The following is an 81,093-nucleotide window of genomic DNA, read 5'->3' as shown; positions in this document are numbered from 1 at the left end:
CAAGCCCGCTCACTACAATAGTTAATCGAACTTCTGCTCGCCCGCCCGCCTCCTACCTGATAAGCCCATCGCCCCCGGCACGCCCATGGACCTTGTCATCGCCCGCCCCGAAGGCCTCTACTGCCCCGCCGGAGATTTCTACATCGACCCCTGGCGCCCGGTCGAACGCTCGGTCATCACCCATGCCCATGGCGACCACGCCCGCACCGGCAACCAGCACTATTTGGCCGCCGCCCCTGGCGAAGGCATTCTGCGTTCACGCCTGGGCCAGGACATCAACCTGCAAACCCTGGCCTACGGCGAGCAACTGGTGCACCACGGCGTCACCTTAAGTTTTCATCCGGCCGGGCATGTATTGGGGTCGGCCCAGGTGCGCCTGGAATATCGGGGCGAAGTCTGGGTCGCGTCCGGCGACTACAAAGTCGAACCCGACGGCACCTGCGCGCCCTTCGAGCCGGTGCGCTGCCACACCTTTATCACCGAATCCACCTTCGGCCTGCCGATCTACCGCTGGCAGCCCCAGGCGCAGATCTTCGCCGGGATCAACGACTGGTGGCAGGCGAATATCGCCGCCGGCAAGGCCAGCGTGTTGTTCTGTTATTCCTTCGGCAAGGCCCAGCGCATCCTGCATGGCATCGACGCCAGCATCGGCCCGATCCTCAGCCATGGCGCGGTCGAACCGTTGAACCGGGTGTACCGCGAGGCCGGCATCTACATCCCCGAAACCCTTTACGCCGGTGACTTCAAGAAGACCGACCCGCTGCTGCGCCAGTCCTTGATCATCGCCCCACCTTCGGCCGGCGGCAGCAGTTGGATCAAGCGCTTCGGCGACTACAGCGACGCGTTCGCCAGCGGCTGGATGCGTCTACGCGGCACCCGACGGCGGCGCGGCGTGGACCGGGGGTTTGTGCTGTCGGACCACGCCGATTGGCCCGGCCTGTTGTGGGCCATCGAGCAAACCGGCGCCGAGCGGGTGATGGTCACCCATGGGTCTGTCGGCGTATTGGTGCGCCATCTGCGGGAAAAAGGCCTGGATGCCCAGGGCTTCACCACTGAATACGGTGACGACGAAGAAGAGGCCAGCGCATGAAGGCCTTTGCCGAGTTGTACGCCAACCTCGACGCCACCACGTCCAGCAACGCCAAGCTGGCGGCGTTGCAAGCCTACTTCCGCGACGCGGCGCCGGAAGATGCGGCCTGGGCCGTGTATTTCCTGTCCGGCGGACGCCCTCGGCAACTGGTGCCGACGCGCCTGCTGCGTGACATGGCCACCGAAGCGTCGGGCATCGAGCCGTGGTTGTTTGAAGAAAGCTACCAATCGGTGGGCGACCTGGCGGAAACCATTTCCCTGCTGCTGCCGGAATCCACCTACACCTCGCAGGACGGCCTGGCGGTGTGGCTGGAGGAAAAACTCCTGCCGTTGCGTGGCCTGCCGCCGTTGGAATTGGCCGAGCGCCTACCGGCGTTATGGGCGCAACTGGATCAGCCCAGCCTGATGGTCTGCATCAAATTGATCACCGGCAGCTTTCGCGTGGGCGTGTCCAAGCTGCTGGTCACCCGCGCCCTCGCCGCGATGGCCGACCTGGACAGCAAGCGCGTGGCGCAGCGTTTGGTGGGCTACACCGATCTGTCCAACCGTCCTACGGCCCAAGGCTATTTAAAGCTGATCGCCGCCGAATCCCCCGACGAACATGCACAACGTGGCGGGCAACCGTATCCGTTTTTCCTGGCCCATGGCTTGGCGCAACCGGTGGAACAATTCAACGATTTGCTGGGATCCCCCGCCGACTGGCAAGTGGAATGGAAGTGGGATGGCATCCGCGCGCAGCTGGTGAAACGCGACGGCCGCCTGTGGATCTGGTCCCGTGGGGAAGAATTGGTGACCGAGCGTTTCCCCGAACTGCACAGTCTGGTAAGCGGGTTACCCGATGGCACGGTGATCGACGGCGAAATCGTGGTGTGGAAAGACGCGGTGCAACCCTTCGCGCTGCTGCAACAGCGGATTGGGCGCAAGACCCTGAGCAAAAAAGTGCTGGAGGACGCCCCGGTTGCGGTGCTGGCCTACGACCTGCTGGAACATCAGGGCGACGATTGGCGTAACCACACCCAGGCGGAGCGTCGCGCGCAGCTTGAACAGGTGATCGCCCAGTGCAACCAGCCGGTATTACGGGCGTCGCCGCTGTTGACCGGCGCGACCTGGGAAGAACTGGCCGAACAACGCGAAGCCTCGCGCAGCCTCGGCGTGGAAGGCATGATGCTTAAAGCACGCGATGGCCTGTACGGCGTCGGCCGCACCAAGGACATGGGCGTGTGGTGGAAGTGGAAGGTCGACCCGTTCAGCGTCGACGCGGTGTTGATCTACGCCCAGCGTGGCCATGGCCGACGCGCCAGCCTGTATAGCGACTACACCTTCGCCGTGTGGGACGGCCCGGCCGGCAGCGAACGCACGCTTGTGCCGTTTGCCAAGGCCTACTCCGGCCTGACCGACGAAGAAATGCGCAAGGTCGACGCGATTGTGCGCAAGACCACCGTGGAAAAATTCGGCCCGGTCAGCAGTGTGACGCCAAGTATGGTGTTTGAACTGGGGTTCGAGGGCATTGCCTTGTCCAAGCGGCACAAGAGTGGGATTGCGGTGCGGTTTCCACGGATGTTGCGCTGGCGGCAGGACAAAAAAGTCGAGGAGGCCGACAACGTCGCCACCCTGCAAGACCTTCTGACCTGAAACAGTGCGCTCATTTTTCGATGCCCATTTTCGGGCATCTCCTACACTCAGCTCTCCCTTGTCCCACCTTTTAAAACGACCATTCGGAACTACATTCGGAACTATGGTGCAGAAATTGCTACTTGTGATCCGTCTGACACCGTTCAGTAACAGTCCTAAACGCGCCACAAGCGCTTATCTTGGTTTCCAGGGATTACATAATGAAAAAAGCATTGCTGACCCTTTCTGCACTGGCCCTGTGCATGGCCGCAGGTGTAGCCACGGCCAAGGAATACAAGGAATTGCGTTTTGGTGTCGATCCGTCCTACGCGCCGTTCGAATCCAAGGCCGCCGACGGCAGCCTGGTCGGCTTCGATATCGACCTGGGCAATGCGATCTGCGCCGAGCTGAAAGTGAAGTGCAAGTGGGTTGAAAGTGACTTCGACGGCATGATTCCAGGCCTCAAGGCCAACAAGTTCGACGGCGTGATTTCATCCATGACCGTGACTCCGGTGCGTGAAAAGGCCATCGACTTCTCCAGCGAACTGTTCTCCGGCCCGACTTCGCTGGTGTTCAAGAAAGGCGCGGGCTACTCGACGCCAGAATCCCTCAAGGGCAAGTCCGTGGGCTACGAGCAAGGCACCATCCAGGAAGCCTACGCCAAGGCTGTATTGGATAAAGCCGGTGTGACCACCAAGGCCTACGCCAACCAGGACCAGGTGTACGCCGACCTGACCTCCGGCCGTCTCGACGCGTCCGTGCAGGACATGCTGCAAGCCGAACTGGGCTTCCTGAAGTCGCCGGCCGGTGCCGGTTATGAAGTCAGCGCGGCCATCGACGACCCGTTGCTGCCGTCGAAAACCGCCGTCGGTATCAAAAAAGGTAACACTGAACTGAAGGCGCTTTTGGATAAAGGTATCAAAGCGTTACACGATGATGGCACCTACGCCACCATCCAGAAGAAGCACTTTGGCGATCTGAACCTGTACAGCGGCAAATAATGCCTGGAGCGCCCTTCCCTGGAGGGGCGCTTTTTTATCGCCATAGGTCCTGATTTATGTTCGAAGAATTATTGCAAACCCTCGGGTTGAGCGCGCTCAGCTTGAAGGGTTTCGGCCCGCTGTTGCTGCAAGGCACCTGGATGACCATCAAGTTGTCGGTGCTGTCCCTGGCCGTCAGCGTGTTGCTGGGCCTGCTCGGCGCCAGCGCCAAACTCTCCAGCCTGCCCTTCCTGCGCATTCCCGCCCAGCTCTACACCACGTTGATTCGCGGCGTGCCCGACCTGGTGCTGATGCTGCTGATTTTCTACAGCCTGCAAACCTGGCTGACCGGTTTGACCGATTTCATGGAGTGGGAATACATCGAGATCGACCCCTTCAGCGCCGGAGTGATCACCCTCGGTTTTATCTACGGTGCGTACTTCACCGAGACGTTTCGCGGCGCGATCCTCGCGGTGCCCCGTGGTCAACTGGAAGCCGCCACGGCCTACGGCCTCAAGCGTGGCCAGCGGTTTCGCTACGTGACCTTCCCGCAGATGATGCGCTTTGCCCTGCCTGGGATCGGCAATAACTGGATGGTGATGCTCAAGGCCACGGCCCTGGTGTCGATCATCGGCCTGGCCGACCTGGTCAAAGCCGCCCAGGATGCTGGCAAGAGCACCTACCAGCTGTTTTACTTTTTGGTACTCGCCGCGTTGATTTACCTGTTGATCACCAGCGCGTCCAACTTCTTCCTGCGCCGCCTTGAACGTCGCTACTCCGCTGGTGCCCGGGAGGCCGTGCGATGATCGAACTCTTGCAGGAATACTGGCGCCCCTTCCTTTATAGCGACGGCCAGCACATCACCGGCCTGGCCATGACGATGTGGTTGCTCACGGCCGCGTTGATCATTGGCTTTCTGGTGTCGATCCCGTTGTCCATCGCCCGCGTGTCACGCAAGCGCCTGGTGCGTTGGCCGGTGCAGTTCTACACCTACCTGTTCCGGGGCACGCCGCTCTATATCCAACTGTTGATCTGCTACACCGGCATCTACAGCCTCGCCGCCGTGCGCGAACAACCGTTGCTGGATGCGTTCTTTCGCGATGCGATGAACTGCACCATCCTGGCCTTTGCCCTCAACACCTGCGCCTACACCACGGAGATTTTCGCCGGGGCGATCCGCAGCATGGCCCATGGCGAAGTCGAAGCGGCCAAGGCCTACGGCTTGAGTGGCTGGAAGTTATACGCCTACGTGATCATGCCGTCGGCGTTGCGTCGTTCGTTGCCGTACTACAGCAATGAAGTGATCCTGATGTTGCATTCGACCACGGTGGCCTTTACCGCGACGATCCCCGACATCCTCAAAGTGGCGCGGGATGCCAACTCGGCCACCTTCATGACCTTTCAATCATTCGGAATCGCTGCGCTGATCTACCTGACCGTGACCTTTGCCCTGGTGGGTCTGTTCCGGTTGGCGGAGCGTCGTTGGCTGGCCTTCCTCGGGCCGAGCCATTAAGGAGTTTTCATGCGTCATCAGGTCCATGAGCTGATCGCGCCTGTGCCAGGCACGGCACGGCAGATTCACAGTTTTCACTTCGGCCCGGAGCAGGCCGAAGGCAAGATCTACATCCAGTCGTCGCTGCATGCCGATGAGCTGCCGGGCATGCTGGTGGCTTGGCACCTGAAGGTGCGGCTGGCTGAACTGGCGGCGGCCGGTCGCCTGCGCAGTGAGATTGTGCTGGTGCCCATCGCCAACCCGGTGGGCCTGGAACAGGTGCTGATGGATATCCCCCTGGGCCGATACGAACTGGAAAGCGGGCAGAACTTCAATCGCCTGTTTGTCGACCTCAGTGAAACCGTGGGTAATCAAGTGGAGGACCTGCTTGGGGACGATCCCCAGCACAACGTCGAATTGATCCGCGCCGCGCTGTCGACCGCCCTCGCTGCGCAAAGCGCTGAGACCCAACTGCAATCCCAGCGCTTGGTGCTGCAACGCCTGGCGTGTGACGCCGACATGGTGCTGGACCTGCATTGCGACTTCGAAGCCGTGGCGCACCTGTACACCACGCCCGAGGCCTGGCCGCAGGTTGAGCCGTTGGCGCGTTATATCGGCTCGGAGGCCAACCTGCTGGCGACCGACTCCGGCGGGCAATCCTTCGACGAGTGTTTCACCCTGGTGTGGTGGCAGTTGCAGCAACGCTTCGGCGAGCGCTTCCCGATCCCCATGGGCAGCTTTTCGGTGACCGTCGAACTGCGCGGCCAGGGCGACGTCAACCACGGCCTGGCCGCCCTCGACTGCCAGGCGATCATTGATTACCTGATTCACTTCGGCGCCATTGCCGGGGAAGCCGCACCACTGCCTGACCTGCCCTACCCGGCCACACCGCTGGCAGGCGTTGAGCCGGTGGCGACGCCCATGGGCGGCCTGCTGGTATTCCGCGCCTTGCCCGGTGAATACCTGGACGCGGGACAACTGATCGCTGAAATCATCGACCCCATTTCCGACCGCGTGACGCCCGTGCATTGTCGCAATGCCGGCCTGCTTTACGCCCGTTCGCTGCGCCGCATGGCCACTGCCGGGATGGTCATCGCCCATGTCGCAGGCCTTGATGCCTACCGCAGCGGCTATCTACTTTCGCCTTGAGGATGCACGCCCCATGTACAAATTGACCGTTGAAGGCCTGCATAAAAGCTATGGCGACAATGAGGTGCTCAAAGGTGTTTCGCTCAAGGCCAAGACCGGTGACGTGATCAGCCTGATCGGCGCCAGCGGCTCGGGCAAGAGCACCTTTTTGCGCTGCATCAACTTCCTGGAAACCCCCAACGACGGCGCCATGACCCTCGACGGCCAGCCGATCCGCATGGTCAGCGACCGCCATGGCATGCGCGTGGCCGACGACGCCGAATTGCAGCGCCTGCGTACGCGCCTGGCGATGGTGTTCCAGCACTTCAACCTGTGGAGCCACATGAGCGTGCTGGAGAACATCACCATGGCCCCGCGCCGGGTGCTGGGTTGCAGCAAGCAGGAGGCCGAGGACCGTGCCCGTCGTTACTTGGACAAGGTGGGCTTACCGGCACGCGTGGCGGATCAGTACCCGGCGTTCCTTTCCGGCGGCCAGCAGCAACGCGTCGCCATCGCGCGCGCCTTGGCCATGGAGCCAGAGGTGATGCTGTTCGACGAACCCACCTCGGCCCTCGACCCGGAACTGGTGGGCGAAGTGTTGAAGGTGATCCAGGGGTTGGCCGAGGAAGGCCGCACCATGATCATGGTGACCCACGAAATGAGCTTTGCGCGCAAGGTGTCGAGCCAGGTGTTGTTCCTGCACCAAGGCCTGGTGGAGGAACAAGGCTCGCCGGACGATGTGCTGGGCAATCCGAAGAGCGAACGGTTGCAGCAGTTCCTCAGCGGCAATCTCAAGTAAACCTGACGTGAGCCCGGAAGGTATGCAGCGTGCGCCGGGTTTCCAGCTGCCAGCCGGCATGGATGCAGGCGCGCGAGACGATTTCCAGGCCAAAGCCGAAGCCCGGCGACGCTAGCTGCTCCACACGGTTATTCAGGATGACCAGATGCTGCTCCGTGAGGACCACGCGGATTTTCCCGGCGCCGTGCTGAACAGCGTTACCCAGCAGGTTCTGCACCATGCTGCGGGCGATCGCCTCGTTGGCCTGGATGATCGTCGGCGCACCGGCAAACACCCGCGCACTCGCGGCATGGGGGTAAAGCTGCTGGAATTTCTCGATCTGTTCGGCGACGACCACGGCCAGGTCAATCGGCTCATGGGGCAATTGGCGCGGTTCACGGGCCAGGGACAAAAACAGCTCGATCGTCATTTTCATCCCGGCCAGGGCACCTTCCATGCGCAACAGGCTACGCGCAGATTTTTCCGCGTTGCAGCCTGGCAGGCGTAGGATCGCCAGGCAGTTGTTCAAGATACTCAAAGGCGTGCGCAACTCATGGCTGACGTGCCGGGTAAACGCCTTCTCGCGCAGCAACGTGCGATGTTGCTGAGCCACCAGTGAGGACAGCGTGCGGCTCAAGGTGCCGATCTCATCCGGTCGATCAAAACCGCTGAACCGGGAGGGCCCAGGCCCTGCATCCGCGACTTCCCCCGCCAACAGGCTCACTGGCTGGGCGATGGCCCGGGCAATGGCGATGGCCAGGATTGCGCCAAGGATCAGGATCAAGCCCGCGACCGCACACAACAGTCCGAAAATCTGCGTGCGGTAGCCTTCAGTCTGGCTGAGCTTGGATTCATCCAGTAACAAGACCAGCAAGGTGGACTCGCCGCTAACGGCACTCACCAATACGTGCACATCCCCTTTCGCAAGTTCGTGGTGCCCCGGTGGCAGGTTCAGGGCAACCAAAGGCAATGTAGGGTCCGTCGACCAATAGCCTTTCAGGTAGATCGCATTGGGCATTGGCGCGGCACGTCCCAACTGGGCGTGTTTGCCCTGAAACGCCTCGGCCTCCAGGTTCAGGTAGCTCTCGACGATGTAATCCTCGGTGACGGCGACTGCGAGCCAGATCAGCAGGCTATAGAACCCGGTGATCAATGCCATGAACGGCAGCAGGGTGTAGAGGATTCGCGTGAAGAATGAGTCAGTGGGGAATAGCAAGGCGGTACCCTTTCCCGTGGACGGTCCGGATCAGATCATTGCCGTAAGGTTTGCCCAGGGTTTGCCTCAGCCGGTAAATGTAGGTGCGTAGCGCATCACTGTCCGGCGGATCGCCGGCGGGCCACAGTGCGGCTTCAAGCTTGCCTCGGCTGACCGGCTCCGGCGCCACATCGGCCAATAGGTTCAACAGGCTGAACTGAAGGGCGGGCAACACCTTGACGGTACCGTTGTGGCGCAGCGATTGAGAGGCCGGGTCGATGACCAGGTCGCCCAATTGCCGGGGGCTTCGCGGTTTGCGCGGCGCCACACGGCGCATCAGCGCACGGATGCGCCAGATCAACTCTTGAGGCTCGAACGGCTTGATCAAGTAATCGTCACCGCCGGCTTCATAACCCTCCTCCTTATCAGGGAGCGCATCGCGGGCGGTCAGGAACAGGACAGGCGTTTCATTCTGCTCCCGGCGCAATTGGCGGCAAGTGTCAAAACCGCTCATACGGGGCATGGCGACGTCCATCACAATCAGGTCGTATTCATGCTGGCGGACACGCTCCAGGCAACTTCGCCCATCACGCGCGAAGTCCACTTCGTAACCAAACTCGCCGAGATAATCCCCCAACGAACCTGCCAATGCGTGATCATCTTCCACCAGTAATATTTCCATAAAGACAAACTCCCAATTCGCACAAACATTTAAGACATTTCCTTCAGCAAACAATTAAAAACCCACAACAAATACCATTTCACAACGTGACATTTGATTCACGCTTCATCTTATACAGTCTGGCAATGCAAAGAATACTGAGTTTGTTCATCCGTTACTTGAGCGCAGGCGCCATCGCGACGTTGGTTCATTACGCGGTGTTTGTCTGTTTATTAACGTGGCTTGCGCCGACGCCATCGACGTTTGTTGCTGCGTCTACGGGGGCTTTGGTCGCCTTTTGCCTGTCCAGGCTTTGGGTATTTGCACAACGTTCCTGTAACAAATTGCGTTTTTTTATGACGGCCACCGGCCAGGTTTTAACCAACACCTTAATGGTCAACTTACTGGTCTTCTGGGGTATTCCCCCCCTGCTTGCACAAGTGCTGGCAACCGCCGCCGTTACCCTTCAGGGCTTTACGATCAACCACTTCTGGGTATTCAAACATGACCTCCATCGCAAGCCTTTCCAGTGATCCCATACCGGATACACAACTTACAATACTGGTCCCTTGCTTTAACGAACAATGCGTAATAGCCGAACTTCACTCACGACTGATGGCAATCGTCGACCGACTGAAAGTCCCCACTGAAGTGCTTTATATCAATGACGGCAGCCAAGACCGGACTGCCGCGATGATCGATCAATTTTCCCAGGACCCACGGGTCAAGAGCCTGCACTTGAGCCGTAACTTCGGCAAGGAAGCCGCCATGCGCGCGGGCATCAATGCCGTGGAAGGTGGCGCCGTGATCATCATGGACGGTGACTTGCAGGACCCGCCCGAACTGATCCCACTGATGGTGCAGGAATGGCTCAAAGGCTACGAGATCGTAAACATGCAACGCCGCTCACGGCGCTGTGATTCCTGGGCAAAACGTATGGCTGCGCGGCTTTACTACGCGACCATGGATCAACTGATCGACGACTTCGAGGTGCCACAGCAAGTTAGCGATTTCAGGCTGATCGGGCCCAACGCGCGGGCAGCGATCCGCGCCATGGACGACAACGCCGGCGTGTTGAAATTGCTGGTCAGCTGGCTCGGCTACCCGAGTACCGAAGTGAACTACGACCGCACAGCGCGCCAGGCCGGCAGGACCAAATGGACCACGTTGTCATTGCTGGACCTGTGCGCAGATTCGATTCTGGCCTTCTCTACGCGCCCATTGCGGATGTACAGCTACCTGAGTGCCACAAGCTTTGTGTTCGGCTCGCTGTGGGTCGCCGCAGCGGCGAGCTTCGGCGAACTGACTCATGAGCATTTGCTGGTGCAATCGATCCTGCTGCTATGCCTGGGCACTGCCGTGATCGGCGAGTACGTCGGCCGGGTACTGAAGGTGGTGAGCCCCAGGCCCAACGCGCTGCATAAACGCAATCACCCTGGAACCCCTTTATAAAGGCTATCGGCATGAACCGTTCCGCATCCATCCGTTTGCTCTGGGGCATTTTGTTGACCGTCCTGCTGGTGCGCCTGGGTACATTGGGACTGTATCCGCTCATGGACACGTCGGAAGCCCGCTATGCGGAAATTGCCCGCAAGATGCTGGCCTCCAATGACTGGATCACACCGATGTTCGATCATGGCGTGCCATTCTGGGGCAAACCGCCGCTGTCATTCTGGCTACAGGCGTTGAGCATGCAGGTGTTCGGCATCAACGAGTTCGCCAGCCGTTTCTCCAGCTGGTTGATGCATGTCGCCAGCTGCCTGCTCATCGTGCATTTCGCCAGCCGGGAACGCAGCCTTCAGGTCGGGCTGACAGCGGCGATTATCTATTCGACATGCTCCCTAGGGTTCCTTGCCAGCGGCGCGGTCTTGACTGACAGCGCACTGGCCTTCGCCCTTTTGCTCGCCCACGTGGGGTTGTGGCGCGGGCTGGTACACGCGGACCGGGGCTGGGCGCTGGTCGGTTTTTTTGGGCTGGGCCTCGGCCTGCTCGCGAAGGGCCCATTGGCGCTGGTCCTGATTACGCTGCCAGCAGCCCTGTGGCTGGCCCTCACTGGCCACTGGCGCCGGCTGCTCAGCCTGCCATGGTTACCAGGCATCGCGTTGATGCTTGCCGTGGCGCTGCCTTGGTATTGGCTGGCGGAACAAAAGACACCGGGGTTCCTGAAATACTTCATCGTCGGCGAACACTTCAGCCGCTACGTCATCAGCAACTGGCAGGGCGACCTCTACGGCAGCGCTCATGCCCAGCCCTTGGCGATGATATGGCTGCATCTGCTGGGCGGGCTTTTACCTTGGGCATTGTTCCTGCCGTTGCTGGTGAAGGAGCGTTCCACCCTGCAAGGCCAGCGCGAATACTTCATCTTCATACTGGCGTGGGCGCTTTCAACACCGCTGTTCTTCACCCTGTCCACCAACATTCTCTGGACCTACGTACTGCCTGCGCTGCCGGCCTGGGCGCTACTGCTGGCCGATGTCATCTGCCAGAAAATACGCGCAATCGTCATCGCCGCCGTGGCACTGGCACTGCCGATCACCGGCTGCCTGATCATCATCAGCGGCCAGCTGTCCGATCGCCCACAAAACCAGAAAGACATGGTTGCCTTGTGGAAGGCGCAACAACCCGCCGCCCCCGGCGACCTGATCTATCTGGGGACGCGCTCCTATTCGGCGGAGTTCTACAGTGCTGGCTGGGCCCGCCACACCAAACAACTGCAACAGCCGCCACTGTCCCAGGACTTTTATCTGGTTCGACGCCAGGCCAGCATGCCGCTGGACATACCGGCGTCCGTCACTTGCGCAAGGGTGGGCCAGGCCAACGCTTCGGGGTTGTATTATTGCGGCGTCAAGTCGCAATAACCGGTTAAACCTTTGCCATGCCGGGAGGGTCTCTGAAATAGGCCCTCCAGAGTATCAGCCGTTGTATGGCAACTTCCCGCAACTTCGCCAAGACATGGTTTGCCGCCAAGGGCTGGAAGCCGTTCACCTTTCAAAAAGACGTATGGGCGGCGGTTAAAGCAGGCCACTCGGGATTGCTGCATGCCAGCACCGGTGCAGGGAAGACCTACGCACTGTGGTTTGCTGCTCTCAATCGTTTCGCCATTACCCGTGCTCCCACTACCAGCAAACGCAAACCGCCCGCCGAACCACTGACGGTACTGTGGATCACCCCCATGCGCGCCCTCGCCGCCGACACCGCGCGCGCCCTCGAAGCGCCACTTGAAGCGCTACAGATTCCGTGGAGCGTCGGCCTGCGTACCGGCGACACCAGCAACAGCGAACGCGCGCGGCAGACCCGTCGCCAACCCACCGCGCTGGTCACCACCCCGGAAAGCCTGACGCTGATGCTCGCCCGCGCCGACAGCGAGGCCAGCCTGGGGCACCTGCGCATGGTGATCGTGGATGAGTGGCACGAACTGATCGGCAATAAACGCGGCGTGCAACTGCAATTGGCGCTGGCACGGTTGCGACGCTGGCACCCTGATTTAATGGTGTGGGGCATTTCGGCGACCTTGGGTAATCAGGCTCACGCGCTGGAAGTCTTGGTCCCACAGGGCGACGGGATCAATGTGCAGGGGCAAACGGCTAAACAGTTGGTCATCGACACCTTATTGCCGCCCGTGACCGAGCGCTTTCCGTGGGCCGGTCATATCGGTTTGAAAATGTTGCCCCAGGTGGTGGCCGAGGTAGACGCCAGTAATAGTTGCCTGGTGTTTACCAATACGCGGGCGCAATCGGAGATTTGGTTCCAGGCATTGCTGGACGCCCGCCCCGATTGGGCCGGGGTGATTGCGCTGCACCATGGTTCCCTGTCACGAGAGACCCGCGACTGGGTGGAACGGGCCTTGAAAGACGGCCAGCTCAAGGCGGTGGTGTGCACCTCAAGCCTGGACCTGGGAGTGGATTTCCTGCCAGTGGAGCGCGTATTGCAGATCGGTTCTGCCAAAGGTGTGGCGCGCTTGATGCAGCGCGCCGGGCGCTCGGGGCATGCGCCGGGGCGGCCCTCGCGAGTGACGTTGGTGCCGACCCACAGCCTGGAGTTGGTGGAAGCCGCCGCGGCCCAAGATGCGATTGCGCAACGGCGTATCGAGGCACGGGAATCGCCTTACAAGCCTTTGGATGTGCTCGTACAACATTTGGTGAGCATGGCGCTGGGCGGCGGCTTTACGCCGGATGCGTTGCTGGCGGAAGTGCGCAGTGCCTGGGCCTACCATGACCTGACGGCTGAAGACTGGGCATGGGCCCTGGGTTTTGTGCGACACGGTGGGCTGTCGCTGACGGCCTACCCGGATTACCGCCGCGTGGAGCCGGACGAGCACGGCATCTGGCGCGTCCCGGATGCACGACTGGCGCGGCGCCATCGGATGAGCGTGGGCACTATTGTCAGTGATGCAAGCATCAACCTGAAATTCTGGAGCAAGGGCGGTGGCGGCAAGAACCTGGGGAGTGTCGAGGAAGGGTTTATCGCACGGCTCAAGCCGGGAGATGGGTTTCTGTTTGCCGGTCGCTTGCTGGAATTGGTCCGCGTGGAAAACATGACCGCGTACGTGCGTCGCAGCACCGCAAAGAAGGCCGCCGTACCGCGCTGGAATGGCGGGCGCATGCCGCTTTCCAATGAGCTGGCGCAAGCGGTGGTGAAGCGCTTTGATGCTGCGGCCCATGGGCATTTTGACGGGCCGGAGATGCAGGCGGTGCAACCCTTGTTGCAGACACAATTGCGCTGGTCCGGCTTGCCGACGCGCGAGCATTTGTTGGCCGAGACGCTTAAGTCACGGGAAGGCTGGCACCTGTTTCTCTATCCCTTCGCCGGGCGCCAGGTTCATTTAGGACTGGCGAGTCTGCTGGCATGGCGGGTGAGCCATCAGCAGGCAGTGACGTTTTCGATTGCAGTCAATGATTACGGGCTGGAGTTATTGAGTGCCACCGCAGTGGATTGGCCGGCAGTGCTCAATAATGCACTACTGAGCCCTGAACATTTACTGGAAGACGTGGCGGCCAGCCTGAATGCGGGGGAACTGGCCCTGCGCCGTTTCCGTGAAATCGCGCGCATTGCCGGGCTGGTATTTGCCGGCTACCCCGGCGCGCCGAAAAGTACCCGGCAGGTGCAGGCTTCCAGCGGGTTGTTCTTTGAGGTGTTCAAGCAGTACGACCCACAGAACCTGTTACTGACCCAGGCAGGCGAGGAAGTCCTACGCGATGAGCTGGATATTCGTCGCTTGGAAGAGACATTGCGTCACCTTTGCGCGCTGAAACTGGACTTGCAACGGATCGAACGCCCTACGCCCCTGGCATTCCCGCTACTGGTTGAACGGATGCGCGAAAGCATGAGTTCGGAAAAACTTTCGGAGCGCATTGCACGAATGGTCAAGGACCTTGAAAAAGTCGCGGATAAAGGGAAGCACTGATGGTGTGCAAGGTGATGCTTGAGGGTGAGGAATTGTGGTTGCTGGCTGACAAGGCCGTCTACTGGCCTGCGCGCCAGTGCCTGATGATCGCCGATGCGCATTTCGGCAAGGCCTCGGCGTATCGCAGCCTCGGGCAGCCGGTGCCACAGGGCACCACCACCGAGAACCTGCAGCGCCTGGACCGGTTGCTCTCAGCGCTAGCCTGCACCCAGGTGATCTTTCTCGGCGACTTCCTGCACGGTCCGGGATCGCACGCCAGTGGCACACTGGGCGCATTGAGAAGCTGGCGGGCCCTTAATCCTGACCTGCCCATGACCTTGATTCGCGGCAATCACGATAAACGCGCAGGCGACCCACCCGAGGATTTGAGGATAGACGTGGTTGCGGAGCCCCTGCTGATGGGCCCTTTTGCCTTGCAGCATGAACCTGATGCCCATCCCAGCCACCACGTGCTGGCGGGGCATGTACATCCGGTGTATCGGTTGCGCGGCAAGGGTCGGCAGAGCCTGCGGCTGCCGTGCTTTATGATCGGGGCCCGAGTCAGCCTGCTACCGGCGTTCGGTGCATTTACCGGGGGGCATGCGATGCAGCAGGACAATGACCGCCGAATCTATGTGATTGGCGATCATGAAGTCTGGCCAGTAAGCTAAAAATCAGGCAACCGGCGCGGGTGGTGGCTCGTCCGGTAAGGTCGGCTCGCCAGGCTCGGTGGGCTGTGGATAGTCCGGCTCAGGCTGGCCGGGGATGCCGCCCGCATAAGCAGGATCGGCCATCAGGGACCAGGCCAGAACGCCAATCTGGTTGGGTTCAAGCCGGGCAAGTTCTGCGCTTATTCGCGGGTCGAGCTTCATAAAGTACTCCTCAAGCGTGGCCCGGCGCGTTTTACACGCGCCGGGGCAGTACACCTAGATAGAGTCACTTTCTGCTGACTAATTCCCTTTACGCGTAGGAGCTTTCGATCAAGCGCGTGGGAGGGTGACACCACGCTGGCCCTGATACTTGCCTGCGCGGTCTTTGTAGGACACTTCACAGGCCTCGTCGGACTGCAGGAACAGCATCTGTGCCACGCCTTCGTTGGCGTAGATTTTCGCCGGCAGCGTGGTGGTGTTGGAGAACTCCAGCGTCACATGGCCTTCCCACTCGGGCTCGAGCGGCGTCACGTTGACGATAATGCCGCAACGCGCGTAAGTGCTTTTACCCAGGCAGATGGTCAGCACGTCACGGGGAATGCGGAAGAATTCCACGGTGCGCGCCAGGGCGAAGGAGTTCGGCGGAATGATGCACACGTCGCTCTTGACGTCGACGAAGCTTTTTTCGTCGAAGTTCTTAGGATCGACGATCGCCGAATTGATGTTGGTGAACACCTTGAACTCATCGGCGCAGCGCACATCGTAGCCGTAGCTGGAGACACCATAGGAAATCACCGGGGCATCGCCTTGGCCGCGGATCTGGCGCTCGACGAACGGTTCGATCATGCCGTGTTCCTGCGCCATGCGGCGAATCCACTTGTCCGATTTGATGCTCATGGCGGGTGTCCTGAATAGCGAGGTGGAAAAATTCTGTGGGGCATCTTACCGGGGCTGGCGTTGGGGTTCAAAGGCCACAAGGCTTTTCTTGACGAATGTGCCTGCTCCTATAAGCCGCAGCCAGCGGGGCCGGGACCTGTATTGGCGTGCCCGGTGAGCGGAAATACCACCGCCAGTCACGAATTTGGAGAAACCTTCGGAAATATCATTGGCACGTCCCGGAAAAAGGGTTAAGGTGGCGCCACTGTGCTGCTTGTGTCACTGAGAATCTCTACACGATATGTTGAATTTCGATCCAACCATCTCCAAGAATTTTTCCTGCTCTTTGCACTCAGTCTCGGCCAGGGCTTTTCCTGAGTCGCAGTTAACTTTGTCCAAGGAGATACACCATGTCTAATCGCCAAACTGGTACCGTTAAGTGGTTCAACGATGAAAAAGGCTTCGGCTTCATCACTCCACAATCCGGTGACGACCTGTTCGTTCACTTCAAAGCTATCCAATCCGACGGCTTCAAAAGCCTGAAAGAAGGCCAACAGGTTTCTTTCATCGCTACCCGCGGTCAGAAAGGCATGCAAGCTGAAGAAGTTCAAGTTATCTAACTTGTACTGACTTAGTCGAAAAGACCCCGCCCTTAAAAGCGGGGTTTTTTTATGCCCGGGATTTGGCTCTAACACCCATGTAATGCCGGGCAAAAAAAATGTGGGAGCGGGCTTGCTCGCGAAAGCGGTGAATCAGTCGGTACATTCGTTGACTGACACTCCCCTTTCGCGAGCAAGCCCGCTCCCACATTTCGTCCTGCGTATTACTGGAACAACGACTCACTCGACAAGCCATTCTTCTCCAGGATCTCACGCAAGCGCTTGAGCCCTTCCACCTGGATCTGCCGCACCCGCTCACGGGTCAGACCGATCTCCAGGCCTACGTCCTCCAGGGTGCTGCTCTCATGGCCACGCAGGCCGAAGCGGCGAATCACCACCTCACGCTGCTTGTCCGTGAGCTCTGACAGCCACTGGTCAATGCTTTGGGAAAGATCATCGTCCTGCAACAGCTCGCAAGGATCGGTAGGACGATCATCCGTCAGGGTGTCCAGCAGGGTTTTATCCGAATCCGGACCCAGCGAGACATCGACCGAAGACACGCGCTCATTGAGACCCAGCATGCGCTTGACCTCTCCTACCGGTTTTTCCAGCAGGTTGGCGATTTCTTCGGGCGAAGGTTCATGATCGAGTTTTTGGGTAAGCTCACGCGCTGCCCGCAGGTAGACGTTGAGCTCCTTGACCACATGGATCGGCAACCGGATCGTGCGGGTCTGATTCATGATCGCCCGTTCGATGGTCTGGCGAATCCACCAGGTGGCATAGGTCGAAAAGCGGAAGCCCCGCTCAGGATCGAACTTCTCCACAGCCCGGATCAAGCCCAGGTTGCCTTCCTCGATCAGGTCCAACAGGGACAGCCCACGATTGACGTAGCGTCGGGCGATTTTCACCACCAGGCGCAGGTTGCTTTCAATCATGCGCTTGCGCCCAGCCGGATCGCCCTTTTGCGACAAGCGCGCAAAATGGACTTCTTCTTCGGGGGTCAGCAGAGGGGAAAAGCCGATTTCATTGAGGTACAGCTGGGTCGCATCGAGCGCCCGCGTGTAGTCAATGTACTTGTGTTGCTTTAACGCGGTGGAGTTCTTGGACTTGGTGCGAACTGAAGGTACAGCAGGTCCCTCATTCGACATCGATTCCGTATCGATACCGGTCTCCATAAGGAGAACCTCATCGTCGATGTCAAACTCCGGCGCTTCTTTACTGAGAGCCATTGTTATAGTCCTTTGGTGAGTTCGACCTCAAGCTCAAGCGGCGCCTTTATCCTTGGCAACGCTGGAGCCTGTTCCTTCTACGTGAGGGAACAGGCTGTGCAACACATCAACGACGGGGTAGGAATTGCAGTGGGTCTACAGGCTTCCCTTGGCGGCGAATCTCAAAGTGCAGTTTCACCCGGTCTGTACCAGTTGACCCCATTTCGGCAATTGTCTGTCCGACCTTGACCTGCTGCCCCTCCCGAACCAACAGCCTACGGTTGTGGCCGTAAGCACTGACGTAGGTATCGCTGTGTTTGATGATGACAAGCTCGCCGTAGCCCCGTAAACCACTCCCGGCGTACACCACCGTCCCATCAGACGCAGCTAAAACAGGCTGTCCCAAATCCCCGGCGATATCAATGCCTTTATTCAAACTACCGTTTGAAGAGAATTTTCCAATCAGCACTCCGTTTGAGGGCCATCCCCAACCGGTCGGCGCAGGCCCGGCAGGTGGCAACGGCGCGGGTGCCGGCTTGGTCGCAGGGGTCGGCGTGGCGGTGCCTGCAGGCCGGGTGATGATGGTGGTTTTGCTTGAAGACGATGGCGAAGATCCAGTGTTTGTCACAACTGCCGTAGGCGTTGAACCGGTGCGTCCATCGAAGCGAATCGTCTGACCCGGATGTATCGTGTAGGGCACAGGAATATTGTTACGAGCTGCGAGTGCCTTGTAATCCCAACCATAACGGAAGGCGATCGAGAACATCGTATCGCCTTTGCGTACTACGTACTGCCCGGTGGTCACCGTCGGTTTTTGCGGGGCCGCATTATTACGGTCAACTACCCGTGCGCCGCTGCTTGGCGAGCTGGAACACCCGACCAACACGGAACTGAAGACGAGGCCAAGCACCAGTCGATGAAAGCTTGTTTTACTCATACGCTGCGCAAGACCTGTGAGACTCACCCGCCGCTCCCTTTGTGGTGGCTGAACATGATTGCCTGTATCAGGCTTGAAATATGACGCAAGTATAACTGGGCATTGGCTTTTTACCGGCACACGACTGAAACGAAAAATTCATCGTGTTTAATCCCGACGCCCGATCATGTTGACTCGATGGACCCCGCCGTAAGACACATCCCCGCCAACAGAATTCACTGCCGGCGAACAAATGATCAGGCCAGCGGGCCATTGAGCAATGGCACGAAGCGCACGGCGCCGAGTACATGCCGGGAAAAGCCTTCTTCCTCACGAATAATGAGCATCAATTGTTGCACTTCGCCGGAGCCTACCGGGATGACCAGGCGTCCGCCTGGAGCGAGTTGATCGAGCAACGCCTGGGGCACATCGGTGGCCACGGCGGTGACGATGATGCCGTTGTACGGCGCCAGCGCCGGCCAACCTTCCCAGCCATCGCCCCAGCGAAACACCACGTTGCGCAGGTTCAACTCCACCAGGCGCTCCTTGGCACGGTCTTGCAGCACCTTGATGCGCTCGACCGAGAACACCCGCTCAACCAGCTGCGCCAGCACGGCGGTCTGGTAGCCGGAGCCGGTGCCGATTTCCAACACCTTGTCCAAAGGCCCCGCCGCCAGCAGCAGCTCGCTCATGCGCGCCACCATGTAAGGCTGGGAGATGGTCTGGTTGTGGCCGATGGGCAGCGCGGTGTCTTCATAGGCACGGTGGGCCAGGGCTTCATCGACAAACAGGTGCCGAGGCGTACGCCGGATCACTTCCAGCACCTGGGCGTTGGACAAACCCTCTTCGTACAAGCGCTGGATCAAGCGTTCGCGGGTGCGCTGGGACGTCATGCCGATGCCCCGGCGCAGCAAGTCGTCTTGTTCACGGCCCATCAGCGCAGCCCCTCCAGCCAGCCATCGAGACCACTGAAGGCATCACTGAAGGTGCGATCGAATTGCAACGGGGTAATCGATACGTAACCTTGCATCACGGCATGGAAGTCGGTGCCCTCACCGCCATCTTCCGCATCACCCGCCGCGGCAATCCAATAGCCCTCCTTGCCACGCGGGTCGACCACCTTCAACGGCGCCGCCGCGCGGGCACGATGGCCCAGGCGCGTCAGCTGGATGCCGCGAATATGGTCGAGGGGCAAGTTGGGGATATTGACGTTGAGCACCGTGCGCGGTGGCAGGTTCAGGGAGCCATGGGCCTCCACCAGCTTGCGCGCGAAATACGCAGCGGTCGGCAGGTTGTCCAGTTGGCGCGAAGCAAACGAAAAGGCAAACGCCGTACGCCCCAGGAAGCGACCTTCAAGCGCCGCCGCCACGGTGCCGGAATACAGCACGTCGTCGCCTAGGTTGGCACCGAGGTTGATACCCGATACCACCAGGTCCGGCTCCTGATCCAGCAGGCTGTTGATCGCCAAATGGACGCAGTCGGTGGGGGTGCCGTTCACGCTGATAAAGCCATTGGCCAGGACTTGCGGGTGCAGCGGACGGTCGAGCGTCAGCGAACTGCTGGCGCCGCTCTTGTCCTGGTCGGGGGCGACCACCACGCACTCGGCGTAATCTTCCAGCGCAGCATAAAGCGCGGCAAGACCGGGTGCGGTGGCACCGTCATCGTTTGATATCAGAATACGCATGGGTTGTCCGTCTGCCCCACCGGCACCAGATCAACAAGCTCGCGCACCAAGACAGTGGCGAAGCATCCGGCCGGCAGGACGAATTCCAATTGCAGAATGTCCAGCGAGGGATAATGCCACGTCAAACCGCCAATGGGCAGTCGCAGAATGCGACGTTCCTGGCTCATGCCGGCATTCACCAGCCAATCACGCAGGTCGGGTTCACCGGCGGCGACTGCCTGCTCCAGTTCAAAGGTTGCACCCGTGGCAGGTGAATCGCCTTCGCCCCACTGTGGGCCGGTCGGGTGCAGGTCCAGGATCGCCAGGCGCGGGTCGCTGCATTCAGCCTCCCCCGCCGGAAAAAAACTGCGGCTGTCGGTAAAGGCCAGCAAGTCGCCGACCTGGGCGCGCTGCCACGAACCATCGGCCACACGCGCCGCCAACACTTTGTTGAACAAGAAGCTGCGCGCCGTGGACAGCAACCGCGATCGCACGTTGCGCTGTTCCGGCAAGGCCTTGCGCGCGGCCCACTCACGGGCATCCACCACATTGCCGCCGTTGTGGCCAAAACGCTGCGCGCCGAAATAATTGGGAATGCCGTGTTGTGCAATCAGTTGCAACCGCGCGTCGATAGCCGCGGTATCACCGGCCAACTGAGTCAGGCGCAAGGTGAAACCATTGGCCGAGTGCGCACCGCGCTGCAGCTTGCGCTTGTGGCGAGCGGTCTTGAGGATCTTGAGGGTGTCGTTTTGCGCAGCGCTCATGTCCGGGTCGGCCTTGCCTGGCAGCTGCACGCTGAACCATTGGCGGGTCAACGCCTGGCGATCCTTGAGCCCGGCATAGCTGACGGTGCGCAACGGCACGCCTGCCGCCTTGGCGATACGCCGCGCGGCTTCCTCGGTGTTGAGACCACGCTTCTCCACCCACAACCAGAGGTGCTCGCCCTCGCCGGTCAACGGGATATCCAGCACTTCGTCAACCTGGAAGTCTTCGGCGGTCGCCTTCAGGACCGCGCTGCCCAGGGCCTCGCCATAGGCCCGTGGCCCCAACAGTTGCAGATCATTCATGCGCGCAGCAACAAGGCAACGGAGTGCACGGCGATGCCCTCTTCACGACCGGTGAACCCGAGCTTTTCGGTGGTGGTGGCTTTCACGTTCACTTGTTCCAGTTCAATTTGCAGATCCGCCGCGATCAACGCGCGCATCGACTCGATATGGGGAGCCATCTTCGGCGCCTGGGCCACGATGGTGTTGTCGACGTTGCCGACCTTCCAGCCCTGGGCATGGATCAGGCCGACCACATGGCGCAGCAATACACGGCTGTCCGCGCCCTTGAAGGTCGGGTCGGTGTCCGGAAAGTGCTTGCCGATATCGCCCAACGCCGCCGCGCCGAGCAAGGCATCGCTCAAGGCATGCAACACAACGTCGCCGTCGGAATGAGCCAGCAACCCATGGTGGTGTGCAATGCGCACGCCGCCCAGGGTGATGAAATCGCCTTCGGCGAAACGGTGCACATCGTAGCCGTGGCCAATACGCATAAAAAAACGCCCCGATTTAATTCAGGGCGTGATTCTACCTACTTTTGCCTCACATTAACCGAGCAAAGCACGGCCATGGTGTCGCAAATGGTCTTCGATGAAGCTGGCGATAAAGAAGTAGCTGTGGTCGTAGCCGGGTTGCAGGCGCAGTTCCAGCGGATGGTTGGCCGCCTTGGCCGCTTGCTGCAGGGCTTCAGGCTTGAGTTGCACAGCGAGGAAGTCGTCGCGATCGCCCTGGTCCACCAGCAGCGGCAGCTTTTCCGAGGCTTCGCTGATCAGCACGCAGGCGTCCCACTCGCGCCATTTAGAGCGCTCTTCGCCCAAATAACGCGAGAAGGCTTTCTGGCCCCACGGGCAATCCATCGGGTTGTTGATCGGCGAAAACGCCGACACCGACAGGTAACGCCCAGGGTTGCGCAACGCACACACCAGCGCCCCGTGGCCGCCCATGGAGTGGCCACTGATGCCGCGCTTGCCCGAGGCCGGGAAATGCGCTTCAACCAAGGCCGGCAATTCCTGCACCACGTAGTCATGCATCCGATAGTGCTTGGCCCAGGGTTCCTGGGTGGCATTCAGGTAGAAGCCGGCGCCGAGGCCGAAATCCCAGGCGTTATCCGGATCGCCCGGAACACCCGGCCCACGTGGGCTGGTGTCCGGCGCAACGATGATCAACCCCAGCTCGGCAGCCACGCGCTGGGCGCCGGCCTTCTGCATGAAGTTCTCGTCGGTGCAGGTCAGGCCGGAGAGCCAGTACAGCACCGGCAACTTGCCGCCCTCCTCCGCTTGCGGCGGCAGGTAGACGGCGAAGGTCATGTCGCAACCGAGCACATCGGAATGATGCTTGTAGCGTTTATGCCAGCCGCCGAAGCTTTTCTGGCACGACAGATTTTCCAGACTCATGGCCGACCTCAGAAGTGAATGACGGTACGAATGCTCTTGCCTTCATGCATCAGGTCAAACGCTTTGTTGATGTCTTCCAGGCCCATGGTGTGGGTGATGAAGGTGTCCAGCGGGATCTCGCCGGTCTGAGCCATTTCCACGTAGCTTGGCAATTCGCTGCGGCCGCGCACGCCGCCGAAGGCCGAACCGCGCCAGACGCGACCGGTCACCAGTTGGAATGGACGGGTAGCGATTTCCTGGCCGGCACCGGCGACGCCGATGATCACCGACTCACCCCAACCTTTGTGGCAGCACTCAAGCGCGGCGCGCATCAGCTGTACGTTGCCGATGCATTCGAAGGAGAAGTCCACGCCGCCGTCGGTGAGGTCGACGATGACGTCCTGGATCGGGCGATCGTAGTCTTTCGGGTTGATGCAGTCGGTGGCGCCCAGTTGCTTGGCGATTTCGAATTTGGCCGGGTTGATATCGATGGCGATGATACGGCCGGCCTTGGCTTTAACTGCGCCAATCACCGCCGACAGGCCGATACCGCCAAGACCGAAGATAGCCACGGTGTCGCCCGCTTTGACCTTGGCCGTGTTGATCACTGCACCGATACCGGTGGTGACGCCACAGCCCAGCAGGCAGACTTTTTCCAACGGGGCTTCTTTAGGAATCTTGGCCACGGAAATTTCCGGCAGCACGGTGTACTCGGAGAAAGTCGAGGTGCCCATGTAGTGGAAAATCGGCTGGCCTTTGTAGGAGAAACGCGTGGTGCCGTCCGGCATCAGGCCTTTGCCCTGGGTGGAGCGAATGGCCTGGCACAGGTTGGTCTTACCCGACAGGCAGAATTTGCACTTGCCGCACTCCGGGGTGTACAGCGGGATCACGTGATCACCCACTGCAACGGACGTCACGCCTTCGCCGATCGCTTCGACCACCGCACCGCCCTCGTGACCGAGAATCGACGGGAAGATGCCTTCCGGATCAGCACCCGACAGCGTGTAGGCGTCGGTATGGCACACGCCCGAAGCGACTACGCGCAGCAACACTTCGCCAGCCTTGGGCATGGCGACATCCACTTCAACAATCTCAAGGGGCTTCTTGGCTTCGAAGGCTACGGCAGCGCGGGACTTGATCATCCGGGTTTCTCCAGGCGGTTAAAAACTGAGACGGAGAGTGTAAAACATGGCTGGCTGATGAATAATCCGGACAAAAGCAAAACTTTATTGCTGTACAGGGATAATCGTGATGTTGGAAAACCGCTGGGAAGGCATCGATGAGTTCGTCGCGGTCGCCGAATGCAGCCAGTTCACCGCGGCGGCGGAACGCCTGGGCGTGTCGTCGTCCCACATCAGCCGTCAAGTGGCGCGCCTGGAAGAACGCCTGCAAACGCGGCTGCTGTACCGCAGTACGCGCAAGGTGACCCTCACCGAAGCGGGCCAGACGTTCCTGCAACATTGCCAACGCCTGCAGGACGGCCGCGAAGAAGCCTTGCGCGCAGTCGGCGACCTTACCAGTGAACCCAAGGGCATGTTGCGCATGACCTGCGCGGTGGCGTACGGCGAGCGTTTTATCGTGCCGCTGGTCACACGGTTCATGGCGCTCTATCCACAACTGCGGGTGGATATCGAGTTGAGCAACCGCCAGCTGGACCTGGTGCATGAAGGCCTCGACCTGGCGATCCGCCTGGGGCGTTTGCAGGATTCGCGCATGGTCGCCAGCCGCCTGGCGCCCAGGCGCATGTACTTGTGCGCGTCGCCGTCCTACCTGGCGCGGTATGGTCGGCCACATAGTTTGTCGGAATTGAGTCGGCATAACTGCTTGATCGGCAGCTCGGATATCTGGCAACTGGCCCAGGACGGGCGGGAATTTTCCCAGCGGGTACAGGGAAACTGGCGTTGCAACAGTGGGCAAGCCGTGCTGGACGCGGCGTTGCAGGGCGTGGGGTTGTGCCAGTTGCCGGACTATTACGTGCTGGAGCACCTGCACAGTGGCGCGCTGGTGTCGTTGCTGGAGGCGCACCAGCCGCCAAATACGGCGGTGTGGGCGCTGTATCCACAGCAAAGGCATTTGTCGCCTAAGGTCAGGAAGTTGGTGGATTTCTTGAAGGAGGGGCTGGCTGGGAGACCGGAGTACAGCAGGTGATTATGGGGTGTTTGTACTGGCCTCTTCGCGAGCAAGCCCGCTCCCACATTTTGACCGCGTTTCTTCAGGACGCACGCGATCAAGTGTGTGGGCTTGCTCGCGAAGGGGTCGACACGGTCTAGCTGACTACCTACGGTTCGCCCACCGCAACCGCAACCACTCCAGGTCTTCCGGCCGGGTCACCTTGATATTGTCCGAGCGCCCTTCGATCAGGCGCGGCGCCTGGCCAGACCACTCCATGGCCGACGCTTCGTCCGTGATGACGGCATCCGCCACCAGACTGTCGGCCAATGCGCGATGCAAGGCACCGAGGCGGAACATCTGCGGCGTGTAGGCTTGCCAGATCAGGCTGCGGTCGACGGTCTCAACCACACGTCCGTGCTTGTCGACGCGCTTGAGCGTGTCGCGGGCCGGCACGGCAAGCAGGCCGCCGACCGGGTCGTGCGCCAGCTCAGCCAACAGTTTGTCGAGGTCATCGCGACTCAGGTTCGGTCGTGCCGCATCGTGTACCAGCACCCAATCGTCATCACTGGCACCCAAGGCATTCAGGTGCAACAGCGCATTGAGTACCGAGCCCGAACGCTCCGAGCCGCCGTCCGCACGTTGGATACGCGGGTCAGCCGCACACGTCAGCGTGGGCCAATAAGGATCATCAGAGGCAAGACTGACCACCAAGCCCTTGAGGGATGGATGGTCGAGAAAACAGTCAAGGCTGTGTTCGAGAATAGTGCGCCCGCCCAGTTGCAAGTATTGCTTGGGACGGTCCGCGGCCATACGGGCACCAACGCCCGCGGCAGGAATCACGGCCCAGAAGGCCGGCAAACTAAGGTTCATTGGGCCAACTGGTAGAGGGTTTCGCCCTCCTTGACCATGCCTAATTCATGACGAGCCCGCTCTTCAACGGTCTCCGTACCTTTTTTCAGCTCAAGCACTTCGGCATCGAGGACGCGGTTACGCTCCAGCAAGATCTCGTTTTCGGCGTGCTGTGCAGCAATTTGCTCGGTCAGGTCTTTTACCTGCGCAAAGCTGCCATTACCCACCCATAGGCGGTACTGCAGGCCAGCCAGCAACAAGAGCAAGACGAGGAACAACCAATTGGGACTGCGCATCGAATATCGGGTATCCAGTGAAAAAAGACAGCCATGCAAAACTTTTGAAGCAACTGATAGCACGAAGCCTGGAAGAACCAGGCTTGTGCTTGATAGCCATCAGATTAGCGTCGAAATACACACTGTCGTGAGTTTTCCGACGCAATCCGCCGACTTTTTAACATTTACTGATCAGCCGCGAAACTCGCCGCGACCGTTGTACTTGGCCTTGCCTGCCAGTTGCTCTTCGATACGCAGCAATTGGTTGTACTTGGAAACGCGGTCGGAACGGCACAGGGAACCGGTCTTGATCTGGCCCGCCGAGGTGCCCACGGCCAGGTCGGCAATGGTCGAATCTTCGGTTTCGCCGGAGCGGTGGGAGATCACGGCAGTGTAGCCCGCAGCCTTGGCCATCTGGATGGCTTCCAGGGTTTCGGTCAGGGTGCCGATCTGGTTGAACTTGATCAGGATCGAGTTGGCGATCTTTTTATCGATGCCTTCTTTCAGGATCTTGGTGTTGGTCACGAACAGGTCGTCGCCCACCAGTTGGATTTTCTCGCCGATCTTGTCGGTGAGGATTTTCCAGCCGTCCCAGTCGGACTCGTCCAGGCCGTCTTCGATCGAGATGATCGGGTAGCGCTCGGTCAAGCCCTTCAGGTAGTCAGCGAAACCTTCGGAGTTGAACACCTGACCTTCGCCGGAGAGGTTGTACTTGCCGTCCTCAAAGAACTCGCTGGCCGCGCAGTCCAGGGCCAGGGTTACGTCAGTGCCCAATTTGTAGCCAGCGTTGGCCACGGCTTCGGAGATCACTTTCAGTGCATCTTCGTTGGACGCCAGGTTCGGTGCGAAACCACCTTCGTCACCTACCGCAGTGCTCAGGCCACGGGCCTTCAGCACAGCTTTGAGGTGATGGAAAATCTCGGTGCCCATGCGCAGGCCCTCGGAGAAGGTCTTGGCGCCAACCGGCTGCACCATGAATTCCTGGATGTCGACGTTGTTATCGGCGTGCTCGCCACCGTTGATGATGTTCATCATCGGCACCGGCATCGAGTAAACACCCGGCGTGCCGTTCAGGTTGGCGATGTGTGCGTACAGCGGCAGGTCCTGGTCCTGGGCAGCAGCCTTGGCGGCGGCCAGGGACACGGCGAGGATGGCGTTGGCGCCCAGGCTGCCTTTGTTTTCGGTGCCGTCGAGCTTGATCATCGCGTGGTCCAGGGCTTTCTGGTCCAGCGGGTCCTTGCCCAGCAACAGGTCACGGATCGGACCGTTGATGTTGGCTACAGCCTTGAGTACACCCTTGCCCAGGTAACGGCTCTTGTCGCCATCACGCAGTTCCAGCGCTTCGCGCGAACCGGTAGAAGCACCGGACGGCGCGCAGGCGCTGCCGATGATGCCGTTATCGAGAAGCACGTCGGCTTCGACGGTGGGGTTGCCACGGGAGTCGAGAACTTCACGACCTTTGATGTCGACGATTTTTGCCATTGTTGTAAACACTCCAAAGTTGACGAAAACGACGCAGCTGAAGGAAATCTTTTGACCGACCGCAAGGGTGGAACAACGGGGCAGGCTTGCAGACGACAAGGCTCAGGCCCGCAGGCCTGAGCGTAAAGCGTGGGAAATTCTACCGGAGAAACGCGGCTTACGCGGTCTCTACCGTCGGAAAACTCTTGACCAGTTCGTCCAACTGCTTGAGCTGGGCCAGGAATGGCTCCAGCTTGTCCAGGCGCAGGGCGCATGGGCCGTCGCATTTGGCGTTGTCCGGGTCCGGGTGGGCTTCCAGGAACAGGCCCGCCAGGGACTGGCTGATGCCGGCCTTGGCCAGGTCCAGCACCTGGGCACGACGCCCACCAGCGGAATCGGCGCGACCACCGGGCATTTGCAGCGCGTGGGTCACGTCGAAGAACACCGGGTATTCGAACTGTTTCATGATGCCGAAACCGAGCATGTCCACCACGAGGTTGTTGTAGCCGAAGCTAGAACCGCGCTCGCAGAGGATCAACTGCTCATTACCCGCTTCCACGCACTTGTTCAGGATGTGTTTCATCTCCTGGGGCGCGAGGAACTGGGCTTTCTTGATATTGATCACCGCACCGGTCTTGGCCATCGCGACGACCAGGTCGGTCTGGCGCGACAGGAAGGCCGGCAACTGGATGATGTCACACACCTCGGCGACCACGGCAGCCTGCTCAGGCTCGTGGACGTCGGTGATGATCGGCACGCCGAAGGCTTGCTTGATGTCCTGGAAGATCCGCATGCCTTCTTCAAGGCCTGGGCCGCGATAGGAGGTCACGGACGAACGGTTGGCCTTGTCGAAGCTGGCCTTGAACACGTAAGGGATACCGAGTTTCTCGGTAACCTTCACGTACTCTTCGCAGACCTGCATCGCCATGTCGCGGCTTTCCAGCACGTTCATGCCGCCGAACAGCACCATGGGCTTGTCGTTGGCAATCTCGATGTCGCCTACGCGAATGATCTTCTGGGCCATCAGGGTTACGCCTTCTTCTGATGTTGCGTCAGTGCAGCTTTGACGAAACCGCTGAACAACGGGTGACCGTCGCGCGGCGTGGAGGTGAACTCAGGGTGGAACTGGCACGCGACGAACCATGGATGATCCGGTGCTTCGACCACTTCAACCAGCGCGCCATCACCGGAGCGACCGGAAATTTTCAGGCCGGCCTCTTTGATTTGCGGCAGCAGGTTGTTGTTCACTTCGTAGCGGTGACGGTGACGCTCGACGATCACGTCCTTGCCGTAGCAATCGTGAACCAGCGAGCCCGGCTCCAGCAGGCAGTCCTGCGCGCCGAGGCGCATGGTGCCGCCCAGGTCGGAGGCTTCGGTACGGGTCTCGACCGCGCCGGTGGCATCTTCCCACTCGGTGATCAGGCCCACGACCGGGTGACCGCTCTTGCTGTCGAACTCGGTGGAGTTGGCGTCTTTCCAGCCCAGCACGTTACGGGCGAACTCGATGACGGCCACTTGCATGCCCAGGCAGATACCCAGATACGGCACCTTGTTCTCGCGAGCATATTGAACAGCCGTGATCTTGCCTTCCACGCCACGCAGGCCGAAACCGCCTGGCACGAGGATCGCGTCCACACCTTCGAGCAAGGCAGTGCCTTGGTTCTCGATGTCTTCGGAGTCGATGTAGCGCAGGTTGACCTTGGTACGGTTGCTGATACCGGCGTGGCTCATCGCTTCGATCAGCGATTTGTACGCGTCCAGCAGTTCCATGTACTTGCCGACCATCGCGATGGTGACTTCGTGCTCAGGGTTGAGCTTGGCGTCGACCACGGCTTCCCACTCGGACAGGTCCGCGCCGTTGCATTGCAGGCCGAAACGCTCGACCACAAAATCGTCCAGGCCTTGCGAATGCAGGATGCCCGGGATCTTGTAGATGGTGTCGGCGTCTTCCAGCGCGATCACCGCACGTTCTTCAACGTTGGTGAACTGCGCGATCTTGCGACGCGAGGAAATGTCGATCGGGTGATCAGAGCGGCACACCAGCACGTCCGGCTGCAGGCCGATGGAACGCAGTTCCTTGACCGAATGCTGGGTAGGCTTGGTTTTGGTTTCGCCGGCAGTGGCGATGTACGGCACCAGGGTCAGGTGCATCAGCATCGCGCGCTTGGCGCCGACTTCGAAACGCAGCTGGCGGATGGCTTCGAGGAACGGTTGCGACTCGATGTCACCGACGGTGCCACCGATCTCGACCATGGCCACGTCGGCATCGCCTGCACCCTTGATGATGCGGCGCTTGATTTCGTCGGTGATGTGCGGGATCACCTGGATGGTTGCACCCAGGTAGTCACCACGGCGCTCCTTGCGCAGCACGTGCTCGTAGACACGGCCGGTGGTGAAATTGTTGTTCTGGGTCATGGTCGTGCGGATGAACCGCTCGTAGTGGCCCAGGTCCAGGTCCGTCTCGGCGCCGTCGTGGGTGACGAACACTTCACCGTGCTGGAACGGGCTCATGGTGCCCGGGTCAACGTTGATGTACGGGTCCAGCTTGAGCATGGTGACCTTAAGTCCCCGCGCCTCCAGGATGGCCGCCAATGAAGCCGATGCGATGCCTTTCCCCAATGAAGAAACAACACCGCCCGTGACGAATATGTAGCGCGTCATGAAAAACCCTAGAAGTCTGCGTTAAAGCGGTCCGAGCCGCCGGGGAAAGCGAAGGAAGGCCGAAGCCCCCGATCACCTGCATTAATCACAGTGCACCTTTCAAAAAAACCGCCGCGTGGTGACAGACCAGCAATGAAACACCGGTACGTTGATCGCTACACATTTTTTGGAATCGCCCAGCAAAGACTGCTTGGTAATCGGCAACTGCTGCGATTCAGTTGAATCCACAGAAGTTGTATCAAGAAGGGAGCGTAGTCTACCGGAAAGGCTCTATCAGCTCAAACCTTGATCGCAGGTCTGTGGCATCCAATGTAATTGCCAGTCATCACTCGGTGCCGGCCAGAGTCCCGCAAGGCTGGGCGCACCCAGCAATTGCTCGCCCTGGTACAGCAGCGGCAATCTGCCACGGACGCAGCCCGGCAGGCCACTTTCGTTAAGCAGGCGCTTCAAGTCACGCCGACCGCGGCCTGGCACTGTGAGGATTTCGCCGCCCTGGCGGTAGCGGATCGTCAATGCACCTCCAGGCACCCTGCCTGTCAGTTTCACCTGACCATTGCCGGGTAACTCTAGTGGGTTTTGCGGATCGGGCCAGCTCACCGTCGCGTCGGAAAATTCCGACCAAGTGGAGGGCAGCCACCAGATACGCTCACCGCTGCGCTGCATATCACCGTCCGCCAGCCGCCACAGGGGCTGTGCGTCGCCCTTGGCATCACGCAGGGAATGCCAGCTGGCCCAGTGGTCGCTGTCGGGTAAACGGGTCAGAGGGGTTAGCCAGTGGCGTAGGGCGTTGCGCTGGCGGGCGTCGGTAAGCTCGCGCAAAGGTGCAAGGGCCAAGGACGGTAAATGAAGCCATGAAAACGACGAAAATTGATTGGCGGCTCGCAAGTCCATCTGCGCCAGCTCATCCAGCAAGTCTTGGGCTTCACTCAGGTGCTCGGCGGTGCGCGCCAGGTTTGCGGTAGCCTGCGGCCAACGTTCCGTCAGGACAGGAAGCACGCGATGGCGCAGGTAATTGCGGGAGAATCGCGAGTCCGCATTGGAAGGATCTTCGATCCATTTGAGCTGATGCGCCTCGGCATAGGCTTCCAGCTCTGCACGCGAGACATCCAACAAGGGCCGCACAAGAGTGCCAGTCGCCAGCGGGCGCTGTACTGGCATCGCCGCCAGCCCGCGCACACCAGCCCCGCGCAAGAGTCGGAATAACAAGGTTTCAGCCTGATCATCGCGATGCTGGCCTGTCAGCAGCACCTCCCTTGCCCCGGTCACCTCGGTAAACACCTGGTAACGCGCGTCACGCGCGGCACGCTCAAGACTGGCGCCGGGTTGCACCTGCACATGCATCACGCGCAACGGCACGCCCAGGCTGTCGCATGTCGACTGGCAGTGAGCAGGCCACGCATCAGCGGCAGCTTGCAAGCCATGATGAACATGAACAGCACGGAGGGACGGGAGCGATTCGGTATTTGCCAGATTGGCGAGGAGATGCAGCAGGACGGTGGAATCAAGTCCACCCGAGAATGCGATGTGCCAGGCTGGGGCGTTGCGCCAGGGTGACAGAACTTGCAAGAGTTTGGCGGCTAAGGAAGGCTTCATGAAAAATACCGCCATCTATCTGGAATGCAATGACTCAGCATACACAAAGCAAATGTGGGAGCGGGCTTGCTCGCGAATGCAGAGTGTCAGTCACTGAAAGGTCGACTGATCCACCGCATTCGCGAGCAAGCCCGCTCCCACACTGGGTCCTGCGTAGTCTTACAGACCGTAGCTCATCAAACGCTCATAACGACGGGCCAGCAGCGCTTCGTTATCCAGCTTCTTGAGCATCGCCAGCTGCGAACCCAGTTCAGCGCGGATCGTCGCGGCGGCAGCAGCCGGGTCGCGGTGGGCGCCGCCCAGCGGCTCGGCGATGACTTTGTCCACGATACCCAGGCCTTTGAGGCGATCGGCGGTAATGCCCATGGCTTCGGCAGCGTCCGGCGCTTTCTCGGCCGTTTTCCACAGGATCGAGGCGCAACCTTCCGGCGAAATCACCGCGTAGGTCGAATACTGCAGCATGTTCAACTGGTCACAGACGCCAATAGCCAGTGCGCCGCCGGAACCCCCTTCACCAATCACAGTGGCGATGATCGGGGTTTTCAGGCGAGCCATGACGCGCAGGTTCCAGGCGATCGCTTCGCTCTGGTTGCGCTCTTCAGCGTCGATACCTGGGTAAGCACCCGGCGTATCGATGAAGGTCAGGATCGGCATCTTGAAGCGTTCGGCCATTTCCATCAGGCGGCACGCCTTGCGGTAGCCTTCAGGACGCGGCATGCCGAAGTTGCGACGCACTTTTTCGCGCACTTCACGGCCTTTCTGGTGACCGATCACCATCACCGGCTGGTCGTCCAGGCGAGCGATACCGCCTACGATGGCCGCGTCGTCGGAGAAGTGGCGGTCGCCGTGCAGTTCGTCGAACTCGGTGAAGATGTGCTGAATGTAGTCCAGGGTGTAAGGACGGCGCGGGTGGCGGGCCAGGCGCGCGATCTGCCAGCTGGTCAGCTTGCCGAAGATGTCTTCGGTAAGCGTGCTGCTCTTGTCTTGCAGGCGAGCGATTTCATCGCCGATATTCAGCGAATTGTCATTGCCGACCAGGCGCAGTTCTTCGATCTTGGCTTGCAGGTCAGCGATCGGCTGTTCGAAATCAAGAAAATTCGGGTTCATAAGCGTCCGTCTTGGGTCGACGGCCAGGGCGTGCCTGGCCAGCCGGTTGTCTATTCGCGCCCTACCTTAAGGGAGAGGCGCGTATAGGTCGAGATTAAATGTTCAGTCGAGATCAGGCTATGCAGGATTGCCTGACCGTCAACGGTATTGGAGGAAGACGTTGTCACGGCCGAACTGGTCACGCAATGCTTGAATCAAGCCATCAGCCGGATCAATTCGCCAGGTCTCGCCAAACTGCAACATGGCCTTGGCGTCACTGCCGGTGTACTCCATGGTCACCGGGCACGCGCCACGGTGGCGCTTGAGCAAATCACCCAACCAGCGTAGCTGATCGCCCTTGAGCGCTTCGGTTTTCACCTTCAAGCGCAGGCTTTCGGCCAGATTGGTGCGCGCGTCTTCCATGCTCATCACTCGCTTGATCCGCAGGCGCAGGCCACCGGAGAAGTCATCATTGCTGACCTCCCCCTCCACCACCACCATGGCATCGGTCTGCAACAGCGACTGTGCGGAGTGGAATGCATCGGCAAACAGAGAGGCTTCGATGCGCCCCGAACGGTCATCGAGGGTGATGAAGCCCATCTTGTCGCCCTTTTTATTCTTCATCACCCGCAAGGCGATGATCATGCCAGCGACGGTCTGGGTATCCCGCGCAGGTTTCAGGTCGATGATGCGCTGACGGGCGAAACGACGAATTTCGCCCTCGTATTCGTCAATCGGGTGACCCGTGAGGTACAGGCCCAAGGTGTCTTTCTCACCCTTGAGGCGCTCCTTGAGGGTCAGCTCCTTGGCCTTGCGGTGGTTACCGTACACATCCGCGTCTTCTTCGACGAACAACCCGCCGAACAGGTCGGCATGGCCGCTGTCGTGGGTGCGGGCGGTCTGTTCGGCAGCCTTGATCGCTTCTTCCATGGCGGTGAGCAACACCGCACGGTTGCGGTCGATATTCGCCTGGTAAGCCTTGGGCTCATCATGGAAATATGGGCCGAGACGGTCGAGTGCACCGCTGCGGATCAGGCCATCGAGGGTCCGTTTGTTGATGCGCTTGAGGTCAACCCGCGCGCAGAAGTCGAACAGGTCGGCGAACGGCCCGCTTTGGCGCGCTTCAACGATAGCTTCCACCGGGCTTTCGCCAACGCCCTTGATCGCGCCCAGGCCATAGATGATGCGGCCTTCGTCGTTCACCGTGAACTTGAACTCCGAGGCGTTCACGTCCGGCGCGTCGAGGCGCAGCTTCATGGTGCGCACTTCTTCGATCAAGGTCACGACCTTGTCGGTGTTGTGCATATCCGCCGAGAGTACCGCGGCCATGAACGGCGCCGGGTAGTGGGCCTTCAGCCAGGCAGTCTGGTACGACACCAGGCCGTAGGCGGCGGAGTGGGATTTGTTGAAACCATAACCGGCGAATTTTTCCACCAGGTCGAAGATGTTACCGGCCAGGTCCGCGTCGATGTTGTTGGTTGCACAACCTTCAATGAAACCGCCACGCTGCTTGGCCATCTCCTCGGGCTTTTTCTTACCCATGGCTCGACGCAACATATCCGCGCCGCCGAGGGTATAGCCCGCCATCACCTGGGCGATCTGCATCACCTGTTCCTGATACAGGATGATGCCGTAGGTCGGCGCCAATACCGGCTTGAGGCCTTCGTACTGGTAGTCGGAGTGCGGGTACGCCAACTCGGCACGGCCGTGCTTACGGTTGATGAAGTCGTCCACCATGCCCGATTGCAACGGCCCCGGACGGAACAGGGCCACCAGTGCGATCAAGTCTTCCAGGCAGTCGGGCTTGAGCTTTTTGATCAGCTCTTTCATGCCGCGCGACTCAAGCTGGAACACCGCCGTGGTCTCGGCTTTTTGCAGCAAGGTGTAGGTCGGTTTGTCGTCCAACGGGATAAACGCGATATCCAGTGGCTCTTCGTTGACCTTGGCGCGCTCTCGGTTGATGGTCTTGAGCGCCCAGTCGATGATCGTCAGGGTCCGCAGGCCAAGGAAGTCGAACTTCACAAGGCCAGCCGCCTCCACGTCGTCCTTGTCGAACTGGGTCACCAGGCCGTCGCCTTCTTCGTCGCAATAGATCGGCGAAAAGTCGGTGAGTTTTGTAGGCGCAATCACCACACCACCGGCGTGTTTACCGACGTTACGCACCACACCTTCAAGCTTGCGCGCCATGTCCCAGATTTCGGCGGCCTCTTCATCGATCTTGATGAAGTCGCGCAGGATTTCTTCCTGCTCGTAGGCTTTTTCCAGGGTCATGCCGACTTCGAACGGGATCATCTTCGACAAGCGATCCGCCAAGCCGTAGGACTTGCCCTGCACCCGCGCCACGTCACGGATTACAGCCTTCGCCGCCATGGAACCGAAGGTGATGATCTGGCTCACCGCATTGCGACCGTATTTCTCGGCCACGTATTCGATCACGCGGTCACGGCCGTCCATGCAGAAGTCGACGTCGAAGTCGGGCATGGAAACCCGTTCCGGGTTCAGGAACCGTTCGAACAGCAGGTCATATTCCAGCGGGTCGAGGTCGGTAATCTTCTGTACGTAGGCCACCAGCGAACCGGCACCCGACCCCCGGCCAGGACCTACCGGCACGCCGTTGCTTTTGGCCCACTGGATAAAGTCCATTACGATCAGGAAGTAACCGGGGAACCCCATCTGGATGATGATATCCAGCTCGAAATTCAGCCGGTCGACGTAGACCTGGCGCTTGGCGTCGTAATCCTCGGTGGTGTCCTTGGGCAGCAGGACGCTGAGCCGCTCTTCGAGGCCGTCGAACGAGACTTTGCGGAAGTACTCGTCGATGGTCATGCCATCGGGAATCGGGAAGTTGGGCAGGAAGTGCTTGCCCAGCTTGACTTCGATATTGCAACGCTTGGCAATTTCGACAGAGTTTTCCAGGGCCTCGGGCAGGTCGCTGAACAGCTCGGCCATCTCGTCGGCGCTTTTGAGGTACTGCTCTTCGCTGTAGTTCTTCGAGCGACGCGGGTCATCCAGGGCCCGGCCTTCGCCGATGCACACGCGTGTTTCGTGGGCTTCGAAGTCTTCCTTCTTGATGAAGCGCACATCGTTGGTGGCAACCAGCGGCGCGCCCAGCTTGTCGGCCAGGGCCACGGCGGCGTGCAGGTGCTCTTCGTCGTTGGGGCGATTGGTACGCTGGACTTCCAGGTAGAAACGGTCAGGAAAGACCTGCATCCACTCCTTGGCCAGGACTTCGGCTTCCTGCGGATTGCCACCCAGCAGCGCGATACCGATCTCGCCCTCTTTGGCGGCCGACAGCATGATCAGCCCTTCGCTGGCCTCGGCGACCCATTCGCGCTCGATGATGATCGAGCCATTGCGCTGGCCGTCGATGAAACCACGGGAAATCAGTTCGGTGAGGTTGCGGTAACCCACGCCGTTCATCGCCAACAGGCTGATACGGCTAAGTGCGTTATCCGGATCTTTGTTGGACAGCCACAGGTCAGCGCCGCAGATCGGCTTGATGCCAGCGCCCATGGCGTTCTTGTAGAACTTGACCAGGGAACACATGTTGTTCTGATCGGTCACCGCGACCGCAGGCATGTTCATGCCCACCAGGGTTTTGACCAGCGGTTTGATCCGTACCAGGCCGTCGACCAGGGAGTATTCAGTGTGCAGGCGTAGGTGAACGAATGAAGCCGGCATAGTGATCTCTTATACGTGGAAAACAACAAGGCCCGGATTGTACCGGGCCTTGAGCAAAACATCAGCCTTGCGACTAGACCTCGTTGAGGCTCTCGCGCAGCTCATAGGCCTGGCGAACCGGGGCGAACGAGCGGCGGTGGATCGGCGTAGGCCCCAGCCGAGCCAAGGCTTCCAGATGAACGGGCGTCGGATAGCCCTTATGCCCGCCAATGCCGTAGCCGGGGTAGATCAATTCAAACGCGGCCATTTCACGATCACGGCTGACTTTGGCCAGGATCGAGGCGGCTGCGATGGCAGGCACCTTGCTATCACCCTTCACCACCGCCTCAGAAGGCATGGCCAGCTTGGGGCAACGGTTACCGTCGATCATCGCCATTTTGGGCGTGATATGCAGGCCTTCAACCGCACGCTGCATCGCGAGCATGGTGGCGTGAAGAATATTCAGCTCGTCGATTTCTTCGACTTCGGCCCGGGCGATGTGCCAGCTCAGGGCTTTTTCGATGATCTCGTCGTAGAGCTTTTCACGGCGCGCCTCGGTGAGTTTCTTCGAGTCGTTGAGGCCGAGGATCGGGCGGTTCGGATCGAGGATTACCGCCGCCGTGACCACGGCACCGCACAAAGGCCCACGCCCGACTTCGTCGACACCGGCGACCAGTTCGTGGGCTTCGGCAACCAGGCTGAAATCCAGACCCATTTGCGTCGTCATAAGGCTTCCTGTTTCTGGCCGATCAAGGTCAGCACGGCGTCGGCCGCCTGGTTCGAGGCATCACGGCGCAATATGCGATGGATGTCGTCAAAACCTCGGGTCTGTTCTTCGCCGCCGTCGATCAACGGTAGCAGCGTTTGCGCAAGGGCCTCAGGCGTCGCATCGTCCTGCAACAACTCCGGCACCAACAGGCGCTGGGCCAGCAGATTGGGCAGGGAGATGTAAGGGCTTTTGACCATGCGCTTGAGAATCCAGAAGGTCAGCGGCGCCAAGCGGTAGGCCACCACCATCGGACGCTTGTAGAGCAAGGCCTCCAAGGTGGCTGTGCCCGAAGCAATCAGCACCGCATCACAGGCCGCCAGGGCCAGGTGCGACTGGCCGTCGAGCAGAGTCAACGGCAGGTTGCGGCCTTCCAGCAGCGTTTCGATCTGCGCACGACGCTGTGGGCTCGCGCAGGGCAGCACGAAACGTACGCCCGGCTTCAAGGCTTGCAGACGCTCGGCAGCATCAAAGAATACCGAGGCCAGGCGGCCGACTTCGCCACCACGACTGCCCGGCATCAGCGCGACCAACGGGCCGTCGGGCAAGCCCAGCTCGGCACGCGCGGCGGCGCGGTCAGCCTGCAACGGAATCGTATCGGCCAGGGTATGCCCCACAAACCGTACCGGTACGCCCTTCTCTTCGTAGAACCGCGCCTCGAACGGCAGCAGTGTCAGCATCAGGTCGCAGCCTTCACGGATCTTCAGCACGCGCTTCTGCCGCCACGCCCACACGGACGGGCTGACGTAGTGCACGGTCTTGATGCCGGCCTGACGCAACTTGAGTTCGATATTGAGCGTGAAATCCGGCGCATCGATGCCGATGAACACATCGGGTTTTTCTTCGATCAGGGTCTGGATCAGTAGCTTGCGACGGGCCAACAGCTCACGCAGGCGACCCAGCACTTCGACCAGTCCCATGACCGACAAACGCTCCATAGGGAAGTAGGACGTGAGCCCTTCGGCCTGCATCAGTGGACCGCCGACGCCAATGAATTCAACCGCCGGATGCTGGGCCTTGAGGGCCCGCATAAGACCTGCGCCTAGAATGTCGCCGGAAGCTTCCCCGGCCACCAGCGCGATACGCAGATTGGCCATGATCAGCGGGTGATGCCGCGGGTCGACGCCTGGATCGAGTCACGGAACACCGCGACTTCCGGGAACAACGCTGCCGGCTCGACCAGTTGGGTCAACGCCTGGTCAACCGTGAGACCCTGGCGGTAAACCACCTTGTAGGCACGGCGCAGGGCGTGGATGGCGTCTTCGCTGAAACCACGACGGCGCATGCCTTCGAAGTTCATGCTGCGCGCTTCGGCCGGGTTGCCGAATACCGTGACAAATGCCGGAACGTCCTTGCCAATGGCGGTGCCCATGCCGGAAAAGCTGTGGGCGCCAATATGGCAGTACTGATGGACCAGGGTGAACCCGGACAGAATCGCCCAATCGTCAACGTGCACATGCCCGGCCAACGCGGTGTTGTTGACCAGGATGCAGTGGTTGCCGATGACGCTGTCGTGACCGATATGCGCATAGGCCATCACCAGGTTGTGATCACCCAGGGTGGTCTCGGCCCGATCCTGAACGGTACCACGGTGAATGGTCACGCCTTCACGGATGATGTTGTGATCACCGATTACCAGGCGTGTCTCTTCACCCTTGTACTTCATGTCCGGGGTGTCTTCACCTACCGAGGAAAACTGATAGATGCGATTGTGTTTGCCAATGCGGGTCGGACCTTTGAGGATCACGTGCGGCCCGATGACAGTCCCCTCGCCGATTTCCACACCTGCGCCGATGATCGACCAGGGGCCGACCTCAACGTCGGCGGCCAGAACGGCCGACGGATCGATGATTGCGCGAGGGTCAATCAAACTCATAGTTTGCGTTCCGCACAGATGATCTCGGCGGAGCACACCGGCTTGCCGTCCACCGAGGCCTGGCATTCGAACTTCCAGATCTGGCGCTTGCAGCTGATGAACTTGGCTTCAAGGATCAACTGGTCACCCGGGGTCACCGGGTTGCGGAAACGCAACTTGTCGGAGCCCACGAAATAGTAAAGCGTGCCGTCGGCAGGCTTGAGGTCGAGCATTTTGAAACCAAGGATACCGGCAGCCTGGGCCATCGCTTCGATGATCAACACGCCCGGCATGATGGGATGCGCAGGAAAGTGACCGTTGAAGAACGGTTCGTTGATGCTGACATTCTTGTAGGCACGAATGCGCTTTTCCTCGATGTTGAGGTCCACTACGCGGTCCACCAGCAGGAACGGGTAACGGTGAGGCAGGTATTCGCGAATCTCGTTGATGTCCATCATTTCGGGGGGAAGCCTGTAATAAAGATTGGGGGCGGGCGAACTAAACGCACGCCCCGCTAGCAAATCAAGGAGGCAGTCTAGCGGCTGTGCACACTTGATATGGAAATGGTATCAGCCTTCTGATGAAGCATTACCGCCAGGGGTCACGTCCGCAACACGCTTTTCCAGCTGTTTGAGACGTCGAGCCATGTCGTCGAGCTGCCTCAACCGCGCTGCACTCTTGCGCCATTCAGCCGCAGGCTGCATGGCGGTACCGGAAGAATAGGCCCCTGGCTCGGTGATCGAGTGGGTGACCATGGTCATGCCAGTGATGAAGACGTTGTCGCAAATATCGATATGCCCTACCAGCCCGACGCCACCGGCAAGCATGCAATGCTTGCCGATCTTGGTGCTGCCGGAGATACCCACGCAGGCCGCCATGGCGGTGTGATCGCCAATCTGCACGTTATGGGCGATCTGGATCTGGTTGTCGAGCTTCACGCCGTTGCCAATCACGGTATCGGCCAGGGCCCCGCGATCGACAGCCGTGTTCACGCCGATTTCCACGTCGTCGCCGATCAATACACCGCCGACCTGGGCGATCTTGTTCCAGATGCCCTTGGCGTTGGCAAAGCCGAAGCCTTCACCGCCAATCACGGCACCCGACTGGATGACTACACGCTCACCGATACGCACGTCGTGGTACAGGGTCACGCGCGGCGCCAGCCAACCGCCAGCGCCGATCTCGCAGCGCGCGCCGATAAAGCAGTGGGCACCGACTGTGACATCGGATGCGATGCGTGCCCCACTCTCGATCACCGCAAAGGCACCGATGCTGGCCGCAGGATCAACCTGGGCATCATCAGCAATGACCGCAGACGGATGAATCCCGGCGGCAGCCTTGGGCTTCGGATCGAACAGATGCGACACCCGCGCATAAGCCAGGTACGGGTCAGGCACCACCAGCGCATCCCCGGTAAACCCTTCGGCGTCAGCGGCTTTCAGCAACACGGCTGCAGCTTGGCTGTCGACCAGGTATTTACGGTATTGGGGGTTTGCGAGGAAGCTCAACTGAGCTGGGCCAGCCTCCTGCAAGGTGGCTAGCCCAGTGATTTCTTTCTCCGGGGAACCACGCAAGGTGGCCCCCAGGAACTCGGCCAACTCGCCGAGCTTGATAGTCGCGGTCATGGCTTACTTCAGCTGGTTCATGCGCTCGATCACCTGACGGGTGATGTCGTATTGAGGCTTGACGTCGATCACAGCGCCACGCTCGAACACCAGGTCAAAGGCACCTTTCTTGATGACTTCTTCCACAGCGCTGTCGAGTTTCGGCTTCAGTTGTTTCAGCATTTCACGGTCAGCAACGGCCTTGGCTTCGTTCAGTTCTTTGGACTGGAACTGGTAGTCACGGGCCTTTTGCTTGAATTCAAGCTCCAGACGCTCGCGCTCGCCTTGCTGCATTTTGTCGCCACCGGCAACCAGACGATCCTGAATACCTTTGGCGCTGCTTTCAAGGGTCTTGAGCTTGGTCAGTTGTGGGCCGAATTTTTTCTCGGCATCCACGGCATAACGCTTGGCCGCATCGGATTCCAGCAGGGCCATCTGATAGTTCAGGACGGCGATTTTCATTTCGGCGAAGGCCGGGGTCGCTACCAGCACGGTTGCCAGTAGAACCAATTGAGTCAACTTACGCACGATGCACTCCTACAGAATCCGTTGTCGTTATCTTGGGTCAGACGCTTAGAACGTCTGGCCGAGGGAGAATTGGAAAATCTGGGTCTCAGCGTTATCCGGTTTCTTGATCGGCATGGCCAGAGCAAAGCTCAATGGGCCCAGCGCGGTCACCCAGGTCACACCTACACCCACGGAGCTTGCCAGGTTGCTCAGGCTCACATCGTTGCACTGGGTGTTGGACTTCACGCCGCTCGGGTTACGGATCTGCTCGCACTTGGAGTCGAACACGTTACCCACGTCCCAGAAGACCGAAGTCCGCAGGGAACGCTGATCTTTGACGAACGGCAGCGGGAACAGGATCTCTGCACCACCCTGGATCAACACGTTACCACCGAACGGCAGCGGATCGTCGTCGGAGTCCACTACAGTGCCCTGGTTACCGGTTACGCCAACACCACGGCTTGGCGTACCACGTGGGCCCAAGGTGCTGTCTTTGAAACCACGTACGGAGTTGAAACCACCCGCGTAGTAGTTCTCGTAGAACGGTAGACCATTGGTGGAGCCATAACCATCGCCGTAGCCCAGCTCAGTGTGCAGGCGCATGGTGTAGTTGTCGCTCAACGGCGTGAACAACTGGCCACGGTAGTCGAGCTTGAAGAACGACAGGTCGCTGCCAGGCGTGGTGGTTTCCAGGGTCAGGCTCTGGGAGTGACCACGGGTTGCCAGTACACCTTTGTTCAGCGTCGACTCGGACCAGCCGGCAGACGCCTTGAAGTTCAGGAACTTGTCACCTTCACGACGGGTGAAGTCGAAGATCTCGTCCACGGTGTACACACCGGTCTTGATCTCATCCTGTTGCGCGGTCAAACCGAACGTCAGACGCGAAGTCTCGCTGATCGGGTAACCGATGTTCACACCGGCGCCGAGGCTGTCGATCGCATAGCTTGCAACGTCAACGTCGAGGTCTTTGTAGTCGGTGGTGCGGTAGAAGGCATTGTAGCCCAGGCTCACACCGTCAGCAGTCCAGTAGGGGTCGGTATAACCGAAGTTGTATCGGCTCTGGTATTCGCTTCGGGTCAGGCCGATGGACACACGGTTACCGGTACCCAGGAAGTTGTTCTGGGTGATCGAACCACCGAGGATCAGGCCGGCACTCTGTGCGAAGCCGACGCTGGCGGTGATCGAGCCGGAAGCTTGTTCTTCCACGGCGTAGTTCACATCAACCTGGTCATCCACGCCCGGTACGGCCGGGGTTTCGACGTTGACTTCCTTGAAGAAGCCCAGGCGCTCAAGACGGGTCTTGGACTGGTCGATCAGGTAAGTCGACGCCCAGCCACCTTCCATCTGACGCATTTCACGACGCAGCACTTCGTCCGCAGACTTGGTGTTGCCACGGAAGTTGATACGGTTCACGTAGGCACGCTTGCCTGGATCGACCACAAAGGTGATGTCCACGGTGTGGTCATCATCATGGGGCGTCGGCACGCCGTTGACGTTGGCGAAGGTGTAGCCTTCGTTACCCAGGCGACGGGTGATCAGCTCGGAAGTGGTGGTCATCAGCTTGCGCGAGAACACTTGGTCCTTCTGCACCAGCAACAGCGCCTTGACCTGGTCTTCAGGCACTTTCAGGTCGCCGCTCAGCTTCACGTCACGAACCTTGTACTTCTCGCCTTCGTTGACGTTGACGGTGATGTAGACGTGCTTCTTGTCCGGGGTGATGGACACCTGGGTCGAAGCGATATCCATGTTGATATAGCCACGGTCCAGGTAGTAGGAACGCAGGCGTTCCAGGTCACCGGACAGCTTTTCGCGGGCGTACTTGTCATCGTTCTTGAAGAACGACAACCAGTTGGTGGTCTTGAGTTCGAACAGGTCGATCAGGTCATCATCAGCGAACTTGGTGTTACCCACCACGTTGATGTGCTGGATCGCCGCCACGGTGCCTTCGTTGATATTGACCTTGAGGCCAACACGGTTACGAGGCTGTGGCACCACTTCCGTTTCCACGGTTGCGGAGTAGCGACCCTGGGCAACGTACTGGCGTTGCAGCTCGTTACGCACACCTTCGAGGGTGGCGCGCTGGAAGATCTCGCCTTCGGCCAGGCCGGATTGCTTGAGACCTTTCATCAAGTCCTCAGTAGAGATCGCCTTGTTGCCTTCGATCTCGATACTGGCGACGGATGGTCGCTCGACCACGGTGATGACCAGGACGTTGCCTTCGCGACCCAGTTGGATGTCTTGAAAGAAACCGGTTTTGAACAGCGCACGAGTGGATTCCACCAGGCGACGGTCATCAGCCTGTTCACCGACGTTCAACGGTAATGCACCAAAGACGCTACCCGCGGAAACCCGCTGGAGGCCGTTGACGCGAATATCGGAGATGGTGAAGGACTCGGCGTGAACTTCGGCGATCATCAATACGGTGAGAACCGCAGTTAGCAGCAGACGTTTCATGAAGTCCTTTCTTATTCCAACTGGCAATAAACAAACTGCCGCAAAATGCGGCAGATTCGCAATTCAGCGAAGCGTTACAGTCGACCCAGATCGTTGACCAAGGCTAATAACATCACCCCGACCACCAAACTGATACCGATCTGTATCCCCCAACCCTGCACCCGATCCGACAAGGGGCGACCACGCACCCACTCGACCAGATAAAACAACAGATGCCCCCCATCCAATACAGGAATGGGCAGCAAATTCAGAACACCCAGGCTAATACTCAGATAAGCCAGGAAATTCAGGAAATCCGCGACACCCGACTGGGCAGAAGCGCCCGCCACTTTAGCAATGGTTATCGGTCCACTCAAGTTTTTTACCGAGAGCTCGCCGAACAACATTTTCTTGAGGGATTCGAGGGTCAGCACACTCATGGTCCAAGTGCGTTTTGCACCTTCGCCAATCGCTGCCAACGGCCCGTAACTCACCTCGCGCACCATCGATGGCGGCCAGTCGACAGCCTTGACCCCAGCACCCAGGTAACCCCCGGCAGCCTTGGCTTCCCCACGGACCGACAAGGTCACCGGGACGTCGATTTGAGCACCGTCGCGCTCAACTTTCAGCACAATTTTAGTATCAGGACGTACACGAACCAGATCGACCACCTGCTGCCAGTCGCCGAGCGCCTGGCCGTCGAGGGCCAACAGGCGATCACCGGTTTTCAGGCCGGCAGCCTGGGCCGGACCTTTCGGGTCCAGCTCTGCAAGGACCGGCGGCAAGGCCGGACGCCATGGGCGAATGCCCAGGGACTTGATCGGATCAGGCTCATCGGCGCCCTTTAGCCAATGGTCGAGGGTCAGCTCACGCGGGGTTTCGCTGGTGGAATCCTGCTCGCGCACCACCACATTGACGATGCCGCTTTCACCGAGGCGACGCACCAACTGCAAATTCACCGCGCCCCAGCCCGTGGTGGGCTCGCCATCAATAGATACAATTTCCTGCCCGGCAACCAACCCTGCCTTGGCGGCAATACTGTCCGACTCGACCGCGCCAATGACCGGACGCACTTGCTGGCTGCCCAGCATGGCCAACACCCAGAAGAACACCATCGCCAACAGGAAGTTGGCGATCGGGCCGGCGGCGACGATGGCGATACGCTGACGAACGGTCTTGCGATTGAAAGACTGATCCAACTGATCTGCCGGCACTTCGCCTTCGCGCTCATCGAGCATCTTGACGTAGCCACCCAGCGGAATGGCTGCAATCACGAACTCGGTGCCACGACGGTCGTGCCAGCGCACCAGCGGCATGCCGAAACCGACGGAAAAGCGCAGTACCTTGACGCCGCAACGACGCGCCACCCAGAAGTGGCCGAATTCGTGGAAGGTAACCAGCACACCCAGAGCAACCAGGGTGCCGACAATCATGTAAAGCGCACTCATCTAATTTCTCCGCATTCCAATCCAGTGCCTGAAGACTCAAACCTGCCTGCAGACTAACGCGCGTTGCGGCTCAACCATTGTTCTGCCAGGGCCCGAGCCTTGGTATCGGCCTCGAAGACGGCCCCAAGCTCATTCACCGCGACGACAGGCTCAAGCGCCAGGACGTCCTCGATGATACTCGCGATCTGCGGAAAGCGGATGCGCCGTTCGAGAAACGCTGCCACAGCCACTTCGTTGGCCGCGTTCAGCATCGCCGGTGCGCTGTTACCCGCTTCAGCCGCCTGCCGCGCCAGACGCAGGCAAGGGAAGCGTTGTTCGTCCGGCGCCTCGAAATCCAGGCGGGCCACGGCAAACAGGTCCAAGGGCGCTACGCCCGAATCAATCCGCTCCGGCCAGGCCAGGGCGTTGGCAATCGGCGTGCGCATATCAGGGTTGCCCAACTGCGCCAGGACCGAACCGTCCACGTAGTCGACCAGGGAATGAATCACACTTTGTGGGTGAATCACCACCTCGACCTGATCCGGACGCGCATCGAACAACCAGCACGCCTCGATCAGCTCCAGGCCTTTGTTCATCATGCTCGCTGAATCCACGGAGATCTTGCGCCCCATGGACCAGTTCGGATGAGCGCACGCCTGGTCGGGCGATACGTGCTCCAGTTCAGCCAGCGGGGTTTGTCGAAACGGACCACCGGAAGCCGTCAGCAGGATCCGACGCACACCCACCTGGCTCAGGCCACGGGCATAATCGCCGGGCATGCACTGGAAGATTGCATTGTGTTCGCTGTCCAGCGGCAACAACACGGCACCGCTCTTGCGCACCGCCTGCATAAAGAGCGCACCGGACATGACCAGCGCTTCTTTATTGGCCAGCAGGATCTTCTTGCCAGCATCCACGGCAGCCAAGGTTGGGCGCAGGCCCGCTGCGCCGACAATGGCGGCGACGACAGTATCGACTTCAGCATCGGACGAGACCTGACACAGCCCCTCCTCACCCACCAACACTTGAGTGGACAGCCCGGCAGCCCGCAGATCGTCCTGCAGCCCACGAGCCGCCGCCGCCTCAGGCACCACGGCGAAACGCGGCGCATGACGCACACACAAGGCCAGCAATTCGCTCAAACGGGTAAAACCGGTCAGGGCAAAGACCTGGTAGCGATCAGGATGACGAGCAATAACATCGAGGGTGCTCAGCCCCACCGAACCGGTTGCACCCAGCACGGTGACTTGCTGCAGGCGGCTCACGAAGCGGTCATCCACAAGAGTACGGCGAAGATCGGGATGGCAGCGGTCAGGCTGTCGATGCGGTCCAACACGCCGCCGTGACCCGGCAGCAGGTTGCTGCTGTCCTTGATCCCGGCCTGACGCTTGAACATGCTTTCGGTGAGATCGCCCACGACCGAGATGAACACGACGATGGCAGTGGCCAGCAGCGCCAGGAAAATCTCTTTCACCGACCAGCCACGCACAACACCGACGACCAGCGCGATCACCAGCGTCAACGCCAGGCCGCCATACACGCCCTCCCAGCTCTTGCCTGGACTGACCGCCGGCGCCAGCTTGCGCTTGCCGAAGGCCCGGCCTGAGAAGTACGCACCGATATCAGCGCCCCAGACCAGCACCATCACCGCCAGGATCAGCCAGTTACCCATTGGATAACGCTTGATCTCCACCAACCCTTGCCAGGCCGGCAACAGAATCAACAAGCCAATCACCAACTTGCAGGCCACACTTGACCACTTGCCGCTGGTGCGTGGAAAGGTCAGCACCAGGAATGTCGCCAGCGCCCACCACAGCACGGCCGCCCCCAACACCCAAGGCGCAAGGTCCGGCAGGATGTACAAGAGGAACGCCAAGGCAGCCACGACAGCGGCATACACGACACGCGGCAATTGCGCGCTGAAACCCGCCAGGCGCGCCCATTCCCAGGCACCGAGGGTGACGACCAGGCCGATAAACAGCGCAAAGGCGGAACCCTCGAGCAGGAAAAACCCACACAAGGCAATCGGCAACAGGATCAGTGCTGTGATGATTCGTTGTTTAAGCATTTAAACCCGGGCTCCAGCTTCGATCTGCTCGCTCGTTTTACCGAAGCGACGCTGACGGGAAGCGAAATCGGCCAGCGCATTGCGCATGGCATCGTGTTTGAAGTCCGGCCAGAACAGGTCGGAGAAGTACAGCTCGGTGTACGCCAGCTGCCACAGCAGGAAATTGCTGATGCGGTGCTCGCCACCGGTACGAATGCACAAGTCAGGCAACGGCAGATCGCCGGTCACCAGGCAGGTTTGCAACAGTTCGGGGGTGATGTCGTCGGGCCGCAGATGACCGGCCTGCACTTCGCGCGCCAGTCGTTGTGCAGCCTGGGCGATATCCCACTGGCCACCGTAGTTGGCTGCGATCTGCAGCACAAATCGATTGGCCCCGGCCGTGATGGCCTCGGCTTCGCGCATGGCGGCTTGCAGTTCAGGGTGAAAGCGCGAGCGATCGCCGATGATGCGCAGGCTGATGTTGTTGTCGTTAAGCCGTTTGGCTTCACGACGCAAAGCCTTGAAGAACAGGTCCATCAAGGCGCTGACTTCTTCGGCGGGCCGTTGCCAGTTTTCACTGGAGAAGGCGAACAAGGTCAGCACCTCGACCTTGGCCTCGGCGCATACCTCAATCACAGCCCTTACCGCATCGACACCCGCTTTATGCCCGGCAACACCCGGCATAAAGCGTTTCTTCGCCCAGCGATTATTCCCATCCATGATGATCGCGACATGGCGCGGCACCACAGAGGGTACAGTCTGCTTGGTCTTTTCCATGAAGGCGTCCTGACCCCTTATACGGCCATCAGGTCCTTTTCTTTCTCTTCCGTGGCCTTGGTGATCTGGGCCTCGGCATCTTTGGTCAGCTTGTCGATATCAGCGGTGGCACGACGCTCTTCGTCTTCGCTGATTTCCTTGTCCTTGACCAGTTTCTTCAGGTCACCCAGGGCATCGCGACGAATGTTGCGCACGGCAACACGGGCGTCTTCGGCAGCACTGCGCGCCTGCTTGGTGAAGCCCTTGCGGGTTTCTTCGGTCAGGGCCGGCATGGAGATCAGCAGCAGCTCACCCAGGTTGGTCGGGTTGAGGTTCAAACCGGCGCTCTGGATGGCCTTGTCGACAGCACCCAGCATGTTGCGCTCGAACGCGACGACCTGCAGGGTGCGCGAGTCTTTAACGGTAATGTTGGCAACGCTGCTGATCGGGGTATCGGAACCGTAGTAAGGCACCATCACGCTGCCCAGGATGCTTGGGTGCGCCTTGCCGGTACGGATCTGGCCGAATGCATGGCTCAGGGATTCCAGGGATTTTTGCATACGCGCCTGGGCGTCTTTCTTGATTTCGTTGATCATTGTTGGCCTTCCTCGATCAGAGTCCCTTCTGCGCCGCCGTGTACGATATTCAGCAGGGCGCCGGGCTTGTTCATGTTAAATACGCGCAGCGGCATCTTGTGGTCGCGGCACAGGCAAATAGCCGTCAGGTCCATCACGCCCAGCTTGCGATCCAGCACTTCATCGTAGGTCAGATGATCGAACTTCTCGGCATGCGGGTCTTTGAATGGATCGGCAGTGTACACGCCATCCACCTTGGTCGCCTTCAACACCACGTCAGCGTCGATTTCGATGGCGCGCAGGCAGGCTGCGGAGTCGGTGGTGAAGAACGGGTTGCCCGTACCAGCAGCGAAGATCACCACTTCCTTGGAGTTCAGGTGGCGCATGGCTTTGCGGCGGTCATAGTGATCGGTCACACCAACCATGGAAATAGCCGACATCACGATAGCCGAGATGTTGGCACGCTCCAGGGCGTCACGCATGGCCAGGGCGTTCATTACAGTGGCCAGCATGCCCATGTGGTCGCCAGTGACCCGATCCATGCCGGCGGCGCTCAGTGCCGCACCGCGGAACAGGTTGCCGCCGCCAATCACCAGGCCGACCTGCACGCCGATACCGACCAGTTGGCCGACTTCCAGCGCCATGCGGTCGAGCACCTTGGGATCGATCCCGAACTCTTCCGAGCCCATCAGGGCCTCGCCGCTAAGCTTGAGTAGAATGCGTTTATAGCGAGCCTGATAACCACTGCCCTGCTGAGCCATTGCGAATCTCTCCTGCGGCGTATTTTTAAAAATTCTTGGCGAGCCGTTTACGGCTTGCGTTCACTCTAGCTGGACGCTGCTACAGCGCCATCGGAACACGGCTTTGTAAGCCAGTTCCGAAGGGAAGCCAATTAAAATCGGCCTTCCCATTTGAAAAGAGGCTGCGCGCGTGAGCGGGCAGCCTCTTTCGGGCGACAGTTGAAAACTGTCTTATTGCTTGGCGGCAGCCAGCTGGGCAGCAACTTCTTCAGCGAAGTTGTCGACCGGCTTCTCGATGCCTTCGCCTACTTTGTAGTAAGTGAAGGAAACGATTTCAGCACCGGCTTTCTTGGCCAGTTCGCCAACCTTGATTTCAGGGTTCTTGACGAACGCCTGCTCAACCAGGCTCGCTTCAGCCAGGAACTTGCTGATACGGCCTTTGATCATGTTTTCAACGATGTTTTCTGGCTTGCCGGCGATCTTGTCGGCGTTCAGGCTCAGGAACACAGCTTTTTCACGCTCGATCGCTTCGTCAGAAACTTCCGAAGGCAGCAGGAATTCTGGGTTGCTTGCAGCAACGTGCATAGCGATGTCTTTGGCCAGCTCAACGTCGCCGCCTTTCAGAACAACGGCTACACCGATCTTGTTGCCGTGCAGGTAACCACCCACCACATCACCTTCAACGCGAGTCAGGCGACGGATGTTGACGTTTTCGCCAACCTTGCCGACCAGTACCAGGCGATCAGCTTCTTGAGCTTCGATCAGAGGCTCAACGGTAGTCAGCTTGTCGTCGAATGCTTTCTTGACGCTGGCAGCAACGAATGCCTTGAAGTCGTCTTGCAGGGCCAGGAAGTCGGTCTGCGAGTTCACTTCCAGCAGAACGGCGGCTTTACCGTCTTCAACCAGAGCGATAGCGCCTTCAGCAGCGACGTTGCCGGCTTTCTTGGCAGCCTTGATGGCGCCCGAGGCACGCATGTCGTCGATGGCTTTTTCGATGTCGCCGCCGGCCTTGGTCAAGGCCTTTTTGCAATCCATCATGCCTTCGCCGGTACGCTCACGCAGTTCTTTAACCAACGCTGCAGTAATCTCTGCCATTTCAAAATCCTCTTGGATAGGTTTTCAACCATTCCACCCGATCAAACGGGCGATCAATTCTTCCCGAATCTCCGTTGTAGGCCACTGCACGTTACAAATGATGTAGCTGCGTTACCGACAAACGGTTTTCGAGGTGGCAAAAAGGGGGCCAAGCCCCCTTTTTGCTTACTGAGTCAACGCCAGGGCGCTAATTACTCAGCGGCAGCTACCGGAGCTTCTTCAACGAACTGCTCGGTACCACCAGCAACGTGGTTGCGACCACGGATTACAGCGTCAGCCATCGAACCCATGTACAGCTGGATAGCGCGGATTGCGTCATCGTTGCCTGGGATGATGTAGTCAACGCCTTCCGGGCTGCTGTTGGTATCGACTACGCCGATAACAGGGATGCCCAGCTTGTTGGCTTCGGTGATCGCGATGCGCTCGTGATCAACGTCGATAACGAACAGTGCGTCAGGCAGACCGCCCATGTCCTTGATACCACCCAGGGAACGATCGAGCTTTTCCAGGTCACGGGAGCGCATCAGCGCTTCTTTCTTGGTCAGCTTGGCGAAAGTACCGTCTTCGGCTTGCACTTCAAGGTCACGCAGACGCTTGATGGAAGCACGGATGGTTTTGAAGTTGGTCAGCATGCCGCCCAACCAGCGGTGATCGACGTACGGCGAACCGCAACGTGCTGCTTCTTCAGCAACGATCTTGCCAGCGGAACGCTTGGTGCCGACGAACAGAATCTTGTTTTTGCCCTGGGCCAGGCGCTCTACGAAAGTCAGAGCTTCGTTGAACATTGGCAGGGTTTTTTCAAGGTTGATGATGTGGATCTTGTTACGCGCGCCGAAAATGTATTTACCCATTTTCGGGTTCCAGTAACGGGTCTGGTGACCGAAGTGCACACCGGCCTTCAGCATATCGCGCATGTTGACTTGGGACATGATAGTTCCTTAATAAGTCGGGTTTGGCCTCCACGTACCCCAATGACCAACCAGCGGCATCAAGGCCTCCGGCACCCAGGTCATCGTGTCGACACGTGTGTGGATTTAAGCTTTGCGAGGTATCCCCGGAAAGCGGCGCATTTTATACCACAGCATCGGCAAAAACGGAATACGCAATCACATTTGCCGCTGCGCGCTTTCGTGTAACCCCTTGAATAGAGCCAACATAGCCCAACCTTATAGAGAGAAGCGATCATCAGAGGCTCATGATTTGAGGCCATCGTCTGTTAGAATCGCGTTTTCTGTGGCTTGTGCGAACTCTGCAACCTTTTGTCGCACGCCCGTAAACCGTATTGATTTCAGCGCGTCGCGCTAGAGAGAGCCTGTATGACCGTTAGCTTGAAAACCGCCGAAGACATCGCTGGCATGCGCATCGCCGGCAAACTGGCTGCCGACGTGCTGGAAATGATCGCCGAACACGTCAAGCCCGGCGTCACCACCGAAACCCTGAACCAGATCTGCCACGACTATATAGTCAACGTGCAGGGCGCCATCCCTGCGCCGCTGAACTACAAAGGCTTCCCCAAGTCGATCTGCACCTCGGTCAACCACGTGGTCTGCCACGGGATTCCAGGCGACAAGCCATTGAAGGACGGCGACACCCTGAACATTGACGTCACCGTGATCAAGGACCGCTACTTCGGCGACACCAGCCGCATGTTCCACGTCGGCAATGTGCCGGTCTGGGCCGAGCGCCTGTCCCAGGTCACCCAGGAATGCATGTACAAGGCCATCGAAATCGTCAAGCCTGGCTGCCGCCTGGGCGACATCGGTGAAGTGATCCAGAAGCACGCGGAAAAGAACGGCTTCTCGGTGGTGCGCGAATTCTGCGGCCACGGTATCGGCACCGTGTTCCACGAAGAGCCGCAGATCCTGCACTACGGCCGCGCTGGCACCGGCATGGAGCTCAAGGCGGGCATGACCTTCACCATCGAGCCGATGATCAACCAGGGCAAGGCCGACACCAAGGTGCTGGGCGACGGCTGGACCGCTATCACCAAGGACCGCAAGCTCTCGGCCCAGTGGGAACATACCCTGCTGGTCACCGAGACCGGCTACGAGATCTTCACCCTGCGCGCTGACGACACCATTCCACGCGTTTCGGCGTGATGATTGCTTCGGTTTTCCCGCAACCCTGTAACTGACTTATAGATAGAAAGGAAAGCCGATCGATGCCCCAGGTGGACCCCGAACTCTTCGACCGTGGCCAGTTCCAGGCCGAACTGGCCCTGAAGGCGAGCCCTATCGCCGCGTTCAAGAAGGCTATCCGCCAGGCCCGCGAGGTGCTCGACGAGCGCTTTCGCAGCGGCCGGGACATCCGCCGTCTGATCGAGGACCGCGCCTGGTTCGTCGATAACATCCTGCAAAAGGCCTGGGAGCAGTTCAGTTGGAGCGAAGACGCCGACATCGCCCTGGTGGCGGTCGGCGGCTATGGGCGCGGCGAGCTGCACCCCTACTCGGACATCGACCTGCTGATCCTGCTGGACAGCGCCGATCATGAGATCTTTCGCGATTCCATCGAGCGTTTTCTGACGCTGTTGTGGGACATCGGCCTGGAAGTCGGCCAAAGCGTGCGCTCGGTCGACGAATGCGCCGAAGAGGCCCGTGCCGACCTTACCGTGATCACCAACCTCATGGAAAGCCGCACCATCGCCGGCCCCGAGCGCCTGCGCCAGCGCATGCTCGAAGTCACCAGCACCGCGCACATGTGGCCGAGCAAAGACTTCTTCCTGGCCAAGCGTGCCGAGCAGAAGGCCCGGCACCACAAGTACAACGACACCGAATACAACCTGGAACCCAACGTCAAAGGCTCGCCCGGCGGCCTGCGGGATATCCAGACGATTTTGTGGGTTGCCCGTCGCCAGTACGGCACCCTGAACCTGCGCGCCCTGGCTGGCGAAGGCTTCCTGGTAGAGAGCGAAAACGCCCTGCTGGCCTCGTCCCAGGAGTTCCTGTGGAAAGTGCGCTACGCCCTGCACATGCTCGCCGGGCGCTCCGAGGACCGTCTGCTGTTCGACCACCAGCGCTCCATCGCCACCCTGCTGGACTTTGAGGGCGAGGACGCGAAGACCAGCATCGAAAGCTTCATGCAGCAGTATTACCGGGTGGTCATGAGCATTGCCCAGCTCAGCGACCTGATCATCCAGCACTTCGAAGAGGTGATCCTGGCCCCCGAAGACGAAGCGCCGCCGCAGCCGATCAACGCGCGCTTCCAACTGCACGACGGCTATATCGAGGCACGCAACGACAACGTGTTCCGCCGTACGCCGTTCGCCATGCTGGAAATCTTCGTGCTGATGGCCCAGCAGCCGGAAATCAAAGGCGTGCGCGCCGACACCATCCGCCTGCTGCGGGAGAACCGTCACCTGATCGACGACGATTTCCGCAACGATATCCGCAACACCAGCCTTTTCATCGAGCTGTTCAAGTGCAAGATCGGTATCCACCGCAACCTGCGACGCATGAACCGTTACGGCATCCTGGGGCGCTACCTGCCGGAGTTCGGCTTTATCGTCGGGCAGATGCAGCACGACCTGTTCCACATCTATACGGTGGACGCCCACACCCTGAATCTGATCAAGCACCTGCGTAAGCTTCAGTACACGCAAGTGTCAGAGAAATTCCCGCTGGCCAGCAAACTCATGGCCAAGCTGCCCAAGCCCGAGCTGATCTACCTGGCTGGCCTGTACCACGACATCGGCAAGGGTCGGCATGGCGACCACTCCGAGGTGGGCGCGGTTGACGCCGAGGCCTTTTGCCAGCGCCACCAACTGCCCGTGTGGGACAGCCGCCTGATCGTCTGGCTGGTGCAGAACCATCTGGTGATGTCGACCACCGCCCAGCGCAAGGACTTGTCCGACCCGCAGGTGATCCACGACTTTGCGCAGATCGTCAGCGATGAAACCCGCCTCGACTATCTGTACGTGCTGACCGTCTCCGACATCAACGCTACCAACCCGACACTGTGGAACTCCTGGCGTGCCAGCCTGTTGCGCCAGCTCTACACCGAGACCAAGCGAGCCTTGCGCCGTGGCCTGGAAAACCCGGTGGACCGCGAAGAGCAGATCCGCCGCACCCAAAGCGCGGCCTTGGACATTCTGGTGCGCGGCGGCAACGATCCGGACGACGTGGAACAGTTGTGGTCGCAGCTGGGTGACGATTACTTCCTGCGCCACACCGCCGGCGACGTAGCCTGGCACACCGATGCGATCCTGCAACAGCCTGCCGATGGCGGCCCGTTGGTGCTGATCAAGGAAACCACCCAGCGCGAATTCGAAGGCGGCACGCAGATCTTCATCTACGCGCCGGACCAGCACGACTTCTTCGCCGTGACCGTAGCGGCCATGGACCAACTCAACCTGAACATCCATGACGCACGGGTCATCACCTCCAGCAGCCAGTTCACCCTCGACACCTATATCGTGCTCGACACCGATGGCGACTCTATTGGCGACAACCCGGCACGCGTGAAAAAGATCCGCGAAGGCCTGACCGAGGCCCTGCGCAACCCTGACGACTACCCGACCATCATCCAGCGCCGGGTACCGCGCCAACTCAAGCACTTTGCGTTTGCGCCACAGGTGACCATTTCCAATGACGCCCAGCGCCCGGTGACGGTACTGGAACTCAGCGCCCCGGATCGCCCAGGCCTGCTGGCCCGCATCGGCGGGATTTTCCTGGAGTTCGACCTGTCGTTGCAAAACGCCAAGATCGCGACCCTCGGCGAGCGCGTGGAAGACGTGTTCTTCATCACCGATGCCGACAACCAGCCGCTGTCCGACCCGGAACTGTGCCTGCGCCTGCAGGAAGCCATCGTCCAGCAGCTGAGCGTCACCCAGGAACCCGGCGTCGAGCTGACACGCCTGACTATTTGAAAAGCGTCGCCCCAGTTTTTAACGCCTTGCACGAGATCCACCGATGAACAACGCTCTGAACCAGCTCCAGCCCTACCCGTTCGAGAAACTGCGCGCCCTGCTGGGCAGCGTCACGCCGAACCCGGACAAGCGCCCGATTGCGCTCTCCATCGGCGAACCGAAACATAAATCGCCCACTTTCGTGGCCGAAGCATTGAGCAACAACCTCGACCAGATGGCCGTGTACCCGACCACGCTGGGCATCCCGGCCCTGCGCGAAGCCATCGGTGCCTGGTGCGAACGCCGCTTCAACGTGCCCAAGGGCTGGCTCGACCCGGCGCGCAACATCCTGCCGGTCAACGGCACCCGTGAAGCGCTGTTCGCCTTTACCCAAACCGTGGTCAACCGTGGCGAAGACGTGCTGGTCGTGAGCCCGAACCCGTTCTATCAGATCTATGAAGGCGCCGCGTTCCTCGCCGGGGCCAAGCCGCACTACCTGCCGTGCCTGGACGCCAATGGCTTCAACCCGGACTTCGACGCCGTGACGCCAGACATCTGGAAACGCTGCCAGATCCTGTTCCTGTGCTCGCCCGGCAACCCGACCGGCGCGCTGATCCCGGTCGATACCCTGAAAAAACTCATCGCCCTGGCCGACGAATACGACTTCGTCATCGCTGCCGACGAGTGCTACAGCGAGTTGTACTTCGACGAACAAACCCCGCCACCCGGCCTGCTGAGCGCCTGCGTTGAACTGGGCCGCCAGGACTTCAAGCGCTGCGTGGTGTTCCACAGCCTGTCCAAGCGCTCCAACCTGCCGGGCCTGCGCTCCGGTTTTGTGGCCGGCGACGCCGACATCCTCAAGGCGTTCCTGCTGTACCGCACCTACCACGGCTGCGCGATGCCGGTGCAGACGCAGCTGGCCAGTATTGCGGCCTGGCAGGATGAAGCCCACGTGCTCGCCAATCGTGACTTGTATCGCGAAAAATTCGACGCGGTGTTGGCGATTCTCAAGCCAGTGCTGGACGTAGAGAGTCCGGATGGCGGCTTCTATTTGTGGCCGAATGTAAATGGCGACGACGCCGCGTTCTGCCGTGACCTGTTCGTGGAAGAACACGTGACCGTCGTGCCGGGTTCGTACCTGTCACGGGAAGTGGACGGCTTCAACCCTGGCGCCGGCCGTGTGCGCATGGCGCTGGTTGCGCCGCTGGCGGAGTGTGTGGAAGCGGCGGAGCGGATTCGCGGGTTTATTCAACGCAAGCAGTGAAAGGCAGAGCCCACGCGCTCCACATATACGTGGGCTCACACTCTCGCACGCCATGATCAGGAACGTTCTTGCGGTCTGGACGAATAAACCAACACCTTCGTCCTACCTGACCACGGGAAAAACCATGATCAATGCAGCCGCTCATCCAGCTACTCACTTCTCACCAGCCACCACTCAAAGCGCTGACCTCACCACCGATGCGCCCACTCTTTCAAGGCACCGGCGCAATATTGGCGAGCCTCGCAAGTACTGGCCGCAGAACAGCACGATCAAAATCGCCCTATTCGATCACGCCCCGGACAGTGAATATGCGAAGGCGGTCAAAGCAGCCGCGAGCGAATGGTTGCCCCATATCAATCTCAAATTCGAATTCGTGGCTGGCAACAAAGGCGATGTTCGAATTGAAGCCGCCACAACCAGCGGCGGCCACTCAGCAATCGGCAAAATGTCGAATCGCATGGGTCAGGCAATCCCATCCATGACACTACCGATTGACCACAAACACCCCAAGTTCGCATACGTTGTGATGCATGAGTTTGGACATATGCTGGGAGCTCATCACGCCCATCAACATCCAGACTCAAACATTCCGTGGAACACAGAAAAGACCTACGAGTACTACAAGAAAACTCACAACATGGGCAAGTCTGAAGTAGACAACAATGTTCTCCCTGTGCCCAAACGGCCGAAATACGATCTGCTTCCCTATGACGGAGACTCTGTCATGCACTATGAAATCAAGCCGGACGTAACGGATGGGAACTGGGGCCAGTCCGAAACCTGGTCCTTGAGTGAGGGCGATATTGCTTGGGCGAAAAAAGCCTATCCCAAGGAACAGCCAGCTGAGTCGCCAGTCACCTGATCTTGCCCAGGTTCGCCTCACTCATATCCAGATCCGCCAGCACCTCACGCAGCACGTCATCACCAATCTGGTGATGACGACTCAAACTGTACAACTCCAACCGCTGCGCCCGCAGGGCCTTGAGCCGCAGTTTGCGCTCCAGCAGGTCCATCTGCTGCGCCAGGGCCTGGGCTTCGGCGGAGTCGTTGAACACGTCCAATTGGTGGCGATATTCCGACATCAGCCGTGCCTTGAGCTCCGTGGCAAGCGCGGCTTGAGCGGCGTCCTGGGTTTCGGCGTCTGCCGGTTCCTGCGTTTCAAGCGCGTGGATGGCCGCAACGGCAGTCCTCTTCCAGGCTTCGCGCACTTCCTTGTGGCGTTTTTCGTCCGGGCTTTTTTCGATGCCACGCAACAGTAGCGGCAACGCGATACAGGCGGCGACCAGCGACAACAGAATCACGCCTGCCGCGATGAAAATCAGCAGGTCACGCTCGGGAAAATCCTGCCCCGGCGCCAGCAACAACGGCACCGACATCACACCCGCCAACGTCACCGCACCGCGCACGCCGCCGACCGTCAACAGCCAGCAGGAACGCGCAGTCGGCACCAGCGTCAGTTCGCTTTTGCCACGCAACCTGCGCAGCAAGCCCGACAACCGCCAGATGCTCTGCACCCAGATAAAGCGCAGCACCACCAGCACCAGGAAGATCGCGATGACATCCAGGCAGCGATAAAACAGGGTTGGCCACAACGTCGTCTCGTGACTGACGACTGCCTTGATGATGTCTGGCAGTTGCAGGCCCAGCAGCAGGAAGATCAAACCGTTGAAGGCGAACTCCAGCAACGACCACACGCTGCGATTGAGCAGGCGCGTGCTGGTCTGGCGCGGCAACAGGTCGAGCCAGCTTTGCATCATGCCCGCCGCCACCGCCGACAAAATGCCCGATGCGCCCAAGCGTTCGGCCAGCACATAGGCCGCAAATGGCAGCAGCAACATGAACACCACGTGGGTGGCCGGGTCGTCCCAGCCACGGGCGATCATCCACGCGCGCAAACGGCCGACCAGCCAGCTCAGGGCCACGCCGACTGCCAGGCCACCGACAGCCACCAGGACGAATGTGAGGCTGGCATCCGCCAGGGAAAACACCCCGGTCAGCGCCGCCGCCAGGGCGAACTTGAAGGTCACCAGGCCCGAAGCATCATTCATCAAGGCCTCGCCCTGGAGCATGTGCATCAGCGGCGTGGGCAAGCGATTCTGGGAAATGGCCGACACCGCCACGGCATCCGTCGGCGACAACACGGCCGCCAGGGCGAAGGCCACCGGCAACGGGATAGTTGGCAAGATCCAATGGATGAAGTAACCGGCGCCCACCACGGTAAACAGCACCAGGCCCACCGCCAACGTCAGGATCGGCCCACGCAGCCGCCACAACTCGCGCTTGGGCATGCGCCAACCATCCGAGAACAACAGCGGCGGCAGGAACAGAAACAGGAACAACTCGGGGTCCAGCGCCACATGCAGCCCCAGCGTCGGCCAGGCCAGCAGGGCACCGGCGGCAATCTGAACCAAGGGCAACGGCAGAGGAATGACACGCCCGACCAGACGCGAAACGCTGACCAGCATCAGCAGGATAAGAACGGTGTAGGCGGTTTGCATAACGCGGTTTTCCCGGACAATCGACTTGCAACGACACACATCAGGCAACAACTGACCGTTGAAGTGCCATATTACCCGGCTATGTTACTCGCTGGCTTTTGCACAAAAGTCGCACAGCGCTGACGAGCGGCACCCAAACGCGCTGGTCGTGGCATAATCCGTGACCTTTCGTTTCTACTTGGTCCAAAGGGGGGCAATTCCTTGACCGCTTCAAGCAAAACGTTGCACCTTTTCGGCATCAAAGCCTGCGACACCATGAAAAAGGCGCGCACCTGGCTCGATGAGCACGGCGTCAGCTATGAGTTCCACGACTACAAAACGGCCGGTATCGACCGCGAACACTTGACCCAATGGTGCGACGAGCACGGTTGGCAGGTGGTTTTGAACCGTGCGGGCACCACCTTTCGCAAACTCGAAGACGAACGCAAAGCCGATCTCGATCAGTCGAAAGCCATTGAATTGATGCTCGCACAACCCTCGATGATCAAGCGCCCGGTGCTTGATCTCGGTGACAGAACCCTGATTGGCTTCAAGCCAGATAGTTATTCGGCGGCCCTCAAGTAGGCCAGCCCTTTCCATTTTTGTAGAGGTAACAGCATGTCCAATTCCCTGTTCAGCCTGGGCTTCGGCGTCGGCACTCAGAACCGCCAAGGTGCTTGGCTGGAAGTGTTTTACGCACAACCGCTGCTCAACCCGTCGGCAGAAATCGTCGCAGCCATCGCGCCGATCCTCGGCTACACCGAAGGCAACCAGGCGATCACCTTCACCATCAGCCAAGCGCTGCAACTGGCTGATGCGCTCAAGAATGTCGACGCTACCCAAGCCGCGCTGCTCAACCGCCTGGCCGAAAGCCACACGCCGCTGGTCGCCACCCTGCTGGCCGAAGACTCCGCACTGACCTCCACGCCTGAGGCTTACCTCAAGCTGCACCTGCTGTCCCACCGCCTGGTCAAGCCCCACGGCCTGAGCCTGGCCGGTGTGTTCCCGCAGCTGCCGAACGTGGCCTGGACCAGCCAGGGCGCGATCGACATCAACGAACTGGCAGAACGCCAGCTGGAAGCCCGCCTGCGCGGCGAACTGCTGGAAGTGTTCTCGGTGGACAAGTTCCCGAAAATGACCGACTACGTGGTGCCGAGCGGCGTGCGTATCGCTGACGCAGCACGCATCCGCCTGGGTGCCTATGTGGGCGAAGGCACCACCGTGATGCACGAAGGTTTCGTCAACTTCAACGCTGGCACCGAAGGCCCAGGCATGATCGAAGGCCGTGTATCGGCAGGCGTATTCGTCGGCAAGGGTTCGGACCTGGGCGGCGGTTGCTCCACCATGGGCACCCTGTCGGGCGGCGGCAACATCGTGATCAAGGTTGGCGAAGGCTGCCTGATCGGCGCCAACGCCGGTATCGGTATCCCGTTGGGCGACCGTAACACTGTGGAATCGGGCCTGTACGTCACCGCCGGCACCAAGGTTGCGCTGCTGGACGAGCAGAACCAACTGGTCAAAGTGGTCAAGGCGCGTGAGCTGGCCGGCCAACCGGACCTGCTGTTCCGCCGCAACTCCGAGACCGGTGCCGTGGAGTGCAAAACCCACAAATCGGCCATCGAACTGAACGAAGCGCTGCACGCTCACAACTAAGCAGCCACTCGATGCCCCTAGCGAGCCCCGACCCTGGGGCTCGCTTATACGAGTCTTGAACACCATGCTAGTGCCCTCCCCCTGGCGCGCCGACTTTCCGGCCATCGCCACCCTGCAACGGCAAGACCAGACCTACCTGGACAACGCCGCCACCACGCAAAAACCCCAGGCTTTGTTGGATGCCATCAGCCATTACTACGCCAACGGCGCAGCCAATGTGCACCGCGCCCAGCATTTGCCAGGCGCCCATGCGACCCAGGCGTTCGAAGACAGCCGCAGCAAGGTCGCACAGTGGTTGAATGCAGGCGACAGCGGGCAGATCGTGTTCACCCACGGCGCCACTTCTGCGCTGAACCTCTTGGCCTATGGCCTTGAGCACTTATTCAATGCGGGCGATGAGATTGTCATCAGCGCCCTGGAACACCACGCCAACCTGCTGCCCTGGCAGCAACTGGCCAAGCGTCGCGCACTGAACCTGGTGGTACTGCCACTGGATGATAACGGCGTGATCGACCTGGCTGCCGCTGCCGAGCTGATCGGCCCGCGCACACGATTACTGGCAGTGAGCCAGCTGTCCAACGTGCTCGGCGCCTGGCAGCCACTGGAAGCCCTGCTGGCACTCGCCCAGCCCCACGGCGCCCTGACCGTGATCGACGGCGCCCAAGGCATCGTCCATGGTCGTCACGACGTGCAGGCCCTGGGTTGCGACTTCTATGTGTTTTCCAGCCACAAACTGTATGGCCCGGACGGCGTCGGTGTGCTGTTTGGTCGCAATGAAGCGCTGCACCACGTACGCCACTGGCAGTTTGGCGGCGAGATGGTGCAGCAGGCCGACTACCACAGCGCCAGCTTCCGCCCGGCGCCTCTTGGCTTTGAGGCCGGCACCCCGCCGATTGCCAGCGTGATCGGCCTGGGCGCCAGCCTAGACTACCTGAGTTCGCTGGATCAACAGGCGGTGATCGCCCATGAAGCGGCGTTGCATGACTACCTGTTGCGCGGGCTCAAGGCGCGCAATGGCGTGCGCGTGCTGGGTTCGCCCCAGGTGGCGTTGGTCAGCTTTGTGGTCGATGGCGTGCATAACGCCGACCTCGCGCACCTGCTCACCGAGCAAGGCATTGCCGTACGCGCCGGGCATCACTGCGCCATGCCGTTGCTCAAGGCGATGCATCTGTCGGGGGCGATTCGCGTGTCCCTGGCGCTGTATAACGATTCCGATGACCTGGAACGCTTCTTTGAAGCGCTGGATCAAGCGTTGGATATGCTGCGATGAGCTTACCGGTGGATGCCGCAGCCGCACTTGAGGCTTTTCAGGCCGTCAACAGTTGGGAGCAGCGTGCGCGGATGCTGATGCAATGGGGCGAGCGCCTGCCTGCCCTGGCCGATGCGGATAAAGTCGACGCCAATCTCGTACAGGGCTGCGAAAGCCTGGTGTGGCTGGTCGCAGATTTGCGCGATGGTCACTGGCAATTCGCCGCCAGCAGCGACGCGCGGATGATTCGTGGGTTGGTGGCGTTGCTGCTGGCGCGGGTCAATGGCCTGTCCGCCGCAGAATTGCAGGCGGTGGATCTGCCTGACTGGTTTGCACAGTTGGGGCTGTCCCGCCAACTGTCACCGTCGCGCAGCAATGGCCTGAACGCTGTGCTGCAGCGTATGCGGCAACTGAGCGCCGTTACGACGCCTTGACCCGCTCCGATGGCCGGCGCACCCCGGCCACAATCTTGTCCACCGCCTTGGTGGCTGCAACCATGCCGAACGTGGCCGTCACCATCATCACCGCACCAAAACCGCCCGCGCAGTCCAGCTTCACGCCATCCCCGACAAAACTCTTCTGCAAACAGATGCTGCCGTCCGGCTTGGGATAACGCAGCTGTTCGGTGGAAAACACACACGGCACGCTGTAATGGCGGGTCACGGTGCGGGAGAAGTTGTAGTCGCGGCGCAGGGTCGAGCGCACTTTCGAGGCCAGCGGGTCATTGAAGGTGCGGTTCAGGTCGCAGACCTGGATCAGCGTCGGGTCGATCTGCCCGCCGGCACCGCCGGTGGTGATGATCTGGATCTTGCGGCGCTTGCACCAGGCGATGAGCGCGGCCTTGGCGTTGACCGCGTCGATGCAGTCGATCACGCAATCGATGTCCGGCGTGATGTATTCGGCCATGGTGTCGCGGGTCACGAAATCCGCCACCGCATGCACGGTGCAATCCGGGTTGATGCCGCGCAGGCGCTCAGCCATCACCTCGACCTTGGGCTTGCCTACGGTGCTGTCCAGCGCGTGCAACTGGCGGTTGCTGTTGCTGACGCAGACGTCGTCCAGGTCAAACAGCGAAATCTCGCCCACCCCGCAACGGGCCACGGCTTCCGCCGCCCAGGAGCCTACGCCGCCAACGCCGACGATGGCCACATGGGCCGCTTTCAAGCGTTCCAGGCCTTCAATGCCATACAAGCGGGCGACGCCTGCAAACCGCGGATCTTCTGTGCTCATGACCATTACCCCAAAAACCGGCGCGCATTATGGACTACAGAGCGACAAGTTCGAAGCGACAAGCTACAAGTAAAGAACTTAGATGGTCTTTCGCTGACTAATGTCCGGTTTTTCTCTGCTTGCTGTACGGTCAGGGAAGGGCCGGTGTAGGATGCGCGCCGTTCGGCGCAGGCCGACACCTCTTTTCGTTCCACACCCTTTGGAACCCGAAATAGCCATGGCATCGCGTAAATTTGGACTCAATCTGGTGATCGTGCTGGCAATCGCCGCGCTGTTCACCGGTTTCTGGGCGCTGATCAACCGCCCCGTCACCACCCCCAACTGGCCTGAACAGATCTCCGGTTTTTCCTACTCGCCGTTCCAGCAAGGCCAGTACCCGCAGAAAGACCAGTACCCGACCGACGACCAGATGCGTCGCGACCTCGAGATCATGAGCAAGCTAACGGACAACATCCGTACCTACTCGGTCGACGGCACTCTGGGGGATATCCCCAAACTGGCGGAAGAATTCGGCCTGCGTGTGACCCTGGGGATCTGGATCAGCCCGGACCTTGAGCGCAACGAGCGGGAAATCCAGCGCGCCATCGAAATCGCCAACAGCTCGCGCAGTGTGGTGCGGGTGGTGGTCGGCAACGAAGCGCTGTTCCGTGAAGAAATCACCCCTGAAGCGCTGATCGTGCTGCTGGACCGGGTGCGCGCCGCCGTGAAAGTGCCGGTGACCACGTCCGAGCAATGGCACATCTGGGAGAAAAACCCGCAACTGGCCAAGCACGTCGACCTGATCGCCGCGCACATCCTGCCGTTCTGGGAATACATCCCGATGGACAAGGCCGGCCAGTACGTACTCGACCGTGCCCGCGACCTGAAGAAACTGTTCCCGAAAAAACCACTGCTGCTGTCGGAAGTCGGCTGGCCGAGCAACGGCCGCATGCGCGGGGGCAATGAAAGCTCCCCCGCCGACCAGGCGATCTACCTGCGCACGCTGGTGAACAAACTGAACCGCCAGGGCTTCAACTACTTTGTGATCGAGGCCTTCGATCAGCCGTGGAAAGTCAGCGACGAAGGCTCGGCGGGCGCTTACTGGGGCGTGTACAACGCCGCACGCCAGCAGAAATTCAACTTTGAAGGGCCCGTGGTCGCAATCCCGCAATGGCGCGTGCTGGCCATTGGTTCGGTGGTGCTCGCCCTGTTGTCCCTGACCCTGCTGATGATCGACGGCTCGGCCCTGCGCCAGCGTGGTCGCACCTTCCTGACCTTTATCGCGTTCCTCTGCGGTTCGGTGCTGGTGTGGATCGGCTACGACTACAGCCAGCAATACAGCACCTGGTTCAGCGTCACCGTGGGCATCCTGCTCGCCCTCGGCGCGCTCGGCGTATTTATCGTGTTGCTGACCGAGGCCCACGAACTGGCGGAAGCGGTGTGGACCCACAAGCGTCGACGTGAATTCCTGCCGGTGGAAGGCGATTCGGACTACCGTCCGAAAGTGTCGATCCATGTGCCGTGCTACAACGAGCCGCCGGAGATGGTCAAACAGACCCTCGACGCCCTGGCCGCCCTGGATTACCCGGACTACGAAGTCCTGATCATCGACAACAACACCAAGGACCCGGCGGTATGGGAACCGGTGCGCGACTACTGCGAAACCCTGGGCCCGCGCTTCAAGTTCTTCCACGTCGCGCCCCTGGCCGGTTTCAAGGGTGGCGCGCTGAACTACCTGATCCCGCACACCGCCAAGGACGCCGAAGTGATCGCGGTGATCGACTCGGACTACTGCGTGTCGCCGAACTGGCTCAAGCACATGGTGCCGCACTTCGCCGACCCGAAAATCGCCGTGGTGCAGTCGCCGCAGGATTATCGCGACCAGAACGAAAGCACCTTCAAGAAGCTCTGCTACGCGGAATACAAGGGCTTCTTCCATATCGGCATGGTCACCCGTAACGACCGTGACGCGATCATCCAGCACGGCACCATGACCATGACCCGTCGCTCGGTGCTTGAAGAACTGGGCTGGGCCGACTGGTGTATCTGCGAAGATGCCGAACTGGGCCTACGCGTATTCGAGAAAGGTCTGTCGGCGGCGTATTACCACGACAGCTACGGCAAGGGCTTGATGCCGGATACCTTTATCGACTTCAAGAAACAGCGTTTCCGCTGGGCCTACGGCGCGATCCAGATCATCAAGCGTCACACCGCAAGCCTCTTGCGCGGCAAGGACACCGAGCTGACCCGTGGCCAGCGCTACCACTTCCTCGCGGGCTGGTTGCCGTGGGTGGCGGATGGCATGAACATCTTCTTCACCGTCGGCGCGTTGTTGTGGTCGGCGGCGATGATCATCGTGCCGACGCGGGTTGACCCGCCGTTGCTGATTTTCGCGATCCCGCCGTTGGCGTTGTTCGTGTTCAAGGTCGGCAAGATCATCTTCCTCTACCGTCGTGCGGTCGGCGTGAACTTGAAGGATGCATTCTGTGCGGCCCTGGCCGGGCTGGCGTTGTCGCACACCATCGCCAAGGCGGTGCTGTATGGCTTCTTCACCACCAGCATTCCGTTCTTCCGTACCCCGAAAAACGCGGATAACCATGGTTTCTGGGTAGCGATTTCCGAAGCGCGCGAAGAAATGTTCATCATGCTGCTGTTGTGGGGCGCGGCGCTGGGGATTTACCTGGTGCAGGGCCTGCCAAGCAATGACATCCGCTTCTGGGTGGTGATGTTGCTGGTGCAGTCGCTGCCGTATGTGGCGGCACTGATCATGGCGTTCCTGTCTTCGCTGCCCAAACCTGCGGCGGCGCCGGAACCCGCGCCAGCGGCGTAAAAACTTGCGCAATGCACTAAACGGCGGCCTCTGGCCGCCGTTTTGCTATAAGATAACGGCCGTTTTGTGTGCCTTGCCTGCTCATTTATAAAGCTCCGGAGTTCCCCCCATGACGGCCCATGCCGACCTTTCGCCGACCCTTCAACTTGCCATCGACCTGATCCGTCGCCCATCGGTCACGCCGATTGACGCCGATTGCCAGAAGCTGATGATGCAGCGCCTGGGCGACGCCGGTTTTGCGCTTGAGCCAATGCGCATCGAAGACGTGGACAACTTCTGGGCCACCCACGGCAAGCACGAAGGCCCGGTGCTGTGCTTTGCCGGCCACACCGACGTGGTGCCGACCGGCCCGGTGCAGGCCTGGCAGAACGACCCGTTCGACGCGTTGATCGATGAAAACGGCATGCTCTGCGGGCGTGGCGCAGCAGACATGAAAGGCAGCCTGGCGGCGATGCTGGTGGCGTCGGAGCGTTTTGTCGCCGACTACCCGGACCACAAGGGCTCGGTAGCCTTCCTGATCACCAGCGATGAAGAAGGCCCGGCGCACCACGGCACCAAAGCCGTGATCGAACGCCTGGCCGCGCGCAAGGAGCGCCTGGACTGGTGCATCGTCGGCGAACCGTCGAGCACCACTCTGGTCGGCGATGTGGTCAAGAATGGCCGTCGCGGCTCCCTTGGCGCTACTCTGACCGTGCGAGGCGTGCAAGGCCATGTGGCCTACCCGCACTTGGCGAAGAACCCGATCCACCTGGCTTCGCCGGCACTGGCCGAATTGGCCGCCGAACATTGGGACGACGGCAACACCTTCTTCCCGCCGACCAGCTTCCAGATCTCCAACCTCAATTCCGGCACCGGCGCGACCAACGTGATTCCGGGGGACCTGACGGCGGTGTTCAACTTCCGTTTCTCCACTGAATCCACCGTTGAAGGCCTGCAGCAGCGCGTTGCGGCGATCCTCGACAAGCACGGCCTGGACTGGCACGTGGAGTGGGCGTTGTCGGGCCTGCCTTTCCTCACCGAGCCGGGCGCGCTGCTGGATGCGGTCTCGGCCAGCATCAAGGCGATCACCGGGCGTGAGACCCAGGCGTCCACCAGTGGCGGGACCTCCGATGGGCGATTCATCGCCACGCTGGGTACCCAAGTGGTCGAACTGGGCCCGGTCAACGCGACGATCCACCAGGTCAACGAACGCATCCTCGCCAGCGACCTCGATGTGCTGACCGAAATCTACTACCAGACCCTGATCAAGTTGCTCGCCTGATGCTCGCGTGCCCCCTTTGCAGCGCACCGCTGAACGCGGTGGACAATGGCGTGGCGTGCCCGGCCGGACACCGTTTCGACCGCGCACGCCAGGGTTACCTGAACCTGTTGCCGGTGCAGCACAAGAACAGCCGCGACCCCGGCGATAACCTGGCGATGGTGGAAGCGCGCCGCGACTTCCTCAACGCCGGGCACTACGCCCCGGTGGCCAGGCGCCTGGCCGAACTGGCCGCCGAGCGTGCCCCGGCGCGCTGGGTCGACATCGGTTGCGGCGAGGGTTACTACACCGCGCAGATCGCCGACGCCCTGCCCCGCGCCGACGGCTACGCGCTGGATATCTCCAAGGAAGCGGTCAAGCGGGCGTGCAAGCGCACTCCGTCGCTGACCTGGTTGATCGCCAGCATGGCCCGTGTGCCGTTGGCCTCAGGCAGCTGCCAGTTTCTCGCCAGCGTGTTCAGCCCATTGGATTGGGAAGAGGCCAAGCGCCTGCTCAGCCCCGGCGGCGGCCTGATGAAGGTCGGCCCGACCAGCGGCCACCTGATGGAGCTGCGCGAACGCCTGTACGACGAAGTGCGTGAGTACACCGACGACAAGCACCTGGCCCTGGTGCCGGACGGCATGAGCCTGGCGCACAGCGAGACGCTGGAATTCACCCTGAGCCTGGCCGAGCCCCAGGACCGCGCCAACCTGCTGGCCATGACACCCCACGGCTGGCGCGCCAGCGCCGAGCGCCGTGCACAGGTGATCGAGGCGGCCGAGCCGCTGGTGGTCACCGTGTCGATGCGCTACGACTATTTCGTGCTTCAATAACTGACTTTCCAGTATCCGCGAATGGATTTTCGAATCCCGCAACGAGGAACATCCATGCGCCAACCCGATATCGAGATTTACCTTAAGGACGCCGACGTCGACCACAAGGCTATCGCCGCCTGGCTGGGCGCCGCCCTGGGCCCGTGCTCCGACTGGGTCCAGAGAGGCCAGACCTACAAATGCAAGGCCGGCAATGTGCCGGTTACCTGGCTGCCCAAAGCCGTCGGTAAATGGAACAGCCTGTACCTGGAAAGCGATCAGACGCCGTGGGATGACGACATCGCCTGCGCCCGCGCTGCATTTGCTGCGCTGAACGTGGAAGTGCGTTGTGCACCGGGGACTTGGGTTGAGGAAGAAGGTGAAGAAAGCGCTGATCGCTGGATGCGCATCAGCGCGGATGGCGAAGAAGAAATCACCTGGAAAACCGCATAAGACCTGAGTTGTGAACCCAATCAAATGTGGGAGCGGGCTTGCTCGCTCCCACATGGGTTCAGCGGCGTTGCATGACTCTAGCTCAAAGCCCCACCACATCCTCCGCCTGCAACCCCTTCTCGCCGGTCACCACGGCGTACTCCACCTGCTGGCCCTCGGCCAGGGAGCGGTGGCCGTCACCGCGAATGGCGCGGTAGTGCACAAACACGTCCTTGCCGTCTTCGCGCTGGATAAAGCCATAGCCCTTTGCATCGTTGAACCACTTCACATTGCCGGTTTCACGCGTTGCCATCTGTCTTACTCCCACATGCATTTTTATTGTTGAGTCGCTCGCATTGAACTGCCGAGTATAAGACAGGCTCAAATACGATCAACTCAAGTTTACATCGCTGCTTTTTTGCCGATTTTCGGCGAATACGGCACACTACCCGCCCGAGCGCCTGCTCGGTTTTTTCCACTTGAAGCAGCACGCCTATGACCCGCTCTCCGTTCCGCCGTCTAGTGTTCGGCACCTTGCGCCGACTGTTGTACCTCTGGGTTCGCTCGGAGACGATCAACCAGTCGTCACTGACCCTTAACCTGGACCGCAGCCGGCCGGTGTTCTACGTCCTGCAATCGCCTTCCCTCACCGAACTGGCCGTGGTCGACGCCGAGTGCACCAAAGCCGGCCTGCCGCGCCCGGTGCTGCCGGTATCGGTCGGCCCGTTGATGGAGCCGGCGGCGTTCTTCTACCTCACGCCGGAACCGGACTGGCTCGGTCGCCAGGACAAGCGCGGAGCCCCCCCTACCCTGACCCGCTTGGTCAACACCCTCACCGAACACGCGGAAGAGAATGCACAAATCATTCCCGTGAGCGTGTTCTGGGGCCAATCCCCCGAGAGCGAGTCCAGCCCGTGGAAGCTGTTGTTTGCCGACAGCTGGGCGGTCACCGGGCGTCTACGCCGGCTGTTGAGCATCCTGATTCTGGGTCGCAAGACCCGGGTGCAATTCTCTGCGCCTATCAACCTGCGTGAATTGATCGAGCACAATAAAGGCCACGAACGTACCGTGCGCATGGCCCAACGCATCCTGCGCGTGCACTTTCGTAACCTGAAGACGGCGGTCATCGGTCCGGATTTGTCCCACCGCCGTAACCTGGTGAAGGGCCTGGTCAACATGCCGCTGGTGCGGCAGGCCATTGCCGATGAGGCCGAGCGGGAGAAAATAAGTCCGGAAAAAGCCAAGGCCCAGGCCCTGCGCTACGGCAACGAGATCGCCTCGGACTACACCTACACAGCGATCCGCTTCCTCGAAGTGGTGCTGAGCTGGTTCTGGAACAAGATCTACGACGGCATCAAGGTCAACAACATCGAAGGTGTGCAAAAGGTTGCCCAGGGTTACGAGGTGATCTATGTGCCTTGCCACCGTAGCCACATCGACTATCTGTTGCTGTCCTACCTGCTGTTCAAGAACGGCCTGACCCCGCCGCACATCGCCGCCGGGATCAACCTGAACATGCCGGTGATCGGCAGCCTGTTGCGCCGTGGCGGTGCGTTTTTCATGCGCCGCACCTTCAAGGGCAACCCGCTGTACACCTCGGTGTTCAACGAATACCTGCACACCCTGTTCACCAAGGGCTTTCCGGTGGAGTACTTCGTCGAGGGCGGTCGCTCGCGCACCGGGCGCATGTTGCAGCCGAAGACCGGCATGTTGGCGATCACCCTGCGCAGCTTCTTGCGCTCATCGCGCATGCCGATCGTGTTTGTGCCGGTGTACATCGGTTATGAGCGCGTACTCGAAGGCCGCACCTACCTGGGCGAACTGCGCGGCGCGAGCAAGAAGAAAGAGTCGATTTTCGATATTTTCAAAGTGGTCGGCGCGCTCAAGCAGCGCTTTGGCCAGGTCGCGGTCAACTTTGGCGAGCCGATCAAACTGGCCGAGTTCCTCGACAACGAACAACCGGACTGGCGTTCCCAGGAACTGGGCCCGAACTATAAACCCGCCTGGCTCAACGAAACCACCAACCGCCTTGGCGAACAGGTGGCGCGCCACTTGAATGAAGCAGCGGCGGTGAACCCGGTGAACCTGGTGGCTCTGGCGCTGCTGTCCACCACCCGCCTGGCCTTGGATGAACAGGCCATGGCGCGCCAGCTGGACCTGTACCTGGCCCTGCTGCGCCGCGTGCCCTACTCACCCCATACCACTCTGCCGGAAGGCGATGGCCTGGCGCTGATCAAGCACGTCAAGGACATGGACCTGCTGTCGGAACAGAGCGACGCACTGGGTAAGATCCTGTACCTGGACGAGCAGAATGCCGTCCTGATGACTTATTACCGCAACAACGTGCTGCACATCTTTGCCCTGCCGGCGCTGCTGGCGAGCTTCTTTCAGAGCAGTTCGCGGATGAGCCGTGAACAGATCCTGCGCTACACCCACGCGCTGTATCCGTACCTGCAATCGGAACTGTTCATTCGTTGGTCGCTGGAAGAGCTGGACACAGTGATCGACCAATGGCTGGAGGCCTTTGTCGAACAGGGTCTGCTGCGTTTCGAAAACAACGTGTACCTGCGCCCGGCGCCGAGTTCGCGGCACTTTGTGCTGTTGACCTTGCTGTCCAAGAGCATTGCCCAAACCCTGCAACGCTTCTACATGGCGATTTCGCTGCTGCTCAACAGTGGCCAGAACAGCATCAGCGCCGAAGAACTGGAAGACCTGTGCACGATCATGGCCCAGCGTCTGTCGATCCTGCATGGCCTCAACGCCCCGGAATTCTTCGACAAGAGCCTTTTCCGACATTTCATCCAGACCTTGCTGGAGCAAGATGTGTTGCGCCGCGACGAGGCCGGCAAGCTGAGTTATCACGACCTGCTCGGCGAACTGGCCGAAGGCGCGGCGAAACGCGTGCTGCCGGCGGAGATTCGCCTGTCGATCCGCCAGGTGGCGTTGCATCGTGTAGATGGCGCCGCTGAAGCACCGGTCGAACCCGAAGCCACTGCACCTGAAGAAACCCGCTAGATTTAAAGAGGCGCCGGAGGGATTCCGGCGCCGTTGAAAAGGAGCAACACCATGAAAAAGATCATCCTCCTGGGCCTGACTGCCCTGCTCGGAGCCTGCCAATCCATGAGCCCTGCCCCCAAAGCCAGCCTTGATGGCGAAGTGTTCTACCTGCAACGCATCGCCCTGCCACCGACCGCGACCTTGAGCGTCAGCCTGCAAGACGTGTCGCTGATGGACGCCCAGGCCGTGACCCTGGCCGAGCAGAAAGGTCCGGTCAAAGGCCAGGTGCCTCTGCCGTTTCACCTGAACTACGACCCGGCGCAAGTCAAACCTGGCCACACTTATTCGGTGAGCGCTCGCATCGAAGTGGAGGGCAAGCTACTGTTTATCACCACCGAACGCCACGCTGTGCAGCTCAATGGCCAGGACGTGCAACCGTTGCGCCTGCGGGTTGATGCTGTCGCACACTGACAGTCTCTAGAATTTAAGCCAGATCAAAAAGGAAGCGCCCATGCTCCGTAACTCCCTTCGTCTTACTGCCCTGTGTGCCGGCCTGCTGTTCGGCGCCAACGCCATGGCCCTGGACTTGAGCAGCCTGTCCCAGGGCGACGCCAGCGGCGGCCTCAAGGACGCACTGACCCAAGGCGCGCAGATCGCCGTGAAGCAACTGGGCGTGCCCGGGGGTTTCAGCAACAACCCGGAAGTGAAGATCGGGCTGCCTGGCAAGTTGGGCAAAGTTGCCGACAAACTGAAAATGTTCGGCATGGGCGACCAGGTGACCCAGCTGGAAACCAGCATGAACAAGGCCGCCGAAACCGCCGTGACCCAGGCCCAGCCGATCTTGGTCAACGCGGTAAAAAACATGAGCGTGACAGACGCCAAGGGCATCCTCAGCGGTGGCCAGGACTCGGCCACCCAGTACCTGAACAAAAGCAGCCGCGAACAGATCCGCGCCAAGTTCCTGCCGATCGTCAAGGCCGCAACCGACAAGGTCGGCGTCGCCCAGCAATACAACGCCCTGGCCGGCAAAGCCGCGGCCTTTGGTGCAGTGGATGCCAAGAGCGCCAACGTTGAGAACTACGTGACCGAACAGGCGCTGGACGGGTTGTTCAAGATGATTGCCAAGCAGGAAGAAACCATTCGCGAGAACCCTGCGGCCGCCGCGACCAGCCTGGCGAAGAAAGTCTTCGGCGCGCTGTAAAACCGGGAACGAACCCAGGCAGGTGTGGGGGGCTCACCTGCCCGGCTTCAAGCGGTTCTTCTACGATCAGAAGAACTTTCCTAGGCCAAAACCACCAAATGCGATCATGCCCAGAGGCATGACACCGAAGCCGATGGCCAGGCTCTTGCCGGGCTTGCAAGAGTCCTTGCAAGGGTCAGGCTTGGCCGGTTGAGGCTTGCTGGGTCCGCAGGGGTTGCTGTTGCACGCGGACCGGGAAGAGCTGACATTGATATCAATTTTCATGAGCACTCCTTGAATCATCAGATTTAAGCTCCCACCGGCAGGGGTGAAGCCCTACCGGCGGAAGACCTGGCAATCAGGTAATCAATGAGTGGCCCCCGCCTTGGAAGCGTTCCCGCCTCCGTAGCTTCTTTGTGAAATCCCCTACGACAACTCTTTACACGGCCGGTGGCTTGACTCGGAACCAGGCTGCGTACAAGGCCGGCAAAAACAACAGTGTCAGCGCCGTCGCCACAATCAATCCGCCCATGATCGCCACGGCCATAGGTCCGAAGAACACACTGCGTGACAGCGGAATCATGGCCAGCACCGCCGCCAGGGCTGTCAGCACAATCGGGCGGAAACGTCGGACGGTCGCCTCGATGATTGCTTGCCAGGGCGCCAGGCCTGCCTTGATGTCCTGTTCGATCTGATCCACCAGGATCACCGAGTTACGCATGATCATCCCGGACAGCGCGATAGTCCCCAGCATGGCCACAAAGCCGAACGGCTGGCGGAGTACCAGCAGGAACAGCGTCACACCGATCAGCCCCAGCGGCGCTGTCAGGAACACCATGGCGGTGCGTGAGAAACTGCGCAGTTGCAGCATCAACAAGGTAAGCACCACCACGATAAACAGCGGCACGCCGGCCTTGACCGAGTTCTGGCCACGGGCCGAGTCCTCGACTGTGCCGCCAACGTCCAGCAGGTAGCCATCCGGCAGTTCGGCACGTACGCCTTCAAGGGTCGGCAGAATCTGCTGGACCAGCGTCGCCGGCTGTTCCTTGCCATAGATGTCAGCGCGCACGGTCACCGTGGGTAGGCGGTTGCGGTGCCAGATGATGCCTTCCTCGAAACCGTATTCGAGGGTGGCAATCTGCGACAGCGCGACGCTTTTACCGTTGTCGGTCGGCACCGCCAGGCTAGGCAGCAACGACAGCTCGGTGCGTTCATGCACGGTGCCGCGCAGGAGGATCTCGATCAACTCGTTGTCCTCGCGGTATTGGCTGACGCTGGAACCGGTCAAAGAACTCTGCAGGAATTTCGACAGATTGGCCGTGCTCACGCCGAGGGCACGGGCGCGGTCCTGATCGATATTGAGGTAGACGATCTTGCTCGGTTCTTCCCAGTCCAGGTGCACATTGACCACGTGGGAGTTTTCGCGAACCTTTGCCGCGACTTTCCGAGCCAGGGCGCGGACTTCTTCAATATGTTCGCCGGTCACACGGAACTGCACTGGGTAGCCCACGGGCGGGCCGTTTTCAAGGCGCGTGACCCGTGAGCGCAGGTCTGGGAATTGCTCGTTGAGGGTTTCGATCAGCCAGGTACGCAGGCTTTCGCGCTCCTCGATGGTTTTGGCCAGCACAACAAACTGGGCAAAGCTGGCGGCTGGCAGTTGTTGATCCAGCGGCAAGTAGAAACGCGGCGAACCGGTGCCGACGTAAGCCACATAATTGTCGATGCCCGCGTGTTCCTTGAGCAAGGCTTCCAGGCGCTTGACCTGGTCGGCGGTGTTGCTCAGGGAAGCCCCTTCGGCCAGCTTCAGGTCGACCATCAGCTCCAGACGGCCGGAAGCCGGGAAGAACTGCTGCGGCACAAAACGGAACAGCGCCACCGAGCCGATAAACAGCAGCAGGGTCAGGACAATCACGGTTTTGCGCCGACGCACGCACCACTCCACCAAGCGTCTTACGCGCTGATAAAACGGTGTGCCGTAGGGATCCGGACCATCGGTGCCGTGCTTGGCTGCATGAATCTTCGCCAGGTCCGGCAAGAGTTTTTCCCCCAGGTAGGGCACGAACACCACTGCGGCCACCCAGGAGGCGAGCAACGCAATGGTCACTACCTGGAAAATCGAACGGGTGTATTCGCCGGTACTCGATTGCGCGGTGGCAATCGGCAGGAAGCCTGCTGCGGTGATCAGCGTACCGGTGAGCATGGGGAATGCGGTGCTGGTCCAGGCAAAGCTCGCGGCCTTGAGCCGGTCGTAACCCTGCTCCATTTTGATCGCCATCATTTCCACAGCGATGATTGCGTCGTCCACCAGCAAACCCAGCGCCAGCACCAAGGCGCCGAGGGAAATCTTGTGCAGACCAATACCGAGGTAATACATGGCGGCAAAGGTCATCGCCAGCACCAGCGGAATCGCCAGGGCCACCACCATGCCGGTACGCACGCCAAGGGAGAAGAAACTCACCAGCAACACGATGGCCAAGGCTTCGGCCAGTACCTGCACGAATTCGCCGACGCTGGTTTTCACCGCCGCCGGTTGGTCTGACACCTTGCGCAGCTCCATGCCGGCCGGAAGGTTCTTCTGCAGGCGTGCGAATTCGCCTTCCAGGGCTTTGCCCAATACCAGGATGTCGCCGCCGTCGCGCATGGCCACGGCCAGGCCGATCGCGTCTTCACCCATGTAGCGCATGCGCGGTGCCGGTGGGTCATTGAAGCCACGGTGGATGTCGGCCACGTCGCCGATGCGAAAGGTTCGATCACCTACGCGAATCGGGAAGTTGCGGATCTCTTCCACGGTCTTGAAGTTGCCCGACACCCGCAGCTGCACGCGTTCGCTCGGGGTTTCGAAGAACCCGGCGGTGGAGACGGCGTTCTGTTCCTGCAACGCCTGCTGCACTGCCGCTAGCGGTAAGCCGAGGGTGGCCAGCTTGAGGTTGGACAGCTCGATCCAGATCTTCTCGTCTTGCAGGCCCAGCAGCTCGACCTTGCCCACATCCGCCACGCGCTGCAGCTGAATCTGGATACGGTCGGCGTAGTCCTTGAGCACGGCGTAATCAAAGCCGTCGCCGGTCAGGGCGTAGATATTGCCGAAGGTGGTGCCGAATTCATCGTTGAAGAACGGCCCCTGGATATCCGGCGGCAAGGTCTGGCGGATATCGCTGATCTTCTTGCGCACCTGGTACCACAGCTCGGGAATCTGCGCCGAATGCATGGAGTCACGGGCTATGAAGGTGACCTGGGATTCGCCGGGGCGCGAGAACGAGACGATGCGCTCGTACTCACCGGTCTCCATGAGTTTTTTTTCGATGCGCTCGGTGACTTGCCGCGAGACTTCCTGGGCGGTGGCGCCGGGCCAGTTGGTCTTGATCACCATGGCCTTGAAGGTGAACGGCGGGTCTTCGCTTTGTCCCAGCTTGGAGTAGGACAAGGTGCCGACCACTGCCAGCAGGATCATCAGGAACAGTACGATCTGGCGATTACGCAACGCCCATTCGGAAAGATTGAAACCCATCGGGGACTACTCCTTGGCCGCCAGATTCACCACACGGTTGGAGCGATCCACCGGGCGCACTTGCTGGCCCTCATGGAGCACATGCACACCCGCAGCAATGACCCAATCCGTAGGGCTCAAACCTTCCAGTACCGGCACGGTTTTTTCACCGAAGGCACCGATGCGCACGGGTGTGCGCTTGAGGGTGTTGTCTGGCTGTACACGCCACACGTAGGACGCACCGTTCTCCGCGCTAAGGGCCGACAAAGGGACCGAGAGAGGAATATCGCCGTCGACCTGTATGAACACGCGGGCGCTCTGGCCCAGTTCGGCCGGGACCTTGCCGCCGGTGAACGCCACACGGGCAGCGAACGTACGCGACCTTGGATCGGCGGCCGGCGACAGCTCACGAATGCGACCGCTGAAGCGCTGGTCGGGCTGGCTCCACAGCTCGACCGATACGGGCTGGCCGATCTTGAAACGACCAAAACCCTGCTCCGGCAGGCTGATCAGCACTTCGCGCTCGCCATCGGTAGCCAGGGTGAACACGGTCTGGCCGGCGGACACCACCTGGCCGACTTCCACCGCACGCTTGGCTACCACCCCGTCCTGCGGCGCACGCAGCACCGCATAGCCGGCCTGGTTGCTGGCCACGTCAAACTCGGCCTTGATCTGCTTGAGACGGGCCTCACCGGATCGATAGAGATTTTCGGAATTGTCATACTGGGAACGGCTGACCATCTGACGGTCCATCAGGGTCTTGTAGCGGTCACGCTCGGCGCGCACCAGGCTAAGGTTGGCCTCGGCGGCGGCAACTTGGGCACGGGTCGCTTCCAGTTGCAGGCGCACGTCCTGAGGGTCGAGTTCGGCCAGCGCCTGATTGGCCTTGACCCGCTCGCCCTCTTCCACCAAGCGCTTGCTGACTTTGCCACCGATGCGAAAGGCCAGGTCTGGCTCATAACGGGCGCGGACTTCACCGGGGTAGCTGTCCATCGACTGTGCAGAAGGCTGTGGCTGCACCACCATGGCCGGACGGAGGGTGGTCTGGGTCGCTTCTTCATGGCCGCATCCGGCCAACAGGAAGACCAGACTGACAGGCAACGCAAAGGGCAGGAAAGTACTGCGCATGCTGTAGGACCTTTCGCAAATGGAGCTAAGAATAATTATACTGGCGGGTATGTTATTAATACCAAACTCACCAGTCCAGTATTAAAGGTGAAAATGTCAGACAATCCCGTGAACCCCAATAGCCCTGGGCGTCCCAAGGACATGGCAAAACGCCAGGCAATCCTCGAAGCAGCGAAAACCCTGTTTTTGAGCAATGGCTACGCCAGTACCAGCATGGATGCCGTGGCCCTTGAGGCCGGCGTGTCGAAACTGACCGTGTACAGCCACTTCACCGATAAAGAGACCTTGTTCACCGCCGCAGTGGTGGCCAAGTGCGAAGAGCAACTGCCGGTGATGTACTTCGAGTTGCCTGCGGACATGCCCGTGGAGACTGTGTTGCTGAATATCGCGCGGGGGTTCCATCGCCTGATCAACAGCGAGGAATCGGTCAACCTGCATCGCCTGATGATGACCACCGGCAATCAGGACGTGAAACTCTCGCAGATCTTCTTCGAGGCCGGTCCCATGCGCATGTTGCAAGGCATGGAGCGCCTGCTCGGCAAGATCGACCAGAGCGGCGCGCTGAGCATCGACAAGCCCTTTACGGCGGCCGAGCATTTCTTCTGCCTGCTCAAGGGCACGGCGAATTTCTGCTTGCTGTATGGCTGCGGCGGGCAACTGAGTGAAGAAGCCGCCGAAGCCCATGTGCAGGAGGTGGTGGGGTTGTTTATGCGGGCCTACAGGCCTTCATGATCAAGGCTTGAGCGCCTTCTTTGGGTAGATGTCATAGCGACTGGATTTGCCATCCAGCGCATGACTCGGCTTGGGCCCTTCAATGCATGGCGCCTTGCGCGGGCGCTTGACTACCACACGGTGGCTGGCCAGGGCCAGGGCGGCGGCCAACAGCGCCGGTGCGTCTGGATCATCCCCCACCAGTGGCCGGAACAGGCGCATTTCCTTCTTCACCAAGGCTGTTTTCTCACGGTGTGGAAACATCGGGTCGAGGTAGATCACCTGGGGCGGCTCGCCTTCCCAGTTGCGCATCACGTCGATGGAGTTGCCCTTGAGCAATTTCATGCGCGCCACGATCGGCGCCACCTCAAAATCATCCGCGCCACGTGCCAGACCGTCTTCGAGCAAGGCGCCGATCAGCGGCTGGCGCTCGATCAGGCTCATCTCGCAGCCCAGGCTGGCCAGCACGAATGCGTCCTTACCCAAACCGGCCGTGGCGTCCAACACCCGTGGACGCACGCCTTGGGCGATGCCCACCGCCTTGGCGATCATTTGCCCGCTGCCACCACCGTACAGCCGCCGATGTGCCGCGCCGCCTTCGACAAAGTCCACACGCACCGGCCCCGGCGCGTCAGGCCCGAGCTGTTGCAACTGTAGGCCGTGCTCGCCCACCTGCAGGGAAAAGTCCGCATCCGCCAAGTGCATTGGCAACCCCAGCAGTGACGCCCACTGCTCGGCACGGCCCTGGAACGCTTCGCCCAAGGCCTCGACCTGGATGCGGCTGGCCGCTGGTTGTTCGCTCATCAATCGCTACGCTCAAAAATATTAAGGATCGGCAAACAGCGGCCGATAAAAACAACAGTCAGGTATTTTGCCAGAGCTGAGCGTCGACCGAGAAAAATGTCAGACATTCTTCCCCTAACCATCGGTGTACTGCCGACCCACAACCACTACGGCCTGCGCAATACCCAAGCGCTGGCCGGGGTGAGTCATGTGTGGCAGGACTTCTTCGCCCGCGCGTTGGCCGAGCAGCTCGGCGATACGCCGGACGCGCTGTCTGTGCAGGCGCAGGCACCGGCGGACCCAGCGGTAGAACCCAGCGCCGGCGCCGACCTGTTGTCGCAGATCCTCACCCAGCGTGAGTGCGACGTGAAAGACACCGAAATTGCCCCACCAGAACCGCTGTTCCTGCCGATCGCCGAGTTCGAAACCGAGCTGCTGCCACCGGCTGCCACGCCGTTCCCGGAAGAGGAAATCGTCGCCCAGCAGCGCCAGCAGAACTTCGAAAGCGGTTGGGTGCGCCCGATTGTGCTCACCGCTGGCGAGCCGCTGCCGGAGCCAGGCCCGGCGCCGGAGCCACGTCCACTGCACCTGCCCATCGCCGAATTCGAACTGGACCTGCTGCCGCCGGCCGCCACGCCGTACCCGACTGAAGAGCTGGTCGCTCAGCAAAAGGCGCTCGACTTCGACTACTACTGGGCGCGCCCGCTGGTCACCCAGAACCTGCGCCTTGCCGCCTGATACTCAGCGACACACCCACCAACGCCCCATATCCAGATGGAAATGGTTGCGGTGCGCGGCGTTGTAGTCCGGGCTCAACACCACGTTGAAATCATCGCAGGCACTGTCGCGAACCTGACGCAGGAAGCGCGCCTTGTCGCCCTCCCCCGGCCAATCCTTGAGCACGCTGATACTGCGCCCGTCCGCCAGGCGAAAACCGGCGATGTCCAATGCATTGGCCGACGCATGCTGGCTGAGTCGCCCTTCGGCGCGGTTGTACATATTGCGGCAGGCAAAGCTGCCCAGATGCTCGACCCGCGTCACCGCCTGGCCGAACACCGTCTGGGCCGCCGGTTGCAGACTGTGGCGCTCGAACAGGGCGAACGCCACCGCCAGCGGGCAGCTGGCGAGAAAACTGCTGCTCAGGCCAACCGCGGCACCCTGAACGCGCAAGGTATTGCGCAGCGGACACGCCGCATCGGCGGATGTATCAGCTTGATGGCTGACGCGCAGGCCGGAGGTCTCCAGCACTTGGTCGCACAACGCAGGGTCGTCCTGCAGGCGCCCCAGCTTGTAGCGGGTCAACAGGTTCGGGCTGGCGCGCACATCCAGCGGCGCCCACGGGTTCCAATCGGCCGGCAGCGGCACCCAGCCACGCCAGACGCCAACTGCAAAGCCGCCCACCAGGATCAGCAGCACGCCTGTCACTTTGAAAAAGCGCATCCCTTAGCCCTTGAAGAACTCGTTGGCCTGGCTGAAGGGCATCTTGCGCTCGGTAAAGGTGAACGTGCCCAGTTCGTACACTTCCTGGGCCGCACGATAGAACTCGCCATAGGCCGCCAACGCCAGGGCCGAGCCGACACTGATCCGCCGCACGCCCATCGCGCTGAGCTGCGCGACGCTAAGGTTCAAGCCGCCGGACATCAACACGTTCACCGGTTTGGGCGCCACCGCCTTGACCACCGCCAGCACTTCCTCAGCAGTGCGCAGGGCCGGCGCATACAGCACGTCGGCACCGGCTTCGGCGTAGGCTTGCAGGCGGCGGATGGTGTCGGGCAAATCCAGGCGACCATGCAGGAGGTTTTCCGCACGGGCCGTCAAGGTGAACGGGAATGGCAGGCTGCGCGCGGCGGCCACCGCAGCTTCGACGCGCTCGACGGACAGGTCGAAAGGATAGATCGGGTCAGCGGCAATGCCCGTGGCGTCTTCAATGGAGCCGCCGACAATACCCGTAGCGGCGGCACGCAGGATGGTCTGGGCGCAGCCTTCGGGAGTGTCGCTGAAGCCGTTTTCCAGGTCCGCCGCCACCGGCAACGCCGTGGCATTGGCAATCATGCCGGCGTTGATCAAGGTGTCTTCCAGGGACAACGCCCCTTCCGCATCCGGACGCGCCAGGCTGAACGCGTAGCCCGCACTGGTGGTGGCGAGGGCTTCAAACCCCAGGCTGGCCAGCATCACGGCAGAGCCTGCATCCCACGGGTTAGGCATCACGAACGTGCGGTCACGTTCGTGCAAGGCCTTGAAGGTTTCGGCGCGAAGGGTTTGGGCATCCATGTCTGGCTCCTGGCGGGAAAAGGAGCCCTAGAGTAACCCCAGTTGCTCCACGGCGGGAGCACGATCCAAGGTCGGCAGCGGCGGCAGACCCGGCAGGCGCGCCATCAGTTGGTCGTGGAAACGCAGGGCCAGTTGTGCCGCGAGGCGATTATCCGAGGTGTGCAGGAACACGTAGGGGGTGCGGCCTTCTTCGATCCACCCGGCGACTTTTTCCACCCACGGCACCAGGAATGGGTCGTTGGCTTCCAGTTCGGGATGACCGATAAAACGCACTTGGGGAAACTGCGTCAGTGCCGCCGGCCGTGGCGGCACCTTGGGCTTTTTCGATTGGGCGTGCAGCACGGCGGCTGACGTGGACGTGCAACTGAACAACGCACGCGGGTCCA

At 60.4% G+C, this 81,093-nt stretch carries 76 protein-coding genes (1 of these 76 cut by a window edge); 31 read left to right on the top strand and 45 right to left on the bottom strand.

Annotated elements, in window-relative coordinates:
- Nucleotides 1-85: 85 nt before the first annotated feature.
- The 7 genes from HX812_RS09370 (at nucleotide 86) to HX812_RS09340 (ending at nucleotide 7,099) form a co-directional block, all read left to right on the top strand.
- Nucleotides 86-1,090 carry a ligase-associated DNA damage response exonuclease gene (locus tag HX812_RS09370; RefSeq protein ID WP_038850389.1) on the top strand — a complete coding sequence of 335 codons (1,005 nt, stop codon included), beginning with the start codon at nucleotides 86-88 and terminating at the stop codon, nucleotides 1,088-1,090.
- Nucleotides 1,087-2,721, top strand: coding sequence for an ATP-dependent DNA ligase (locus HX812_RS09365; protein ID WP_038850390.1), 1,635 nt, complete (start codon nucleotides 1,087-1,089; stop codon nucleotides 2,719-2,721). The genes HX812_RS09370 and HX812_RS09365 overlap by 4 nt, the downstream gene beginning before the upstream one ends.
- Before the next feature lie 200 nt (nucleotides 2,722-2,921).
- Entirely contained in the window at nucleotides 2,922-3,701 is a 780-nt protein-coding gene (locus HX812_RS09360; RefSeq protein WP_033902768.1) for a transporter substrate-binding domain-containing protein, read from the top strand.
- 56 nt (nucleotides 3,702-3,757) lie between these two features.
- Nucleotides 3,758-4,486 carry an ABC transporter permease gene (locus HX812_RS09355; protein WP_038850391.1) on the top strand — a complete coding sequence of 243 codons (729 nt, stop codon included), beginning with the start codon at nucleotides 3,758-3,760 and terminating at the stop codon, nucleotides 4,484-4,486.
- Complete coding sequence (locus tag HX812_RS09350; protein WP_038850392.1) at nucleotides 4,483-5,193, top strand: ABC transporter permease; 711 nt, start codon at nucleotides 4,483-4,485, stop codon at nucleotides 5,191-5,193. The genes HX812_RS09355 and HX812_RS09350 overlap by 4 nt, the downstream gene beginning before the upstream one ends.
- 9 nt (nucleotides 5,194-5,202) lie before the next feature.
- The gene (locus HX812_RS09345; protein ID WP_038850393.1) at nucleotides 5,203-6,321 is read left to right on the top strand and encodes a succinylglutamate desuccinylase/aspartoacylase family protein; all 1,119 of its coding nucleotides are present in this window, start codon (nucleotides 5,203-5,205) and stop codon (nucleotides 6,319-6,321) included.
- 13 nt (nucleotides 6,322-6,334) lie between these two features.
- Entirely contained in the window at nucleotides 6,335-7,099 is a 765-nt protein-coding gene (locus HX812_RS09340) for an ABC transporter ATP-binding protein (protein WP_038850394.1), read from the top strand.
- Here HX812_RS09340 and HX812_RS09335 read toward each other — a convergent pair.
- Both HX812_RS09335 and HX812_RS09330 read right to left on the bottom strand, forming a co-directional pair.
- Nucleotides 7,092-8,294: a HAMP domain-containing sensor histidine kinase gene (locus tag HX812_RS09335; RefSeq protein ID WP_038850395.1), complete on the bottom strand. Its 1,203-nt coding sequence runs from the start codon at nucleotides 8,292-8,294 to the stop codon at nucleotides 7,092-7,094. The genes HX812_RS09340 and HX812_RS09335 overlap by 8 nt on opposite strands.
- Nucleotides 8,278-8,955 carry a response regulator transcription factor gene (locus tag HX812_RS09330; protein WP_038850396.1) on the bottom strand — a complete coding sequence of 226 codons (678 nt, stop codon included), beginning with the start codon at nucleotides 8,953-8,955 and terminating at the stop codon, nucleotides 8,278-8,280. The genes HX812_RS09335 and HX812_RS09330 overlap by 17 nt, the downstream gene beginning before the upstream one ends.
- 143 nt (nucleotides 8,956-9,098) lie before the next feature.
- On the opposite strand from HX812_RS09330, the gene HX812_RS09325 reads away from it, so the two are divergent.
- The 5 genes from HX812_RS09325 (at nucleotide 9,099) to pdeM (ending at nucleotide 14,988) form a co-directional block, all read left to right on the top strand.
- On the top strand, nucleotides 9,099-9,467 hold the full coding sequence (locus HX812_RS09325; RefSeq protein ID WP_161630255.1) for a GtrA family protein: 369 nt from the start codon (nucleotides 9,099-9,101) through the stop codon (nucleotides 9,465-9,467).
- On the top strand, nucleotides 9,439-10,386 hold the full coding sequence (locus HX812_RS09320) for a glycosyltransferase family 2 protein (RefSeq protein ID WP_050572498.1): 948 nt from the start codon (nucleotides 9,439-9,441) through the stop codon (nucleotides 10,384-10,386). Before HX812_RS09325 ends, HX812_RS09320 begins: the two co-directional genes overlap by 29 nt.
- 11 nt (nucleotides 10,387-10,397) lie before the next feature.
- Nucleotides 10,398-11,792 (top strand): glycosyltransferase family 39 protein, encoded by a 1,395-nt coding sequence (locus HX812_RS09315; RefSeq protein WP_038850397.1) that lies wholly within the window; start codon nucleotides 10,398-10,400, stop codon nucleotides 11,790-11,792.
- 65 nt (nucleotides 11,793-11,857) lie between these two features.
- Nucleotides 11,858-14,338, top strand: coding sequence for a ligase-associated DNA damage response DEXH box helicase (locus HX812_RS09310; protein ID WP_038850398.1), 2,481 nt, complete (start codon nucleotides 11,858-11,860; stop codon nucleotides 14,336-14,338).
- A complete protein-coding gene (gene pdeM / locus HX812_RS09305; RefSeq protein WP_038850399.1) occupies nucleotides 14,338-14,988 on the top strand; it encodes a ligase-associated DNA damage response endonuclease PdeM in 651 nt (216 codons plus the stop codon). Before HX812_RS09310 ends, pdeM begins: the two co-directional genes overlap by 1 nt.
- Nucleotides 14,989-14,991: 3 nt before the next feature.
- On the opposite strand, the gene HX812_RS09300 is transcribed toward pdeM, so the two are convergent.
- Both HX812_RS09300 and dcd read right to left on the bottom strand, forming a co-directional pair.
- A complete protein-coding gene (locus HX812_RS09300) occupies nucleotides 14,992-15,189 on the bottom strand; it encodes a hypothetical protein (protein WP_016976883.1) in 198 nt (65 codons plus the stop codon).
- A gap of 108 nt (nucleotides 15,190-15,297) precedes the next feature.
- Complete coding sequence (dcd, locus tag HX812_RS09295; RefSeq protein WP_010212421.1) at nucleotides 15,298-15,864, bottom strand: dCTP deaminase; 567 nt, start codon at nucleotides 15,862-15,864, stop codon at nucleotides 15,298-15,300.
- Between the two features lie 389 nt (nucleotides 15,865-16,253).
- On the opposite strand from dcd, the gene HX812_RS09290 reads away from it, so the two are divergent.
- Nucleotides 16,254-16,463, top strand: coding sequence for a cold-shock protein (locus tag HX812_RS09290; protein ID WP_002554837.1), 210 nt, complete (start codon nucleotides 16,254-16,256; stop codon nucleotides 16,461-16,463).
- A 203-nt stretch (nucleotides 16,464-16,666) separates the two neighbouring features.
- Here the strand turns inward: HX812_RS09290 and rpoS are convergent, their stop codons facing one another.
- From rpoS to HX812_RS09250, 8 genes are all read right to left on the bottom strand, one after another.
- Nucleotides 16,667-17,671, bottom strand: a complete 1,005-nt coding sequence (rpoS, locus tag HX812_RS09285) for an RNA polymerase sigma factor RpoS (RefSeq protein WP_016976882.1) — start codon at nucleotides 17,669-17,671, stop codon at nucleotides 16,667-16,669.
- Between the two features lie 106 nt (nucleotides 17,672-17,777).
- Nucleotides 17,778-18,614 (bottom strand): peptidoglycan DD-metalloendopeptidase family protein, encoded by an 837-nt coding sequence (locus HX812_RS09280; protein WP_038843641.1) that lies wholly within the window; start codon nucleotides 18,612-18,614, stop codon nucleotides 17,778-17,780.
- Between the two features lie 209 nt (nucleotides 18,615-18,823).
- Nucleotides 18,824-19,459 carry a protein-L-isoaspartate(D-aspartate) O-methyltransferase gene (locus HX812_RS09275; protein WP_010212427.1) on the bottom strand — a complete coding sequence of 212 codons (636 nt, stop codon included), beginning with the start codon at nucleotides 19,457-19,459 and terminating at the stop codon, nucleotides 18,824-18,826.
- Between the two features lie 41 nt (nucleotides 19,460-19,500).
- Complete coding sequence (surE, locus tag HX812_RS09270) at nucleotides 19,501-20,250, bottom strand: 5'/3'-nucleotidase SurE (RefSeq protein WP_038843639.1); 750 nt, start codon at nucleotides 20,248-20,250, stop codon at nucleotides 19,501-19,503.
- A complete protein-coding gene (truD, locus tag HX812_RS09265; RefSeq protein WP_038843638.1) occupies nucleotides 20,238-21,296 on the bottom strand; it encodes a tRNA pseudouridine(13) synthase TruD in 1,059 nt (352 codons plus the stop codon). The genes surE and truD overlap by 13 nt, the downstream gene beginning before the upstream one ends.
- Nucleotides 21,293-21,766, bottom strand: a complete 474-nt coding sequence (gene ispF, locus HX812_RS09260; protein WP_038843635.1) for a 2-C-methyl-D-erythritol 2,4-cyclodiphosphate synthase — start codon at nucleotides 21,764-21,766, stop codon at nucleotides 21,293-21,295. The genes truD and ispF overlap by 4 nt, the downstream gene beginning before the upstream one ends.
- Before the next feature lie 54 nt (nucleotides 21,767-21,820).
- Nucleotides 21,821-22,666: an S-formylglutathione hydrolase gene (gene fghA, locus HX812_RS09255; protein WP_038843634.1), complete on the bottom strand. Its 846-nt coding sequence runs from the start codon at nucleotides 22,664-22,666 to the stop codon at nucleotides 21,821-21,823.
- Nucleotides 22,667-22,674: 8 nt separating this feature from the next.
- Nucleotides 22,675-23,787 (bottom strand): S-(hydroxymethyl)glutathione dehydrogenase/class III alcohol dehydrogenase, encoded by a 1,113-nt coding sequence (locus HX812_RS09250; RefSeq protein WP_038843632.1) that lies wholly within the window; start codon nucleotides 23,785-23,787, stop codon nucleotides 22,675-22,677.
- Nucleotides 23,788-23,896: 109 nt separating this feature from the next.
- Here HX812_RS09250 and HX812_RS09245 point away from each other — a divergent pair, with 109 nt between their 5' ends.
- Nucleotides 23,897-24,793 (top strand): LysR substrate-binding domain-containing protein, encoded by an 897-nt coding sequence (locus HX812_RS09245; RefSeq protein WP_038843629.1) that lies wholly within the window; start codon nucleotides 23,897-23,899, stop codon nucleotides 24,791-24,793.
- 126 nt (nucleotides 24,794-24,919) lie between these two features.
- Here the strand turns inward: HX812_RS09245 and ispD are convergent, their stop codons facing one another.
- The 23 genes from ispD to rpsB form a co-directional block, all read right to left on the bottom strand.
- Nucleotides 24,920-25,627 (bottom strand): 2-C-methyl-D-erythritol 4-phosphate cytidylyltransferase, encoded by a 708-nt coding sequence (gene ispD, locus HX812_RS09240; RefSeq protein ID WP_038843628.1) that lies wholly within the window; start codon nucleotides 25,625-25,627, stop codon nucleotides 24,920-24,922.
- Nucleotides 25,624-25,902 (bottom strand): cell division protein FtsB, encoded by a 279-nt coding sequence (ftsB, locus tag HX812_RS09235; protein WP_003231201.1) that lies wholly within the window; start codon nucleotides 25,900-25,902, stop codon nucleotides 25,624-25,626. Before ftsB ends, ispD begins: the two co-directional genes overlap by 4 nt.
- Nucleotides 25,903-26,073: 171 nt before the next feature.
- Nucleotides 26,074-27,363 (bottom strand): phosphopyruvate hydratase, encoded by a 1,290-nt coding sequence (gene eno, locus HX812_RS09230; protein WP_038843626.1) that lies wholly within the window; start codon nucleotides 27,361-27,363, stop codon nucleotides 26,074-26,076.
- A 157-nt stretch (nucleotides 27,364-27,520) separates the two neighbouring features.
- Entirely contained in the window at nucleotides 27,521-28,366 is an 846-nt protein-coding gene (kdsA, locus tag HX812_RS09225) for a 3-deoxy-8-phosphooctulonate synthase (RefSeq protein WP_038843623.1), read from the bottom strand.
- A 5-nt stretch (nucleotides 28,367-28,371) separates the two neighbouring features.
- Complete coding sequence (locus tag HX812_RS09220; protein ID WP_010212443.1) at nucleotides 28,372-30,003, bottom strand: CTP synthase; 1,632 nt, start codon at nucleotides 30,001-30,003, stop codon at nucleotides 28,372-28,374.
- A 273-nt stretch (nucleotides 30,004-30,276) separates the two neighbouring features.
- Complete coding sequence (gene tilS, locus HX812_RS09215) at nucleotides 30,277-31,596, bottom strand: tRNA lysidine(34) synthetase TilS (protein ID WP_038843622.1); 1,320 nt, start codon at nucleotides 31,594-31,596, stop codon at nucleotides 30,277-30,279.
- A gap of 159 nt (nucleotides 31,597-31,755) precedes the next feature.
- The gene (locus tag HX812_RS09210) at nucleotides 31,756-32,703 is read right to left on the bottom strand and encodes an acetyl-CoA carboxylase carboxyltransferase subunit alpha (RefSeq protein ID WP_016976871.1); all 948 of its coding nucleotides are present in this window, start codon (nucleotides 32,701-32,703) and stop codon (nucleotides 31,756-31,758) included.
- Between the two features lie 138 nt (nucleotides 32,704-32,841).
- A complete protein-coding gene (gene dnaE / locus HX812_RS09205; RefSeq protein WP_038849178.1) occupies nucleotides 32,842-36,363 on the bottom strand; it encodes a DNA polymerase III subunit alpha in 3,522 nt (1,173 codons plus the stop codon).
- 73 nt (nucleotides 36,364-36,436) lie between these two features.
- Entirely contained in the window at nucleotides 36,437-37,069 is a 633-nt protein-coding gene (gene rnhB, locus HX812_RS09200; RefSeq protein WP_038849180.1) for a ribonuclease HII, read from the bottom strand.
- A complete protein-coding gene (gene lpxB / locus HX812_RS09195) occupies nucleotides 37,066-38,205 on the bottom strand; it encodes a lipid-A-disaccharide synthase (RefSeq protein WP_038849183.1) in 1,140 nt (379 codons plus the stop codon). The genes rnhB and lpxB overlap by 4 nt, the downstream gene beginning before the upstream one ends.
- Before the next feature lie 2 nt (nucleotides 38,206-38,207).
- A complete protein-coding gene (gene lpxA / locus HX812_RS09190) occupies nucleotides 38,208-38,984 on the bottom strand; it encodes an acyl-ACP--UDP-N-acetylglucosamine O-acyltransferase (RefSeq protein ID WP_038849186.1) in 777 nt (258 codons plus the stop codon).
- Nucleotides 38,981-39,421: a 3-hydroxyacyl-ACP dehydratase FabZ gene (gene fabZ / locus HX812_RS09185; RefSeq protein ID WP_016976866.1), complete on the bottom strand. Its 441-nt coding sequence runs from the start codon at nucleotides 39,419-39,421 to the stop codon at nucleotides 38,981-38,983. The genes lpxA and fabZ overlap by 4 nt, the downstream gene beginning before the upstream one ends.
- Nucleotides 39,422-39,532: 111 nt before the next feature.
- Nucleotides 39,533-40,588 carry a UDP-3-O-(3-hydroxymyristoyl)glucosamine N-acyltransferase gene (gene lpxD, locus HX812_RS09180; RefSeq protein WP_038849188.1) on the bottom strand — a complete coding sequence of 352 codons (1,056 nt, stop codon included), beginning with the start codon at nucleotides 40,586-40,588 and terminating at the stop codon, nucleotides 39,533-39,535.
- Between the two features lie 3 nt (nucleotides 40,589-40,591).
- Nucleotides 40,592-41,095, bottom strand: coding sequence for an OmpH family outer membrane protein (locus HX812_RS09175; protein WP_033902788.1), 504 nt, complete (start codon nucleotides 41,093-41,095; stop codon nucleotides 40,592-40,594).
- 45 nt (nucleotides 41,096-41,140) lie between these two features.
- Nucleotides 41,141-43,528, bottom strand: a complete 2,388-nt coding sequence (bamA, locus tag HX812_RS09170) for an outer membrane protein assembly factor BamA (protein WP_038849191.1) — start codon at nucleotides 43,526-43,528, stop codon at nucleotides 41,141-41,143.
- Nucleotides 43,529-43,602: 74 nt separating this feature from the next.
- The gene (rseP, locus tag HX812_RS09165) at nucleotides 43,603-44,955 is read right to left on the bottom strand and encodes a sigma E protease regulator RseP (protein WP_038849194.1); all 1,353 of its coding nucleotides are present in this window, start codon (nucleotides 44,953-44,955) and stop codon (nucleotides 43,603-43,605) included.
- Between the two features lie 53 nt (nucleotides 44,956-45,008).
- Nucleotides 45,009-46,199 carry a 1-deoxy-D-xylulose-5-phosphate reductoisomerase gene (gene ispC / locus HX812_RS09160; protein WP_033902791.1) on the bottom strand — a complete coding sequence of 397 codons (1,191 nt, stop codon included), beginning with the start codon at nucleotides 46,197-46,199 and terminating at the stop codon, nucleotides 45,009-45,011.
- Nucleotides 46,196-47,002 (bottom strand): phosphatidate cytidylyltransferase, encoded by an 807-nt coding sequence (locus HX812_RS09155; RefSeq protein ID WP_038849198.1) that lies wholly within the window; start codon nucleotides 47,000-47,002, stop codon nucleotides 46,196-46,198. The genes ispC and HX812_RS09155 overlap by 4 nt, the downstream gene beginning before the upstream one ends.
- A complete protein-coding gene (gene uppS, locus HX812_RS09150; protein ID WP_016974405.1) occupies nucleotides 47,003-47,758 on the bottom strand; it encodes a polyprenyl diphosphate synthase in 756 nt (251 codons plus the stop codon).
- Nucleotides 47,759-47,775: 17 nt separating this feature from the next.
- Entirely contained in the window at nucleotides 47,776-48,333 is a 558-nt protein-coding gene (gene frr, locus HX812_RS09145) for a ribosome recycling factor (RefSeq protein ID WP_012722596.1), read from the bottom strand.
- Nucleotides 48,330-49,073: a UMP kinase gene (gene pyrH, locus HX812_RS09140; protein ID WP_003189161.1), complete on the bottom strand. Its 744-nt coding sequence runs from the start codon at nucleotides 49,071-49,073 to the stop codon at nucleotides 48,330-48,332. Before pyrH ends, frr begins: the two co-directional genes overlap by 4 nt.
- A gap of 210 nt (nucleotides 49,074-49,283) precedes the next feature.
- Nucleotides 49,284-50,147: a translation elongation factor Ts gene (gene tsf, locus HX812_RS09135; protein WP_038849203.1), complete on the bottom strand. Its 864-nt coding sequence runs from the start codon at nucleotides 50,145-50,147 to the stop codon at nucleotides 49,284-49,286.
- Between the two features lie 191 nt (nucleotides 50,148-50,338).
- On the bottom strand, nucleotides 50,339-51,076 hold the full coding sequence (gene rpsB, locus HX812_RS09130; RefSeq protein ID WP_003189158.1) for a 30S ribosomal protein S2: 738 nt from the start codon (nucleotides 51,074-51,076) through the stop codon (nucleotides 50,339-50,341).
- Nucleotides 51,077-51,463: 387 nt separating this feature from the next.
- Between rpsB and map the strand changes: the two genes are divergently transcribed.
- The 4 genes from map to HX812_RS09110 all read left to right on the top strand — a co-directional run bounded on the left by map (nucleotide 51,464) and on the right by HX812_RS09110 (nucleotide 57,116).
- Nucleotides 51,464-52,246 carry a type I methionyl aminopeptidase gene (gene map / locus HX812_RS09125; protein ID WP_016975842.1) on the top strand — a complete coding sequence of 261 codons (783 nt, stop codon included), beginning with the start codon at nucleotides 51,464-51,466 and terminating at the stop codon, nucleotides 52,244-52,246.
- Nucleotides 52,247-52,308: 62 nt separating this feature from the next.
- The gene (locus tag HX812_RS09120; RefSeq protein ID WP_038849204.1) at nucleotides 52,309-55,011 is read left to right on the top strand and encodes a [protein-PII] uridylyltransferase; all 2,703 of its coding nucleotides are present in this window, start codon (nucleotides 52,309-52,311) and stop codon (nucleotides 55,009-55,011) included.
- Nucleotides 55,012-55,054: 43 nt separating this feature from the next.
- A complete protein-coding gene (gene dapC / locus HX812_RS09115) occupies nucleotides 55,055-56,254 on the top strand; it encodes a succinyldiaminopimelate transaminase (RefSeq protein WP_038849207.1) in 1,200 nt (399 codons plus the stop codon).
- Nucleotides 56,255-56,378: 124 nt separating this feature from the next.
- Nucleotides 56,379-57,116 (top strand): M12 family metallopeptidase, encoded by a 738-nt coding sequence (locus tag HX812_RS09110; RefSeq protein ID WP_050572481.1) that lies wholly within the window; start codon nucleotides 56,379-56,381, stop codon nucleotides 57,114-57,116.
- Here HX812_RS09110 and HX812_RS09105 read toward each other — a convergent pair.
- Entirely contained in the window at nucleotides 57,109-58,752 is a 1,644-nt protein-coding gene (locus HX812_RS09105; protein WP_038849210.1) for a Na+/H+ antiporter, read from the bottom strand. The genes HX812_RS09110 and HX812_RS09105 overlap by 8 nt on opposite strands.
- A gap of 255 nt (nucleotides 58,753-59,007) precedes the next feature.
- Between HX812_RS09105 and HX812_RS09100 the strand changes: the two genes are divergently transcribed.
- From HX812_RS09100 to HX812_RS09085, 4 genes are all read left to right on the top strand, one after another.
- Nucleotides 59,008-59,316, top strand: coding sequence for an arsenate reductase (locus tag HX812_RS09100; RefSeq protein WP_231124426.1), 309 nt, complete (start codon nucleotides 59,008-59,010; stop codon nucleotides 59,314-59,316).
- Nucleotides 59,317-59,349: 33 nt separating this feature from the next.
- Nucleotides 59,350-60,384: a 2,3,4,5-tetrahydropyridine-2,6-dicarboxylate N-succinyltransferase gene (dapD, locus tag HX812_RS09095; RefSeq protein ID WP_038849214.1), complete on the top strand. Its 1,035-nt coding sequence runs from the start codon at nucleotides 59,350-59,352 to the stop codon at nucleotides 60,382-60,384.
- A 64-nt stretch (nucleotides 60,385-60,448) separates the two neighbouring features.
- On the top strand, nucleotides 60,449-61,654 hold the full coding sequence (locus HX812_RS09090) for an aminotransferase class V-fold PLP-dependent enzyme (protein WP_038849215.1): 1,206 nt from the start codon (nucleotides 60,449-60,451) through the stop codon (nucleotides 61,652-61,654).
- Nucleotides 61,651-62,067 (top strand): SufE family protein, encoded by a 417-nt coding sequence (locus HX812_RS09085; protein ID WP_038849218.1) that lies wholly within the window; start codon nucleotides 61,651-61,653, stop codon nucleotides 62,065-62,067. The genes HX812_RS09090 and HX812_RS09085 overlap by 4 nt, the downstream gene beginning before the upstream one ends.
- On the opposite strand, the gene tcdA is transcribed toward HX812_RS09085, so the two are convergent.
- Entirely contained in the window at nucleotides 62,054-62,863 is an 810-nt protein-coding gene (gene tcdA, locus HX812_RS09080; RefSeq protein ID WP_038849221.1) for a tRNA cyclic N6-threonylcarbamoyladenosine(37) synthase TcdA, read from the bottom strand. The two genes, HX812_RS09085 and tcdA, sit on opposite strands and share 14 nt — an antisense overlap.
- A gap of 217 nt (nucleotides 62,864-63,080) precedes the next feature.
- On the opposite strand from tcdA, the gene HX812_RS09075 reads away from it, so the two are divergent.
- The 4 genes from HX812_RS09075 to HX812_RS09060 all read left to right on the top strand — a co-directional run bounded on the left by HX812_RS09075 (nucleotide 63,081) and on the right by HX812_RS09060 (nucleotide 68,174).
- Nucleotides 63,081-65,672 (top strand): glycosyltransferase, encoded by a 2,592-nt coding sequence (locus tag HX812_RS09075; protein WP_038849223.1) that lies wholly within the window; start codon nucleotides 63,081-63,083, stop codon nucleotides 65,670-65,672.
- 109 nt (nucleotides 65,673-65,781) lie between these two features.
- A complete protein-coding gene (gene dapE / locus HX812_RS09070; RefSeq protein WP_038849226.1) occupies nucleotides 65,782-66,933 on the top strand; it encodes a succinyl-diaminopimelate desuccinylase in 1,152 nt (383 codons plus the stop codon).
- On the top strand, nucleotides 66,933-67,742 hold the full coding sequence (locus HX812_RS09065) for a putative RNA methyltransferase (protein ID WP_038849228.1): 810 nt from the start codon (nucleotides 66,933-66,935) through the stop codon (nucleotides 67,740-67,742). The genes dapE and HX812_RS09065 overlap by 1 nt, the downstream gene beginning before the upstream one ends.
- A gap of 54 nt (nucleotides 67,743-67,796) precedes the next feature.
- Nucleotides 67,797-68,174 carry a hypothetical protein gene (locus HX812_RS09060; RefSeq protein WP_038849230.1) on the top strand — a complete coding sequence of 126 codons (378 nt, stop codon included), beginning with the start codon at nucleotides 67,797-67,799 and terminating at the stop codon, nucleotides 68,172-68,174.
- Nucleotides 68,175-68,256: 82 nt separating this feature from the next.
- Here the strand turns inward: HX812_RS09060 and HX812_RS09055 are convergent, their stop codons facing one another.
- On the bottom strand, nucleotides 68,257-68,466 hold the full coding sequence (locus HX812_RS09055; RefSeq protein WP_032891681.1) for a cold-shock protein: 210 nt from the start codon (nucleotides 68,464-68,466) through the stop codon (nucleotides 68,257-68,259).
- A 182-nt stretch (nucleotides 68,467-68,648) separates the two neighbouring features.
- Between HX812_RS09055 and plsB the strand changes: the two genes are divergently transcribed.
- Genes plsB through HX812_RS09040 form a run of 3 tightly spaced genes read left to right on the top strand, consistent with a single transcriptional unit; the run spans nucleotide 68,649 to nucleotide 72,351 of the window.
- Complete coding sequence (plsB, locus tag HX812_RS09050) at nucleotides 68,649-71,168, top strand: glycerol-3-phosphate 1-O-acyltransferase PlsB (protein ID WP_038849234.1); 2,520 nt, start codon at nucleotides 68,649-68,651, stop codon at nucleotides 71,166-71,168.
- Nucleotides 71,169-71,219: 51 nt separating this feature from the next.
- The gene (locus HX812_RS09045; protein WP_038849237.1) at nucleotides 71,220-71,621 is read left to right on the top strand and encodes a YbaY family lipoprotein; all 402 of its coding nucleotides are present in this window, start codon (nucleotides 71,220-71,222) and stop codon (nucleotides 71,619-71,621) included.
- A gap of 40 nt (nucleotides 71,622-71,661) precedes the next feature.
- Nucleotides 71,662-72,351 (top strand): DUF4197 domain-containing protein, encoded by a 690-nt coding sequence (locus HX812_RS09040; protein WP_033902808.1) that lies wholly within the window; start codon nucleotides 71,662-71,664, stop codon nucleotides 72,349-72,351.
- Between the two features lie 66 nt (nucleotides 72,352-72,417).
- Here HX812_RS09040 and HX812_RS09035 read toward each other — a convergent pair whose 3' ends face one another.
- The 3 genes from HX812_RS09035 to HX812_RS09025 all read right to left on the bottom strand — a co-directional run bounded on the left by HX812_RS09035 (nucleotide 72,418) and on the right by HX812_RS09025 (nucleotide 76,942).
- Nucleotides 72,418-72,615, bottom strand: coding sequence for a hypothetical protein (locus HX812_RS09035; protein WP_038849239.1), 198 nt, complete (start codon nucleotides 72,613-72,615; stop codon nucleotides 72,418-72,420).
- 154 nt (nucleotides 72,616-72,769) lie between these two features.
- Nucleotides 72,770-75,835 (bottom strand): efflux RND transporter permease subunit, encoded by a 3,066-nt coding sequence (locus HX812_RS09030; RefSeq protein WP_038849241.1) that lies wholly within the window; start codon nucleotides 75,833-75,835, stop codon nucleotides 72,770-72,772.
- Between the two features lie 6 nt (nucleotides 75,836-75,841).
- A complete protein-coding gene (locus tag HX812_RS09025) occupies nucleotides 75,842-76,942 on the bottom strand; it encodes an efflux RND transporter periplasmic adaptor subunit (protein ID WP_038849243.1) in 1,101 nt (366 codons plus the stop codon).
- 93 nt (nucleotides 76,943-77,035) lie between these two features.
- On the opposite strand from HX812_RS09025, the gene HX812_RS09020 reads away from it, so the two are divergent.
- A complete protein-coding gene (locus tag HX812_RS09020; protein WP_038849246.1) occupies nucleotides 77,036-77,674 on the top strand; it encodes a TetR/AcrR family transcriptional regulator in 639 nt (212 codons plus the stop codon).
- Here HX812_RS09020 and HX812_RS09015 read toward each other — a convergent pair whose 3' ends face one another.
- Complete coding sequence (locus HX812_RS09015; RefSeq protein ID WP_038849249.1) at nucleotides 77,675-78,457, bottom strand: class I SAM-dependent methyltransferase; 783 nt, start codon at nucleotides 78,455-78,457, stop codon at nucleotides 77,675-77,677.
- Nucleotides 78,458-78,553: 96 nt separating this feature from the next.
- On the opposite strand from HX812_RS09015, the gene HX812_RS09010 reads away from it, so the two are divergent.
- Nucleotides 78,554-79,174 (top strand): hypothetical protein, encoded by a 621-nt coding sequence (locus HX812_RS09010; protein WP_038849251.1) that lies wholly within the window; start codon nucleotides 78,554-78,556, stop codon nucleotides 79,172-79,174.
- 3 nt (nucleotides 79,175-79,177) lie between these two features.
- Here the strand turns inward: HX812_RS09010 and HX812_RS09005 are convergent, their stop codons facing one another.
- The 3 genes in view from HX812_RS09005 to HX812_RS08995 are tightly spaced (at most 27 nt apart) and all read right to left on the bottom strand, a layout consistent with a single transcriptional unit that may run on beyond the window.
- Nucleotides 79,178-79,876 (bottom strand): extensin family protein, encoded by a 699-nt coding sequence (locus HX812_RS09005; RefSeq protein WP_038849253.1) that lies wholly within the window; start codon nucleotides 79,874-79,876, stop codon nucleotides 79,178-79,180.
- Nucleotides 79,877-79,879: 3 nt separating this feature from the next.
- A complete protein-coding gene (locus HX812_RS09000; RefSeq protein ID WP_038849256.1) occupies nucleotides 79,880-80,707 on the bottom strand; it encodes an oxaloacetate decarboxylase in 828 nt (275 codons plus the stop codon).
- Nucleotides 80,708-80,734: 27 nt separating this feature from the next.
- Nucleotides 80,735-81,093 carry the end of a DUF72 domain-containing protein gene (locus HX812_RS08995; protein WP_038849258.1) on the bottom strand. It continues 502 nt past the right edge of the window, so 359 of the gene's 861 nt are visible here — the last part of the coding sequence; the start codon falls outside the window, past its right edge; it ends in the stop codon at nucleotides 80,735-80,737.

Source organism: Pseudomonas sp. IPO3749 (assembly GCF_013386605.1).
Lineage (GTDB): Bacteria > Pseudomonadota > Gammaproteobacteria > Pseudomonadales > Pseudomonadaceae > Aquipseudomonas > Aquipseudomonas azotoformans_A.
Note: the sequence above shows the minus strand (reverse complement) of the source record. Positions and strands in the feature narration are given on the sequence as shown.

Bases quoted from the DNA above. Each gene is read 5' to 3' on its own strand.
- HX812_RS09370 (WP_038850389.1), top strand. From the start codon at position 86: ATGGACCTTGTCATCGCCCGCCCCGAAGGCCTCTACTGCCCCGCCGGA.
- HX812_RS09365 (WP_038850390.1), top strand. From the start codon at position 1,087: ATGAAGGCCTTTGCCGAGTTGTACGCCAACCTCGACGCCACCACGTCC.
- HX812_RS09360 (WP_033902768.1), top strand. From the start codon at position 2,922: ATGAAAAAAGCATTGCTGACCCTTTCTGCACTGGCCCTGTGCATGGCC.
- HX812_RS09355 (WP_038850391.1), top strand. From the start codon at position 3,758: ATGTTCGAAGAATTATTGCAAACCCTCGGGTTGAGCGCGCTCAGCTTG.
- HX812_RS09350 (WP_038850392.1), top strand. From the start codon at position 4,483: ATGATCGAACTCTTGCAGGAATACTGGCGCCCCTTCCTTTATAGCGAC.
- HX812_RS09345 (WP_038850393.1), top strand. From the start codon at position 5,203: ATGCGTCATCAGGTCCATGAGCTGATCGCGCCTGTGCCAGGCACGGCA.
- HX812_RS09340 (WP_038850394.1), top strand. From the start codon at position 6,335: ATGTACAAATTGACCGTTGAAGGCCTGCATAAAAGCTATGGCGACAAT.
- HX812_RS09330 (WP_038850396.1), bottom strand. From the start codon at position 8,955: ATGGAAATATTACTGGTGGAAGATGATCACGCATTGGCAGGTTCGTTG.
- HX812_RS09320 (WP_050572498.1), top strand. From the start codon at position 9,439: ATGACCTCCATCGCAAGCCTTTCCAGTGATCCCATACCGGATACACAA.
- HX812_RS09315 (WP_038850397.1), top strand. From the start codon at position 10,398: ATGAACCGTTCCGCATCCATCCGTTTGCTCTGGGGCATTTTGTTGACC.
- HX812_RS09310 (WP_038850398.1), top strand. From the start codon at position 11,858: ATGGCAACTTCCCGCAACTTCGCCAAGACATGGTTTGCCGCCAAGGGC.
- pdeM (WP_038850399.1), top strand. From the start codon at position 14,338: ATGGTGTGCAAGGTGATGCTTGAGGGTGAGGAATTGTGGTTGCTGGCT.
- HX812_RS09300 (WP_016976883.1), bottom strand. From the start codon at position 15,189: ATGAAGCTCGACCCGCGAATAAGCGCAGAACTTGCCCGGCTTGAACCC.
- dcd (WP_010212421.1), bottom strand. From the start codon at position 15,864: ATGAGCATCAAATCGGACAAGTGGATTCGCCGCATGGCGCAGGAACAC.
- HX812_RS09290 (WP_002554837.1), top strand. From the start codon at position 16,254: ATGTCTAATCGCCAAACTGGTACCGTTAAGTGGTTCAACGATGAAAAA.
- rpoS (WP_016976882.1), bottom strand. From the start codon at position 17,671: ATGGCTCTCAGTAAAGAAGCGCCGGAGTTTGACATCGACGATGAGGTT.
- HX812_RS09275 (WP_010212427.1), bottom strand. From the start codon at position 19,459: ATGACGTCCCAGCGCACCCGCGAACGCTTGATCCAGCGCTTGTACGAA.
- surE (WP_038843639.1), bottom strand. From the start codon at position 20,250: ATGCGTATTCTGATATCAAACGATGACGGTGCCACCGCACCCGGTCTT.
- truD (WP_038843638.1), bottom strand. From the start codon at position 21,296: ATGAATGATCTGCAACTGTTGGGGCCACGGGCCTATGGCGAGGCCCTG.
- ispF (WP_038843635.1), bottom strand. From the start codon at position 21,766: ATGCGTATTGGCCACGGCTACGATGTGCACCGTTTCGCCGAAGGCGAT.
- fghA (WP_038843634.1), bottom strand. From the start codon at position 22,666: ATGAGTCTGGAAAATCTGTCGTGCCAGAAAAGCTTCGGCGGCTGGCAT.
- HX812_RS09250 (WP_038843632.1), bottom strand. From the start codon at position 23,787: ATGATCAAGTCCCGCGCTGCCGTAGCCTTCGAAGCCAAGAAGCCCCTT.
- HX812_RS09245 (WP_038843629.1), top strand. From the start codon at position 23,897: ATGTTGGAAAACCGCTGGGAAGGCATCGATGAGTTCGTCGCGGTCGCC.
- ispD (WP_038843628.1), bottom strand. From the start codon at position 25,627: ATGAACCTTAGTTTGCCGGCCTTCTGGGCCGTGATTCCTGCCGCGGGC.
- ftsB (WP_003231201.1), bottom strand. From the start codon at position 25,902: ATGCGCAGTCCCAATTGGTTGTTCCTCGTCTTGCTCTTGTTGCTGGCT.
- eno (WP_038843626.1), bottom strand. From the start codon at position 27,363: ATGGCAAAAATCGTCGACATCAAAGGTCGTGAAGTTCTCGACTCCCGT.
- kdsA (WP_038843623.1), bottom strand. From the start codon at position 28,366: ATGGCCCAGAAGATCATTCGCGTAGGCGACATCGAGATTGCCAACGAC.
- HX812_RS09220 (WP_010212443.1), bottom strand. From the start codon at position 30,003: ATGACGCGCTACATATTCGTCACGGGCGGTGTTGTTTCTTCATTGGGG.
- tilS (WP_038843622.1), bottom strand. From the start codon at position 31,596: ATGAAGCCTTCCTTAGCCGCCAAACTCTTGCAAGTTCTGTCACCCTGG.
- HX812_RS09210 (WP_016976871.1), bottom strand. From the start codon at position 32,703: ATGAACCCGAATTTTCTTGATTTCGAACAGCCGATCGCTGACCTGCAA.
- dnaE (WP_038849178.1), bottom strand. From the start codon at position 36,363: ATGCCGGCTTCATTCGTTCACCTACGCCTGCACACTGAATACTCCCTG.
- rnhB (WP_038849180.1), bottom strand. From the start codon at position 37,069: ATGACGACGCAAATGGGTCTGGATTTCAGCCTGGTTGCCGAAGCCCAC.
- lpxB (WP_038849183.1), bottom strand. From the start codon at position 38,205: ATGGCCAATCTGCGTATCGCGCTGGTGGCCGGGGAAGCTTCCGGCGAC.
- lpxA (WP_038849186.1), bottom strand. From the start codon at position 38,984: ATGAGTTTGATTGACCCTCGCGCAATCATCGATCCGTCGGCCGTTCTG.
- fabZ (WP_016976866.1), bottom strand. From the start codon at position 39,421: ATGATGGACATCAACGAGATTCGCGAATACCTGCCTCACCGTTACCCG.
- lpxD (WP_038849188.1), bottom strand. From the start codon at position 40,588: ATGACCGCGACTATCAAGCTCGGCGAGTTGGCCGAGTTCCTGGGGGCC.
- bamA (WP_038849191.1), bottom strand. From the start codon at position 43,528: ATGAAACGTCTGCTGCTAACTGCGGTTCTCACCGTATTGATGATCGCC.
- rseP (WP_038849194.1), bottom strand. From the start codon at position 44,955: ATGAGTGCGCTTTACATGATTGTCGGCACCCTGGTTGCTCTGGGTGTG.
- HX812_RS09155 (WP_038849198.1), bottom strand. From the start codon at position 47,002: ATGCTTAAACAACGAATCATCACAGCACTGATCCTGTTGCCGATTGCC.
- uppS (WP_016974405.1), bottom strand. From the start codon at position 47,758: ATGGAAAAGACCAAGCAGACTGTACCCTCTGTGGTGCCGCGCCATGTC.
- frr (WP_012722596.1), bottom strand. From the start codon at position 48,333: ATGATCAACGAAATCAAGAAAGACGCCCAGGCGCGTATGCAAAAATCC.
- pyrH (WP_003189161.1), bottom strand. From the start codon at position 49,073: ATGGCTCAGCAGGGCAGTGGTTATCAGGCTCGCTATAAACGCATTCTA.
- tsf (WP_038849203.1), bottom strand. From the start codon at position 50,147: ATGGCAGAGATTACTGCAGCGTTGGTTAAAGAACTGCGTGAGCGTACC.
- rpsB (WP_003189158.1), bottom strand. From the start codon at position 51,076: ATGTCCCAAGTCAACATGCGCGATATGCTGAAGGCCGGTGTGCACTTC.
- map (WP_016975842.1), top strand. From the start codon at position 51,464: ATGACCGTTAGCTTGAAAACCGCCGAAGACATCGCTGGCATGCGCATC.
- HX812_RS09120 (WP_038849204.1), top strand. From the start codon at position 52,309: ATGCCCCAGGTGGACCCCGAACTCTTCGACCGTGGCCAGTTCCAGGCC.
- dapC (WP_038849207.1), top strand. From the start codon at position 55,055: ATGAACAACGCTCTGAACCAGCTCCAGCCCTACCCGTTCGAGAAACTG.
- HX812_RS09110 (WP_050572481.1), top strand. From the start codon at position 56,379: ATGATCAATGCAGCCGCTCATCCAGCTACTCACTTCTCACCAGCCACC.
- HX812_RS09105 (WP_038849210.1), bottom strand. From the start codon at position 58,752: ATGCAAACCGCCTACACCGTTCTTATCCTGCTGATGCTGGTCAGCGTT.
- HX812_RS09100 (WP_231124426.1), top strand. From the start codon at position 59,008: ATGAAAAAGGCGCGCACCTGGCTCGATGAGCACGGCGTCAGCTATGAG.
- dapD (WP_038849214.1), top strand. From the start codon at position 59,350: ATGTCCAATTCCCTGTTCAGCCTGGGCTTCGGCGTCGGCACTCAGAAC.
- HX812_RS09090 (WP_038849215.1), top strand. From the start codon at position 60,449: ATGCTAGTGCCCTCCCCCTGGCGCGCCGACTTTCCGGCCATCGCCACC.
- HX812_RS09085 (WP_038849218.1), top strand. From the start codon at position 61,651: ATGAGCTTACCGGTGGATGCCGCAGCCGCACTTGAGGCTTTTCAGGCC.
- tcdA (WP_038849221.1), bottom strand. From the start codon at position 62,863: ATGAGCACAGAAGATCCGCGGTTTGCAGGCGTCGCCCGCTTGTATGGC.
- HX812_RS09075 (WP_038849223.1), top strand. From the start codon at position 63,081: ATGGCATCGCGTAAATTTGGACTCAATCTGGTGATCGTGCTGGCAATC.
- dapE (WP_038849226.1), top strand. From the start codon at position 65,782: ATGACGGCCCATGCCGACCTTTCGCCGACCCTTCAACTTGCCATCGAC.
- HX812_RS09065 (WP_038849228.1), top strand. From the start codon at position 66,933: ATGCTCGCGTGCCCCCTTTGCAGCGCACCGCTGAACGCGGTGGACAAT.
- HX812_RS09060 (WP_038849230.1), top strand. From the start codon at position 67,797: ATGCGCCAACCCGATATCGAGATTTACCTTAAGGACGCCGACGTCGAC.
- HX812_RS09055 (WP_032891681.1), bottom strand. From the start codon at position 68,466: ATGGCAACGCGTGAAACCGGCAATGTGAAGTGGTTCAACGATGCAAAG.
- plsB (WP_038849234.1), top strand. From the start codon at position 68,649: ATGACCCGCTCTCCGTTCCGCCGTCTAGTGTTCGGCACCTTGCGCCGA.
- HX812_RS09045 (WP_038849237.1), top strand. From the start codon at position 71,220: ATGAAAAAGATCATCCTCCTGGGCCTGACTGCCCTGCTCGGAGCCTGC.
- HX812_RS09040 (WP_033902808.1), top strand. From the start codon at position 71,662: ATGCTCCGTAACTCCCTTCGTCTTACTGCCCTGTGTGCCGGCCTGCTG.
- HX812_RS09035 (WP_038849239.1), bottom strand. From the start codon at position 72,615: ATGAAAATTGATATCAATGTCAGCTCTTCCCGGTCCGCGTGCAACAGC.
- HX812_RS09030 (WP_038849241.1), bottom strand. From the start codon at position 75,835: ATGGGTTTCAATCTTTCCGAATGGGCGTTGCGTAATCGCCAGATCGTA.
- HX812_RS09025 (WP_038849243.1), bottom strand. From the start codon at position 76,942: ATGCGCAGTACTTTCCTGCCCTTTGCGTTGCCTGTCAGTCTGGTCTTC.
- HX812_RS09020 (WP_038849246.1), top strand. From the start codon at position 77,036: ATGTCAGACAATCCCGTGAACCCCAATAGCCCTGGGCGTCCCAAGGAC.
- HX812_RS09015 (WP_038849249.1), bottom strand. From the start codon at position 78,457: ATGAGCGAACAACCAGCGGCCAGCCGCATCCAGGTCGAGGCCTTGGGC.
- HX812_RS09010 (WP_038849251.1), top strand. From the start codon at position 78,554: ATGTCAGACATTCTTCCCCTAACCATCGGTGTACTGCCGACCCACAAC.
- HX812_RS09005 (WP_038849253.1), bottom strand. From the start codon at position 79,876: ATGCGCTTTTTCAAAGTGACAGGCGTGCTGCTGATCCTGGTGGGCGGC.
- HX812_RS09000 (WP_038849256.1), bottom strand. From the start codon at position 80,707: ATGGATGCCCAAACCCTTCGCGCCGAAACCTTCAAGGCCTTGCACGAA.